Here is a 111,932-nt window from a genome sequence, read left to right as displayed (position 1 = left end):
CAGCCAGCTGGCCCAAAAAATGGCCCAAGAAGCAAACAAAAAGAAAGAAGAAAAAATAAAAGAACTTCAAGCGTTTATTGCAAGATTCAGTGCAAATGCTTCTAAATCCAAGCAGGCGACATCCAGGAAAAAACTCCTTGACAAGATTACTTTGGATGATATCAAACCTTCTTCCCGGCGTTATCCATATATTGCCTTTGTACCGGATAGAGAAATTGGTAATGACCTCCTGACTGTACAGGGGCTTTCCAAAACAATTGATGGCGTCAAAGTCCTTGACAATCTCAGCTTTACCATGAATAAAGATGATAAAATCGCACTGGTCGGAAAAAATGAAATAGCAAATACGGTACTTCTGCAAATTCTTGCAGGTGAGATGGAACCGGACAGCGGATCATTTAAGTGGGGTGTTACCACTTCGCAGTCTTATTTTCCAAAGGACAATTCAGCCTACTTTGAAGGCAGTGAGTTAAATCTTATTGATTGGTTGAGACAATTCTCGCCGCAGGATGAAACGGAAAGTTTTTTACGAGGATTTTTGGGGAGAATGCTTTTTTCCGGGGATGAAGTGTTAAAAAAAGCATCAGTACTTTCAGGTGGCGAAAAGGTTCGCTGCATGCTGTCAAAAATGATGCTCAGCGGTGCCAATGTTCTGCTCTTTGACGACCCGACAAATCACTTGGACTTGGAATCCATTACTGCCTTGAATGATGGGTTAATAAAATTTAAGGGGTCCATGCTGTTTACGTCTCATGACCACCAGTTTGTCGAAACCATTGCTAACCGCCTGATAGAAATAACTCCGGCAGGTATTGTTGATAAATATATGACATATAATGAATATTCGGAAAACGAGCAGCTGCAAAAACAAGTTGAAAAAATGTATGCATGAAATAAAGGGTCGTCCCATTGGCGGATGACCCTTTTGGTTAATGGATCAGGTACTTTTCCGTCTTTTGAACAAGTTCTGCAAGCTTCTTTGAATGCTTTCTGTACATTTCCTTTGCATCCTTATGATCCGTACTAAGTGCAAAGCTTTCCAAATCAGATTGAGATTTTTTCAATGCGCTGAATAACAGAGCTTTTTCCTGAGGTTGCGGAAGCTGAATTTGATCATCATATAAATCGGCGGTGAACTGTCCGTAAGCATCTACTTGCCCCACATAAACATTATCAAGCGAAATTCCTTGCTTTTCCAGTTCGGCATCCAGCCACTCCCGCGTTAAACCGCATCCTGCCAGTCCTGCATCCATAATCTTGCCTTCCAAAATGACTGTTTGAGGTACTTTTACCGGTGCAACTTCCAGGTTTAGATCTTCAGGTGTGACCGGCTGTTTTTCTTTTTTTAATAAGACGCTTAACTCACCATTTGCTTCCAACACGGCAAATTCAACATCAGAAACTTGAAATGCATTCTTCTTTCTTAATAAATGCATCAGTTCTTCGACCGTATATTTTTGTTTTGTCAGATTTTCTTCATGAATTTTCCCATCCTGGATGACAACCGTTTCCTGCCCTTCTATAAAGTCTCTCGCTTTCTTGCTTTTAATTGAAAGAATGCCTGCGAAAATTGGAATGGCTGCCCATATTAACATACTGTACAAACCGTGAATAAAATCTTTATCCAGGCCTACTGAGACTTCAGCAGCGATGCTTCCGATGGTGATTCCCGTAACATACTCAAAAAATGATAGTTGGGACAGCTGCTTTTTGCCCAGCCATTTGGTTAATAAAAACAAAGCAAATACCAAGATGCCTGAACGAACAATGATATCCAGCCATTCTGGAGTATTCAAGCTTATGCCTCCTTTTATGAATTCTTATATTGAATTTCTTCTTCCATCATTCTTTCAATCCTCTGCTGTAAATCTGATATTACCGGCTCTGTTTCGATCATACATTCATGAAAAACGGCTTTAGCCTTTTCATCAGTACTTACGAGTGCAAGTTTGCTGAAGGTCGCCTGGATCCCCTTGATCGTCGCCAATGTAGTTTTGACATCAGAAAGGACAGTCATCTTCCCTACCTCCTCATTTGGAAAAAAAGGAACAGAAGCAGACCGTTCTGTTCCTTTTATTGAATTTATTCGTTATATTGCGGCTCTTCCTGCAAGATTTCCTGGACTCGTGGTTCCAGGGCATCGATAATCTCTTGTGTTTGCTGTGCAGTCATTTGATACAACTGCTTGGCTTGCTGATTGTCTGTTTGAAGGGCAAACCCTTCCAGACTGGCCTGTGCACTTTTCAATCCTGTTAATGTCTGCTTCACATTATTAATGACAGTCATATGGTGAACCCTCCGATAAGCATTGTTCCTAAGAACGTTCCTATTTTATGAAAAAGCCCATTCATTATAAGATGAAAAATATAACAATGACTTAAGGTGCAGAGCACTGGTAACAAAGCGAAATGAAATGAGGATGTTTTTTAGCTCCTGTAAGCCGCCCGGAAGGGGTGAGCAGCATTTTACTTTCATGCGCACAGGCTAAGCCCTTGATCTATGGTGCCGGATCTGCTTTTATTCTACAAAGAACAGAACTTTATCAGACAGGAAAAAGACGCCTCCAAAAGGAAGCGCCATTGAGTCGTTTGTTCCAATCACTGCTATTCCAACTTCCAATATCGGTACATGTGGCTGACAATGACTTTTAATAAGGCATAGACCGGAACCGCAAAGATCATCCCAAATAAACCGCCAAATTTTCCAGCTACCAAAAGGACAAAGATAATCGTCAATGGGTGAACATTCAATTTTTTGCCCATAACCAGCGGTGAAGTAATATTACTGTCTATTTGCTGGGCAATGACCACGACCACAACTACTAGCAGCGCCTGTAAAGGGGAATCAAGCAAACCGACAATCACTGCAGGAAAAGCCCCAAACCAAGGGCCGATGAACGGAATGACGTTTGTGACCATTGCTATCAATCCAAGCACAAGTGAGTAATCCAGCCCGATAATTAAGTACCCGATATAGGTGGTTAGCCCAACACAAAAGCTGACAATCATCTGCCCCTGTATATAGGCACTTAAGGCCCCGTCCATGTCGTCCAAAATATCCTCAGCTTCCTCTTTATGCCTTCTAGGAAGTATTTTATAAAGAAATTTGGGTGCCTGTTCCCCGTCTTTTAACATGAAGAATAAAACAAAAGGCACTAATACAAGAACCATTACCGTATTTGCAATCATTCCTATAGCATTCGCAGCCGTTGCTCCGGCATTTTCCAGCATGTTTTTTGCATTGTTTTCAATGTATGCAGTTATATTTTCGACATAGTTGCTTTCCTGGAAATTTTGGAACCAGTCTTTTTCCATAATGGATAAGACCCATTGTTGAACACTCGTTATGTAGGAAGGCAGATTCTCAACAAAATGATTATACTGCCGCTGAAGTTCAGGTCCAACAATAAAGACAATCGCTGTCATTAAGCCTGCAATTCCGAGAAAAACTAAAATAATGGCCAGTGTTCTCGGCATTTTTTTCTCCAGCCGGTTGACAAGCGGTCTCAGCAAATAGTAAAGAACCCCGCTCACAATAATAGGCGGCAATAACGTTTGTACGATGATCACTAAAGGAGTAAAAATAAAACTGATTTTTGTCCCCAGAAAGATGATCAAAAATAACATCATCACGCCTATTCCCCATCTGAACCACTTCTCTTTAACCATATCTTCTCCCCACTTCTATTTAAACAAGGATATGTTTATTATCGCATACAACTGTATAAAAGTTCTACGAAAAAAAGAAACCCGCCATCAAGCAGATGAACGGGTTCAAAATTATTTAGTTTAAAACTTTTTCTACTTTCAATTGTTGGATGCGTTCTTGTACTTCTTCTTCAGTTAAGTTGTGCTCCTTAATATAAAGATTGCGCGGATGCTCCCGGCAATCATCTGAACAGCTCCTTAAATATTTATGTTCATTTTCTTCGGAACACAGGAACTGTCGGTTGCATTCCGGGTTTGCACAGTTCACATAACGCTCACAAGGTTCGCCGTCAAAATAGTCTCTTCCTACAATCACATGTTCCTTCTGGTTAATGGGAACTGAAATCCTTTCATCGAAAACGTAGCACTTTCCGTCCCATAATTCTCCTTGTACTTCAGGATCCTTGCCGTATGTGACAATTCCGCCATGGAGCTGCCCCACATCTTCAAAGCCCTCTTTTTTGAGCCAGCCGGAAAACTTCTCACACCGAATTCCCCCGGTGCAATAGGTGAGTATTTTCTTACCTTCCAGCAATTCTTTGTTGCTTCGAACCCAATCCGGTAGCTCTCTAAATGTTTTAATGTCCGGGCGTATGGCACCACGAAAATGGCCGAGATCATATTCATAATCATTACGGGCATCTAAAATGACCGTATCTTCTTCCTGCATGGCCTCGTAAAATTCTTTTGGACTTAAATATTCGCCAGTCAGCTCGTTCGGGTCAATATCATCTTCCAGTCGCAAGGTAACTAACTCTTTACGCGGACGTACATACATTTTCTTGAACGCATGCCCGTCTGCTTCATCTATTTTAAATACCATTTCCGCAAATCGGGGATCTGCTTTCATCATGTTCATGTACCGGTCTGTCTGTTCAATCGTTCCAGAAACCGTACCATTAATCCCTTCATGCGCGACAAGAATTCTTCCTTTCAGTCCGGTTTCTTTGCAAAATTTCAAATGCTGTTTTGCGAATTCTTCCGGATCCTCAATGGGTACATAATGATAATACAATAAAACTCTGTACTCTTTTGTTGTTGTCATGTGAAATACCACCTATTATTTATATTTGCAAGATACAAAAGTAGGTTGCGTTAAAAATTATACTACCAATTAGAATCATTGGCAAATGGACGTTGAATGGTTATATATTTTGAAATTTCCCGTTTATCATGTATAAATTAATAAAACAGAGGAGGGATACGCGATAAAAAAAGAAAGGCCTGAAACGCCATGCAACACTTCAACACCTGTCCCGGCATCGTATGATAGACTTGCAAACTGGCAAAAATGAAAAAAGCAGGAAAGAATACAGCAGATAGGCGGTTGATCAAGCCTTACAGATTTTACAGGTATTTTGGCATCCTTCAGGCCAAAACCACTTCCATGAAGAAGAAATTGTATTGTCTGCATTTGCCCAATATACTTCGATCGACAGGCAGAAAACAAAGATTTGCTGTTGGAACATGTTTTCCATCCGTTCACCCATTATGGAGATTCAACAATCACCTTCAGCTGATATTGGAAAAAATGAAGGAATTGGGAGCCTTTCTCGAAAGCTTTATCGGGAAAGCAGAGCGCGTCATATTCCCTATCATCGAAAAAAAGGTTGCCTGAAAAAGAGCTTGCAAAGCTTGCTGCTTCCCTTCAGGAATGAAGAAAAACTTCATTTTTTTCAAAATGAAGTTTCATCTGCCTTATGCAATTTTCTCAGTTTGTTCTACAAGCTTTTCATATGCCAAAAGATGTTTCTGATAGGAGTCAACATATGTTTGTAATGAGAGGTTTTTAAGGATTTCAAACGTTTTCCAGCCGACGATGTCATATGCACTGTTTATCTTTTGGGCATTTTTCCATGCAGTTTTTTCAAATTCAATATTCATTTTATGCTCTTCAATTAAGGCGGAAAGCAGCTGTCTGTCTTTATATCGCTCTTCCCCGGAATACTGACTTTTCAATTCATAAATTTCAATCGTTCGATCCAAAGACGCAAGAAGGGATTCACGGTCTAATGCATGGCCAAGCTCATGAAGCGAAAAGGTTTTAACATAATCATCCAGCGAAATGCCGTGCACTTCTTTCTTTATCGCCGACTCAATCCGCGTTGCATCGTATCCAATGTAGTGGAAAATAAAGTTGTAGCTCATATTAATCCCAGAGTTCTCCTGCTTGACTGGAAGTTCCATCCCTGCGACATGCTGCGTAAACAGAATCCATTTTTTTATATTTTTATTCATTCTTTCCCCCGATTGCATACCGTTGTATCTCTTTATAAATCATTGTACCAGTTGAGTTTATCTAATATTTTATCATATATAGCAAAGAAGAAAAAGTGTGTTTTTAAACGAAAATTTGTATATAAATAGATTATTTAAGAATCATGCAGTCTGCAGCGCTGGAAACGTGCAAAACCCTTTTCTATGATTTCACCTAATTGGAACAGTGCTTCCTCATTTCCGTTTTTGCTGATGAACTGGACTCCAAATGGGAGTCCTCCATCATCTTTGCCAAGGGGAACTGTGAGGCTCGGCAATCCCCAGACGTTGGCATAGGCTGCAAAAGGCATATATTTTTTAAAAGTTTTCCTGATAGAAAATATCTCACTGTACAGCTCACCATGAAAAGGGGCGGTACGATGATAAACAGGAAGAACGAGAATATTACGGTCAAAAAATTTTTCGTTTTGACGATCTCCCTTTTCAATCGTACGCTCAATCTCCAATATTCTTTTTTTACCGGGCTTAAACAGGCGGGCACCGATCAAAGCCCAAGTCAGAAAGACATGATAATCGGACTTCCCTGATATTTTTTCTTTTATAAAATGAGTAATGACGGAGCCTGTTCCCGAAAAGCCAGCCTCCTTCGCTGTGGATTTTCCCCCGTCAATAGACATCACTTCCTGCCAAATACTTGCACTTTCATTAAAAAATGGAGGTGTTTCTATTCCGACCTCAAAAAACTTGTTTAAATAGTCTATCATTTCTTCCAGTTTCTGTTCAATGAATTCATGTAGTATGGCAGAACCCTTGGGCAGCGTATAAATTGTAAAATCATGAACGTTCATTCTGGTGTCGTACTCATGATCGGCAATGGCTTGATAAACCATTCTTGCATCCCTGACTGACTTTGTGATAGGCCCAATTCCGTACATTCTTTGCTGAAGCGGATGCAAAACTTCCGGGTAGCTCCCTGCATGAGAAACCCTTCCCCTTCCTGATTTAAATCCAATCACACCATTAAAATGGGCCGGAAACCTTATGGAGCCGCCGATATCAGACCCAATTCCGGCTGCCGCTCCCCCTAGTGCAATCAAGGCGGCTTCTCCACCGGAAGAGCCTCCCGGAGTCCTGTTTACATCCCATGGATTATTTGTTCTTCCAAACAGCTTATTGTCGGTTTCCTGACAGAAGCATAAAGAAGGTGTATTGCTCTTACCAAGTATAATGGCCCCTTCGCTTTTCAACTTTTCAACGATACGTGCATCTGTCGATTGTTTTTGCCGAGATCGAAGATGCAGGCCGCCAGTCGTATGCATCCCTTTCACATGAAATGATTCCTTTATGGTTACAGGTATGCCAGTCAGGCTTCCTGCCTCATTTCCCTGGGCAATGAGGTGATCAGCTACCTCTGCTTCTTTCAATGCATTAGAATAGCGTTCTTCTACAATGCCATTTACAGCCGGGTTCACCTGCTTTAAATGGTCAATATACTTTTTTGTTATTTCTAACGATGTTAGTGTACGTTCTGTCAGCTTTTTCTTAAGTTCGGTGGCGTCCAGATCACGGACATCCACTGGTTTTTCGGATAATGGAGACTGGGATTGAAGCATCATAGCACCCCTTCAAACAAATCTCGTCTTTCTTTCCCTATTCGTTGAAGGATTGCTTTATTCCTTCTCCATTAAGAAAAAGTGCAAGTGCCTCATCAGTGCAGACAAACAAACGGTTCCGGAAAATCATTTTCTTCAGCCAGATATCGTGTCAAACACTTCGCAACAAGCTTCCTAGAAATGCGGATATACCCTATGCACAAGGTAAGCGGAGCTTCCCGGGACATTTCATCGGAGAAAAAGAAAGCAGGTATATAAACTCATCTGCATGAAGAAAACCCCGGCTGATTATCATGCCGGGGGATCCGATTCTTATCAAGTACGAGGACGTGTCAGTTCCCTTACCTTCTCATCATTGGGCAGCAGCCACGTCAATACTCCCACAAATGGCAGCAGGCCGCAAAGAATCATAACAAAGCGGATGCTGTACAAGTCTGCAAGTATCCCGAGCAGGACCGCTCCAACGGCCCCCATACCAAAGGCAAGCCCGACAATGAGACCGGACACCATTCCCACCTTCTGTGGCATCAGTTCCTGTGCATACACGACGGCTACACTAAAACTTGACAAAATCACAAATCCTATAATAAAGAAAATCGGTATGACCAGAGCCAACGGAACAAACGGTAAAATGGCGGTAAGCGGTGCAGCCCCTGCCATGGACAGGAAAATCATGTTTCTTCTCCCGAAACGGTCTGCCAATGGACCACCGAAAAAGGTACCCAATACTCCTGCAAACATAAAAATAAAGACATATAATTGGGCATGCCTGACAGTGAGCCCATAATCTTGTATTAAATAAAATTGATAAAAGTTATTAATGCCCGCTACATAAAAAGATCTGGCAAAAACAAGAAAAACAAGCAAACCCATGGCCATTTTAATTTTTCTATGAATCGGGGCTGCATTTTGAACAGCAGTCGCTCGGCTTTTGAGACTGAATCGCCCTTCTTGTATCTGTCCTTTATACCATCTTGACACATACAACAACAAGATAATTCCAGTTATGGTGACTATTGTAAAAGCAAGTGCTCCCCTTTGTCCCAGAGGCACAAAAATAAATGCTGTAAACACCGGTGCCAGTGACTGTCCAAAGTTTCCGCCCACCTGATAAATGGATTGGGCCAGCCCCCGTTTGTTCCCAGCTGCCATATAAGCAACCCTGGACCCTTCGGGATGGAAGACAGCAGAACCGATCCCGATAAAAAAGACGGACAGCAAAATGACGTAAAAGTTCGGGGATAAAGCAAATCCGATTAAACCAATCATACTCATAAACATTCCGGCTGGAAGCAAAAAAGGAGTTGCCCTCTTATCCGCTATATAGCCGAAGACAGGCTGCATAACGGAAGCAGTCATATTCAGCACAAATGCAATCCAGCCAATTTGAGCAAACGAGAGATTTAAACTTTGCTCAAAAATAGGGTTCATAGCCGGGACAACCGACTGAATTGAATCGTTTAACAAATGGCTGCCGCTCATGGCAAATAAAATGCCATAAACTGTCTGCTTGGTTTGGCTAGTCGGAGCAGCTGCGTTTTTAGTTTGAACACTCATCTACATTCATCCATTCACCGTTTTTTCAGTAAACTCATAAGGTTCGCCATTTAGTAAGATCAATAAACCGTAATACAACTGTAAGTCATCTTCGCACTGTTCGCAGTATGCTCGATCCCCTTCGTTCCAGAAGGCAGCCAAAGAAGTTTTTTTCACCTTAACATATTGACATTTATTCTTTAATTCCCGGAATCGTGACATATACCGGCGGATAGCAGCTTCTTTTTCCGAGAAAGTATACAGTTCGATGATGTCATTTCTCCATTCAGGGAAAAACCACCACGGTTCGCTCTCGCCTTTCATCACGATGACTTCCCATTGCTGAACCACGCTTTGTTCCTCCAAACTGTAACATAAACTATTGCCATATCTGGCTCTATGACCTATGCAGTCAAGTAAGACCATTATACATTTAGGATTGTTCAGCCACCAATGAATATGCTTAAGAAATCAGTTTAGGAAATAGTAAACATGGAATGATAAAAAGAGGAGGAGGTGCAAAACATGAGAATCGGTGTAGAGGAAGGATTGAATAATGTATCCCAGGCTTTGGAAGCCAAGGGATTCGAAGTGGTCACTCTTGCCAATGATTCAGAATTAAATAATGTAGACTGCTGTGTAGTAACCGGAATGAATTCCAACTTAATGGGGATACAGACGACTTCTTCAGAAGTCCCGGTTGTTGAAGCAAGCGGTCTTTCTGCAAATGAAGTGTGCCAAAAAGTAGAGCAAAAGTTAAATCAATAATAAAAGAATCAGGCGCGGGTAAACCATTTGTTTATCCGACGCCTGATTCTTTCAGTGCTGTTTACATACAATATTATTGAAAAACCATTTAATGAAAGGTTCTGTCTCCTCCAATCGGAAAAATGGAATAGATCGCTGGCCGATCATCTGTCTCCGGGAAACCACTGCAACAATATTGGACAGTTCATCCAACAAAAAATCATCCTCCCTATTGCGCAATAAAACGACCTTTGGGCAGGACAATTTTTTATATCCTTCCACCAGTATAATATCCAAAGGCAGCAAATCATAGATTTGCAAAATATCTTCCAGTTTCCATTGGTTTTGGGACACCTCTATATGTAAACTCCCGGCTCCTTCTACAGCTGCGGCTGTTGCACCGGCGGCCATATGCCGGCCTGTATCTTTATCGTTCACGGCCCGATCGGGCTTTCCTCCGTGGCCATGATGTTTGATCGTGCCTATACGGAGCCCCTTTTCCTTGCACGCTTTAATCAATTGCTCGATCAGGGTCGTTTTTCCGCTGTTTTGAAAGCCTACAATTTGGATAATTTTTTTTCCTGCCACGGTACACCGCTTCCCTGTCGATCCTCAAGGAGAATGATATCTGCTTGATCCCCTTTTTGATAACCTCTTGTCCCACCTGGAAGGACGATAAGACAATCTGCCCATGCAATAGAAGTGACAACTCCAGATTTATCCAATCCTACCGGCTCTGCAAAGATTTTGCCCTCTTCATAGCTAAGCTTGCCTCTGATAAATCTGCTAAACGGATTCGGTTTTGGAAAATCAGCTTTTAATTCACCGGTTACAAAACGGTTATACGGCAGCTCCGAATGCATCCAGTATCGTATATAAGGTTTTACAAAAAATTCAAATCCTACATAACAGGCTGATGGGTTGCCGGAAAGGCCAAACAGCAGCTGTCCATTGATTTCAGCACAGCTTGTCACACTTCCCGGACGCATAGCAATTTTGTTAAATAATAATTTTGCACCAAGCCTTTTATAAATTTCCGGCATATAATCAAAGTCCCCGACGGATACGCCGCCGGTTGTGATAACAATATCGCATTCTTCCAGTGCAGTCTTTAACGCATGATATAACGTCTCCAGGTCGTCAGCACAGTTCTCATACCTTTTATATAAAGCTCCTGTGCGCAAAACTTGTGATTGCAGCATATAACCGTTGCTGTCCCGTATTTTTCCCGGTTCCAGTTCGTCCTCAGGACCCAGTAATTCACTCCCGGTTGCAATAATGCCTATAGTTGGCTTTTTGCCGACTTTTACCCGGCTGTAGCCAAAGGTAGCCAACAACGCCTTTATCCCGGGATTAATTTGAACTCCTTTACCAATAAGCTCGGTCCCTTTTTGGGCATCCTCCCCTTGAAAAGAAAGGTTGTCACCCGGCTGAAGCTGCCTTTTTATTTCAATGAGTTTCCTGCCGTTTTCATTCCTCTCATTTACCAGTTCAAGCATGATCACACAGTCGGCTCCTTCAGGAATTTGCGCCCCCGTCATAATACGAACAGCTTCCATGGAGCCGAGTTGTTTCAGAGTCACCTGTCCTGCGCCTATTTCATCAATGACTTCAAATAATAAGGGGTGTTCTCGTGATGCATTTTTCGTATCCCGGGCTCTTAATGCAAATCCGTCATATGGAGAGCGGTCAAATGGGGGTACATCATGGTCTGCAATTAATGGAGAAGCAAGATACCGCTCATCACAGTCGTGTATAGATACTGTTTCAACTTCCCCTCTTTTTTTATGTTCCATCACCTTATCGATTGCTTCTTTAACCCAAATGGGCTTCCTTCTCTCCAGCACTTATTCACCAGTCTCCTTCCATTCATTATCCTCCGATGTAAGACATCTCAATCTTCTCTCTTGATTTTGCACTTTCTTTTGTCCGTTCGTCAGAATAGCGGTCTTTCCGTTGATTCCAGATCGATCGGATCTCCTTGATTAATGGTTCCTCTTCATGAGTTGAACGTACAATCTCACGAAGGTCATACCCCTTGGAGGCAAATAAGCACGTATAGAACTTCCCGTCTGCCGAAAGACGTGCTCTTGTACAGCTTGAACAAAATGATTCAGACACAGAGGTGATGAAACCCACCTCAGTATCCGTATCTTTGTAACGGTAGCGTTTGGCTACTTCTCCAAAATAATCGGGATCGACAGGCACCAGATCAAATTGTTCTGAAAGCAATTTAAACATTTCTTTTTTGGTCACCACTTTACTAAAGTTCCAGCCGTTGGAGTTGCCTACATCCATGAATTCTATAAAGCGAAGTGTGACACCCAACTCTTTAAAATGCTTGGCCATAGGAATGATTTCGCTTTCATTGATTCCTTTTTGAACGACCATATTTGCCTTAACGCCCAAACCTGCTTCTCTTGCAGCTTCGATGCCTTTCAAAACTACATTTGAGCTGACGCCCCGCCCGTTAATTTTCGAAAAGACTTCATCGTTTAGCGCATCGAGACTGACATTCACTCTGTGCAGCCCTGCATTCACCAGATCTTTTGCCAATTTTGGCAGCAGCACTCCATTGGTGGTAAGTCCAATGTCCTTAATTCCCGGAATATTTTTCAATCTGGCAATCAGGTGTGCTACATCTTTTCGGAGAAGCGGCTCCCCTCCAGTGATTCTTAATTTGGTTACACCCAGTTTACTAAAAGCAATCGCCAAACGTTCTATCTCTTCAAAAGATAAAATTTCACTTTTTGGCAAGAATGGAAAATCCGGGCCAAATATATCAGCAGGCATGCAATATTGGCATCGGAAATTGCATTTATCTGTTACGGATATTCTGAGATCTTGCAAAGGCCGGTTTAATCCATCTTTTATTCCGTTCATTCACTTCAGCTCCATTTCCGTTCCTTACGCAAGGTTTATATCGATTGTAACATTTTTCCGGTATGGAATCATTCTTTAAACTGCCGATCGTTCTATTTTTGTTCTTTTTGGGTAAATAAAAAAGAAAAGAACTGAAACTATCTTTACGTTTAATCGTTATACTAAGGGTGAGGGGTGAGAGAAAATGAAAAGAGGACTAGGAGCTATGATTGGGGTTATCGTTGTGTTGGCCTTGATCATCATTCCGTTGTTGAGCAGTTATAATGGATTTATTCAAGCTGAAGAAAATGTGGAACAGAAACATTCCCAAATTGAAAACCAATTGCAGCGACGAGCGGACTTGATCCCAAATCTGGTAAATACCGTCAAGGGGTACGCTGCACATGAGGAAGATGTGCTTGGGGACATTGCTGAGGCTCGTTCAAGACTGATAGGTGCCAATAGTGTTCAGGAACAGGCAGAGGCGGATGATTCGTTATCAAATGCGCTAAGCAGGCTGCTTGTAATAGCTGAAAATTACCCGGAACTTAAAGCGGATAAGCAGTTTACCCAGCTGATGGATGAACTGGCAGGAACAGAAAATAGAATTTCCGTTGCAAGAATGGACTACAATGAGGAAGTCACAAATTACAATAAAAGAGTCAGACAATTCCCCAGCCGGATTGTTGCTTCCATTTTTGGATTCGACACAAGAGAATATTTTCAAGCGCAGGAAGGGGCCGAGGAAGCACCGAATGTAGACTTTGAAGGGACTGGAGATTAATGAGGCGGGGTCTTCTCCTCCTTTCCTTTCTATTCTTTTTCATCAGTCACCCTGCTGGACAGATCGTCCAGGCCGCTTCCATCCCGAAGCCTGTTGGCGATATTTATGTACAGGATTTTGCAAATGTCCTATCGGAGAATGAGGAGCAGGAATTGGTGGAGCTTGGAAGGTATTTAGACGATCAGACACAAGCACAGATTGCAGTATTAACTGTCGAATCTCTTGAAAATGAAACTGTAGAGGAATATGCATTGCAGGCATTTCGGGAATATGGCCTTGGCAGTAAAGAAAATGACAATGGCGTTCTCCTGCTATTGGCACCCCAGGAACGAAAAATTAGAATAGAAGTGGGCTATGGGCTAGAGGGCGCTCTGCCGGACGGAAAAGCAGGAAGAATTCTTGACAGCTACGCACTTCCTTATCTGGAACAAAATCAAATGAACCTGGCTCTTATGAATACGTATAAACAATTATTTAATGAAGTCTCTCAGGAATACAATTTGCAGAAAACAGCAGATGCGGAAGGTATTGAATATAACAATACCGAGAGTATATCCCCCTTTACCATGCTGATCTTAATCCTGATTTTTGCCGGTTTAATCTTTTTGGATTACCGCTTCCTGGGCGGAGCCTTCACATTAACAATCATAAGAATGCTCGCCGCTATCCTAAGTAGAGGCGGTGGTGGAGGCGGTGGCTTTGGAGGCCCAAGATCAGGCGGGGGCGGTTCCTCCGGAGGCGGGGGTGCGAGCAGAGGCTGGTGAATAGAAAAGCGCAGGACGGCTGCACAGGGGCGACTAGCGCTGGAGGAAAAACAAGGAAGGCCGCTCTTTGCCTTCATTGGTTTTTCGAAGCGACCTCGAGCCCCTGCCGTCCGAAGCTGGACAATTAGAAAAGCGGAGGCGCCTTGACCAGCCCCGACAAGCATAAGACTGGCGCTGAAGAAGGCGTAGTTTGCCTTCAGCAGTGACGGGCTTATGACCTCGAGGGGCTAGGCGCCGAAGCTGGACAATATAGAAAAGCGCAGGACGGCTGTACAGGGGCGACTAGCGCTGGAGGAAAACCAAGGAAGGCCGCTCTTTGCCTTCATTGGTTTTTCGAAGCGACCTCGAGCCCCTGCCGTCCGAAGCTGGACAATGAAGAAAAGCGCAGGACGGCTGTATAGAGGTGACTGCGCGAAAGACCAGGGAAAACATAGTTTTCCTTCGCTGGTATTTTATTAAGAAAATTAAAATCAAGCCATCTTTTTTACTCGGTTCCAGGCTTTTCCGCATATCGGTTTAGTTTGTATGTCTGTAACAGATGCTTGGCTTTAATTTTTCATCTAAACCTGCAGAGATTGCCTCAACAATCTTTTGAGCAAAGGAAAAAGCACATCAGGAAGATCCTCTACATACGGGGCAATAATACTTTTGTTTCCATAAATATTTTCAAATACCTTTTTCTGTTCAAATTCAAGGCCGGAATTTGAAAGAAAAACATTAAAAACCTCTATACCTTTCTTCCGGACGTCCTTTACAGCTTCATGTGTATCCAAAATACCATGATGATGGTGATAATCAAATGCAGCCGGTTCCCCATCCGAGAAAACGATAAGAAATTTTTGTTTTTCGGGTCTCCGAATAAGCTTTTCAGCCGCGATTCTGATGGCATACCCATCTCTATTATCTTCCATGGCTTCCATCACCATGATTTCAGGTCCGGTCTTGGACTGCAGCGAAGAAGAAAAAGTAACGGCCTCCATAAAATAATTGGGCTGATCGTCAACCGTTGTATCATTGGCATCCTCCCAAAACCCGATAATTTCATGCGGCACATTCACGGACTTTAAGGCTTCATGGAACAAAACCACGCCCCGCTTGGTCTCTGTCATTTTATCGAACATGGAGGCGGAACAATCGACAAGCAGAATAAAAGCAGCATCCATCTCTTTTCCGGGCATAGTTTTTTTATAAAAGATGTTTGGCTGATCCTCTGTATAATAAGACAATAAATTTTTTCCAAGACGTCCCATTTTTAAGTGGGTGCGTTGTTCATTTTGCTTTTTCTCCGTCATTCGCTGCAACAGTTTTTTTAGTTTTTTGTGATAAAAACGAACCTCTTTTTCGAGCCGGGAATATTCTGCCCTCTCTTGGAGATCCGGTCTATCCGGAGTGACAAAAATAGGGCGTGCATGTTGATTGGCCTTGCCGAATGTATGTTTGTTTCCATTTTTTCTTTTATGTGGTGGAGCGCCTATTAATTCCTGCCGGGAAAATTCTTTTTTCTCCGACTGTCCGCTTTTTCCTTGAACAATGCCAAGAGCTTGGTCTTCTTCCCCTTCTCTTCCATTTGCACCATCAATGCCTGTTTTTGTTCCCCGTTTCAATTCAAATTGCAAAAAACTTTTTCCGGGCCTTTGGATTTCCCTGTGCCAAGTTCCCATCATATCCTTTTGTACCTGTTCATCTCCTCGTGTTGCTTCTTCTGACGATTCGTCATTTTGGAGAGGGTCCTTCCTTTTTAAGTCTGCATATAACTCGTTGCGGATGTTTTGTCCAGGTACCGGAAGATGAAGATACTCGTTAAGCATATCCGATAGAAAAACCTCATCGGCCAATTGAATGACCTTCGTACAGACTTCCACGCAGTCTTTTGTTGACTGAGTATCGAACAGCCCCTCCAACCGGATTCGCAGTTGAGGAATCGCACTGTCCAACTCCGGATAAAAATGAGGAAAAGAAAAAAGTGTACCTGCGGTATGAAGCATTAAATAAACTGCATTAAAAAAAGCATCAGTAAACATGCTTTTTTGCAGATTTACCATTAACTGGGATTCATGGTACTCTGCGTAAACTTGACGGCGCAACTGAAATTCATCAGCCATTCCGGGCCTGTCTTTCTTGCATAGCTCTTCTACCCTTATATCTTCAGCAAGCATTAACAGCTGCCGGGCAAAGCCGGAAATTTTAGCTGACTGTATTTTTCTCCGGTAAGTCTCAATAATGTTGAAGTCAGTATATGTCTTGTTTCCATAAGCCCGTAAGTAAATGTCACTCTTCATTCCAGCCTTTTTAATAGGCTGAAGGCGATGATTCCAAAAATGACTGACATATACTTTTTTTGTATTTTGGCTTAAATAAGAATGCACACGTATTTCTGCTTCATATTGACTGGATCTTGCCAGGGTTTTTGCCAGATCTGTCAATTCTAATATTAGCGGAGTATCTGTTTTTTCATCATTAAAGTCAATAAAACGATTCATTGGATCCACCTCTATTTGAATAATGTGGAGGCAATATTCTGGACAGCTGCTCTTTCCCGTTCTTCCTCTAGTTTATCCGATATCCCTCTTTTGACAGCTCTGAGAGGGTCCATGAAGACAGCCAGGTCACACGTATCAATTAATGCGCGAACAGAGGCTGCTTCTTCTGGAATAATTCCATTTTTTACCTGAACGAGCAAGTCTGCCGATAAGCTGACAAATTGATGGATGAGCTGTTCATTTTTTAGCTGACTTTCCTGCAAGATCACTTTCTTTAATATATCGCCTTGCACATAAGGAATATCAATGACGATGAACCGATTCTTTAAAGCCTCGTTTAATGGAACAGATCCAATATATCCTTCATTGATTGCTGCGATAACTCCAAATGTTTTCTTTGCCTGTACAACTTCAGCTGTCAAAGGATTCGTCAATCTTCTTCTATAGTCCAGAATGCTGTTTAAAATGGGCAGTGTTTCCGGTTTGGCCATATTGATTTCATCTATATATAGTAAATGTCCCTTTTCCATAGCTTGAATAACAGGACCCGGGATAAACTCTATTTTGCTTATTCCCTCACGCTGGTTAATTGTTTTGAAGCCGAGGAATGCTTCGGTATCTGTATCAATAGAACAATTGACACTATGCATAGGCTGATGGAATATGCGGGATAAAGATTCCGCAAGTTTGGTTTTACCGGAGCCAGTAGGTCCTTTCAGCAAAATATTTTTTCCAAGCGATAGAGCGATGACAGCATCCAATACAATATTTTCGTCCTCAGCCAAAAACTCCTGGCCTCCAATAAGATGCTCTGCATCGTGTGAGAATGCATTTCTTCTTTGATCAATCAATTGTTTAACATCCTCAGGCAGTTGATTCAGGTTCACCAATTAACCATCCCTTCTTTTTATAACTACGTCCTTTCTCATTTTATCAATCTCCAAAAAATAAAAAAAGCGTGCCGGATTATCTTGCCGCCTTTCCTGATCTTTTTTGTAATTGAACAAGATTACCCACGAAAATCTCCGGATTAGCCCATAATGAATCCATAGACAAGGGACATTTCTCAAGGTGATCTCTCTTAGGCATTGTTAAAATAAGATTTGAATTTTCTGCAGCCATGGATCCGATCAAAAACCGCCCTTTTAACCGGTTATTTACCAAAGTCATACCTCCTCCTATTACCCATCCACCGCATCAAATATTGTCAGATTATGAGGAAATATTTTCCGCTCATTTTATTTGTAAATTTAGTATATTCATAGTAGACTTGTAATTGGCAGCGGTTTCTTAGCCTCTGTTATTTTCCTTGGAAAAAAATTTTTAAGGAGGAGTTCAATGAGTCAAGCAACAATCGATGTTAAAGACAAGGTGCAAAAGTTTTTACAGGGGACAAAACACTTATACATCAATGGGGAATTTGTTAAAAGTGCCGACGGCAAGACTTTCGATACCCCTAACCCGGCTACAGGTGAAACATTGGCTACTTTATATGAAGCGGGAGCTGAAGATATCGACCGGGCTGTAAAAGCTGCAAGAAAAGCGTTCGATGAAGGAAAATGGTCTAAAATGAGCGCTGCTCAAAGAGGAAGGCTGATGTACAAGCTTGCAGATCTGATAGAAGAAAACAAAGAAGAGCTTGCGCAGCTGGAAACACTCGACAATGGTAAGCCCATTCGGGAAACAATGAATGCAGACCTCCCGTTGGTCATTGAACATATGCGCTATTATGCCGGTTGGACAACTAAAATTACAGGTCAAACAATTCCTGTATCAGGGCCGTTCTTTAACTATACACGCCACGAGCCTGTAGGTGTGGTCGGACAGATTATTCCATGGAACTTCCCGTTGCTGATGGCTATGTGGAAGCTTGGTGCGGCTCTGGCAACCGGATGTACAGTAGTGTTGAAACCCGCAGAACAAACGCCGTTGTCTGCATTATACTTAGCTGAACTCATTGAAGAAGCAGGATTTCCTCCGGGAGTGGTTAATATCGTTCCAGGTTTCGGAGAGCCTGCAGGATCATCTCTAGTCAATCATCCAGATGTAAATAAAATTGCATTCACCGGATCAACTGAAGTCGGTAAGAAAATTATGGAGCAATGCTCCAAAACAGTTAAAAGAGTCACTTTGGAACTTGGTGGAAAATCACCAAATATTATCCTTCCGGATGCAGACTTGACTAAAGCCATTCCAGGTGCATTAAACGGTGTCATGTTCAACCAAGGACAAGTTTGCTCGGCTGGATCCCGTGTATTTATTCAAAAGAAAAACTTTGACAATGTAGTAGCTGATATGGCCTCACATGCCAAAAGCATAAAACAAGGGGCCGGCTTAAATCAGGATACCGAAATGGGACCGCTGGTTTCTTCCGAACAGCAAAACCGAGTATTGGGATATATTGAAAAAGGTATTAATGAAGGAGCGGAATTGCTGGCTGGCGGGAAAAAGTCAAGTGAGCAAGGATATTTCGTTGAGCCGACAATTTTTGCCGATGTAAATGACGAAATGACCATTGCCAAAGAAGAAATTTTCGGCCCGGTTATCTCAGCATTACCATTCGAAGACCTGGACGAGCTGATCGAGCGGGCAAATAAAACGGATTATGGCCTGGCTGCCGGACTTTGGACACGTGACGTAGCCAATGCACATTATGTAGCAAACAGGCTGCGCGCCGGCACCGTCTGGGTAAATTGCTATAATGTCTTTGATGCCGCTTCACCTTTCGGGGGATATAAACAATCCGGACTTGGAAGGGAAATGGGCTCATATGCTCTAAACAACTACACAGAGGTAAAGAGTGTTTGGATTTCTATGAAATAGAAAATGATATAGAGCCCGCTGAAAGGGCTCTATTTTTTTAAAAGAAATATGTCGAAAAAAACCTAAATTTGTTTGAAGATTTGTAATAAAACGCTTTCAATCTCACCCAAAAACAGGTAAAATGAGAAATGAACGTGAGGATTCCATTTCACTAAGGAGGTTTTTGCAAACATGAAGATCATGACAAATGAGCAGTTGGTTGCAGCCTACCGAGACGCAAAAAAGAATGGACACGGTGCTGATTGGATTCGATTATTGAAAATGGAAATAAGAAAACGAGGTTTAAACTTAAGTTAGGCAATTAATATATTGATATACCAGCGTGCAAAAAGCACGCTTTTTCTGTGCCTTCTCCAATAGCTCCCGATAACCCATGAAATCCTGCGCAGCCACGCAAACAAGACCACTTCCATTTTCAGGTTGAAGTGGTCTTTTGGCCGTAACGTTTATTATGGATTTTCCGTACACATGTATTCTGAATCTGGCTCCGAAAAATTCTGTGGAACGACCGGGGCTCGATCCCCTAAAGCGACCGTACGTTGGACCTTGTTCCCTTTCTCTCGTCAGAGGCACTACAGTCTGTACGGCGCTATACGGGGGCATATCTTGTTTTGATTTATCCTTCCAAAAGCAGATCTTCCGGATTTTCAAGAAGCTTTTTAACAGTCACCAGGAATCCAACGGCTTCTTTTCCATCAATTACTCGGTGGTCATAAGATAGAGCCACATACATCATTGGCCGGTTTTCCATATTTTCTGCATCAATGGCAACGGGGCGAGTTTGAATGGTGTGCATACCTAAAATTCCCACTTGGTTCCCGTTAAGAATTGGAGTTGATAACAGGGAGCCGAACACCCCTCCATTTGTAATCGTAAATGTCCCGCCTTGAAGGTCACTTAAAGCCAATTTGTTGTCACGGGCTTTTTTCGCTACAGTCATGATGTCTTCTTCTATTTCTGCAAAGTTCTTTCGATCGCAGTCACGGATCACCGGTACAACTAGACCTTCATCTGTAGAAACAGCGACACCGATATCATAATACTTTTTATATACAAGCTCGTCTCCCTGCAGCTCCGCATTAACAGCAGGATATTTTTTTAATGCAGCAACAACAGCTTTAGTAAAGAAAGACATGAATCCAAGCTTTACATCGTGCTCTTCAAAGAATTTGTCTTTCTTTCTTTTCCTTAATTCCATTACCGCTGTCATATCGATTTCATTAAATGTTGTCAGCATGGCTGCTGTTTGCTGAACTTCTACAAGCCTTTTGGCAATCGTTTGGCGGCGGCGTGACATACGTACACGTTCAACCGGTTTTCCTGGCTCACCTTGAGAAGCAGTTGGAGCAGCTTTCCCCGGTTGAGCAGGAGAAGACGGCTGTTTCGGTTGATTTGCATACGTTTCAACATCTTGTTTTCGAACTCTTCCCAGCGGGTCAACTGTAGGAACTGCAGATAAATCAATTCCTTTTTCCCGCGCTAATTTACGTGCGGCCGGAGAAGCAATCGGACGCTCCTTTTCATCCGGCTGTTTTTCTTCCTGCTCCCGGGCAGCATTAGGAGCAGGCTGGGATACCTGTTCCGGCTCAGAAGCTTTTTGTTCCTCTTTCTGCGGTGCAGCTTCGGATGCTTCCTGGGATGTACCCGATTCTGCTGTGCCACTTTCATCGACAATGGCAATGACATCTCCCACATTTACCGTTTCGCCTTCTTCGGCCTTCAATTCTTTTACCACTCCGGCTTCTTCCGAAATAATCTCCACGTTTACTTTATCCGTTTCAAGCTCGACGATATATTCACCTTTATCGACAAAGTCGCCTGGTTTTTTAAGCCATTGAGCGATGGTTCCTTCCATGATGGATTCTGCGAGTTCTGGTACTTTGATTTCGGCCACTTTTTATCCTCCTCTAGTCTTTGCGGATATATATCTTTCTTTTTACTCTGGTTTTGTAAATACAGCTTTTACGATACGGCTCTGTGCCTTTCTATGAGCAGTCGGATCCCCTTCTGCCGGACTGGACCTTCTCCTTCTTCCTTCATACCGTATATCTACACCTTCCGGTCTGATTTCTCTTATATAGGATATGACATGGAGCCAGCCGCCCATATTTTTCGGCTCTTCCTGAACCCAAACGATCTCTTTCAAATTGGGATACCTTGACAAAATCTCAGAGATTTCTTCTTTAGGGAATGGGTAAAGTTCTTCAACCCTGATAATGTGGAGCCAATCCACATCCGCTTCGTCCTGCAATTGCTCCTCCAGATCAATCGCAATCTTTCCGCTGCAAAGTGCTATTCTTTCAACAGCTTCATGATATCCCCCCAAGCCTCTCTGTTCAATCACTGATTTAAAGGAGCCCTTTGTCAATTCCTCTACATCTGAAGATGCCAGCGGGTGACGCAGCAGGCTTTTGGGTGTCATAATAATCAGCGGTCTGACCTCATCTTTCGTGAGGATCGCTGCTTGCCTTCTTAATATATGGAAATACTGGGCTGCACTTGATAAGTTTGCGACAATCCAGTTATGTTCAGCTGCACTTTGAAGGAATCTTTCTACACGGCCGCTGGAGTGCTCGGGCCCCTGACCTTCATATCCATGCGGCAAGAGCATGACCAGTCCTGATTTTTGTCCCCATTTCGCCCTTCCTGATGAAATAAACTGGTCAAAATACACTTGAGCCATATTGGCAAAATCACCAAATTGAGCTTCCCAGATAACAAGGGTTTCTGGCGCAAAAACGTTATATCCATATTCAAAACCTACAACCGCAGCTTCAGTCAATGGGCTGTTATAAAGTGCAAAAGAAGCTTTCGCATTGCTCAAATGATGCATTGGAATATATTCCTCACCTGTTTCAACATCATGCAGAACAAGGTTTCTCTGTGCAAAAGTTCCGCGTTGTGAATCTTGGCCTGACATCCTTATAGGGGTACCGTCCCTTAATATCGATGCGAATGCAAGTGCTTCAGCATGCGCCCAATCAACCTTCCCTTTTTCCTCTATGACATTTTCTCTTCTTTTAAAAATCCTCTCGAGACGTTTAAATACATTAAAATCTTCGGGCCATGTAATTAATTCCCGATTCATTGTTTCTAAAACATCTTCGTCTACTGCTGTATTGAGTGTAGAAAGTCTTTTATCCACGATTTCCGGAGGATTCATAACAATATCGGGATTTCCTTCAGTTTTCGGCAAATTGTCATATGCCTTTTGAAGTCTCTCCTGAATTTCTTGATCAATTTTCTCCACTTCTTCTTTTGTCAACAACCCGGCTTGTATCAGATGGTCGGCATAAATTTCTTTTGAAGTCGGATGTTTTTTAATAATGTTGTACATTAATGGATTTGTGACCATGGGTTCATCCATTTCATTGTGGCCAAAACGCCGGTAACCCACCAGATCAATAATAAAATCTTTATGAAATGCTTTGCGATATTCATGTGCAAGGGCTGCTGCTGCAAGGACAGCTTCCGGATCATCAGCATTCACATGTACAATTGGCACTTCAAAACCCTTAGCCACATCGGATGCATATAAAGTGGAACGGGAGTCACTGCTTTCAGTTGTGAATCCAATCATGTTGTTCGCGATAATGTGAATTGAACCGCCAGTATTATATCCTTTCAAGCGTCCCATATTCAGCGTTTCCTGCGAAATTCCTTCACCAGGAAAGGCTGCGTCCCCATGTACAACAATAGCAAGGCTGTTATCCATATCTTGTTTTGGATATCCCTCACTGCTTCTGTCCTCTTGAGCTGCGCGGGTAAATCCGTCTACTACAGGATTGACCACTTCAAGGTGACTCGGATTGTTTGCCAGGGTGATTCGTGTTGTAACCGTTGTCCCTTTTTTGAGTTTTCTGTCAGCACCCAAATGATATTTTACATCTCCCGTCCACCCATAGGTGATGCCAATCGAACCTTCAGATGGGATCAGCTCTTTATTTGGAGCATGCTGGAACTCTGAAAAAATCAATTTATATGGTTTTTGAAGAACATGCGCCAACACATTCAGGCGTCCCCGGTGAGCCATTCCAATATTAACGGTTCTCGTCCCTGTCTCTACTGCAAGACTGATGATTTCATCCATTAATGGAATGAGCGTTTCCAAACCTTCAACCGAGAAACGCTTTTGTCCGACAAAGGTACGATGAATGAACTTCTCAAACCCTTCAACTTCAGCAAGACGGGCAAGCAAATTGACTTTCTTCTCATTATTCAATGGTTTATAGAAAAGACCTTCTTCTATTTTTTGCTGAAGCCAATTTCGTTCATCCAGTTCATGGACATGGTTATATTCAAATGCAAGTTTCTTTGTATAAACTTCTTGAAGATGCTTAATTGCATCCAGTCCGTCTTTCAAATTTGATGGAGCATTAGGCGAAATAAATGAAGCCGGGATATTCTTTAAATCATCCTCTGACAGATTATACTCGGATAATTCAAGTCTTCTTGTATTTTTTTCTTTTCTTCGAATCGGGTTAATATCCGCAATGAGATGACCGTATGTACGTATATTATCCGCATATTTGACAGCAGCTACCAGTTTACTCATGCTGTTGTGGGTTGCCGGCATTTGGAAGGAAACATCTGCCTGACCTTCTGTTGTTTTTGCCTGTTTGCCAGCTGAGGGGACACCCCACTGGTCAAATGCCTCTTTCATTTCTGGATCGACACTGTTCGGATCATTTAGGTATTGTTCATATAGCTCCATCACATACCCAAGGTTTGGGCCAGAAAACTGAGCCCATGGGGATCCTTCATAAGACGCTTGTCTACTCATTGATCAAAAACCTCCATCGTTGACCTCAATATATTGACGCCGGAAGATTTTTCTTTTTATTTGCCGGCGGTAATGAATCCCGTGTTCTGCAGCGAACTGCATTGCAAGTCCATTTTACCACTGTGAAGTATGAAGTAAAAGAATTTAGTTCACTTTTTAGACAAAATTAAACAAGTATTGCAAACGATGCCTTGAGAAGATTACCACCAACCTGTTACATATTTGTGTCAATTTCATATTCAATCTTACTATTCTTCTAAAAAAATTCAAATATATATGCTTTATTCCGTGATTTTGGCTTTTTTGTTACGCGCCTTTTGCATTAGGCATATAATAAAACGATTGAATAAAGGAGGTGGCAGAGTGTTTCCTTGGGGAACATTTCCTTTTAATGAAGATGCAAAAAAATGGAGCGAACAAATGAGTACGTCGGATATCCAGTCATTCGTAAATGAAATGCTTAAAAAGTACCTCCCTTCCCAAATGGAAAATATTGCATCACAACAGAACTCGGCCTCCAACCATACGATAAATGAGAATCAACACGATTCAAAAAGACCCGATACACAAGTCTTTGAGACGTTTGACTTTGTTTTTATCCGAATTCATCTTCTGAATGAGGATCAAAAAACCCGACTTAAATTTTTCCATACATCCAATCTGGCGATTATTGAGAATTTTTTTGAAGACGGTGACCGGTTCTCCATTCCCTTGCCATGTCTCGTCAAGAGAAAAGGGGCTGTTGCATTAATAAAGGACCTGATTCTTGAAGTGAAAATACCCAAAAACATCGATATGCAATTTACTGAAGTGGATATAACTGAAAAGTGATGAGATCACTTCCGCTATTTTCCTTTTTTGCAACTGATAAAATGTTGATGAATGTGACATATTAATTCTGATCATATCAAGGGAAAGGAAAAGGCATGTCAACATTTGAAAAATTGGATTTTGGCCGTAAAGCGAGCGAGTTGGCCGAAAAAAAATGGGCCGTCATATCTGTAGCTTCCATTCCGCTTATCATGACATTGGGCAACTCCATGCTAATACCTGTTCTTCCGTTAATCGAACAGAAACTTAACATCACCAAACTTCAATCCAGTTTAATCATCACTGTCTATTCAATCGTTGCCATTTTCTTAATTCCAGTTGCCGGTTTTTTATCAGATAAGTATGGCAGAAAAATCGTGATTGTTCCCTCTTTGATCATCGCGGGAATCGGCGGGCTGCTGGCAGGCTGGGCAGCATGGAAGCTGGATTCTGCCTATATCATGATTCTTATAGGAAGAATATTACAAGGTGTTGGAGCGGCAGGAGCTTTCCCTATCGTTCTTCCGCTTGTTGGAGATATGTTTAAAAGGGATAAGGATGTAAGTGCATCACTTGGTGTGATTGAGACTTCTAATACATTGGGAAAAGTGCTGAGTCCAATACTCGGATCCATACTAGCCGGCATTCTCTGGTTCCTTCCCTTTTTATCCATTCCGGTATTTTCGCTTACTTCGGTACTGCTAATTTTGTTCCTTGTAAAAAAACCCGAAGGGGATCACCATGAACTATCATTTGGGAGGTTCATGCATAATATTAAAGACATTTTTTCGGAACATGGGCGATGGTTGTCAGCCGTTTTTATAATAGGAGCCATCCTGATGTTTGTATTGTTCGGCATGCTGTTTTATTTATCGTCCATTTTGGAAGATGTATATGGCTTTGATGGAATCAAAAAAGGTCTGCTCCTTGCCATTCCGCTTGCCGTCCTGTGCATTGCATCTTTCTCAGCCGGTAAATGGATCAAAGATAGCCTTCGCAAAATGAAATGGCTGTCTTTCTTTGGGATCGTTTTGATGGGAAGTATGATGGCTGTTGCCATGATGTCGGAGAAGTTTATTTTTCTGATCGCTATTTTTTCACTGAGCGGACTGGGTATCGGAGCAGCCTTACCTTGTCTAGATGCCCTATTAACACAAAGCATTAAAAAAGAGATGCGGGGCACCATTACTTCTATTTTCAGTTCCACGAGATTTGCGGGTGTAGCTGCAGGCCCTCCGGCCATTGCTATCTTAATGAATTTTGGAAGTAAATGGATGGTAATTGTTTTGGCAGGTCTGAGTTTCATTGCGGCCATTCTTTCATTTATTGCCATTAAACCGGAAAAGGAGAAAAAAACTTCCGAAACAAAAAAACCTGCTCTAGAATAAAATAAAGCTGCTTTGAAATAATCAGTCACCCTTTCTAAGGCGGTCAAACGTAAAATCAGGAGGAGAAAAATAATTCGGTTTTCTCCTCCTGATTTATTTTAGGGGCTTTTTTAGACAGCCTCATAGCAGTTATTGTTCCTTCACCTCAGATATGTCTACATGACTTCGTTCTTCAAAATCATTTGCACCCCGAAGATGTACTGTAGCAGTTTTTCCATCCTCGTTTAGTTTATCAATCCAAACGGATACACCATTGTAGGTTACCTCTATGTCAGCGGATGAGGATAATATTTGCTTGACACGATTCAACTCCATCTTCTTCACTCCCCGGCTATTTTCTAATTATTTTCCAACAAATCGTGAAAATTATTCTGACTTATTCGGGTTTAGTAAAGCCTCTGCGATCAGCCGATAGGATTGAATCCTGTCCTTATGCGAGTATACGTTTGTATGAATCATTATCTCATCCGCCTCATAAGTTTCTTTCACTTGAAGCAGCTTTTCACTCACAGCTTCCGGGGTACCCACAATCATTTTGTCCATCCATTGGTCTACTTTGTCTTTTTCTTTAAGCGTCAATGGATAATCCTTAGCTTCCTGAATGGTTGGGATCCCTTCGTTTCCTTCCCCTTTATCTCTTTGTATTGACCATATGATGGAGGATGCTGCAATCTCTTTTGCCTGTTCTGATGTTTTTGCACAAACAGCAGAGACTGTTACAGTCACCTTTGGCTGCGGGGTAGTTATTGACTGCTGAAAGCTGTCTACATAGTGGCGGACAATGGAAATTCCTTCTTGGTCACTCATAAATTGCCCAAAGTTATATGCCAGTCCCTTTTCTGCAGCCAGTGCAGCACTTTTTTCACTGGTTCCCAAAAGCCATGGATCAGGCATGATTTTTGGTACAGGAGATGCCGATAGTTTTGCGTGTTCGTTTTCTGGAGGGGCGGCATCATAGAGATATAACAACAATTCATCCAAACGTTCAGGAAGCTTCCACACATTTTGCAGAAAGTTTTCAGACAAGGCATTGGAAGCCTCTGCGGAACCCCCGGGTGCCCGGCCGATTCCAATATCTACTCTGCCGGGGAATAAAGTTGCCAGCATATTGAACAACTCTGCCACTTTATAAGGTCTATAGTGAGGAAGCAAAACAGCACCTGAACCGATTCGAATCGAATTCGTTTGTCCCCCTATCAATCCGAGCATAACTTCAGGTGCCGGACAGGCAAGCCCCGGCAAATTATGATGTTCAGCAATCCAATACCTTGTGTATCCAAGACTTTCAGCTACTTGTGCTAATTGTACAGAATTCATTAATGCCTCTCTTGGAGTCTGCCCTGAAGAAATGGGCGCCTGGTCAATGATACTTAGTTTCATCAATCTGGGCATCTCCTTTCATTCCCCATTAGATATTGGAATATAAGAGTTGTCAAGAACTATGCCTGAAACAAATACAGAAAATGCCCAGTTGACATTATTTTTCCGGAAGCGGGCGGGACAATTTCCTATAAATAAAAGAGTGGTTCCAGCCAATAAATTGGCTGGAACCACTCTTGCAGGCCTGCATTGTGATGATGGAGGAATTCGCCCATCCACCCGGGCTTGCCATCCGGACCTTATCTTCATCAGTATGCATTTTCCAAACTGGTGATCATTGCTTTCATAGATTGCAGCCCTCCGCCCGATAAATACCAGTAATCGGCATCCAGATAAATGATCTTTCCTTCTTTATAGGCAGAGGTTTTCTTTACCAAGTCATTCTCAATGGTTGCTTTGGCCGGTTCAGCACCTGAATCCAATGCTGCATTTCGGTCAATCACAAACAAAATGTCAGGGTTGTTTTCTAAAATATATTCAAAGGAAATACCTTGACCGTGTTGAGATACTTCTATATTTTCATCAGCTGGTTTAAATCCGAAAACATCGTGGATTAATCCATACCTGGAGCTTGGCCCATAGGCACTAACTTTTCCTTCATTTGCTAAAACAATCAAGGCTTTTTGATCAAGACCCGCCGTTTTCTCCCGGGCTGCAGCCACTCGGCTGTCAATATCTTCAAGCTCAGCTTGAATTTGCTCTTCTTTCCCAAAGATTTTTCCTAATGTTTCCATATTTGTTTTAAAGGACTCCATGTAATTTTCATAATCAATCTCCAAATAAACGGTAGGAGCAATTTCTGAAAATTGATCATAAAGCTCAGATTGGCGAGTGGAAATAAAGATGACATCAGGTTCCATTCCATGGATCGCTTCAAAATCCGGCTCTTTCAAGCTGCCAACATTAATATAGTCACTGCTTGAATATTTATCCAGGTACTCAGGTACAGTAGCTTGCGGAATGCCTGAGGCCTCTACTCCCAGCTCATCAAGAGTATCAAGAATGCCAAAATCAAATACAACCACATTTTCCGGATTTTTCTTTACAGAAACTTCACCATATTCATGGCTGATCGTAATACTGTCCGATGAACTGTCTGCCTGGTCGCCGGATTGGCTCTCTTCACCGCCATCGCCGTTGCATGCTGCAAAAACTACAACGGCCATACTAATCATAAAGAACAACATCCATTTTTTCATAAAGGGTAAGGCTCCTTTGACTATGAATTAAAATATACGCAGATTCTGCAATTATTTAAATTTTTAATCGGAATATCCATATCATATATTTCTTTTAATGCATCGGATTGAATAATTTCTTCTGTTGGCCCATCTTTGATGACCCTGCCGTTTTTCATGGCAACAATTCGATCTGAATAAACAGAAGCAAAGTTAATATCATGCAGGACAATGACAACTGTTTTGCCCAGGTCATCTACAAGCTTTCTCAGAATTTTCATGATTTGAACGGAATGTTTCATATCCAAGTTGTTGAGCGGCTCATCCAGTAAAATGTATTCTGTATCCTGCGCAATGACCATGGCAATAAAAGCTCGCTGGCGCTGGCCCCCGGATAATTCATCCAGATAGGAATCCTGAATATCTTCCAAAGCCATGTACTGAATCGCCTGATCTATCATCAATTCATCATTATTTGTAAGCCGCCCTTTTGAATAAGGATATCTCCCAAAAGACACAAGCTCACGGATGGTCAGTTTCACATTGATATAATTCGATTGTTTCAAGATTGAAACCCGTTTGGACAGATCATTGGATTTCATTTTTTTCATATTTTGCTGATCCAGCAGAACCTCACCGGTATCAGCATCCAAAAGGCGGCTGACCATAGAAAGCAACGTAGATTTACCAGCACCGTTAGGTCCGATAAAAGATGTGATCTTTCCCCTGTGAATATTAACCGAAACATCCTCAACCACTTTTGTTTTACCGTAAAATTTGGATAGCCCCATGACTTCTATCATGTTGATCTACTCTCCTTCAGCAATAAATAGAGGAAATACACTCCGCCGACAAAGTTTATAATGACACTCAGGGTAGTTGAAAAAGTAAATATTCGTTCGACTGCCCACTGGCCTCCAATAAGAGCAATAATACTTAGCAGAATTGCTCCACTTATAAGTGTGCGATGCTTATAAGTGCGGAAAAACTGATACGCCAGGTTGGCAACGATCAAGCCAAAAAAAGTAATCGGACCGACAAGTGCAGTGGAAACCGAAATTAGTATGGCTGTCAAAATGAGCATTTGCCTGGCTGTCTTATCATAAGAAACACCCAAGTTAATGGCCGTATCCCTTCCGAGTGACATCACATCCAGATGGCTGATCGAACGCCATCCTGCAGCAAAAACAGCAAGTATAAATAAGAGAGACAACCAGACAAGATCCCCGTTCACATTATTAAAACTGGCAAACATTCTATCCTGAACAATCATAAATTCATTGGGATCTATCAAAACTTGTAAAAAGGTGCTGATACTTTCAAAGAAAGTACCGACAATGATTCCGATTAAGAGCAGAAAGTATATTGACTGCTGGCCTTTTTTAAACAGGAACTTATATAAGAGAAGAGCGAAAATAACCATTGCTGCAACGGATAAAAGAAAATTCACTTGTTTATTGACGACCGTCACATGATCGGAACCCAAGAAGAATATGATAAATGTCTGAATCAATAAATATAATGAATCCAGCCCCATGATACTCGGAGTCAATATCCGATTATGTGTAATCGTCTGAAAAATCACGGTTGCATAGGCAATGGCAGCTCCTGTAATCGCCATTGCAAGCAGCTTAATTCCCCGACGGGGAAGCGCATAATCAAAACTCCCTTTTAAATCATGGAACAGATACAGACAACAAAATCCGGCGGCAATCAGGAAGAGGAACCCAAGTTTTACTGAATTACGCATAGGCTCTCCTCCTGAAAAGCAAATATAAAAATATACCGCTGCCAATGATACCAACCATCAGACTGATGGAGATTTCGTAAGGATAGATGATGACGCGCCCCAGAATGTCGCAGAGCAACAGAAAAATTGCTCCAAGCAAAGCTGTATGCGGCAATGTTTTTCGCAGATGATCACCTTTAAAGATAGAGACGATATTTGGGATAATCAATCCAAGAAACGGAATCATCCCTACTGTCAGTACAACAGTCGTGGTAATCAGAGCTACCAGAATCAGCCCGATATGGAGAATCCGTTTATAAGAGAGTCCGAGATTCTTAGCAAAATCCTCCCCCATTCCCGCTACAGTAAATCGGTTGGCATATAAGTACGCCAGTAAGATGACCGGGATGCTTATATACAGCAGTTCGTAGCGACCTTTCATAATCATGGAAAAGTCACCCTGCAGCCACGCGGACATATTTTGTATGACATTTGCCCGATAGGCAAAAAATGTAGTAACCGACGACAGGATGTTGCCGAACATAAGCCCGACAAGCGGGATAAAAATAGCGTCTTTAAATTTAATGCGATCAAGAATCTGCATAAACAACAAAGAACCTGCAAGGGCAAACACAAAAGCAATCGCCATTCTTTCAAGCATACCGGCATTGGCAAACAGCAGCATGGAGACAAGAATTCCCAATCTGGTGGCGTCCAGCGTTCCCGCTGTGGTTGGTGAAACAAATTTGTTGCGGCTCAACTGCTGCATAATTAAACCTGCAATACTCATTCCTGCACCTGCAAGAATGATTGCTGCCAGCCTTGGCAGCCTGCTGATCAAAAAGACTTGAGTGTCTTCCGAATTAAAGTCCAGCAGATCCACTGGAGAAATATTGCTGACTCCTATAAATAATGAAAGAATGGATAATATCACCATTAAGGGAATTAAAATTTTTAGTTTCACGAACCATACACCAACGTTTTCTATGTAAATTTCTGGAGGAATTGATAATCATTATCACTTAGGCTTATCTTCATTATATCATCAGCCGCTATTCCGTCAATAGAATAATTGAGAATTTTTCTCATTTGCTTTATTAAACTAAAAGTTTAATGAATTTGTCATATTTTTTGAATGGACGTTTCCCTGCCCCGGAACAAAATGATCAAATGACCATGCGATGTTTTTTGGCAAACGATGTTAAGACAGCCGCCGATTACTGTCAGCAAAGTGACGTCCTGTTGGTTTCCTTACATCCATTATAAATCAACGAGGTCCTTTGAATGATGGTATCTTTTCACCTTGTGAAAAAAGAGGGTCTTTATAATTGCAAATAGAAAGGTTTAGAATGGAAATATGGTTTATCAGTTTGCCCCTCCCATAAAAGAGCAAAAAAAAAACGCTCCTTGCGGAACGTGAAGATACTCATGATTTCAATAGCCGAAGACCATTTAATATGACAAGGATCGTACTCCCTTCATGTCCAATAACCCCCAGCGGCAAATCAATAAATTGGAAAAAGTTCGACATGATCAGCAAAAAAATCACGCCAATGGAAAAATAAATATTTTGCTTAATAATCCTGTTCATTCTTTTAGACAGCTGAATCGCCTCTGGAATCCGGCTTAAATCATTTTTCATCAGAACTACATCTGCCGTTTCCAAAGCAACATCCGTCCCATTGCCTATGGCTATACCAACATTTGCTGTGACAAGGGCAGGGGCATCGTTAATACCGTCTCCCACCATGGCCACAGAATCGTATGTGGATTGAAGCGTACTGATATGCTTGACTTTATTTTCAGGCAGGCATCCAGCTATATAGTCATCTATTTTGCTTTCTGCAGCAATGGCTTGGGCCGTAGTCTTGTTGTCTCCTGTAAGCATGATGGAATAGACCCCTTGCTTTTTCAATAGTCTGATTGTGCGGATTGTTTCTCGCCGGATCACATCCGTCAAAGCAATCATGCCAGCCCAATGTTCACCTTTTTGAATATAAACGATGGTCTTTCCCTCAGCTTGTAATGTTTCTGCCTGTAACAAAGCATTTGCATCCAGTGCTGTACGATCCATGAATTCAACATTCCCCATTTTCCATACCACTTGATTGATGGTTGCCTGAATTCCTTTGCCTGGTATATCCTTTAATTGATGTACCTGCTGAAATTCCTCTGCACCCTTTGATTGTGTGTACGCTACAATCGCTTTAGCAAGCGGATGGTTTGAGTGCCATTCTATGGAACCCGCTGCTTGCAAAACTTCACTTTCATCCATTCCATTTCTGACAATCACATCGGTTACTTCGGGCTGCCCTTTTGTCAAAGTACCCGTTTTGTCAAAGGCAATCGCTTTGACATGAGCCAGCTGTTCCAAATGGTTGCCTCCTTTAAAAAGGATTCCTTTTCTCGCCCCATTGGAAACAGCCGACAGGGTTGCAGGCATGATTGAAGCAACCAAAGCACAAGGTGATGCGACGACCAAAAGGATCATGGCCCGGTAAAATGTTTCATTCCAGGTCCACCCCAAAACATAATGAGGAAGAAACATCATGATGAATACAGCCAGCAAGACAACTTTGACATAACGTCCTTCAAACCGTTCAATAAAAAGCTGTGAAGGCGACTTTTCACTTTGGGCTGACTGGACCAATTCAATAATTTTTTGAAATAAAGTAGCATGATTAGGTTTGGTAACCTCCATGGTAATGGAACCATTCATGTTTAATGTACCTGCATATACCTCTTCATCTAAACCCTTGGTAACCGGCAATGATTCACCTGTGATTGCTGCTTCATCCACAGTGGTGATTCCATTGACAATCTTTCCATCAGAGGGCACCCGCTCTCCAGGTTTGATAAGTACTAAGTCACCCACATCCAGCTCAGAAACATGAACCCTCTTTACATCACCTTCTTTGATCAGCCATGCTTCTTCAGGCTGCAATTTCATTAATGATGATATTTCCTTTTGGCTCTTGTTCATCGTGTAGGTTTCCAAGGCACCACTCAGTGCAAAAATAAAAATCAAGATAGCTCCTTCAGCCCAATAACCGATGATTGCCGAACCAATCGCTGCCAAAATCATCAGCAGTTCGACGTTGAATTCTTTTTGGTGAATGGTATCTTGAATGCCTTCCTTGGCTTTTGCAAATCCACCAATCATATAAGCTGATATATAAACCATAATTGAAGTTGTCTCAGCGCCATTTTTATCAAGGAGCCAAGCAATGACGATCAGCAACCCGCTAACTGCGGCTGCCAATAATTCACCATGAACCTTTAATCTGTCCAATACGCTCAGTTGGGAAAAAGAACCTTCACTATGGGCAGTTTGTATTCCTGGATTCATTTGGCACCTCCTTTAAAGATGGATGACGAGCGCTAATAATTTATAATAATTATTATATAATTATTATATTAAAATGGTTACGTGCAGTCAACTTATAATTGAGAAAGTTTTAATCTAATTGATAATGATTATTAATATTATCCTTGTGAAAATGGGATAATAAATCATTTTCTCTTTTTGTTTATTGATAATAATTATCAATTATTTTATGTACTTAGATCATTGAAAGAGCTGTGTTTCTACAGAAACATCAAAAAAGGCACAGATGTGACGTCTTTTTTTTATCAAAAAAAGCTGCTCGGAAAACATGGTCCATGGTTTCCAAAGCAGCTTAAGTTTATTTGCTCAACATATTAATAGTTTGCTGTCAAGCATTTATGACGTTTCTATCCATTTTTTTCTGAACATTATATTTACTATGCACGAACCGATAAAAATTAGAATCAACAAAATGCCGATAAAAGGATAATGTAACCTAAAGGCAAAGAAGGCAAACACCGCCAGACTAATGGCGATAAACCACCCAAATATTTGAGTTGCAATAAAAAAAGTTTTATCCAAGAAGATTCCTCCTTATTATGATAAAAAAACAAATTCGGTACTGCTTCCGCTTTGGCCAGCCTTCACTTCCAGCCGTGCATCAATTCTTTCTTTCAATTCCGGAACATGAGATATAATCCCAACAAGTCTACCCGTACTTTGTATTTCCATCAAGGCCTCTATGGCCTGGTCCAAAGATTCGGGATCCAAGGTGCCGAAGCCTTCATCAATAAACATGGTCTCCAATGAAACACCCCCCGCATACTCCTGTACGACATCCGCCAGTCCCAGAGCAAGTGAGAGAGCTGCTTTAAAACTTTCACCGCCGGATAATGTTTTAACATGGCGTTCCTGGCCTGTATACTGGTCAAAGACAAGCAGCTCCAATCCGCTTTGAACATTTCCTTTGGAACGTTCCTTCTTTCTTAAAAGCTGATAGCGCCCGCTCGTCATTTTCGCCAGTCTATGATTCGCGGCAGAGAGAATATCATCTAAAAATGATGCCAGGACATATCGTTCAAATGTTAATTTAAAAGCATTTTTTCCTTTTGTAATATCGGACAGATGACCAATCAGTTCGTATTTCTTTTCCTTTTCTTTAATCTGCTGATTTAGTTGGTCAACACTTATTTGAACTTCCTCGTTTCTCCGGATATTCATCATTAAGCCGGAATATTGGCTATTTAAGGCCAGAAGTATATTTTCTTGCTCTTTAAATGCCTCTTCAAGCTTCGCCATATCAGGACGGTCCACCTCTTTTAAACGCTCTTCATAATCGTTTAAAAGCTCGGTGACAGCTCTGAATTCCTCACCGAATATTTTTATTTCTTCTTCGGCTGTTTGAATCCATCTCTCATCTTTTTTGGCATTTGTATATTGCCCATAAGAAGAGAATCCTTCCTGATGAAGCTGCTCCAGAAATTTTTCTCTCTCTTTTAGAAGAGAGCTTTGAATGTTCTCTATATCTTCTCTCATGCTTTCAATCGATGCTCTTTGAGTTGCCAGCTGTTCTGTCATCTTTGTAAAAGTTTCCTGTGCTTCCGCCAGTGCGGTATCATATTGTTTAATTTGAAGTTGCAATTCTGTTAATCTCTTATCAAATTGTTCTTTTGTCTGAACGCCATTCGGAAGATGAAGTGTAAGACTTTGAAGAGCTGCTCTTGTTTCCAGGTATTCATTGGAGGATGTTCTTTCCTTTTCAGCAATCCCTTCCAGCTTTCCTTTCAGCTCTTTGACATCTTTTGTGAGCTGTGTAATTGCCGACTCTATTTTAGGAATGGTTTCTGTTCTTTCTGTATTGGCCTGCAAGCGGCCGGCCATTCGGTTTTCCTTTTCCTGCAGCTCCAGCAATAAAGATGGTATACTCTCTATAACCACTTCAGGCCAGTGCTGTGTAATCATCTCGGATTTTTCCACTGCCGATTCGTTTAACATATCAAAATCCGCTTTTGCTTTCATCCATTCTTGCTGTACATCAGCCAAATGCCTCTCTATACGTTGGACATCCTTTTTTGCCGATTCATAATCATCCTCACTGATGTGGCTGCCAGTGAAAGACGCCGGTGAAGGGTGATCAGACGATCCGCAAACAGGGCATGGCTCACCCATAGATAAACCTTTGGCCAGAATGGCCGCTTGTTCGGCATGCCATTTCTCCTCTATTTGTTTTAGGACAGCCATCGCATCATTTGCTCTGGCTTGAGCCAGAGTCAGCTCTTTTTCCTTTTGATTGAGGAATTGTTGTGCGGATTGTTTCTTTTCCAAGATTTCATCCAATTGATTGACTTCGTTAAGTAGTTGCCGGTGTCTCAGCAGCTCCTCTTTTAACTGGACGTTTTGGTCTTGAAGGTCTCGAAGGACTTGAAGATGTTTTTGTTCCTTGTCTATCTTCTCTTCCCACTCTGTTACCCGGATCTTGCCTTTTTCCAGCTCGCTGCGATATTTTCTTATATCATTTTCTAATCGCAAAAGATCCGCCTTTTTATTTGAAAATGACAAAACGGCATCTCGCAGATGATCCAGTCTCATGAATTCAGCATGCAGGTGTTCTCTTTTGCTTTTGTTTTTCTCTTCAACCCTTAGCTTTTCTTCTGCTGACCTGCTTGCTTGTTCAGTTTGTATGAATGTTTCTTCCAGACGACTCTTCTTCCGTTCTTTTTCATCTATTTCTTTTTTTAGACGTTTACATATATTTTCCTGATGTTCCAAATGAGCGGCGCGCCTGGCAAGGATTACAGTTTGTTTTTTTTCGTCTATCATCCTCTTTTCCCCGTCTAATTTGGACTTTTTCTTCTTTAGTTCATCACGAGTATTCATTTCATTTAAGATATTTTCTGCTTCGTTAACTTTTCTTTTAACTTCATCTCGTTCTTTTTGTTTGGACTCTATTTTTTTCTCCAATTGCCGGTATGCTTTCTTCATGTCTTCGGTGACCTCATTCAGCAAAGGGAGAACGGCCGTATCACTTGGTATCTTCTCAGCCAGTGCCGCCTCCAGCTCTTCGTGTCCATTTGTAAAAACACTTTTTAACAGCCGGCTCCTTTGTTCGATTCCGCTTTCCACTTCGCTTTTAAGCAACCCGGCCTTGTCTTTCAATCGATCTTCTATTTTTTTATATGCTTCTGTATGGAACAGTCTCTGCAGGATGGCTTCTTTTTCTTTACTGTCTGATGTAAGAAGCTTTCGGAAATCTCCTTGGGGAATCATTAAAATTTGCCGAAATTGATTTGCATCCAGCTGGATGATTTCTTTAATTTTCTCATCCGTCTCACGAACATTGGCAGCCAGGAGTTTTTTTTCACCTGAATCTTCCAAAATATATAGCTCTGCTTTTGCATTGACAATGGTATAACCCTCTCCTCTTGACTTCTTTTTTTCTTGTTGAGGAGCTCTCCAAATATGATAGATTTGGTCTTTTAGCTGAAAAGTCAGCGATACTTCTGTCGGAACATCATCTTTTGCAAAGTGGCTGCGCAAATCACTTCCCATGCGATCTTCGCCGCTGGCTTTCCCATAAATCGCAAAGCTGATCCCATCAAAAATAGAAGTTTTACCGGCACCTGTTTTTCCGGATATGACAAACATGGTCCGGTTTTCCAACTGAGTAAAATCAATAGTTTCTTCTCCTGCATATGGACCAAATGCCTGCATGGTTAATTGTAAAGGCCTCATACAAGGATCACTTCCTTGCGAACATCGTCAATGACTTCTTCCATTAACTTTTGTTTTTCTTCTGTAAAATCACTTGTTGTCATTTCACGATAAAAATCTTCAAAAAGATCGAGCTCTGTTTTTCTCTCACTTTGCACCATTTGGAGAGTCTGTTTTTTTGCCGAATCCACTCGATCAATTTTCCGCTCTAAGTGAAGAATGTTCGGATAAACAGCCCGCAGCTTATTGATGGGGTCCAGCAGTGCACCCTCATCCAATAAAGTGACTTTCAGATAGTCGTCCAGCTTTTGATTTTCGTAAAAAGCCGGATCTAATAACTCTTCTATGTATCCGGTAATCTCCCTCATATCCAAACGGGGAGTGAGCCCTCTTTCTTTTATAGTAAGCTGACCGTTTGATTCAATGTTGATGACCGAAACACTCTTTCTCTGCTTTGCCTCAGAGAAAGAATACTTAAGCAGTGAACCCGAATAACGAATAGAATCATGATGAATCGCATCTGGACTATGCAAGTGCCCCAGCGCTGTGTACGTAAATGGGCTGAAACAATCCGACCCTATACATCCTGAACCCCCGACAGATAAAATTCTTTCTGAATCAGTTGTTTTTCCGCCCAGTACGAAGGCATGGCACACCAGTATATTTACTGCATCAGGATCCATATTTTTCTCAATCTCCCAAGTAATCCGATTCATAGCGTCATGATGCGAATGGATACTCGAATCCTGGAAAAAGTCACGGACCACGCCGGGCTCCGTGTAAGGGACCAAATAAAAATTGACATCCTGAATCCGAACAGGCTCCAAACAACTTTCTATTTTCCCATTCAAATAAAAACCGCTATGCCGGTACCAGGATGAACCAAAGGCCAGACGCTCTGCACTGTCATGATTTCCGGAAATAGCCAGAATCGGTGTATGGAGCTCTACATTTATACGAAACAGTACTTTTTCCAATAGCTGGACAGCTTCAACCGGAGGAACGGAACGGTCATATAAATCACCGGCTATAATGACAGCATCAGGCTTTTCACTGGAGACAAGCTGGACAAACTGATCCAAAACAGCTTCTTGCTGTTCTGTCATATATACCCCATGGACCAGCTTACCCAGATGCCAGTCAGCTGTATGTATGATCTTCAACCCTATCACCCTGTTTCTTATAAATATCTATTATTATAGCAAATGATGGGCTTCATTCATTAATCATTTAAGAAAAAGTGGGTAGCCCCTGATATCTTGATTCGGTGAGACCCCTCAGTACAACCACACGAGGAGGCTCACCATCCGTTCGGGGAAATGTTTTTTATTTTGCAGAGCGGGTTTTATTTACTCTCCGTATTTCGGGTTATCCTGAATAAAAATCCTTTGTTTCTGCCTGCACTCACTGCTTCGTTACAATTTCTCCGGAAGGCTTTGAATGGATTGTACAACATCTTCCAGTTTCGTTTCGATCCGGTATAGTAAATAAAAAGTAACGAGTGCCGGAAATCCTACTTCACTGATGAAGGGTATCATGTGCTCCATATATACTGCCTCCTTGTTCAATTAAAAGGCTTGGCCAAAGCCAAGCCTCTTCGGTCTACTCCAATGTGTACTCTGTTACTGTCCTCTCAACAAGCCTGGCGGTTTTGATTTCTTCATAGGGATGTCCTTCGCTGTCCATAAACACACCTGCATCAATGATTGATTGCATAGCATTTTTCACTTCCACCGGATTTACCGGCTCCTGCGGATCTTCAATGGCCAGCCTTGCAGTTTTCCCCTCGCTTGTCAAAAAATGCAATTCCAATGTTTTCACCTCTTCACCTCCTTACCGACATTAGAGATCATTAGGCGTCAATATCATAGCTGTCGTTTCGCTCAATTGCCCACAATGGGTGCCGGGAGAGGGCCCCAATCGCCTGTGCTGCCATGTAAAGTTCATCTGTAGTGGAATCCCGGCGGATGTTGTTGAAAACTCTGTTCCTGTAAATGGGCTTATCCATATCATCCGAATCAATCTCGAAAACCAATCTCAGCCTGGATGATTTCAGGAATGCGCTTGCCAATCGAATCACCCCCTTTCACCCTTCATATAGCTGTTCATGATCAAAAAGGATACCCTTTCAGGAAAAAATAATCATAGATGTATAGCGTTGTCTTATTTCATGGCCGATCCGCTTGTCACCTCCTTTTTTAATTGGCTATAATAGGAATAGGCGAAGGCCCTTTAAATCAGGAGGGAAAGAAATGCTGGATGGTTGGTTTTTAGCTTTTATTCTGCTATGGGTTATTGTTATGATTACACTCTTTGGAATCGGCGGTTTTTTCATGTTTCGAAAGTTTCTCAAGCGCCTTCCAAAGGAAGATGGTAAATCGGATCTGGATTGGGAAGAATATTATATAGAGAAGACAAAAGACCTTTGGACAGAAGAACAAATACATTTGCTGAACGAATTGGTCAGCCCTGTGCCGGAACTGTTCCGTGATGTAGCCAAGCAGAAAATAGCCGGAAAGATTGGACAAGTGGCTCTCGAACAAAATGCTAAGCAGATGGATTTGGATATTATTTTACAAGGATATATATTGGCAACACCCAAGAGGGATCACAAATTCCTCCGGAAAAAACTGGATGAATTAAACATTGATATTTCCCCTTATGAACATCTATTTGAAGCTTCCTCCTAGAAGGAAGCTTTCTATTTTTCTTAACCAGGTGATGATCCATGAATTATATGGTTGTAGGCATTGGCGGAATAGCCGGAAGTATAATGAGATATCTGATCAGTCTCTATACAATGGCCTTATGGGCTGGGGGTTTTCCCATTGGCACCTTTTCTGCCAATATGGCAGGATGCTTCAGCCTTGGATATCTGACGGGACTAAATGAAAAAACAGGATTCATTTCTAAAAAAGTGATGTTGGGCCTAGGAACGGGAATGATTGGATCGCTGACCACATTTTCAACATTCAGTATGGAAACCATCCAGTTATACGAGTCTGGATCTTTCCTTATGGCCGGGGCATACATACTGCTCAGTGCGGGTTTGGGATTACTTCTGGCAGGCTTTGGATATTTATCGGGCAGAAAATATTTCAGCAAAAGGAACGTTAAATAATGAGTATACTATATGTGGCTTTAGGCGGCTTTGCAGGTTCGATCATCAGATATTTCTTATCAAATCTGTTGAATCCGGACAAAAGAGGGTTTCCTCGAGGAACAATTTTTGTTAACCTTTCCGGAAGTCTTGTATTGGGCCTGTTGATGGGAATGATGCCTGCGTCGAATTGGATTCTTTTCATGGGCACGGGCTTTTTGGGATCCTATACCACTTTTTCCACTTGTACAATAGAACTCATACAACAGCTTGAAAACAAGCAATATCTTCTATTTTCCTTATACTTCTTTTTAAGCTATGCCTGCGGAATCCTTCTGGCTTTTTTCGGATATCTACTAGGCACGTACATGCAATAACCGGAGGGAAGGTGTTTTAATTATTGAATCTTTAGACGAACATTGTGATCCTCTCTTGATTCGCTTGCGGCCGGGTCCAAGAGTCATCCTACGTGTTCTTTTATACTCAGACACCACACTTCTCAGGCATCACAAGGTAAAAAGGCTGATCAAGCTATCATAGACGCCAGTAGCATCTGCCTGCATTTCACAGATCTTCTCTTTACAGATATAAGTCTGCCGAATACCCGGATTTAAACAGACAAAGCAAAAAATCTAGTTCCCTGGTTGGATGGCAATGGGGAGAAACCAATGTTTTTGTAGATCCGTCAAAAAAACAGCTCGTATTTCATCGAAAAATAGTGAATGAATTTTAAACAAAAGATAGAAATATCTGATATAATTTTGATATAATACTTATGGACCATATATAATTAAAATATAACTTAGAGAAGCATTTCACGAAGGGAAGAATCTCCAAATGAAAGAAGTTCTCATCGAGGAAATTGAGAGAAAACGGGAAGAATTATTTGAAGTAACAAAACATGTTGGTCTCACGTCTCAGATTGCTTTGAAATACAGCCAAGAACTTGACATATTACTGAATGAATATGGCAACATCTTATCCAATGATGTTGAACCTACGATCAATTGACATAAAAAAAGCCGGCTGCGATCAAAATGCCGGCTTTTTTTATAAAGATTAATAACCAATTTCATTTTTTTAAACACCAACATTGTACGCAATGGTTCGATTTTTTGCTCAACTACTAGGATTATAACTTTAGAATGCCTAAAAAAGGTGGATACCAAACCAATGATATCCACCAGCTATCAGAAAATTTAATTATCAAATTTACATCGTATTTTTTAATTGCTCATCTTACACAACATGAGAAAGCCACTCCCTCTGCAATATACAGATCAAGTGGCTAAGAATAAAGAATTGCTATCCCTTCTCAAATCCCTTTAAAACCAATGATACTAATGCTATTTTGTATCCATGTTCTTCTTCATCATGGTCATCATCTGGTTGATCTTTTTCTGTGAAGGTTTCATTCCCATTTGCATCATCATCATACGTAACATTTGTTCATTGATCGGCGGATTTTTCTTTAGGTAGTCCATCATATATTTACGGGCGATAAAGAATCCTAAGGCCACACCGGCCAATAGAGCAATCGCACCCGTTAATACCAATTGCCAAACCATCCTACTATTCCTCCTTCTAGTTGTCTCACTTCAGTTTACTGAATCCCCGAATATTATACAATACCTGCGTGTGATTTCATATGTATTTTCTTTCTTTTACCGGTTTAATCCAACCGTATCTTTCATTTTCTATATCAACCGCGAAGAAATGGCCATCAAACTGGCGGAGCACCTCAAAAAAGATCGTCTCGGATTCAAACCCTCCCCAGGCATTTAACTGAAGCCACTCCTCTTCAATGGCCAGTTCAGCGCCGTTTTTTTCTTTTGCCTGCCCCATGCAGTATACCTTTCCTTTTATATAAATCGATTGATCCTTGGCATATTGTGAAAATAATTTGTGTAGATCCAAATATGGCAAAGGCTCCGTAATATACTCTATTTGTTTATGTATAATTTCTTCCAGATCTCCACTTGATGAATGACTGCCTGCAAATAATTGATAGAAGCGGCTTTCCCGGCCATAAAAGTAATCCGCAAATTCATCTTTAATCAGATAAATAAAATAAGTTCTCATCATGGCTCTTCACTCCAATGCCAGTTTACTCCCCATTATAAGAAAAGGTTTGTGAAAAGTTTGTCAATTACTGTAAATGTAAAAGTTTTTCTATTTCTTCAACAAAAAACGGTTAGTACCATTATGAGATTTTTTTAATCACAGCGCAAATAAAAAGAAAAAGAACGAGGCGTAAAAAAGCAGATAAGAAAAGAGGGTGCCCTCACAGGCTCCCCCCTCTAATAGATATATCATTTATTTAAGGAGATCTTTAACATTTTGGACTACACGTTCAACTGTAAAGCCATACTCTTCAATAACTTTTCCTCCAGGAGCTGAAGCACCGAAGCGATCAATGGCCATTACAGCCCCTTCATCCCCGGTGTACCGTTCCCAACCCAGGGAAGATCCCATTTCGATGGCCAAACGCTTTTTTACCGTACGGGGTAAAACAGACTGCTTATATTCCTCCGATTGTTTTTCAAACCGGTCCCAGGAAGGCATGCTTACTACAGCAGCGTCTATCCCTTCTGCTGACAGTGTTTTTTGAGCTTCAAAGGCTAGCTGAACTTCCGATCCGGTTGCCAGCAGCAGAACATCGGCCTTTTCTTTTTTCGAAGGAGATAAAACGTATGCCCCTTTTTCAACCCCTGTTTTCGCCTTTCGGTCCGTCTCCGGCAGTGTTGGCAGGTTTTGTCTGGTCAATACCAATGCAGTCGGTTGATTCTGTGATTCAATGGCTGCTCTCCATGCAGCAGCTGCTTCGTTTGCATCTGCGGGCCTGATAACGGATAGTCCAGGCATCGCCCTTAATGAAGCCAATTGCTCAATCGGCTCGTGCGTCGGGCCGTCTTCTCCAACCGCAATACTGTCATGTGTGAACACATAGGTAACCGGAACTTCCATTAACGCAGCCAGTCGGATCGCAGGGCGGAGATAATCGGAAAAGACGAAGAATGTACCTCCGAACACTTTCACTCCTCCGTGCAGGGCCATGCCGTTTAAAGCAGCACCCATTCCGAATTCACGAACACCAAACCAAATATTCTTCCCGTCATAGCGGTCGGAGCTAAAATCGTGTTCCCCTTTGATCATTGTTTTGTTTGAGCTGGCCAAGTCCGCAGCCCCTCCAAACAGTGACGGCACATTCTTTGCAATGCCATTTAATATTTCGCTGCCGGAAGCTCGTGTTGCCAAGCTTTCCCCTTCATCATAAACCGGGATCTCCTTATCCCAGTTTTCAGGAAGCTTACCTTGCATGGATATTTCGAGTTGTTTTGCCAACCCAGGATAAGAAGTCTTGTATTCCTCAAATAGCTGATTCCACTTTTCTTCTAGCTCTCCACCGCTCTTCACGACCGTTTGTTCAAAATAATCATATACCTCGGCCGGGACGTAAAAATCTTCCTCGTATGTCCATTTATAATATTCTTTGACTAGTTTCATTTCAGCTTCACCGAGCGGAGCTCCATGTGCAGCAGATTTTCCGGACTTATTGGGAGATCCATATCCAATAATGGTTTTCACTTCAATTAATGTTGGCCGGGATTGATCCTCTTTTGCTTCTTGAATGGCATTCTCAATGGCTCTAACATCATTCCCGTCATCCACACGGATATACTGCCATCCATAGGCTTCAAACCGTTTACCCACATCCTCAGAAAATGATTGGGAAAGATCTCCATCCAGCGTGATATCGTTGGAGTCATAAAGCATAATCAGTTTGCCCAGTTTTAAATGGCCGGCAAGAGAAGCTGCTTCAGAGGCGACACCCTCCATGAGGTCTCCGTCCCCGCATAATGCATATGTATAATGATCGATGATATTAAAATCCTTTTTATTATAAATACTTGCAAGATGGCTCTCAGCCATAGCCATGCCGACAGCCATTCCAACCCCTTGCCCGAGCGGCCCTGTTGTTGCTTCTACTCCAGGCGTATATCCATACTCCGGATGCCCTGGAGTTCTGCTGCCCCATTGCCGAAAATGTTTTATATCATCCATGGTGACATCATAGCCTGACAAATGAAGCAAACTATATAAAAGCATGGACCCATGTCCTGCAGACAAAATAAAGCGGTCCCTGTTAAACCAATCGGGGTTTTTAGGGTTGTGTTTCATATGTTTTGTCCACAAAGTATAACCCATGGCCGCTGCTCCCATCGGGAGCCCCGGATGCCCTGAATTTGCCTTCTCGATTGCATCAATCGACAGTGTCCTGATTGTATTGATCGCTAATGCGTCAAGTTCTTTTACATGATCTGCCATCTTTATTCTTCCTTTCCCATAAATTCAATACCTTTATCATAAAGATAATGATAAAAATACACAACTTTTTCAGCAAAATCTATAAAAAGAAGCAGGAGTTCTTGTCAGAGTACCTGCTTCTTTTTATTAATGAAACCTTTTATTTTGTTGGATGTTACGCAGCTTGGCTGGAGTAACCTCTTCTCCGTTTGGGTCAAATACCCGTACATTCTCAATCGTCTGTCTCATCGAGGCCCGGAAGGACTGCAAATATTCACCTCTGAGCTTGGACTGCTCTTTCGCTTCGGCTTTTGTTAAACCGGTTGTCTTTGCTTTTTTTGCCAGGTGATTGATCCGATCGAGTTTTTCTTTTGAAAGCATAAAAAAACTCCTTTGTTTTCGTTCTTCCTAGTTATATTACTAGAAATAGCAATGAAAAACAATGAAGGAAGATGCATTTCATGATTGATCAGGAGTCGACGTACTTTCTATGTATTCCTGATACCTTCTATGGACGGTGGCTTTGGAAACATCATATCCGAAGCCTCTCATCACCGAAGCAATTTCTTCAAATGTCAACTGGTTTTTTCTGAGACGGACAATTTCGGATACAGGGACATCTTTTCGTTCTCTTCCATTCACATTGCCCCGATTTTTCAGATGATGTTCGGGACGGTACCCTTTTGCTACAGCTCTTTTCATGCCTCGCCTTATCTTGATATTATGTAACTTTCGCTGATATTCTTCTATCATTCCGATGATGCTTAATAACATCGAATCCGTTTCAGACAGCTGAAGTTCACCATCATTTGCAATGGAATATAACTTAATTTGTTCTTTATAAAGAAAATGCATGAGGGCAATCTTGGCATTGCCCCTTCCCAGCCTCGTCTCATCTTGGATAAGGACCGCATGGATCCCGCCTGAAGAAATCTTTTCCAGCATATCCATCAAGCCGGGGCGTTCCAGGTTATAGCCGCTGGATGTATCATGAATAATCGCCTCAATTTGAAAGCCCCACCTATCGGCCGCAGCTGACAGCTCTTCTTCCTGCCTTTTTAAAGAAGTTTCCTGTGCCTGCTTCTCGGTGCTTACCCTGCAGTAAATGATTGCTCTCATAACCATTCCCCTTCTTTACCTTATTCTGTTATTCTATCACCTCTTGATGATTCAGAATGATCCCTTGGCTGCTTTTCTGCTGATCAACAAATGGCTCTCCGCTTCCCATGAGTTTATCTGTAGAAGGTGTTTCTTCTGTAAGATGAAATATAAATAAAATTCCCATAATCCAGGTAACAATGAAAAAGATTGCAAGGAAAGAATGCTTTTTAATAAATAAAATCATGCTTATCCATCCCCCCGAATATTTGTTCGTATTTACTATTGATTATAACAGAACATCCGTTTGTGTCAAACAAAAATTCGAACAACCGTTTGTATTACGGATGACCGCGTGCTATAATATGGATAATTCATAACAGAGATTAAAGGGTGTGAAATTATTGTCCAAGCTTTCAAAAAGGCAGGAAGCGATATTAAACTTCATCAAGGATGAAGTGAAGAAAAAAGGTTACCCGCCATCTGTACGCGAAATTGGGAAAGCCGTAGGCTTGGCTTCAAGCTCCACCGTTCACGGACATTTGGAGAGATTGGAAAGCAAAGGCTTAATCAGAAGGGACCCTACCAAACCTAGAGCAATAGAAGTTTTAAATCAGAAGGAACATGAACCTGCCATTCCTGCTAAAAATACTGTCAACCTTCCGCTTGTCGGAAAAGTTACAGCAGGGATTCCGATTTCGGCAGTTGAAAATATTGAGGAGTATTTTCCTTTTCCTGAACAGCTTCTTCCATCAGATGAGCATGTTTTCATGCTCGAAATTGTCGGAGACAGCATGATCGAAGCGGGAATTCTTGATGGTGACTTTGTGATCGTGAGACAGCAGCATACAGCCAATAATGGAGACATTGTTGTTGCGATGACTGAAGAGAATGAAGCAACCGTCAAGAGATTTTACAAAGAAAACGGCTATTTCAGGCTTCAGCCGGAAAATTCTGCAATGGAGCCGATTATCGTTGAGAACGTGTCCATACTAGGTAAAGTTGTAGGACTCTATAGAAGAAATATTCATTAATCCCGGGCCTATTGAAAGGCTCTTTTTTATGCCTCCATATGGATGGAAACCTGCAAGTGCGGTTCCCCCTTACTTTTGGGCTTCCAATGAATCGGAATTCTTCCAATAATACTCGCTGATGACTTCCGCTAAAGCGTCCGCTGTTCTATTTAATTCCTCAAGTGTATTGTCCACTCCCCCAATCTCGATCAGCAGCGCATTCTCTGCTAAATCCTGATTATAAATCCCGTCATTTCCACCCGCTCTCGGCTTTCCAAATACGCCCCGGGACAAGCCGGGATACTTTTTTTGAATAGCATGATGCAGATCTGTTGCAAATTTGGAGTTTTTTTCGTATTGAGGATGGCCCTCTCCAATGACAAAAAGTGTTTTTGCATAGTCTTTCCCTTTAATTTCCGTGGTAGTGACAGCCCGCCTTGACGAATCCCGGTGGATATCGAAATAAAATTGCACTTGGCTATTTTGATTCATCACCTCTTGGGCAATTTCTCTGGATACTTGATAGGACTGCCCATAATTCATACCTTTTGATTTTAGGAGCCCTTGAATATCTGTTTGATTTACCAATGTTTTAATGCCTTTTTCCTTCAGTTTTTCTCCCAGCCGTTTTCCGACCAGACTAATGTTTTTGTCCTTATGCCATGCCCGGCTCGGGTCTGTCACTCCCGGCAGCATCGGTAAAAATGATTCTGTGTTATGTGTTGAGTAAATAAAAACAACATGATCCTCCGTTTTCGGCCTTTCATTCGGGGTTTCCTGGCCCGGTTCTTCCTCATCCCCCCACATATCAAGGTCGCTGGGCGGCGGCGACTCAATAGGTAAGTTTGTAAAGTCAGTGCCTTTACCGGCTACAATAATTTTAGGGGTGGCTGCATTTAACCCCGGTATTTCACTGATTAAAAAAGATCTCATATTCCTTAAATTAATATTGGTAAACAACTCCAATGCGTCTCTGCCAAAGGAGCGTTCATACCCTTCAGGAAGGATTTTTTTTAAGGATTGGTTCTCCATTGACATCACATATAAAAGAGAGTCTGTCCTTGAAGGGTCATTAATGATAAAAGACAACGTGCTGATTTTGATACTGGAAAATGCAATGGCGGAAACTAGACAAAAAAGTGCTGTGATGGTGACAAAAAATTTAGCGGCAAGTTTAAGCATCGTCTTCATCCTTTATCTGGTAACGTGTTTATACATTTATATGAATTTGGATGAGAGACTATGAACGAAATTTGGATGAGGCTCAAATAAAAAAACCATGAACCGATTATAGTTCATGGCTTTTAGCATTCTTCTAATAGCATTTCTTGGAGAACGGCTGCTTGATTATGTCTTTCCTCTTTGGCACTGTACAGCAATGTAACGTTATTATTTTTCAGCAAACCTTTCAATTCTTTCAATTTCTCAAGACTTTCTTGATTCTCTTTTAAATAGAGTCGATAGCGCTCTTTAAAAACCGGAAACTTTTGAGGATCATGCTGAAACCATTTCCTTAAATCATGGGTGGGTGCCAGCTCTTTCATCCATTGATCCATCTGCAGTTTTTCCTTCGAAATTCCGCGCGGCCATAGACGATCTACTAAAATGCGCCAGCCATCATCCGGAGCAGGTTCATCATAAACCCGTTTGATTTTTACAATATGACTCATGCAAACATCCCTTTCCCTCTATTTATTTCCTTAGGCAAGCGATCATGCTTATTATATAATCGTATCGTATTTTTTAAGGAGGATGGTCAATGCGTGAGTACGCCGGACACTGCAGGTCCTGCGAAAAAGACAAGTACTGCGAGAACGGTTTTTTCAATGGAGTAATCTTAAAAAAAACGGCGAAACGATATGTTTCGATTGTGAGGAGAAAGCGGAAAACGAAGAGGATGGTGCAGGAGTAAGAAATACTTAGACCTCCATTTTAATAAAAGAGAGGGACAAAAGCGGATTAATCAAAGAAGCATCCGACTATCACCCCGCCGGAAATATACTCTGCGGGCAGCAGGTGAACCTCCGCGTGCTGTCGCACTGCGGAGGCTTATCCGAGTCCTTTCCTCCCGCGAGAGTCTGTTTATATTTCTGTAATCATGTAGTATCGTGTTTGGCTTTAGCTTTAATTAGTTACGTTATCTACGAGCCTCACCATCTATACTGTCATGATGATTCGCTGTAAATGGCATTAGACAGTAATCTGTATAAGAAATCTGTATGATCACGGAATCCCGCTTCCAAACCGATTAACGTAACATCCTTTGTTTGATCCTTAAGGATCACAGGCTGTCCCTGAGCTGCAGTCCGATTTCTCCAGTGACCTGCATAGAAAAAGTCATCGGAGTTTTTGTATGTTGCTGCCACACTATATCCTTCTGTGTTCCTATACCATGCCGGTTCATAGACAAATCCATAATCCGTTGATTCGTAGCCGGCGGTCAAGTCAGAAGACTGATAGTCTACGAGCACAATGCCATTGCTGTTTCTTCCTCCTGATTGAACAGAGGCGGTGGATAACCCAAGTCTTTCTGTTGCCACAGATGCCTGTGCACCAACAGCCACATATTTGCCTCCGTTGTTAACAAAGGACTGTATATTTTCTCTTAACTGCTGAACTTGAGCAGATGATTCCAGTCCAAACTCAGCATTTGCACCCGAAAGTACGGATATCATGCTGGATGAACCGCTGTACACAAAGACATCGGTATCTGCAAGTCCGTTGGATGCCACTTCCCTTGGCGTCATCTCTTTGACCTTAAATCCCAGTCTCTCTAATGCAAGTCTTGTTCCTGCATGAGACTGTCCTTTTCCAATACCTCCATCTTTTAAAATAGTGACATTTAGCGGTTCCAATAGATTCGCATCTTTCGGTACAGAAGCTGACTCAACCTGTAAGCCGGATTCTTTTACAAGCTTTCTCATGACAGGACTTGCTACACTGTCAATATAGAAGTCTCCGTTATCCCCTCGCTTCACTGTATAACCTTCTTGGATAAGAGAGTTGACCAGTTTCACGGCTTTTACAGATGTATTCGGGACAACAAAAGGACCCTTGCCAATTAGTTTGCCGTCCTGATGAACCTGTTTTACCTGCTTCGTGTGAACATTGAATGGACGGTCCTCCGGAACTTCGATTGCCTCAAATCCCCATAATTCAGGCAGACTCCAAGCAGAAATATCATACATCGAACTTACATCATTGGATATATCCTGGCCGTCCCACAACATGGTATTAGCCAGCCCTGCTTTTGGCTGATCCATTTCCACCAGATACGTGCCTTTTGGATAAGTCTTGCCATCAAAGGAGAAACTCTCCTGGGACTGGCTAACGGCAATATCATTGGCAATTAGGTGCTCTACAGCCTTTTCTGTAGCCGTTGGATCCGTTTCATCTGCAGGAAGGATGTAAGCTTTCGGGAAAAATCCTTTATCATGATATGGATGGTCAAATTGAATTCCACGTTTAAACATTTCAATCTGGTCTTTTACCATATTCACTTTATTTTCACTCGAAAATTTCAAGGCTCCCATTACTGCATCATACATCCACTTGACACCGTCCCAGTCGTTCGTCGGGGTTTCAAGTGTATAACCATACGCTCCATGATACATGGCATACATTGGAGTGAAAATCGGCGGATAATCGTCCCATCCTTCCGACTGGTCACGAATAGGAATTCTTACCCCGGTCATTTTGTGATAGTCTACGCCAGAAACTTCCAAGTTTGTGTTTTCATATGTATCTTTGTTTGCTAAAATTTCTGATTCCATTGCTTCTGCCTGATCTACTGCCCAATTGAGAAATAAATCATATTCATAGTTGGGGTTATGAGGCGGTGTACATGGTTCAATCAGACCCTGCCTTGTTCCATTGCGCTGTTTTACATATCCATGAAGGTCTAAAAACACCATAGGATTCCATTCAGTAATCAAGTCTACCATTTGCCTTGTTTCAGGCTGAGAACGAGTGATGAAATCACGGTTGAGATCAATGCCGTTTCCATTAAAACGTGTTGCATCGATCCTTCCGTCCGGGTTAGCCACTACATTAAAGACCAAAATATGATCTTTCAGGATTTGCTTTGTCGCCTCGTCATTGTCATTGGCAAACCGCTCAATCAAATGGAGCACGGAATCTGTCCCTGCAAATTCAGTCCCATGAATCGATCCGTTAATCATGACAGGAATTTTAAGATCCGGATGTTTTTCTATGAAGTCCTGAGCTTTTCCGGGATTCTTAAACATTTGCTTTCTAATCGCCTGATATTTTCCATATTTGCCTTTTGATTGCCGATCCGATATCGTGACTACAAACATATCATGCCCGGCAGATGAAACCCCTCTTTTTTCAATTTGAACCCGATTGCTGTTTTTAGTTGCCTCCTTTAACGTCGACTCTATTTGTGAGTATTTGACAAAGTTATAATTCTCACTGTTAAACAAACTTTCGTCTTTTTCATCCCATGCGGTTGTTTCATAGACATTGACATTATGCCATTGGAACGGCTGTTCAGCCATCACAGCGAAAGGACTGTACAGCAAACTACCGCAAAGCACGCCCGCAAAGACTTTCTTTTTCATTCATTTCCCTCCCATTTCTGAATAGTATGACTATTACTATTTTAATATATTATGCAGAAGAACGTTATCCGACGATGAACCTAATTATTCTATGGAACAAGGCCCAATCACCTATCATTTCTATCATTCTTTAGTCTCTGTTTTTTACACAAATGGATAGAAAAGGTTTGAACCCTCATGAGCCGGGAATGAATAAAATAACCCGATATACTATTAAAGGAGGAAAATCATTATGGCAGACAAGAACAATAAGAAAATGACAGTTGAAGAAGCAGGGCGCAAAGGAGGAGAGGCTACCTCAAAAAATCATGACAGAGACTTTTATGAAGAAATCGGTTCTAAAGGCGGTAAAGCCCGCGCTAAACAGCGCGATAATGAATAAATACATGTGAAAGTGCAGCTTCAGCCAATCGGAGCTGTACTTTTTTTTCAAAATAACCTCAGACAACATTCACCCAAAAATCATTGGTTACTTGATAAAGACTGGATAAAGGAGAGGAGCCCATGTTCAATGAAAAGTTAGCGGACGCATTAAACAAACAAATGAATGATGAATTTTTTTCAGCGCATCATTATATGGCAATGGCTGCCTATTGTGAACACAACAGCTATCTGGGTTTTGCCCAATATTATCTTGGGCAGGCTTCAGAGGAACGTGTCCATGGGATGAAAATTTACAAATACCTGAATGATCGGGGAGTACATGCAAAGTTTTCCGGGCTGTCCGAGCCAAAAACAGAGTTCTCTTCCATACTAGATACGTTTGAAAATGCCTTATGGCATGAAAAAGAAGTAACAAAAAACATCTATAATGTAACAGATCTTGCCTGGGAGATGAAGGAACATGCAACCATTTCTTTTCTAAAATGGTTTTTGGATGAACAGGTGGAAGAAGAAGCAACTTTTGAAACCCATATTGACTATCTCAAGCGGATCGGCAATGACCAAAACGCACTTTTTGTATATGAAAATGAACTGGGAAAAAGACAGATGATTAGCGAATAACAATGAAAAACCCTGCACCGGGATCACCGGATGCAGGGTTTTTCACTTAACTGGTTCTATGAATACGTCCATGATTCCTCCGCAAATCCCGCCGTCCTCATAAAAAAGCCCTGCTGTTAAATCAACCTGATGCTGACGGGGGATGCCTTCTTTCATTACGGTCAATGCCTTTTCAATCACCTCTCCTTCACCGCATCCCCCGCCAATTGTTCCAAAGATCCTGCCGTCTTGATACACGAGCATTTTTGCTCCTGTCTCCCTGGGTGTTGATCCTTTAGTTCTTATGACCGTTGCGACTGCTGCACAGCCGCCCTGTTCTCTGACTGACAATACTTTATGATATAATTCAAGGGCGTTCATTTACTCACTCTCTCCCTGAATTTTAATTTTGAGTAACTAGGCATTTGTTCTTTCAAAGAAACACCGCTTTTTCCATTTTTAACTTTTAGCATTTCAGCAATAATGCTGACAGCAATTTCTGCAGGCGTGTGTCCTCCGATATCAAGGCCGACCGGAGAATAAATATTTGAAAAGTGATGATCGGAGAATTCTTCTTTCAACTGTTCAAAAACTCCCGATATCCGCCGCCTGCTCCCAATCATGCCAATATAAGCTGTGCGTTTCCCCTCGCTCAACTCTTGTTCCCTTCTCAATAATTCCTGCAAACTCACTACATCAAACTGATGACCCCTTGTCAACAATACAATAAAAGTTTCGGGGCCAAGGGGAATCGTCCGAAAGAATTGCAAATAAGATGTGCAAATCACCTCATCAGCAGTCGGAAAACGATCCCTATTCGCAAACTCTGCCCTGTCATCAATCACTGTTACATGAAATCCGGCCATTTTACCAATTTCAGCAACCGGTTCTGAGACATGGCCGGCTCCCGCGACGATGAGGCGCGGCGGTACCGGAAACATTTCCATGTAACATTCAACCACGCCCTCAGCGAATTCAATTTGGACAGTTTTACTGATATCTCTTCTAAAGTAAGGGAGCAATTTGGAAACTATGGTTTTTTTCATTTCCGGTGAAACATCTTTCTCATCTTCCAAAAGTCCACTTTCATTCATAAGCCATTTACGCCCTAATTGTTTACTGTCAGGATGCATAGTAACCGTTACAAGAGCCACTTTCTGATAGTTTTTAACCGCTTTTGTCAGATCATTGTATAAACGATTATTGATCACCATGGATCACCCCGAGACCCATTCTCTGGACTTTGATGCCTGAATCGCTTGAAAAATCTGTTCAGGCTTAGCCGGGAGCTTTTTCATTCGGACTCCTGCAGCATCATAAATAGCATTTAAAATGGCTGGTATTATAGGGATCATGACAACTTCCGCAATTCCCTTTGCTCCAAACGGGCCGGTGGCTTCCTCTGATTCCACCGGGATGGTTTCAATCACCGGGGTTTCACGGATTGTTGGAAGGATATAGTCTGTCAGGTTCTTTGTTTGGTGGTAGCCATCCTTCATCAGGACATCTTCATATAATGTATATCCGATCCCCATAATTGCTCCGCCTTCTGTTTGGCCTTCCAGCCCTTGCGGATTTAACACTTTTCCCACATCCGGAATGGCAACAACCTTTAGTACGTCCGTTTCACCTGTCAGTGTATCTACTTCTACCATGACAACATGGCTCATATATCCATACATATAATGCGGGGCACCGCCGGATTGTTTGAGCTCCATTTTCTCCCTCGGAAAATAAAAATGTCCTTCTACACGGGTGGACTGATTTTTATCCTTTAATGCTTTATAAATTTCTTTATAGGTAACAGACCGGTGATCATCTCCGGCCACAGCCAATTGATTTTCCATTACTTCAATTTGATCATCAGCAACCCCTAATAGGTCAGCTGCTGTTTTTGATAACAATTCAAGCATTCGCGGGGCAGCTGTAGCAATTGCTCTTCCCCCTGTATAGGTTGAACGGGATGCAGAGATGGTACCACTGTCAAGTGTCTCTCTCGTATCTCCCTGCACAACAACAATTTGATCTACATCGCATTTTAAACATTCAGCTGCAACTTGTGCATAGACCGTACCGTTTCCTGTCCCGATTTCCTCAATGGCCAATCCCACTTTGAATTTTCCGTTTTCTAACAGTTCAATAGAAGCAGCACCATAATCGGGCGTTCTTAAACCCATGCCTACTGCATGAAAAGATGTAGCCACTCCAATTCCGCGTTTTTTCCATGGTTCTGCTGCCTGGGATTTATAAAGATCCCGGTTCACCCACAGGTCACATTGCTGTGCCCTCTCCAACGTCTCAATAGTTCCCACACTTGATTGAACAACATGCCCCAGACTGGACACCTCTCCCCGGCGATAAGCATTCTTCTTTCTGATTTCTATGGGGTCCAGACCGGTTCTTTCTGCCAGCATATCGATATGAGTCTCAATTCCCACGCACACCTGATTGACACCAAATCCGCGAAATGCACCTGCGACACCATTATTTGTATAGACGCAAAATCCTTCCATATCAACGTTTGGTATTTTATACGGGCCAGCTGCATGTTCAATAGCTAAGGCTACCACAGCCCCTCCCAATGAAGCATACGCTCCGGTATCAGCAACCGCACGAACTTTATGAGCAATGATTGTTCCATCCTTTTTGGCTCCTGTTTTAACGGTTACTTTAAAAGGGTGGCGCTTAATACCGGCTACAACCGACTCCTCGCGGCTTAAATGAAGCTTTACAGGCCTTCCATTTGTATGTAAAGCCAGAAGGGCCAAATATATTTGAACGGTAATTTCATCTTTTCCCCCAAATCCGCCCCCGTTGGGACTGGAGTGAATATGAATACGCTGCGGATTTAAAGCCAGTGCACGTGCAATTTGCAGTCTGTCACGATGGCCGTATTGCCCTGGGCATTGAATGGTCAAAGAACCATCTTCTTCAACCATTGCCCATCCCCCTTCAGTTTCAAGAAAGGCATGCATTTGGCGTGGGGAGTAAAAAGTGTTTTCAAAAATGTAATCTGCATCATCGAATCCTTTGTCAACATCTCCATTTCTAATGACCACATGGCTGTGAATATTCCCGTCCGGATGCAGTTGCGGGGCTCCCTGAACCATGGCACTCTCAGCATCTGTGACGGGTTCCATCGGATCATAATCCACTTCGATTAATCCGATGGCTTCCTCCGCCGCCTCCAATGTTTCGGCTGCGACTAGAGCAACGGCATCACTTGTACACCTGACGATATCCTCACAAAGTACAGGCTGGTCTGGTGTAACAATGCCAAAACCGTTGAAACCCGGAATATCTTCATACGTTAATACACAAACAACTTCAGGATGGGCTTTGGCTTTAGTTGTATCAATCGACCGGATCTTTGCAAATGGAAATTTGGAACGGAGCACTTTACCCCAAACCATATTGGGATATTGGTAGTCGGTCATATACTTCTGTTCTCCCGTGACTTTCACAGGTCCATCAATTCTTCTGACAGGCTTTCCAACCCAATTCAGCTCCAGATCTGTTCCCTGCGGTTTCATCTTTCCAATTTGGCGGCTCATTGTTCTTCCCACCTTTTCATTAAACGGTATAATCCTCGTGCCAATAAAGAGCTGGCCATACTTCTTCTGTATTTTGCCGTTGCTCTGCCGTCTGATATAGGCATCACTTCTTTCCATGCAGCATCCGCAACATCACGGATTCTTTCTTCTGTCAAAGGAGCAAGGCTCAGCATTCTTTCACACTTTCCAGCCCTTATAATAGTAGGTCCGACAGAACCAAAAGCAATCTTTCCTTCAAGACACTCACGGGGGCCCTCTCCCATTGTCAGAATAATAGCTGCATTTACAATAGAAATTGATTGCGCTTTCCGGGGACCCAGTTTTTCAAAGATTCCAATCTCATTCTTTGCCTGAGGACGGATGATAATGTTTGTAATCATTTCTCCAGCTTGCTGAACAGTTTTTCCGGGACCGATAAAGAAATCCGAGATAGGAACCATCCGCTTGCCGCCCAAAGAGCTTAATTCGATTTGTGCGTCAAGTGTAAATAGAGGCGGTATTGTATCTCCTGCGGGGGAAGCAGTGGCAAGATTCCCCCCAATCGTTCCCATATTTTGTATCTGAATACCTCCGACTTCATTGGATGCGGACACAAGCACATTCGCTTTTTCCTGAAGTAGCTTCGATTGGATGATGTCAGTATGTGTAGTCAACGGACCAATATGGATCCCATTCTTCTCCTCACGGATATACCGGAGAGAATTCATGCCCTTGATATTGATCCAAGTTTCCGGCCGGCCTGCGTTATCTTTCATTCGTACAACAGCGTCTGTTCCCCCGGCCAAAAGGCGGACAGTTTTTTCTTTGTCACCCAAGTAATAAAGGCATTCTTCCACTGTTTCGGGCGTGACCATATCAATTTCTGATACTTTCATTGGAAGCCTCCTGTCTTTTTTTCAAATAGTCTTCCGGTCTATTCAAGTTGAAAAGTATAGAAGAATCATTTACTTCCAGATAAGTGATTTGATCTTGATACGCATGAATCACACCTCTCAATCCCTTTGTCTGTTCCCGGATATTGAGGAGTTCTTTGTGCAGGGAACCGCGAAATAAAATTGGATGTCCCCGTTTATTTTCATTCGTGGGGATGATGACTGCTGCTTTATTGGACGCAAGGTCCTTCTTCATTTTGATTAACACTTCAAAAGGGACTGGCTGGTCAACGGCAGAAATAAAAATTCCGTCAACTTGTTCTTGTATTTCCATCAGTCCTTTTCGGATGGAAGAACTTTTTCCCTCGTTATAGTTCTCGTTGATCACTGTCTTTACTTCGTATCCTGCTATAGAATGCAGCAGCCGTTCAGCCTGAAAACCGAGAACCACAATCATCGGATCGATTCCCGCTTGCTGCATTTGCTCGATCTGATAATGAATCAGCATTTTCCCGTTCCACGGAAGCAAAGCTTTTAATTGCCCCATTCGGCTGGATCGGCCGGCCGCCAGCAAGATTCCAGCTGTTTTTATGTTTTTCAATTTGAAATTCCCTGCAAAGTATGTTTTGCTTCGGCGGCGGTTTGAACAGCCTTAATGATTTTCGTATAACCAGTACAGCGGCAAAGATTTCCGCTCAATGCTTTCATCACTTCTTCAGATGTCGGTATGTGGTGAATACTTTCGATATAGGATTTTGCCATAACGATAAATCCCGGGGTGCAGTAGCCGCACTGAGTAGCTCCTTCATCGCAAAAAGCCTCTTGAACCGGATCCATGCTTGCCGTCTGCCCAATACCTTCAACGGTCGTTATCTGAGTATCTTCGGCTTGGCCTGCAAGCATGAGGCAAGAACAGACGGCTGTTCCATTAACAAGCACTGTACAGGAGCCGCATTCTCCTTTTCCGCAGCTCTCTTTGCTCCCGGTTAAACTAAGATCGTCCCGCAGAACATCTAAGAGCGGCTTACTCGGCGGACAGGCAACCGATACCTTTTGACCATTGACTTGAAAGGTGATGGTTTTCAAGAAATCAACCTCCATACAAATATTTTTTGTATAGAGCCATTTTCTGACAAGGAAGGATTAGTTTGGGGGGGCTTTTAGAGGGAAACCTATGTAATTTGGACCAAAAAAATAGCTACAAAAAGGTGCCTTCAAACGGAGAAAGCGCCTTTTCGTAGCCAAGGTTTACGGTTCCCTGTAGAGACCCCCGCACCAACAGCGAGGTTATACGAAAATGGCCTATCATTAAATCGGGTATATCAGCCTATTCGTGATGATTTTGGTAATATTATATATATAGTTTAATTAAGTGTCAATATTTAATTTTCTAAATAATTGCTAAGGTCAGATAAGTATGCCGCTTTATATAAGAGCAGCTAACAAGAGTAAGACCCGGAATAGTTGAGATGAACCGTGTAATCATAAGCCTTGAAGTGATTCAAACCACCCTTTTGATCTCCAGAGAACGGTTTTGTAAACATTCCGGATGTCCTGCGATAAACTTTTTCCAATTTTCCATATCGACACACATTCCTTAGAGCCTGCGCGGAAGATGTTCAAATTACTTCCTTGGAACATTCCTTCAACCGCAAATGTTACATATGGCTCTGTAAAAGGATAAGAAGGATGTGAAGATTACATACCCCGGCCATTCAATACTTTTATTTTATGTTATATTCTTTAGATTTCTCTGTTTCATCTGTAAATGGTATCTCAACAGTAGACTCACCCACAATGGGTTCCCTTGGACTTTCATTCCATCCCGGATGATCTTTGATATCCTGATCTGTCTCGACAATCAGCTCTTGCGGTTCATCTACATATATTGAATCTGACCCCTGTCCTATGAAATATGCTGCTATGAGAAAACCCATTAAAACGGGGATCCCTAGTTTCCATTTTGCTGACATGACTATCCCTCCAAAACATACTAACATCAGTATATCTGGAGGAAAAAGCAAGAGCTTCCTTTTTACCGTTTTTTAATAAGAATGTGATTTGATTATTAATATTGAGATATTGGGTTCATTTTGTAAGCATTATTTTCCATTTGCGAGGGGCACTTTTCGTCTGTTATGGATGGGATGATAACAAATAAATAATGCAAGTATGCATCCCGGTTGATAATCGCATCCGGAGTTTATAAAAAAATAAAAAAATACTGCCCCCATTAAGTAAGGGCAGTATTTTTTCCGTTCAGTATAAGGTCATATATTGTTCCCTTTCCCATGGGTGCACTTGGGTACGGAACATTTCCCATTCAATTTCTTTGGTCTCAATAAAATTTTCAAAAATGTGATTTCCCAATCCTTCCTTGATAACTTCGTCTTTTTTCAGTTCTTCAAGGGCTTCTTCCAAATTATGCGGAAGATCTACAACACCCTCATCTTCCCGCTCGCGTTTGTTCATAATATAAATATTTCGGTCAACCGGGTGAGGAGGTGTCAGCCCATCTTTAATTCCGCTTAACCCTGCCTGCAGAAGAACAGCCATTGCCAGGTACGGGTTGGCTGTCGGATCGACGCTGCGAAGTTCAATCCTTGTACTTTGTCCCCTTGAAGAAGGAACTCTGACCAACGGGCTCCGGTTCTGGGCAGACCATGCGATATAACAAGGTGCTTCATATCCAGGAACAAGACGTTTATAGGAGTTGATCGTCGGATTGGTGACAGCCGTATATCCCGGAGCATGTTTGATGATCCCTGCCATAAATTGATACGCCGTTTCACTCAGCTTCAATTCACCGTTTTCATCATAAAAAACATTGCTTCCGTCCTTGAACAGGGACATATTGAAATGCATCCCGGAACCTGCCACTCCAAACAGTGGCTTAGGCATAAAGGTAGCGTGTAAACCATGTTTTCGTGCGATCGTCTTAACAACAAGCTTAAAGGTTTGTATATTGTCGCATGCTGTGACAGCATCGGCATATTTAAAATCAATTTCATGCTGGCCGGGCGCTTCCTCATGATGGGAAGCTTCAATTTCAAATCCCATTTCCTCCAATTCGAGTACAATATCACGGCGGCAATTTTCTCCCAAGTCTGTAGGAGCCAAGTCAAAGTACCCGCCATTATCGTTTAAATCAAGGGTGGGATCCCCTTTTTCATCAAGCTTGAATAAAAAGAATTCCGGCTCAGGTCCAAGGTTAAATTCAGTAAACCCATATTGTTCCATTTCTTTTAAAACTCTTTTCAAATTACTCCGCGGGTCGCCCAGAAAAGGCTCTCCCTCCTGGTGGTATACATCGCAAATCAGTCTTGCCACCTTTCCTTTTTCAGCCGTCCACGGAAAAATGACCCATGTATCCAAATCCGGAACGAGATACATATCAGATTCTTCAATCCTCACGAAGCCCTCGATTGATGAACCATCAAACATCATTTTATTATCGAGTGCCTTTTCCAACTGACTGATGGGAATTTCTACATTTTTTACGGTTCCCATAATGTCAGTAAATTGGAGCCTGACAAATTTAACATTTTGCTCCTCAGCTAGTTGAGTAATACTCTCTTTTGTAAATACTCCCATTGAACTAAAATTCCTCCCGTATTGAAGCAGAATACTCTGCAGCCATGACTAGATCTGCGAGAAAAAATACCACTTTGATAATATAAATCCCGCTTTTTTATCTGTCAAGAACATTTTAATTGACAGCAATATTACTGCAGTCACTCTTATGTATACACTTATTTGACTGTAATCAAACCTTTTTCCAATAATTGATGTACTGCAGATATAATGGCAATTTTCACATGGGCGTATGTTAATCCGCCTTGGACATAGGCAGAGTACGGCGGACGGATCGGCCCATCCGCTGAAAGTTCAATGCTTGCCCCTTGAATAAAAGCACCTGCCGCCATAATAACCGGATCATTGTATCCGGGCATTTCTCCTGGAAAAGGAGTGACATATGAATCGACGGGAGAAGACGCCTGGATGGCCTGACAAAATTCAATCATCATATCGGCATTGGCAAATTGGACGGCCTGTATTAAATCTGTCCGCGGATCATCCCATTTTGGTGTAGTCCGCATACCGAGCATTTCCAAAAAAGCAGAAGTAAAAACGGCGCCTTTTAGTGCCTGGCCTGTTATATGCGGGGCCAGGAAAAACCCCTGATACATTTCCAATAAAGTATATAAGGAAGCCCCGGATTCTGCACCTAAACCCGGTGACGTCATCCGATAGGAGCAGGCCTCTACTAAAGATTCTTTTCCGACAATATATCCTCCGCTCTTAACAATGCCGCCGCCAGGATTTTTTATAAGTGAACCCGCCATCAAATCAGCGCCAACATCACACGGCTCCTTCGTCTCTACAAATTCTCCGTAGCAATTGTCGACAAATACAATCAGTTCCGGATTTATTTCTTTAACAAAGCGTATCATTTCTTCAATTTCTTTAATGGTAAACGATGGGCGGTCATCATAGCCCTTTGATCGTTGAATACCGATTACTTTTGTATGGGGCTTTATAGCATTCTGTACTTCCCTGAAGTCAACCTTGCCATTTTCTTTTAAAGGTACAGCCTGATAGCTGATTCCAAACTCTTTTAAGGAACCATTTCCGTTGCCTCGTATCCCCACCACTTCTTCCAGCGTATCATATGGTTTCCCGGTTATGTATAGAAGCTCGTCACCCGGACGTAAAACCCCGAATAATGAGATGGAAATGGCATGTGTACCTGAAACAATCTGCTGCCGAACGAGAGCCGCTTCACCGCCAAAAACATCTGCGTAAATGTTTTCTAATGTTTCACGGCCCAAATCATTGTACCCATAGCCCGTAGAAGGTGTAAAATGAATGTCGCCGACCTGGTGCTTTTGAAAGCTCTTTAACACTTTATATTGATTTTCTTCAATGATGCGGTCAATCTTCTCGTGTACCGTCTTCACCTTTTGCTCAGCCTGCTCAATGACCGGCTTTAATGTTTCACATTGTTGTAATTGTTGATACATTTTTCTCCTCCGCCTTTACACTTCAAATAATCTTAACGAACCTGTGACCGGATGTTCCGGTATTACATATCCTTTGCATTTATATGCTTGTTTTTCCTCGATAAAAACAAGTTCCCTCAATACTGTTTCACTTTTCAATACGGAGAGAAGCCGCCCTTCATCAGAAGGTACGAGGACATGATAGGGGGTCATGGATGCCAGAGCCATCTGTTCTATTTTTTGCTTTAAACGGTTCCTGTCGGATTCCTCGAAAGCACTGATCAGCATCGTTTCACCGGAACTCGGGACAAAATCAGGATGCACCTCATCTGCCTTATTATAAACGGTCAGCTGGGGGACATGCTCCATCTCCAGTTCCTTCAATAAATCATTCACTGTTTTTTCATGGCTGAAATAATCCGGGCTGGAACTGTCCACTACATGCAGCAGCAGGTTTGCTTCCTTTACCTCTTCCAGCGTAGAGCGGAAAGCAGCGATTAATGTGGTGGGTAGATCCTGAATGAACCCCACCGTATCTGTGATCAAAGCCGAGTAGCCGCTGGGAAGAACCAATCTTCTTGTCATAGGGTCCAGTGTTGCAAACAACTTGTCTTCTTCAAATGATTTTGCCATGGATAAACGGTTAAATAATGTGGATTTCCCTGCATTGGTATAACCGACGATGGCTATTTGAAATGTATTGTTTTTCTTCCGTCTTTCACGGTACCTCTCCCGATGGTGTACAATGGTTTGCAGCTGATTTTTAATATCAAGGATCCTTCGTCTAATATGACGACGGTCTGTCTCAAGCTGAGTTTCACCGGGACCCCGGGTACCGATACCGCCTCCGAGCCTGGAAAGAGCCGTCCCCTGACCGGCCAGTCTCGGCAATAAATATTGAAGTTGAGCAAGTTCAACTTGCAGGATCCCCTCTTTTGATTTGGCGCGCTGCGCAAAAATATCTAAAATCAGATGGGTACGGTCGATCACTCTTGCCGAAAGGGTGTTTTGTAAATTCCGTAATTGTGTCGGGGTTAATTCATCATTGAAAATGATTACATCCGGTTCCATCTCCACTTCCAATTGACGGAGTTCTTCCAATTTCCCCTTACCAATATACGTCGCGGGGTGCACCCTTTCCCTTTTTTGGTGAAGTGCAGCCAGCACTTCACCACGGGCAGTTGCGGTAAGGGATGCCAGCTCCTCCATGGAATAATGAAATTTCCGGTCACTCTCATCCAGCTGACAGCCGACAAGAATTGCTTTTTCCACTCTAGATTCTGACACAACATCCCCTGCTTTCCTTGGATTCTTCTTCCATCATAGCAAATTTCGTACCGGTTCAAAAAAAAGCCGCCCCAAAAAGGCGGATCTCTTCTCAATAAAATTGACAATAAAAAACAATCATGAATCCTTAAATGTTAAATCTCTGCTGTGCAGCATTAACAAATCCTGGCGCTTAATATCCGGCTCTGCCAGCAGTCTCATCGCCTGAGATCTGACCGCTTTTTCAATAATATTTCTTACGTAGCGGCCATTGGAAAAAGAAGGCTGATTTCTAGATTTGATATACAATAAATGTTCCTTCAATTTTGTCCCTGCCGCATGAGTCAACTCGTATTGTTTTTCTTTCAGCATCCGATCGGCTATTTCCATCAGTTCATTTACCGAGTAATCCGGAAACTGGAAAACCAGTGGAAATCTTGACTGCAATCCGGGATTTAAACTTAAGAAGTAATCCATTTCTTTTGAGTATCCAGCCAAAATTAAAATAAAGGAATGCTGCTTATCCTCCATATGCTTGAACATTGTTTTGTTTTTTATGTGAGTAGGCATTTTTTTCGACTTGACCATATTCTTGACCATATTGGTTAGGGTTGCTTTCATTACTTCCCCATTTAGTAATAATCTCAATAGTAAAATCTTCGTTTAATATCACTCTCTCGACAAACATTTGTACGATTGTTCTTTTATCCTTCATTTCAAGATTGCCTTTAATAACCTCCTGAAACTTTTTTATATTTTTCTTTATTAATTCGGTTTCATTATATTCTCCCTTTAAAGTTATTAAGTTTGATTTTATGATGTTCAACTCATATTGAAGGGATTCGGTTTGTTTTTTTATTGGATTAGTCAAGTCATCAAATTGTTTTTCAGTTATTTTCCCTTTCCCGAAAAGGATTGCATAATTAGTTTCTTCTTTTTCTAGTTCAATTAACTTTTTTTGAATTTCATCTTTTTGTTTTTCTAGGGAACTTAACTTGTGTGTATCGCTTAACTCTTTTGTAATTTCTTTAATAACGGTTTCGGGATTATTTATTTTATCGAGTAGCCATTTCCAAACAATTTCATCTACAATGTCTACCCTCCAATTAACTCCTTCACATTTTTTTGCTTTTTTTCCTGTCCCTACAATATACCCTTTAGCCGATTTATTTCTGCACGAATAGTATTTATAAACTCCGCTTTTAACCTTGGATGTTATTCCTGAACCAGCCGATGCACCACATCTCCCACATTTCACTATCCCTTTTAGTAGATATGACTTTGATTTTCTGCCCTTAGCTTTATTTAAGGCATCAATCTTTTTTTGAATTAATAAGAATGTTTCTTCGTCAATCAAAGGGGGGATAGCAATTTTTATCCATTCTTCTCTTGGTTGGGGAACTTGCTTTTTTTCTCCGTCTTTTTGTACTACTTTTGATTTTCCATAATAATAATTACCGGTGTAGCTTTCGTTTCTTAAAATTCTTGTCACCGTTGTCTGATACCAAATATCCCCATTAGGAGCAGGAATACCTTTTCTTGAAAGTTCTTGCGCTATTTGATTACAACTCATGTCTTGATTTAACAGCATGTCAACCATATCTATATAAACCATCGCTTCTTCATCGTTAATTTCAAGCAATTGAATTTTCTTATCATATTTGTATCCATATAGACGTTTAAAACTAGGAAGTTCTCCTTTTCTTGCTTTTTGCACTCTTCCCCTTCTTGAATTAGCTAAAATTTTCGCTTTATTATATTGAGCAATTGACCCTTGAATGTTATACATCAACATTGATTCGGGATTATCAGGATCAACTTCAAATTCAATAAATTCAATATCAATACCCATTGACCAAATTCTTCTTGATATAACACCCTGTAATGTGTTATCACGAGTGAACCTGTCAGGGTGGAGCATAATTAACTTCTTTCCAATTCCTTTTTCTAAGAGATACAACACATAATTTAATCCAGGTCTATTAGGATCATCGCCCATCCTCCCATCTTCTATTACAACAACTAATTCGTTTTCTTTAAATCCAAACTTAGACAATGCCCTTTGCTTGCACATTTCAATTTGTGACTCAATACTATACCCCTTCTTCGCTTGATCCGCTGTTGATACACGAGCATATATTATCGCATTTATTTTTCCTATTAAATTAAATATTTGTTCTAATGAAAGTTTTTCTTCTCCCTTTAATTGAATCATTATAACACCTCTATAACGTTTTATTTTTTATGTTTATACAAATAAGTATATCCCCTTTTTGGATAAATGCCAGTGGGGATATACTTATTATTTGTTAGTTTCATAATGTATTAATATCTTTCTAACTATATCCTTAAACGCCAAAGAGGATTTTATATCTTCAAGGGAAGTTTGGTTTTTCGGATGCGTAACTTTTATTTTATAATAAGATTTACACTGATTTTCTTTTTTCAGTTCGCCTCCCACCTTTCCTTTTTTACAATGTATGAAGGGATGGTTTGTCCAAATTAATATTTTTAAAAAACAAAAAAAGACCCTTATCCCATTTGGATAAGAGTCCTTAATATTGCCGGATTTAGCATATTCAAAATTTAATGTGATGAAGTTTGGTTACATTGCAATTAAAGTGTTGGTTTTCGCTTTGTCCCCAAAGATAACCACCGCACTTGGAAATGGAGCAGAATTTTTACTTTCACCGAACTTTAATCTGCCTTTTACAAATCTTATTTCACCTTTCATACAGTAATCATGCCACCATTTTGTATCTGTTCTAGCCGGTAATAAACAAACAACTGTAGCCCCTTTTAAAGAAGATTCATAGGCTTTCTTAACCCAATCCCCAATTACACGACCGTAAGGAGGATTCATCCAACATATTCCTTTCCATTCTTGCTGTAAGCCATCCTCTTCTGGACTGTAATACTTACTACATTTTGCATTATCTTCTGTTGCACATACATCTAACTCAAAATTGAATTCCGCATTCAATTTATCAAAGAAATCTTGTGGAGTAGCCCACATATCTGTATTTGACGTAAATAAACCATTATTAATTGCCATCTATCAATACAACCTTTCTTTGATTTAAGGCAAAAAAATAAAGAACTTCTATATAAAAGAAGCTCTTTACCGATCTAAATAGATTTCATTTTTCGCTTTCTGTGCCGAAACGCTCGTATTTTTCATTACTTGCTGTTGTAAACTTTTATGAACATTCCCCATGCCTTCTACTATCCATAATTTCCATGACTTTTCATCCATTTCCTGATCGCCATACACATCGTGAACCAACTCTTGATAAGATTTTTCTATTACATATTTTGCTTCCTTAGCTTCAAGTAATTCCAAAGAATCACCAATATCTATAGCAAGATTTTTTACACCATCCCTCCCCTTATATCTTTCAATAGCTTCATTCTGTAGTAAACGGTTCTTTAAATTTGATAAAAATTTTTTGGATAATTCCATACAAATATCACCTCATGTAAAAATTACAGAGGGTTAAAATTAATTTCATGCTATGTTCTAAGTGGAATCCCCATCTAAAACAACTATCCCTTTTTAAAAGATTGATAGCAAATAAAGCATCTTCTTTTTAAGTTCACATTTATACGCCCTTCCATATTAACGTTCAAGATTTTTGGATTTCGCATTCTTTGTATTCACTAATTGTTTTTTCTTATTTTTAATCCATTTTTCCTGTGTTTTCTCATCCAATTTTTCTCCATTAGGAGAGTAAGGATTAGTTGTAATAACAGAAACATCCCTTAAAGCTAATTTCTGAACCTCCTCATTACTCACATTGCCATAATTTTCTTGCTCTTTTCTCCAAAACTTTAGACAATCGTTATAAAAAGAAGTCATTATTTCCCAAGTTTTTTCATCATGTTCTTCATTTGCAAGTTCAGAAAAATTTCGATTCCAATCATTTCCTAAACTCGTCAATTCTTTTACCATGGGATAATTTACATCTACTTCCTTACCACTTCGTTTCTTCAACTCACGTATTCCTTGCGCTAAATCCATGTCATACTTACCGTTGTAAAAATTCTCGAATGAACTATTTTTTTCACCTGTATAATAAGATGACCATGATATATAAGAGCGATCAGAATCTCTTTGACATAAAACATGTAAGTTTTTTTCTTCATCAAACTGATAAGCAATAACTTGAACATTCAACTCTTCTATCTTTTCTGCAAATAGTGCATCAATTTTGTCCAAATAAAAACTTTTATTATGATCAAAAATATAATTATACGCTTCTTTTTCTGTGTCGAATATTTCATGAATCCCATCCATGTCTTTTCGTTGCCATGTACTAATGAAGAAGTCCCTATCTAACACTGCATATTTCAAATTTGGCTTTTCCCCAGCATGATATTCTGCTCGGTCTTTTTCGCGAAAATGATAAAGAGCATTTTCGGTTTCCCACATTGGTGCGATTCGCATATTATTATCAACCCCTTCTATATTAAAAAAGACAATCCTAACGTGAGGACTGCCTAGCGTTCTAATTCAAAAGATGAATTTTTTGATTTTGTCGCTTCCAACCTTTGCTTTGTTTTTTCAACCAAATTATAGTCGTTTACGTATAAGGCATCTAAACCTTTCCCCCATAGGCTATTCGTAATTTTAATAGCATCTTGACGATCTTCGTGTAATGAAAAAATGATTTTATTATTATTTGGTGAATAAAAAGTTTCTTCCTTTATTTCTATCCCCATATCTTTCAATTCTTGCAATACCATTTTTTCTGTGTCCTTTAACCGCATAAATTGTTTTTTTGTTTTTAACTTAGGCGCATCAGGATGAACAGTCGAGAAAGCCCCATTGTTGGTAGCATGTTTGTAATAATAATCGTCTTGATACTTGTCATACGCTTTATTTGTTAATTTTCTTGCGTCTATTTCAACAACATACACCATATACACACCCTTCCATGAAAAAAGACCTCTACAGAAGAAAATAGAAGTCTTATCACACTAATTCAGTTTGCTTTTTATTAATAGACTTAAACAATCTAAATTTAAGATTAGAATAAAGAATACCGTATTTTTACCGTTCCCTATCCACTGCCCTTTTCTTTTCTTTGTCTTGCTGGTAAGCCAACAATTTTTCATGTGATTCAACAAGCTTTTCTAAGTCTTTTCTGCTAACCGTGATAGTGGCTTGCTCGCTACTCATTAGTTCTAAATCCTCTTTCAAATTTTGCAAGTAGTTTCGCATAAATCTTTACCTCCTGAACAAAATAAAAAAGAGAACCCCTAGACGGTTCTTTTTACTAGAAGCCCCTTATCGTTCCATTTCCTGCATAACTTTTTTTCTGTTCCTATTCACCCAATTTCCTTTTTCTTTTTTCTCCGTTTTTAACAAATTGTTCTTTACTTCATTTTCCGATGTTTCCCACGCTTCCCACAATTCATGGGCTAAATTCTTTTCTTCTATCACTTCTCTTTCATATGTTTTTTTATATTCTATATATTTTTTAAACGTTTCTTCATCAACTGACTTTAAGTAATTCAAAAACTTTTCATTTTCCCATTCTGCAATATTAGATAATAGTCCATAGTTTTCTTGAATGACCAATGCTTCCTGATAGGGATCTACCTTTTCATGTTCTCTCTTATTTTCCATCTCTTTCCCCCTTTCCTTAACTATTTCTTCTTCGATGATGGAAATGAACTCATGTGCTGTCTCCCTTACTTCTTTTAACAACTTCTCCTGTTCTTTTAATTTTTTCCCTTCTGTCCAATGATGCAAATACGGTAATGAGTATTCGCTAGTATCCAACCCAAAGTAACTAGACACCGTATAAGCAACCATTTCAGCCTGAAATTCTTTTTCTTGCGCACTATATTGATCATATGTTTCTTCGGTATGCAATACGGCATGTGCTAACTCATGAACCAATGTCTTTACATTCTGCAACTCCGTATTACGTGGGTTAAGCGCAACTTCTTTACGTAAGGTATAACTAACTCCTTTTGCACTTCCTAATTCAGAGTAAGGCTCCACAATTTTGATTCCACTATTTTCAGCAACCTTTTCAAGTGCTTGATACATAGATTCATAATTTTCAACAGAACCATCTAACCAACGATTCGGAAAAATCTTTGGCAAGTCATCCAGTGTCGCTGTCGTTTGCGATACATCGAATACATGCCCTACATCAAAAAAAGTGCGTGTATACGTTTTGATTTCTTTATTGGCAATCTTCTCCTTTTCCTCTTTCGTTGCGTATTTTAATTGAACTTCTTTATCCCCACGCTCAAAGTATGTGGTAATTTTAGGTACAAGGATTTTTATGCCTTTTTCACCTTTTTTAACAGCAAATCCTTTATCCTTCCAAAACTTAAAAGACCCTACTGCCGTGGCTCCTGGGAATTGATCTTGAATTAATAAAGTATTATTTACGGAATAGTTATGGAACTTCCCCATAAAGTTCAAATATTCCTTAATACTTTCAGGGCTATGGAAATATTCAGTTATTTGCCTTTCCATTTTATTGGTCAAGTTTTCAATTTCCTTCCGTTTATCTTCCCATGTTTTTCCCTTATATTGTGTCTTTGCCATTTTGTGTCCTCCTTGATCATTAAAAAAAAAAAAAGAGAGCCGGTACGAGCCGACTCCATCTTCTGAAATTCATGATCTATAACAAATGCGGTTCATCAATCCCTTCTACTAATTCAGCCAATCCCTGTTCAGGGATTTTAAAATCCAAAATGACCGTTTTTGTCTCCATATGGATCGGAATGAGGGCAAATTCATTTTCCTCCACTATTTCCTTTAATCGGTTCAACGTATTAGTGGATGTAGGAATGACAACTTCTTCCCCATTTAGGGAAAACACCACACTTTCCTCTCGAAACGCTTTTATCACACCCAACGTAACATTTAAATTTTCTCCGTAAGATATAACAGACAAATCCATAGAAAACCTCACTCCTTAAAAAAATAAAAGAGAGACTCCTATTATGTGAAGTCTCTTTCGTTCTATCGCTCCACGTCAACAACATAAAAGTGGAGGTCTTATCGCTCTAATTCAGTTTGTTTATTTTTATTCATAGATTTAGATATTTTTTTCTCTAAAAAATCGCCCTTTATTTCACTCATTATTTCTTGAACTAACTCTTCATGATAGTTTTGTGGAACCTCTTCTATATTCCCATAACCATTGATTCGGTAATAATCATCGTTAATATAATTAATATCTTTTAACATAAACTTAACACCCTGCCAACCACCTTGTTCTAAACGATATTGCACATATTCATCTAAATCCTCTGTATAAATAATATCCTCAACATATTCTTCTTTTTCAGTCTCTTGAGCAAAACTAATAACATCCCCCATATCATAATTACCTGCCAATATAGGTTCTGCGGTATCCAATCCTTGTAAATACTCCGCCATTTTATTAAGTTTTTCAATATCTTCATACTCACTAATTTCAAACGGCAACTCATAATCATGAATAGCAAAGTCTCCATGCGGCTGACCGTTTGAATCCAATTCATGAGGTTCAAAAATTGTTTGATAAACCTCTTCAATCTCTACTGGTAAATCAAACCAACCACCGACTAACTCACCTTCATTATACTTCGCTAAATTTGCTACATAAATCCTCATATTCTTTCTCCTTTTTTTAAATTTTTTATCAAAAGAAAAAGAGCTTAATAATCTAAGCCCTTAACGTTCCAACTCTTGTTCCGAATTTTTTTCTTTGGTAAATCCTTCATTTAAGTCCAGTGACTTAATCGCACTCATATATTCTTCAACATCCCGACCAAGTTCTTGAAGATGATTGATTAATTCATATTCGCTCATCACTTGCCCTAACGTATGATCACCTTGCCATTGAGAAGATTCTTCAAGCAAATATTGATCTTCCACCTTTTCTCCATCAACGGACTTGACTTTGTAAACATTCTGATGATGACCCAAGCCACCAGTCGTCCAATTTCGACCATCCCATTCACCCAAATCGACAGAATCTTCCGTTATTTCAATTTCTGTTTTTATCACCCCTTCATCATAATAGGCGTGTTTTAATGTTTCATAATTCGATCCATTCCACCATTCATACACTTCACACGGTTCAAAATCGGTTAATGAGAAAAACACTTTATTCATGCCATCATATACAAGCCTGTTTTCATTTTCATGAACAAAATCTAAATAATCATCCGCATAATCAACCTCAATATTTTCATATCCACAAACTTCTAAGAACTTTTTCAGATCTTCTGGTTCGTCAGCATTAAAATATTCTTCTTTTTCCTCCATTTCATTTTTAAATCGTTCCAACTGATTACTTAAATCTAATTCTTCTCCATAACTTAAATCCGATATACCATCAATTACTAGGGAACTTCCACCAATTTCTATTTTCTCCACTACCTCTTTTGGGTCAATCAAATATTGAACATCTACCTCCCCTTTATCAACCTTCCAAATCTCCATTTTTTTCGTCATACTCTACCTCCCTAAGATCCCGTCACTTTCAGATGTTTAAATAGCACCCCTTTTAAAAGATTTAAAAACACCTATCAATATCACCACTTTCTAAACTAAATAAAAAAAGGACTCCTATTTATTAAATAGAAGTCCTTATAATAAAATAATCCTATACAAAGTTTTGCAAACTTCGTATAGGATTAAAAAAGGGGGATTCTAAGGCGTTTAACCCTCATACTATTATATTATCACCTTTCTAAGCTCATAGAGTATCTATATAGTATCTATATAGTATCACATTTCATTTTCCAATAAAGACATAAATCATACTGTAGTATGACGTAAGGAGCAAAAAAAAGAGGATACATCATTTTTCGTGTTCATTTTTAAATTTGTTTTTTTCGATACTTTTTTTACTTTTAATGTCTTTTTTTAATGCTTCATACATTAATATTTCATCGTCTTTTATTGATGCAATCATATACAGATCATTATTAGGAGTTATGTCTAACGCATAGCCTTTTAAATCAGCCAACTGCCTTATAAATTCCCTTTGTGTCCTTCCATTTCCTTCTCTAAACGGATGCATATAATTCAAATCACACAATATTTTTCCTAACTCTTTGCAAATGAATTCTTTTGAGTTGTTTTTGTTGCTAAAAAAAAGCTGGATTGATTGTTCGAGTTGTTCTTCGGCTTTGTTAATAAATTGACAAGGTAAAAAAGATGTATTCCCTTTATGAATATCGACTGTACGATATTCCCCTGCCCAATCATAAACATCTTGAAACAGATATTTGTGAATTTCTTTATAATCTTTCATAGACAAATTTTTTGCTATTTTCTTGTTCCTAAGTTCAGCTAGACGAATAGTTGAAGCCTTTGCTTCAAAAATTTCCAATTCACTACTACTTTTCAAACCAATTTTATTTTTCAAAACATTATTTTTATAATCAAAATGTTTATCGTAAAAATTCATTTTCTTTACCTCAACAAAAAATAAAAATGCTTTTTCGTCAGTTAGAAAAAGCATTCTGATTTAAGTACATATTTTTCTCGTTCTGTTTATGAAATTCAGCTAATTGTTCCATTGTCATTTTACCATCCAGAACAGCCTTAATATGTTCAACACTTTCTTTTGTAGGTTTAAACCCTTCAATCATTGATGAATGAATGCTCGCTTTAACAGCTTCAAATTGTTTCTGATCCGTAAATTTCACTCCGCAAATTTCCATGAAATCACCTCTATGTTATATTATATCACAATCCAATTACCTTTACTACAAAGACAAATTACAGAATAAGCCATTTTAATTAAGGAAAATCAAACTTTATCTTTCCATGTTCAATTCGTAGGTAAGCATCAAATTTTTTTCCTTTTTTACTTTTAAAACCCTTAATCAATTTTGTACGTTTACCGCTCAATAATGCTTTTATATCTGTTTCAGATAGTTTTTTTCCTAAATAAATTTTTGGTAAAGTAAATGTACACCCATCCCGATAGCCAGTACAACCATAAAAAGTACCTTTATCTTCTATTTTTTCATTTTGACATTGAGGACATATACCAATGAATGTTTTTTCCATTGCCTGGTCAATCTGTTCTTTTATATTTTCTACTTGTTTCGGCACAGTATCCAATAAAGATAAAATGAATTTTTCAATTGTATCAAGAAACGTTTGTTGAGATCCTTCATTTTTACCGATTTTTGATAAATACTGCTCCCATTTTGCCGTCATTTCAGCGCTAGCTAAAAGAGTGCCGTCTACTGCTTGGCAAAGCAATGCTCCTTTTGGCGTCACGTAAACGGTATTCTTCTTGATTTCAATATATTCCTGATGCTTTAAAGTATCAATAATGTTTGCCCTTGTCGCTTCCGTTCCAATCCCTTCTGTCTGCTTTAAAATTGCCTTAACGTTCTCATCATCGACTTCCTTTCCGGCATTCTTCATAACTTGGATAAGATTCCCTTCGGTGAACAATTTGGGCGGTTTGGTCATTCCTTCTTTAATCGACACAGTGACAGAACAGGAATCCCCTTCATTCATTTCAGGAAGGATAGGTTCATCGTCTTTTTTTGTCTCGGACTCTTCTCCAAGTAAAACCTTCCACCCTTTCCTTTTTTCAATCTTACCAGTTTTATGAAACATAAGCCCATTAACATCAATCTCAACTATTGTTTCTTCAAATTCATAATCAGGGGCAAACATGGATAGCGTGGTAGAAAGGATCTCTTTATAAATATTTCTTTCTTTTTCCGAAAGGTCGTCCATATGGGCGACTTGTTTTGTTGGTATTAGTGCATAGTGTTCTTGAACCTTTGCTCCATCAACATATCCTTTTCTTGCATTTGGATAGGCTACATCAAACTGAATACCCAAACAGGATTGGTATTCGGATAGTTTTTCTTTCACATAATTAAATTCATTGTCGGTAATAAAGTGACAATCTGTACGTGGATAGGTAACCAATTTCTTTTCATATAATCCCTGTACAATTTTTAGTACTTCCGATGGACTATATTTCCATTTTTTATTTGCTTTTGTTTGCAAGGTAGACAAAGAGTGGAGTTTAGGAGCCTTTGATTTTTTCAATTGCTTTTCGACGCTCTTAATGACCCCATTATTTTTTCCATCTGTAATGCCGTGTGATTGTAATAGTTCCTTGGCTTTTTCTTCTTGATCAAACCTTTCTTTATGCTTTGCATTGAAGGTTCCTGCGTCTGTAGTAATATCACCAACTAATTCGTAAAAAGGCTTCGACTGGAAATTTTCAACTTCATTTTGCCTTTTGTAAATCAAATAGAGTGTTGGTGTCTGAACTCGACCAACACTATAAACCCCTCTCAATCCTTTTTTCTGCATTAGTAAAGTGTACAATCGCGAAGCATTGATACCCACTAACCAATCACTAATTTGTCTCGTTTTTGCTTCTTCATAAAGAGGTAAGTAATCATTTCCTTTCTTTAAATTACTAAAGCCTTTTTGTATTTCGTCTATTTCTAATGAATTAATCCATAATCTTTTGGTTGGTTTACCACTAGCACCGGACAACTTTATAATACTTCTTGCAATATTTTCCCCTTCCCGATCGCAGTCTGTAGCCACAATGATTTCGCTTGCCTTCATTAATAATTTCTTAACCACATTAAACTGCTTCCGTTTATCCTTAGCTACTTGGAACTTAAATTGTTTAGGCAATATTGGCAAAGTATCCAATGACCATTTTTTCCATTCTTCTTTATATTCTTCAGGCGGAGCCAATTCAACTAAATGACCAATCCCCCAAGTAATTACCGCTTTTTGACCATTAAAAAAACGATTATCATTCACTTCAATGTAACCATCTTTTCTAATCGTATTTTTAAAAGCATCTGAATATGCTTTAGCTTGGTTCGGTTTCTCCGCTAAAATTAATGTAAGTCCCATTTATGGGTCAATCTCCTTTCACTATTATATTTTACAATTTTTTAATCGGCACAAAGCAAATTTACCATCTACCTTGATGAATTCTCGTTCAGGATAGCAACGTTTTAAATATTCTATTGCATTTTCTTCAACCTCCTTATCTGTACCAGTTTTGAAAACCCATTCAGGTAAAAGTACCTTATACAACGGCAAAAGTTCATACATGCAATTACCCCCAATTAGTAATAAATAGCAAAGGCTATAGCACCAAAAACAAATAAAAAAAACAGAAGTGTTAAACTCCTAATAAAGAAGAGTTCACTTCTGTTTTTAAATACACTTATTATCATCCTAAACATTCACTAGACACCTAACTCTCGCTCTTGCCTCATCTTCTCATGTTGTAATCTTCTTTGTCGCCTTAACCTATCTAAATCCAACCCTCTCTTTTTTAACCTTTTCCTTGATTTACTAACCATGTCTTTTGTCAATTCACTTTCACGTTCTAACATAAATATAGCATCACCTAAATCAAGAGTTCTTTCTCGATAAGAAACATTTGATTGTTCCATGAGTGTTCGTTGAACAATTTGCAAATCATTAATACTGAACTTCCCACCCTCTTTTACCCTTCTAAAAGCTTCAATCACTTCCTCTTGTTCCTGTAATTTATGCTCCAAACTTAAATGTTTTTTAATTTCATTATACTCTTGTTGATGTATCATTACGGTTCCTCCTTTTTAGTTGAATTTTTTTGTAAAAAAGAGGTAATCGGATTATCGTGTGGAAAATTCTTAAAAAACAATCCAGTACATTCAAAAATTATTGTTATTGTACACTTCCTCTAATTTTAACGATCCTATCTAATAGAAAAGCAATTATATACAAAACAAGCAAAATAACTTGCAAGAAAAAGATAATCCTTATTCCCGCATCTAATGAAACCCCATATATGATTAACGGACATAAAGAACCCACAATAACACAATAAGCATATAGAGTATTTTTTATAATACTTATGAAAGTGTCTTTGGATAATAATTGTATATACCCCAAAGTTACTTTCGTCATTGCACTCACAACATTTAAGATGAAGCAAAGCATGAGTATTGACCATGTATAATCTAATAATACTGTCACGTCAACCCATTTAAACAAACTTGCCATCATCGAAACCACTAAAATTAAAGAACATATAAATATATAAATTTGAACTAAATTTTTTCTGTACGTCCTATATACATTACTCATTTATTCGCTCCTTAATGTCACCCTAATAATTTTCCACATCATTTTCCGAATACCCTAAAAAAGAAAACCCCCTGATACTATAACTTGTATCTGGGGTTCTCAATTCATGCCAAATTAATCAATCATATCCTTCCATCATTCGATCATACTCGTCCATGTGACGTTCTCGTTGATAGTCATGGTAAGTTTTTCTCATGGCATTTTTTAAACGTAGAACAGCAAAATAAATTTCTCTACTAGAATTTAATCTCTTAAAATATTCATTTTTACGATGATTCATAGAAGGTTTTGTTTTTGTATTTTTTCGAGCTTGGTTATTGCTTGAAGAAAACCGATTACGTCTTTCCAATGTGACAATATCTCTCATTTCTGTCAGCACAGCATTACCCATTCTCTTTTTTAAGTCATCTAATTTTGTCTTTTTGTATTGGTCATGCCTACTATCTTCTCCAAATAGCCTTCTTGAAATTTGTACTTGTTTGTCTAATAACTCATTAAGTTCCTTCATTTCCTTTTTATGATAAGTGTCTAAATATATCTCAACTATTTCATCTATATACGGTCTTGCGTTGTTTATTGATTGATAGCCATATTTCCATTGCCTTAAATCATTTGGCAACAATAACATTGCCTTCATGAATAATTCTTTTGTACGTTCATCTGCTGACAATTTAATTTGTTCTTCCTTTTTATAATGAACAGTACCACGAATAAGTTCATCAATTTTATTGAAGTCATGCTTTCGATCTAATATCTGATTCGCTACAGTAGACTTCATACGATCAAGTGAACTTTGCTTTCTCTTTGCTTTATATTGTTCCTTCCATTCATTATGTTCTTTATCAAAAAATCTTACCTTCTCTCTCGTAGGGTTCGGTTCAACTGTTGCTACATGGACATGAATGTTATCCGTATTATAATGGATAGAAGCTGACCAAACTGCCGACTCATTCATGCCCTCCCTTTTCAACATTTCATCTACAGCACTTCTTACAACCGATTTTATTTTATATTCTTGGAGAGTGTTCGTTTCTGAATTGTATAATCCCTGTTCTTCCAGCCAGTCATTATCAAAACTGATAACATCTTGCCACAAAGGTGAACCATTCTCTTGGGCTTGCTTAAAATTTTCTTTGAGTTTCTTCTTTTCGACTTCGGATAAAACATCCTTATCAGATGTAAACAAAGCCCCTTGTTTTTTTTCATCCCCCATATATTCCATGTAAGTATGGTACAAACTAAAATCATCTTTCTTACTACTGTTAGGGTTAATTTCTAAATTTCTTTTAGCATCTTTTCGATCAATGTATTTTATATAATCATTATAATCTTTTGCATTGGGCATCACGAATTTACTTTTTAGAACAACAGCAGGAGTTGACATTTAAACTCACCCACTTGCAACATTTTTTCTTCCAACATCTTTATCTATTTTTCGTTGCCTTCTTTCAGAGATAATTTTTTTAACTACATGTTCAGCTTCGATAAGTGCATCAGTTTTCACTTTATCCGTTGTCGCAATAGCATCGAATTCATGGATGAAGAAATAGTGATTCCAAAATTCAAGCATCATTTTAGTTTCTCGATCTACGACATTACTTGTCACCCTTATTTTATTTAAAACCTCCATTACATCCTTCATTTTTTCATCTAAGAGTTCAGATAGAGTTTTGATGAAAAATTGATACTCTTCTTCTTTATTTTTGTAAAAATGATGAATTGCTAAATCAACAATTTCAGATTTTGATTTTGCTTCGTTCACAGAAAGTTTATTAATTTTTTCTATCGTTTCTTCACGTAACATAAAATTTTTTCTTTGCTTATTACTCACCCACAATCATTCCTTTGTATAATTTTTTCATTAATATTGTTTTTTCACTCATCCATTCACAAGGTCAACCCCATCAATTGGAATACGGGTTTCCGATGATATAAAGGAAAGCAAATTTTCCATCTTATCATCCATGTCTTTCGTTCGTCTATGAATCATTAAAACAACCTTTTTAATATCTGTTAAATTATCATCAATCCTTCGTTGTTCATCTCTCAACGCACTTGATGAACCAACTCTCTCAAGATATATTTTCAAAAACTCTTGACGAGACATTCCTTTTTTATTAGCCAGTTCATCTATATATTTGATTAAACTTTTATCAACATTTCTTATACGAACCTCCAAACTATGCACTCCCCTTTTCGATATATTCACTCAACATTTCCAACTCTACATCCATTACTAATGCAAATAATTTAACCATCTTACTATATTTTTCTTCCATGTTAATTAACAACTCAAAATTTCTTTCAAGCAAATCCCTTACATCATCCATCACTAAATCGAACTCTCTTTTTTGTTCTTCCAAGAGATCAATAATTGATATTACTTCAAATTGTTCTCGTAAAAATTCCTCCCTCGACATTCCATTTTCTTTTGCAATTCGATCTATTTTTTTTACGATAACTGGACTAACACCCCGTACAAGAACATCCATATTTAACAACCTCCTACATCATCTGTGACAGTATTGTATTGAAAATATCTGTTATGCACAGATATTGATTGAAAGAGCATAAGGGAAAAATGCTAACACGTAACGTGTTAGACTAGGCAGAGCCTAGTTTTTCGATGGGAACAGATTTTTTGAGCGTTACACATCTTTTGCGTAAAATTCCAAACGGTTTATCGTATATTAATTATCAAAATGTAATGTTTATGCATTGTTTTATGCTTTTACACAACATATACACACTCAAAATTACTAAAAAAAGAGCGAAATTCATTCGCTCTTTTTGTTTTCCTTCACTTCTTTTGAGGACTTATCGGACTTATTTTTCTCTTTATTTTTCTCTTTATTTTTCTCCTTATTGTCCTCTACTTTTTCTGATTCACTTTTACTTTTTTCATTTTTCACCTCATCTTTCCTGTCAGATTTCTGATTTACAGACTCCGTATTTTTTTCAATATCTTCTTCATCTTTCTCATGAGAACCGCTAACAGTCTCTAATTTTTGAAGTAATTTTTCTCTCTTCTCCATTAATTTTTTAACAGCATCCTCCAATTCACCCTGTTCCTTTTTAGCTTCTTCAATAGCTTCCTGTTTGGAACGTATCTCGATTTCCGACTCTTGTTTTTCCTCTTCCGTTTGATATTCTAAATCAGAATTGATCCTTTCAATTTCCTTTGCAAGTGACTTTACTAACTCTTTTTGTAATGGAATTTTTTCATCGGAAATAACTTTAATTTGTTTTTCTATCTCTTTTATTTCACGCTGGATATTTTCAGCTTGATAACCAATTGCATCTTTTAATATTAGGTTAGAGTTGATTTTTATTTTACGATAATCCCCTATAAGAACTTTTTCTGATGGCTTAGGGAGTTTAAGTTTTTCTTCCCCATCATCCTGATCAAGGGAACCTTCTATTTCAATAGTTCTCTCCCTTGCTTCACTTTCCAGGATTTTTTTATCACGGTGTTCAAATACAAACAGACCAATAATACGATATGTTTCAGGAACATTTTTTATTTGTACAACAATGTTTGTATCGTCTTTGTAAACGACTTTAACCGGAAATCCTTCCGGTTTATCTCTTTCTTTTGCGGAAAAAGTGAACGTTGGTTTAACAATATCAGAACCCGTGTGAATCGTTTCAATACTCACTTCCATCAACTCTTTTTCGGGATTGTATTCCCACCTGTTCAATTTTAATGTTGTCTGATCTAACCCAACTATTTCCGTATTAAATGGTGTTTGCATGATTGGTTCGTCATCATACATCCACAATTTTGACGTAAAAAAAACAACCAATAAAACGGTTGTGACAATTAAAAAAATAAGATAAAACTTGTTTTCAGTTCCGCTATTTATTTTTAGTTTCAAACATAACCACTCCCTTTCACTTACTTTTATTTCTTGCCCATCACCGGTTTCAGGTACGGCATTGGGTCAACCGGTTTATTATTTATCCTTACTTCAAAATGCAGGTGAGCCCCTTTTGAATCACCCGTGTTACCTATTTTCCCGATGACTTGTCCAGCTTTCACCTTTGTTCCTACAGGTATACCTTTTTCCAACATGTGACCATATAAAGTACTTACCCCATTACCATGATCAATCACGACAACATAGCCATAGCCACCATAACCACTGCCTCGTTGACCAAAAGTGGAGACCACAACTTTTCCTTCCATAAAGGCTACAATTGGTTTTCCTGTATCGTTACCCCCTGCTATATCAATTCCGTTATGATTTGTTCCCCATCTCGGACCAAAGCCCGAAGTAATGTTTTTCGTATGAGGAACCGGCCAAGCTTTGTTCCCTACAACAACACCACTTCCTTGATTACCTAAGTGATCAACAGCTACCAAATTACTTTTATAAGCACTCATATAATGCTTTACATCACTGAGATATTTGGAAGAAGCATTGTATCTTAATATGGCTCCATCAATTGTTCCAGTTGTTTTATAACTGGCAGATAAATAGTTTGCCATACCAAAAATGGCATCTTCTAAATCCCACATATCTGCCTTTCCATCACCATTGGCATCTACCCCATAACCGCCATATTTTTTAATTAAAGTAGGATTACTTTTATCCGCTTGGGGGATGTTTCCTTTCCCTAAACCTCCACAAGATGGATGACCCCATCCGACCCAAGTGCATGGCATAAACTGTGCATGTCCTTCTGCACCAACATAACTTATCATTGGATTAATTGTAGAAAAAACTGTCTCCACTCGGTGAATAGCCGCAAGAAGTTCCCAATCTAAGTTATATTTTTGTGCCGCTTTTTGATAAAGAGGAATATATTGTTTTGGAACCTCATTAACCGCAAAATTCCCTGTTCCACCCCATGTATAATCTCCACCTTCACTATCTGTATTTGTATTACTCCCTGCCCCTGCAATACCAACAATGATTAATAGGAGAATAAAAAAAAGGAGGATAATAAATCCTCCTACAAAGCCAATGGCTCCTGCAACCGCTACGGCTACTTTTGCTGTTAGCATGGATGTTGCTTTTTTTACTAAATCTACTACTCTCATGGAATCTGAAACTCCTTGATGGTTAATTGATCCTTGGTCACCTGAAATGAAACATAAAATAATCCGGCTTCTTCTTTCAATGTGTAGCCACCACTAATGACTTCCCATTGAGCAAAAACGCCAATTTTTATTTCATTTTCACTGGATGACTTTACACCGAAAACTTCATCTTCTGTTATGAAAATATCAAACTGTTCATCCTCAAATGAATCAATATCTTCCTCTATTTTTTCAAGATAAGTGCCGGGTGCTTTTTTCTTCCAAACAGACAAGTCGCTTTCTTTTTTTACCCATAAATCCACAATCTGTCGCGCCTGATCTTTGGCTTTTTTAAACTTTTCCTTACCATGTTTTTTAATATAGGCTTCTTCTATTTTCTTGACTTCTTCCTGATCTTGTCCACTGGTTTGAGCTTTTTGATAGCCTTCTCCTTTGATGTCTCCCATGGAAGGCTCATCTAAACCAATGCCTTCATCTGTATCTCCCTCATCGTCCTCATAATCATCATTTTCTACAGGATCTGGGGAGAAGTCTGGTTCCAATATGTCGTCCTCCACGTCCGACTCATTTACTTCTTGGACATTTTCAAAAGGATTTTCAACATCTTCTTTTTTATCACCAAAAAAACTATATATTGATATACCTATAACCAAAAATCCCACAATCAACAAAAATATATATTTAAAAAGGATAGTACGATCCATTTACATACCCCCTCTAAATAGTGCTAATTCTTCATCAGATGCTTCAATTCCGAGCATAATGTTTCCCAGTCCACTAATACTTAACAAACAATCCCCTTGCTGAAATAAAGGAATTTGAGCCAATTCAGACTCGGACATTTGCCCCTCAAATATTGCTCTCAAAGCATCTAATGTATTAGAATCCTGTTGCATAATGAACTTGTATTGCGTGAGTTCAAACAGCGTTCTAATCTTTGTTACTGTTTCGGTATCCGAATGATCAGGAACGAAGTCTCTTATTGATTGGCTTGCGAATAAAAGCCCTCCAAAGTATTTTCGGGCTTCCCTTGCAAAGTCTGTTAGAAATGAAACAGCCAACATATTTTCAGAGTTAATTAAACGATGCGACTCATCAATAACAACCAATAAACGAATTACATCATCTTCATCAAAGTTCTCATCTTCATATAACGCTCTCATTTGTGGGGCACCAATTTGAATCAAGTTATCCCAAATTAAATTAAGAGCATTATACATTTGAGCATTAAACACACCTTTTTCTAATCCAGTCAGGTTACGGATAGAAAAGAAAATCACTTGTTCATTGGTAAAGTCAGGAATTGTTGTGTGACCATTGAACAAGTGAGAATAGCTGTTTACTAGGTTATCAATAACCAATTCAATTTTTTCTAATCGATCAATTCTTGAAGCAGATAATTCAGGTCGTATCACCCTTAGTTGCGGATTTTCATACAAAACATCTTGTATATAAGCTAGGAAGTCACTAAAAATTGGATATTCTTCATTAGGTAATCCAGTAACACCAGTGGTATAAATCCTTTCTAAAAACCCCATGTTTTCATAAAAATTACGCAACACTTTTTTGAATTCCTCCAATTCTTCTGATGAAGGATTTCCTGCTAAAAATTGATAGAATGTGGTCACTTTTGAAATATGTTGCATAAAACTAAGTTCTTCATCTTTTATCGGATCATCGTTTTCTTCAATTTTATAAATTTGTAAGGGATTGATGATCCCTTGGGAACCATCCAAGCTAATACTATGCCCTGTCAAAGCGCCTACCAGTGTTTCAAACTCACCGGTTACATCAAAACCACGAATAAAATTTCCTCTTGATGCATTGTCCATTACTAGCTTTTTTAAGGTCGTAGACTTTCCAGCCCCCATCGTTCCTACAACAACGCCGTTATAGAAACGTCTTTTTTTATCTTTGTGAAATAAATCAAACAAGACATTACCACCAGTAAAACTTGTTCCTAAATAACTACCTTTTGGATCATTCAACTCCGAATAATGAAAAGGTAAACCTGATGCCAAACTCATTGCAGGAAGTCCTTTCCCTTCACGGTAATTCGGGAATTTTTGTTGATGATCATACGACAAAAATAATGATTGCCATTCCCAACTAGTTTCGTTTAGGAATACAGCACCTTTAAAACCACGGGAATTTAATTCTGAAATGACAGTTTCAATTTTTCGCTCCAATTCAACAATTGTTGGTGCATGAACGAATAGGCGTAAGTGTATTAGCTTTACCACTTCGCCCATTTGTGAAATTTCTTGATAGAGTCTTTCCATCTCTTGATAGTTGGATTGTGCATCCATTCGTTCCGATTCCTGTTTTGCACTTCTAAATCGCACGTTATGTTCTAACATGCTCTTGTTAATGGAACTAACTGCTTCATCTTTATCCATAGTAGCTATATCATTTACCACAATCACATCACGCATGGACATAATTTGTTCTAACCATAACTCATTGACTGTTGTTGGATAATCATAGATATGGATACAGGCTTCGTATCCATCCCCTTTTTGAATGTACTTATCCTTAAAACTAACCCCACCTTGTGGTTGAATAGCAATCAAAAAATCATCATCTCGTTTTTGTTTCAACCTTTTTTCTTCCAGCAATTCTTCTTCTTTTTTTTTCTTTTTCATCACTTTTAGCATTAAAAATACCCCCTATAACTTTGTGTTTGGATTGTTTAACATAAACAATACATCCTCTTTTTTTTCGATAGATAATTCTTTTAATGGGAAAGACTGTTGCATTCCTCTTATAATTTGTTTTTTACGCTCTTCCAACTGATGTACATTATCGGCATAAACAAAAAGAAAGAACTCTCTATTAGTTCTTTCTTTCTCTAAAAATTCAAGTTCAAAAAGTTTACGATCAATAAATTTTAAACGCAAAGGGTCATCTGTTCTCTCTCTTTTCTTCCGCCAATATGCTTTTTGTTTTTCAGTATTAGAAGGAAAATTCATCGCAACTTCTTTTATAGACTCAAAATAACTTCTAAAAAAACGACTTCGTGCCATTAATAAAAACTTCAAATCCTCATCATTTCTCGAATAAAGGTCTTTAGATTCAATTTGAAATATATCCATGACTCCATCTTTTAAAAGAATATAATCGTCATGAATTTGAAGAAAAGGAAGAATTGAAGGCGTTTGGCGAAGTAACTTAGCCTTCTTACCTTTATCCTCTAACTCTTGCTTTTTCTTTTTCTCCTGTTTCCTTTGCTTTAACTTTTGAATAAAACCCCTTTTTTTAGGGTCACTATTCTCGTTATATTTTGGCACGATGATAGGCTTTATCGCTTCTTTTTTTTCCTCTTGATTAACCATAGCTAAACTTCCCCCTTCCTATTGTTCTCTCTATTTAACTGAATTAACTTTTCGTTATTTTTCTTGTCGTGATCTAAAGCATGGTAAGTCTGCTTATCACGCTTAAAGAACAAAATAATTGACATATAATTTCTAAGGGTAGGATTATTACTTGAAGGCATCACCAACCATAGTAATAATCCTGTAGAAATCACCATAAATGGTATTGCAAGTACAGTATGAACCATGTCTTTTAAAAAAGTAAAAATAGAAAAGAAGCCAATCAATAAAATGACTAGCTCCTTCATTTCCAATCCCATCAATTTGGGCTTGGATTTTATTTCTTTTGGAATTTCATAATTTCCCAACTCTCACTCCCCCTATTATTATCCCCTTATATCATTATTGTTTCCTCTAATATTCGTACTGTTAATGGAGATAGGAGTATCAGAACCTAATGGCGTTCTAATTTCCCTCACAATATTTTTTGTACCACTGATAATTTTCTGTTTACCTAAACGCACCTTATTCGCTCCTTTTTGAGCGACATTTAATTGAGCCTGATGCAACTTAACCCCAGCTAAACGTACAGTTTGTCTAGGGTGTGCTACAGCCCGAACCGTGTTTACAGCCGACTTCCCAATCGCCCTAGTAGTAAAGCCTGTTGCTTTTCTAATCGTTTGACCAAACGCATATCCTGAATTACCTGCTCTTGTTACCTCATTACGCAAGCGTTGAAAGGACGGACTGCCCGTAACCCATCCACCTTGATTAGAACCACCCTGCAACATTCCTTGCATTTGTTGAATTTGTTGATTACTTGCTTGAACTTGGCTAGTAAGACCTTGAATTTGTTGTGAAATTACTTTCACTGGACTAGCAATAGGAGTATTGGCGGTTCCGCCACTACCTGTATCTATTTGTGAAGCAATTGGTTTTTGAATCCCACTTTGTCGAACAGGGCTTTGACCTGTATTTTGTTGCGATACGTGAGCAATTGCACCACTACCTGCATTTATTGGTGAAGCAATTGGTGTTTGAACCCCTTTGCCTTGAACTGGTTTTGCAGGAACAATCAGACCTGATGATGTTTGTGTATAACCGGATGGGATGTTCATATTCCCTTGACTAATCCGTTTTGCACCACTACCTGCATTTTGTGAAGCAATTGGCGTTTGAACCCCTTTGCCTTGAACTGGTTTTGCAGGAACAATTAGACCTGATGGTGCTTGTGTATAACCGGATGGGATGTTCATATTCCCTTGTCGAATCCCTTGAATGCTTTTATTTGCACCACCTCCAACTTGTCGAACAGGGCTTTGACCTGCTTTTTCTTGCGATACATGAGCAATTCCACCGCTACCTGCATTTATTGGTGAAGCAATTGGTGTTTGAACTCCTTTACCTTGAACTGATTTTGCAGGAACAATCAGACCTGATGGTGCTTGTGTATAACCGGATGGGATGTTCATATCTCCGTGTCCGATCCGTTGGATATTTTTATCCAAACCATCACCAACTTGTCCAATAGGGCTTTGACCTGCTTTTTCTTGCGATACATGAGCAATTCCACCACTACCTGCATTTATTGGTGAAGCAATTGGTGTTTGAACTCCTTTACCTTGAACTGATTTTGCAGGAACAATCAGACCTGATGGTGCTTGTGTATAACCGGATGGGATGTTCATATCTCCGTGTCCGATCCGTTGGATATTTTTATCCAAACCATCACCAACTTGTCCAATAGGGCTTTGACCTGCTTTTTCTTGCGATACATGAGCAATTCCACCACTACCTGCATTTATTGGTGAAGCAATTGGTGTTTGAACCCCTTTGCCTTGAACTGATTTTGCAGGAACAATCAGACCTGATGATGTTTGTGTATAACCGGATGGGATGTTCATATTCCCTTGTCGAATCCCTTGAATGCTTTTATTTGCACCACCACCAACTTGTCCAATAGGGCTTTGACCTGCTTTTTCTTGCGATACATGAGCAATATCACTCGGACTTAAACTTGGTATTGGTGCTTGTTCTTGAATAGCTCCACCACTACTTGCATTTATTTTAGATGGATCACCTAAGTTACCATCAGGAATTTTATCAAAGTTTTCCTTGCTTATATTACCACCCGGGTCTGAATCACTAATTTGTTCATTTGAAATGTCACCCATAGACAACTGCGTTGTTTCATTATTACTTGGTATAGGTTGAGCATCAATATCTCTTGATTGCCCACCTTTCAATTGTTCTTTTGAAATTCCACTGTTATCCAAACCTAAAGGGTTACTTCCTCCCGAGCTTGGCACTTTAGGTACAGGTGTTTTAGAACGTTGGCGACCAGCAACACCTTTCATAGCACCAGCCCCAAAACTTGCTAAACCAGCCCCTTTTCTAGCCACACCTCCGATTAAATTCTTCGCACCTTTACCAAGTTTCCCTGCTAAACCTGCGGCGGCATACGCACCCATTAAAGCACCATAGCCTGAACGAAGCCCTGCGTCAATTCCCATTAAACGCTGAACAATATCAGGAGCATCAATAACAGCCCAAGCACCTGCAATTAACATAAGAACAACGCCAATACCGCCTATAGCAGGTTTTAAACCGCTAACCCAATTAGCATAAAGCGTAAAGAGCTTTAAAATGAAAACCATAATAAAGATAACCCCAAATGTATTGGCTATTTCAGCAAGTATTTTTTTTGTACGTTGTCCTCCCGTTAGATCCGTTACAGCAACAAACATTCCAAAAATCTGATGAAACGCAAGATCAAAAATTGCTCTTCCTACTTTAATGACTGTAATAACCAAAGCAAAAGCAGTGATTAGTAAAGAAAATATCGTTGTACCCCAATTAACATGGTAACGATAATACGTTTCTTTCCCAAGTTCAGTGAACATTATTTGTGAATCTCCTAATTCCTGTACAACTTTTTTAGTACCATTTCCTGTAGGAACAGCCTTATTTTTTAATAATTCTTCGGATTTATCAGATAAGGACTTACCCCACTTTTTGAATCCACCTTTTTTCTCCGATAGGCTTAAATCTAACTTTTCATTAACACTAATATCAGTGATCTTTCCATTTAGCTTATTAGCATATTTATATTCTGTTGTACCAACCTTAACGTTATTCCTATTAATTGGTCTTGGTGGAGTAGAACTATTTCCAACATACTTAGTGCCTTTTCCTGCTGTCTTGAAATCCTTGTCAGCATAATATTTCAAATCGACAACATTACTTTTAATGACCCCTCCGGCCAATCCACCAGGATTATGTTTGTCCATATGATCCATTCCTACGTTTACTACCTTACCCAAAGAACTCATTAAAACCGGAATGATAACAACAACAGCAACCGCCATCAATATATTGAGGATTACTTCCCCTCTTTTTTCAATCTTGTTCATCATAAATTGAAAACCTAATACAAAAACGGCAATTACAAATAAACCAAACACTAACGGTTTAACGACATTCATTAACCCTTCCATGTTAGGAGACGAATAAAAGTTATTCATAGTCACTACTTTTGTCACTATATCTTCAAAATAATTATTCAACCATGCTAAACCCTTAATTATCGCCCAGCCTACACTACGCAAAATATCATCATATAACCATCCACTACTTATATGCATAACGGAGTCCATTTTCTCATATTCATCCAACAACTCTTCATCCGTAACTGCAAATGCGTATTTTGTGACAAGCAAAGAAAAAATTGAAAGTAGGCTTGTGAATACGAATAAAATAGAAAACTTCTTCAACTTTCTTTTCATAAAGTTTATAAACCACCTTCCCATAAAAAAAGAACCTACTCATTTGAGAGTAAGTTCTCCTTATATTAATGACTTATTTAATTTCGATGTTATGAGCGCTTAGATATGCTAATATATCTTTAATTCCCGAATTGATATTATCCATTTCCTTCAAATAATCTTTGCCATCATTTAACCAATCTTTATTTTTATGATCATATCCGTTTTCCAATCCAGCCAAACCATCTACAACCAAAGTCAATTCGGCATATGAAGGACTCCAACCACCTCGCGAATCAGGATGCTCATATTTATTTTCTAACACCTCTAATTCATCCTCATCCATATCAATCATATTAATAAAATATGCTTTTAAATTATAATCTTTTAATGCTTGATCATATGCTTTTATAAAATTGGTACGATCAATATCATCTTGATTTTCAGCATATGCGAGCAACAAAAATGTTTCCTTGTTGTCAAACTTCTTTTCTAATTCTTTTAAACTAATTTCATTGATTCCCACCTTCGATGTACTACCACAAGCGCTTAAAATAAGAGTCAAAAGAAAAGTCATTCCTAAAGCAAAAGATTTAACTTTCAACTTTCACACCCCTATTGAAACATTTAATCTATTTAAATCTTTTATTGTATAACTTCATATATTTTTCCATATGACGAAGCATTTCGTTCATCCTACCAACTGCTTTCTCCTTTTTAGTTGAACCTGCACCTGTATATTTTTCATAATCAGTTTCAAGAAGTATTGAAGCATTTTCTTTTGAAGGTTTAAATGCTTCTTTAAATTCAAAAGCCCATTCATTAAACTCGTCACCCGATACAACCATTTCTTTTGCCTTTATGGCTGTTATGAGTGTCATCGGGAAATGAACCTTTCGTAAGAGCAAAGTTTCCTTTCTGTCGAAAGCTTCTGCCAAGTAGTCCATTGCCTGTTGCACTTTTTCTAGCAATTCCCGTTTTCGTTCAGGATCATCCTTAAATGTGCTTGAATAATCCGATATGGTTCCTTGGGTAACATCCTTATACTCATACGAATCATCGAGCATCATCATCGTTTGAATGATCGCAGTTAGATGACTGTCAGCTTTCAATTGTGTCTTTGAAAAAGAACTATATTCTTGAATCAATTTGTGTTGTCCTAGTTCATTCAGTCGTTTCGCCCATTCAACACCCATTAGTGCCTTAGCTTTTTGTTGTGTTGTGAGTGCCAGACCATTGTTCATCCTAAAAAACAAATCTTCTATTTCTTCATCGGTAGCCGTTTCGCCATCTATTGTATAGGTAACAATTGTTCGAGATATAATCATATCCTGAACTTCTTCATCCAATTCTGAATAGAATTTCCCCGCTATTTCAAACTTTTCATCATCAATAGTTACTTCGGGAGTATCTTCATGAAGTCTGAAAAAGCCCTCTACAAAGTTTTTCATAGTCAAAATTCGCTGTTTTCCATCCAACACGTATCGAAGATCAACTATTTCACGTTTCACTTCACCTTTTTTCTCAACCATCACTTCTTCTTTTACGCCGAGAAAGTAAACTGGTGGAATAGGATAGTTTTGAGCAAGTGAATGGATCAAATACGACTGTTGTAGGTGCTTCCATTGACCACCTGAACGTTGTATGGGATAGTCAAATTTTATTTTACCCTTATCACTCATGGTTACAAGCTGTTTGACATTCCAACTTATATTTTTAATTTCCACCCCAATCCCCCTCTATCCATTTTTCCTTCTATTATATCGTAAAAAAGGAAAAATTTATGAAAGATTGTTAAATTCTTTGAGAGGTATTGGTCGGTAGAAATTGTTACTCTTTAATCTTAGGATTTACACTCTATCGTTTTTGTTGTTTATGGTTTTGTGATAGGCATAATAATATTCGCCATTTTGTTCACTTTGCTTTTTTGTATAGTAATGGACAAACTTATAATTATGGTCATTAGCTGTTTTATTTTTCGGTTGAAGTTTGTCAAAGTTAGGACTTTCCTTATCAATAATTAAACTTGGTTGTTCATCAGTAAGCAAAACAAAATATTTAGTTTTCTTTTTCATATAAACAACAATCCCGATCACAGGGAATAATAGTAAGATCCAATAAGGGAATCCTCCCTTTTCAATCGGTGCTTTTAAAACTTTCGTTATTTTGTTGTCGTTCTTATCCTTCTTAACGGTATATTCAAATTGAGATTTAAAGTCCATAGTCTGTTCAACCCCATCCTTATCTTTGTATGTTAATGTTCCCTTTAAAATATAGGGTTTGTTTTGTTCAATTTCCTCATAATCAAAAGGAATACTAAAGTTTGTTTTAGTCATTGGTGCAAAATCAATTTTCTCTTTGGAAAAGAACAGTTTTTCTCCTTTAAATTCTACCTCATAATCAATTTGAACATCCTTTAACAATAAAGGACTGTCCATTGTTATAGGCAATCTAACGGCATAATAGCTTGGCATTGGTTCAAGAAACGGCTTCCCGATTTTAAAAGAATAATTTTTTGTTGTTGGGAAATTAACCGCAATCCCATAAACTGTATTGATTTCATTTTTAATTTCAAACGAAACACCCTTATTATTTGATTCTTCGATCTCCCCTTCACCTTGGAAAGCCACTGCTCCCAAAATAGTGCCTTCCATTTTAGGCATATTAACTTTTAATCGAACAATCTTACTCTCTCCACCATCTAATTCAATTTTTTTTTGGTACTTGAACATAATTTCGCATTTCATATTTTTCATCAATTATTACATTGTGTTCAGTTTCTTCTGCTGTATACTGGATACCTCCATTAGTTGATGTATAGGCATTTAACATTTTCGCATTTATGGTTTGTTTTTTATTTGTTTTATTTGTAACTAGAAATTCAAATTCTTGTTTTAATGAATTGTCTTTTGGTGATACAGAGATGTAATGTTCAATACCTTTATCTTGGTTTGCTGGCAAAATAGGTTCTACAAGATATGGTAACCCACCTTCACTTGCACTTACATTTTTAGAAGTAAAAAAGCCCCCCATCATTAATAGAAAGAGGACACTCAAACTTAATATTTTTTTCATGTTTTCTCTCCTTCACTCACATGAATAAATTACGGTGCTGATATTAAATCCCATGTTAATGTAGATTCATATTTTCCTTTTTTGGCTGTTGTTGGATCAATCAATAGTTCGAGTGCTTCTTTCGGAAAGACAACACTGAATTCCCCTCTTGATTGATTACTTTGTAAAACCGTAATTTTTCCGTTATCAATGTGTTGTGTTTCTTCAAATCCTTTCTTTGGCAATGAACCATTACCATCTAACCGATTGATGGAAGCTACTGGCTTTAATTTCATAGAACCCTTTGGTAAGGTGAATGATTCCCCGACTAATTTCATAGGAGTAGCTGTTACATCTAACTTCCATTGATTCGTTCCATCACGCCAATCTTTGATTAAAATTGGTGTAACATCCGTTGATATGGTTTCAGGCTTATCTTTCAAAATAATACTTCCAAAACTGGAAACGGCGGGTTTTTCAAATGATATTGTTTTATCAATGTTGGTCACTGTATATGATTTACTTGATTGGTTTCCTGCATGATCTTCAACAACAAATGTGTATGACCCATTTTCTTTAACTGTATAACTTGCTTTATTATTATTTACCCATTGTCCATTAGGACTTTTGATTCTCTTCACACCACTGCCACCTTCGTCAGTTGCGGTAACATTTAAGACCACATCATCATGCGTAATTTTGGTTGTACTTGGCTGGATAGATAGGTTAGGTTTTACCTTGTCGATTTTTACTTCGATACTTTTACTAGTTATTCTCCCTCTGTTATCTAAAACATCAAATTTATACGTACCTGTTTTTGTTGCTGTATAAGTGTATCTTCTATCAAAAATCTCTTCCCCTGATGGCAGTGTTATTTTTTTGATTTCAAAATCCTCTACATCAAGTAATTCATATTTTAAATTTCTGAACTCGACCGTATATGGATGAACACTCCATACTTGGGGATAATCGTATCTGACTCCTACTTGAAGATTGTTATAATAATCATTTCCCACTGTCATAATTACATCAAATTTTTTAGGCTTATTTTTTATTTCGGATAACTTGGCTACATACTGTATTGGATAAGTAGTTCCGATTATATAGCCATCTACCAATGGTGTCCTTTGTGTATATGTTACAGAGACACCAATCCGGTAATCGTCAACGGGTCGATCAGCTTTTATTAATTCAACTTCACCGGAAATTCTAATTCTTTTGTGTGCATACGAAATTTTATTTGGGTAAGTATGAAAATTTTGTGAGAATCTATTCAATTGAACTTTATTAGTTTGATAATCCTCAAAATCATTGGATGCTTCTATATTTATTTTTACATCTTGATTTGTCCAACCTTGGTGGGAAGGGATTATATCAACAGTAGCAGGAGGATTAAGATTATTTATTGGAATCATAATTCCTGTATAGTTTCCTGCTTTGTCAACAGCCTGAAAATAATAATTTTTATTTTGTTCTATTAATACACTAGCATGATCACTTTTAAGCTCCGTTCCATCATCCAAGATAATCTTTTCTATTCCGCTTTCATCTTCTGCCTTTAGATACAACATAAAGTTAGCATTTTTTCGTTCATCTAATTCCTGCCTATTTGTCACATATAATTTAGGGGGTTTCGTATCCCCGTACTTATTGTAAACTTTCAAATCATCAGAGATGCTTATGTCCTCTTTAGCAAAGTTTATACTTTCAGAATATCGGTAAACCTTATCCCCTTGTTTTTGGTACTGTTTTTGAGTTAATATCCTTTCTGACCACAATAAAGGGTATCCTTCTGGCGTTTTGTTAATAACAATCCACTGTATAGCCTGATTATTATATTTTCCAAAAGTAACTTTTTCTCCTATAGTTAATTCATGTGCCTTTTTGCCATTTAAAATAGTTGTTGGTTTTAAATGAATCGCAGGCACTATTCCTTGTTCAGTACTCGTTCTTACTCGCCCTATAAACCCATTTGAGTCAATAAAGAGTGGTTGCTCAAAATTTCCATTCCACAAATTAGCTGTTGACCACCAATTTCTGTATATTCCATTTGTATCTTGTTTCCTTAAACTAATGCCCTTTTGCTGGATATAAAAATGTATTTCATGAGGACTTAACAAAAATACTTTGTCGTTGACATTATGATAGTAATAATCCTTCCAATTGACGTTAAAATCACGTATCGCATGGTTCATGTATTTAAATGTATTGGCTCCACCATCAGGGAAAATTGCTAATGCTTTTATTCCACCATCACGAACTCTATTGTCCTTTCCAACTAAGATTGAACGTCTTTTAGTTACAGCTATTGCATTTCTTTCCGATTCAGTAAATTCATATAAAAAACCTGATTCATTTTTGTAATCAGGGGGTATATTAGTATATTTCACATTTTTTTGATCACTGTTTAACCACTCTCGAATGTTAGAAGTTGCCCAATAACTTGCCCCATCTCTAATTCTATCATCACCTAAAGGCATTTCTTCTTGATTGGGAATACTAAATGAAGAAATATTACTTTTGGCTGTTTTTTCGTTTTTCACTATCTGTTCTTGGATGGAGTTTTCATCTTGTAATACTTTCTCTTTTTGAAATTCTTTCCTTTCTTCACTTGCATCCCCTATATTTTCTATCTTCCTATCTTTTATAGTCGAATTTTCCATAATCGGCGTTGAAACCTCTTTATTATTTTCTTCTATATTGGATTCTACTTCTTCTATATCAGCTTCCACCACCTCTACCTCTTTTATGTTTTCGCTATGTCCTTGGGTATTAACAGGTAGTAGAAGTGCTAATAAAAAAGCCATTATGCTAATGGTAATATTTTTCATTTTAACCACAACCTTTCTTTTTTTATTACACTTTCTATAATCAAAATGTTTTTCTACATTTCTAACCATAGAAAGAGCAATAATGGACGTGTAGTAAGAATAAAAGAGGACAGATTAAATCCATCCTCTTTTCTAATGTTATGGTGCTTGTACTAAATCCCATTTCAAAGTGGATTGATATGTCGCTTTGCTTCCGTTTAAAACTTTTGCGGTAGTTGGATCAACTACTATGGAAAGTGCATTTTTTGGAAATTCAAAATCAAACACTCCCATTCCACCGCCCGCATCGGCTTTAACAACAGCGACCGTTCCATCATCAATCACCTTGTTTGAATCCATGGTCTTTACAGGCAAAGCACCCTGACCTGTACCAACACGTTTAATACTAGATACAGGTTCTAAACTTAACGTTCCTTTAGGCAATGTATTTGTACCATCAGTAAATTGGCTAGCTGAAACATCTACCCTCCAACCTGCTTGTGTTCCACGCAAGTCTTTCACAGTAAATTTGTCGTTAAAAGATGTTTTATAGGTTTGTGGAGTGGATTTTAACTCAATTTCTCCAAATGATTCAATATCTGATGTAGCTAAAGAAAACTCACCACTTTTGATTGTTACATCAACCTCATTTGATTTTGTATCAGCAAATGCTCCTGTTGCAAAAGATAAACTCATAACTGATACTAAGCCTACCCCAAATAATTTCTTTGAAAATTTCTTCAACATCAATTGACCTCCATTATTAAATGTCTACAAGTTTGTTCAACCATAAGAGAATTGTAGATTTGTTACTTAGCACCTCCCCAATTCATACCTGAACCACTAAAGACACTATCTACCATGTTGTTAAAACCATTGCTAATCTTTGTCATGATAGGATCGAACACACCTGTTGCAAATGCAACAAATATTCCAAAGATGATTAAGACAACAAGTATCAACGTGATTGCTCCTTTATGGCTATCCAATGTCTTTCACCCCCTTCTAAAGAAAAACTTCTAAAAGCCAGCTTTTAGAAGTTTTTCAAAATCAATTATGAACTTCTTGGGAACAACAGGAGTCGAACCTGCATTAAAAACCTCAATTCCCATATAAAAAAGCCACACAACGTATGTTATGTAGCTTTACTTCCCAATCATATAATTCATCTTTCCATAATTTTCTCCCTGTTCTTCCGTGTTTCTCTTTGTTCTTTACCTATCCTTTCATCCCTAATATATTCTTCTAAATCAATGTTTAAATCTTTTTCAGGGTCTAAAAAAATAACTGAATCCTTCTCTCCTAGTCGGTCATAAAAACATTCTTGTAACTTTCTATACTTATCAACGGATAAAACATCATACATGTAAACTACGGTTAAATTTTCATCTAAATCGGATAAATCGACACCCACATTTATATCTTGAGGACAGATATATAAATCATCCCTATCTTCATAATCACCATTTAAAATACCCAAACGATATTCCTCTTGGTTTTGTTTATCTACCATAACGAAGTCTGCAATAAATTCAGGTACTTCCTTATAAATAGTAGGTTCAATTCTAGCTGAATATCTATTTAGCATATTTTATCTTCCCTTCTTAGTTATAATCTTACTGATATATCTAAGTTTTTCTTTTGTAACAAATATAAATTTATCAAGATTAACAAATACGTAATAGCAATCACAGTAAAACTAATTGCACTCATTTCTAAAAATATATCCCACAAAAAAGGAGCGTTGATACGCAAAATAACCATCATGCCCCCAACCATCCCAAGGACAGTATATACGTGAGTTGCCCAGCTTTTACGTTTCTTATGCAACTCATCACGTTTTTTTAATTCAAAAATAATATTCTTTTGAATATGACTAAACAATTCGGTACTGTCTCCACCACGTTCGTATTTAATCATCAAATTTTGGTGAAATTGGTCAAGAGAACTAAAATTGTATTTTCTGAAATGTTCTGTTTCCAATCTTGCTTCTTTACTTTCTAAAATTTCGATTGTTTTTTGTATATCTTTTTGGATATGCTTATCAACTGTGTTTTTTGTTGCCTTTAAAGCATGAAGTACGTTACTTCCTGTTCGTAAATAGAAAATCATATTTGTCACATATTTTAATAACTCACTCAAGTGGTATTCGTGCGTTTTTAATTTACGGTTGGGATATACGAATACAAAGAAAAAGTATGCTGTTCCGACTAATCCAGTGATAATCGAAAACAACATACTTTTAGTTAGGAAGTAAAACAATCCTAAATGACCTGCAAATAATAACAAAGTATATAATAGGATTTCCCATCCCAAAAAAAGAACCTTCAACTCTTTAAACAGTTCTTTCTTTGTCATTTTTTTATTATTCATCCGTGAAGCTTACCTCCTTTCGATTGTTACCCCATTCCAAACTTTTTTGTAATCCGATTTAATAAATTCATCGGGCAATAAATGGAATAATTTTTTATCTTCTAACATGGTTAGCGTTTCATTCGACAATGGATTTATTGTTTCTTTGGGTACATATAGTTTACTCTTCGGATCATAAACTTCTTGGTATTTGTATAAGTGCCTTCCGACAACACCCGATGGTGTATAATCGGTATATTCCACAATTTCTTTGATTCTCCTGATCGCTTTATTGTTAACAAATTCCAACTGCAAATGCATACCAAATCGAAACAATTCTGTGATCTCTTTGCCAATAATCTGCTCATCTATCGTTTGGTATGCAGGTGACTGTTTAATCATTGGTATAAAGCGAGAAGGTATCCGCATAGCATTTTTCGCATGTACTGTTGTGACAATCGAATGACCCGTTTTAGCACCATCTAACATATCAGACGACTCTGCCCCACGAGTTTCCGCAACAATAATCCAATCAGGATTGTTTCTCAAACTCGCTTTAACTAAATCCTGCATCGTGACTTTCTTTTCTCTATCTTCTGATGTTAATGTTTGCCAACTCATAATATCTTTATCAGGATATAGTGCTTTGATATGGCTATCCCGAGTATCTTCTAGTAAATTAATTTTTTGGTTGTTAGGAATAAGACCGACTAAAAGTTTTTGTAATTCCGTCTTACCCGTTCCTGTAATCCCGGAAATCATAATATTGCTTCCTGCTAAAACCAGCACTTTTAACAAAGATGCCACTGGATTTTTATTAATTTCCGTTTTATCAACCACAATTGGAGTGGATTTTTCGTAAGAAATTTTCGGTAGCATCTCTTGTATGTTTCTCACGGCAAGTCGTGGTCTTGATACACGAACAGCAAGAGTAGTCCCGTCAGGGCTGACCGATTCATGTACTGCATTTATCCGTAAATATTCAAAATCTGTATCAAGGATCGGTTCACTATCCGTAATGTCTTTTTTTTGCTCCATTGCCATTGACTTTACTAAACGTCTAACTTCCTCTTCTTTTGGTTGAATTGATGCCATTTGATATGGTTTATCATTGTATTGAACCCATAAATGTGTACCATTAAAACGTATATCGGTAATCGCATCATCTTGAAGCATAACCTTTAAAAACGAATGATCGATTATTTCTTGTATCCGTTTATTATTCATCTTTTCTCATCCCTTTCTTTTTAAGCCATTGTTTGAAAGTGTTCAGGCAAATCAATAATCGCATTTTTTAAAGCTAACATTTCATCATGTCGAAGCGTTATACCCTTACCACTATCCAATTTGTCTTTTGACCACCAACGAATATCATATTTCGCTTCCTTTCCATACCAACTAACAATATTTAATTCTTGAGTCCATCCATTTTTCCCCTCTCTTAATACCGCAATATGTTTAATTATTGTCACGGCATCATTTTTATTTTCACTCAAGAATATCCCCCTCTCTTTTTAAGTTTCTACATAACTACTTTTAATGCATCCATTATATCTCCTAAGTAATAGAACAAGATTGCACCTGCATATCCCAAGAGCAAAAACAGAGAAATAAAAATAGACATATATCCATACTTTTCTCCCGACATCATCTTACGTTCAATTAGTTCATTGACCTTGTTTTCATCCAGCCCTTGAATATAATCTCGCAAGTCATGTAAGGTATCTTTTTTGACCCCGTATTCACTGAATTGATAAATCATATCCATGATGGTGTAAGCTTCATTTGTACCGACAAATTCGGCAAAAGCAATGTAATAATCTCGGTGATTGTCCTTTTCAATGTTTTTCACTAACTTTTCCAGTTCACGTTTTAAAGGCTCTCCTGTATACGGAATTGTTGCCTTTAATGTTTGATAGATGTTACCTGATGAAGAGAGTAACCCCATGAAGCTTTGGAGAAATTGCGGGAATAAAAAAGAAGTCCGCAACTCTTCATTTTTTTTCAAACTAATTAAACTAAAATAAGGCAACTTATATCCTACATAAAAAGCAAGTGGAGTCAGAAGAAGCCATAAAGGTTTTTGCATGATTAAAAAGCCGACAGCAAAAATAAAAAATAACACGAATCCGTAAATTAATCGTGTTATCCTAAAACTTTTTTTATCTTTTTTAAAATAATCCAAATAGGCATCTATATAGCTTTCCTTAATTATTTCGGTAAACATGTATTATCCAATCCCTCCCATTTATCAGTTACCCTCTTCTTCTTTTAGCTTTTCCAATTCTTCACGAACCGAATTGGGACTCTTTCTCCGCACTCTTGAAGTAGGAACAGGAGCAACCTTACGCAATTCTTCTCTCCACGAATTAATCAGGCGGTCAGGAACATATTTGTTCGCAATAGTTAAAAACCTTTCTGCAATATTCATAGGCAAACGCAATTCGTATACCATATAACTCATCAAGTGTAAGAAAGTCCAATCGTCAAATTCCTCTACGTAAGGAAACTTTCTACTTGATTGAGACACAAATGTAAGGAACATACGCTTCATATTTTGATATTCTTCACTTGGCATAATATCGATCATCGGAACATACATATCACCTTCACCTTTAGCCGTAAATACAATTCGAGATAAATCTAAGTCATGGTAGGTAGTTGACATTAAAGGCAGATCTAATATTGATTTACTGTTATCAAAATCATCCGCCAAGTACTCCCATCGGAATTTATGCGCTGTCACACCTGTGTTAAATATGGGTTTTGGAACAATTTTTCTTCTTTTATTATCCTGCCTTTTGTTCGCTCGAACGACCACTGACTCACCCTCTTTTAATTGCATGAGTTCATCAGGCATCATAAGGGGTCTTTCCTTAACTGCTTCACTATGCGACTTATCCATTGATAGCAGTTTTCCACTTCGGCTGATATCTGTTATAGTTTTCGTTCCGATTAATGCGCTATACTGTTCGGCTGTTTGTTTATCCTTCGTTAGGATATAAATTTGATTGGAACAGTTCCCGATAATCGTATCTGCCTCATCTCCATATTGGGATTTTATTTGAGAATACGCTTGAACGACCAGGTGAAAACGAAACCCTCTACCTGCTCCTACCGTAACCATTCCAGCCATACCTTCAATAGTAGGCATGTTTCCAAACTCATCAAGCAAGAAATGAACATGTCTCTTCATTTTTCCCGATGGACTCATTGTTGCTTTTTCAGCATTCACTCGGTATAACTGACTCACGAAAATACTAGCTAAAACATGGTTTGACTGGTCATAATCAGGAGTAACCATGAATATAGCAACAGGCTTATCACCAAAACCAACATCCGTTAAATCCAAACTGTTATAACTCGTCAATTTAGCATTAGGCTCTAACGTAAAAATTTGCAATTTAGACATAGCAGTTGTAAAGATACTTCCCCGTGTATTTCCACCTGCAAAGTTACTTGTCGCATACATATTTTTAGCAGGTGTATTATCTTCTCTTGCTTGGAAAAATTCATCTAATGCATTTGTTCCACTATCTTCATCGTTATCACTACCTTTGCTGGCTAGGAAGTTGGCAACAGAATACATATTAACTTTTTCTTCCTTGCCCGTTTTAACAGCATCCTCCGTAATCGCTAATATGATTGCTGTCACTAAAGAGATAGCACAGTCATTCCAAAACGGATCTTTTGCATTGGGATCGTGATATAAACTAAAAGCAATACTATTGGCATATTGTTGTGCCAAGCTCGGATTACCTTTCTTCCAAGCATCTACAACTAATTGTAACGGATTAAATCCCATACCCATGTGTTGTTGGATTAAATTAAAAACATGTACCTCATATCCACGCTTCTTTAATGTTTCATAAGAAGCCCCCGCAAGCTCCCCCTTTGGGTCATTTACTACCAAGGATGGTTTATCTTTCGCCCGACTCAAAACGTCTATCATAGGGAAAACAAAAGTTTCACCTTTTCCGGATCGGGTAATTCCGATAACCATAGTATGAATTGGACCTTCGTCAATCAACAATCTATATGGTCTGTACTTTTCTTGCAGTCCTGAAATGATTACTCCACCACTACCGTCATACTCTTCTTTCTTAGCAGGTATAATTTTATATTGCTTTTTTAGTTCTTTTACCTTCTCAAATTCACTAGTACCATGTTGTCCTTTATTTAGGCTGTCATAGTTCATTTTGATGTTATAGATAAACTTGATTAACCCGATTGCAAGAACAAAATAAAATGCAATATAAAATTCTATTATTTTAGGTTGAAAAACAAACACGCTTTGCCAATTTAATGAAAATGAAATATTTTCATCGGGATTATTCATCATTGTTACAAGGACATTGCCCACTTCTTGCAAAAAAGCCAGCAAAAAATTTGCAACAAAAAATGAAAGAAATAATATCACAAGAATAATTACCGCAATGGTTTTTTTGCTCGTATACTTTTCAAAGAATTCACTTTCCCTCATTCATCCACCCTCTCTTTCCGAGACAAAAAAATCACCCTGTGTTTTTTCACAGCGTGATTTACCTACGATATTTTCCTTTTCTCTACTGTTCATTAAAGAATGTTTAAATTCAGGAAACGTTTTATATTTATCTATTTTAGGCACTGGATCAGGTATGATTCGAGCATTAACATGCTTCATAAGGATGTGAAATTTTTCATCTTCACGCAACCATTCACTTACCTTTTTATTTCCACTCCAATCATGCACTATTTTTTGCAACGGTTTTTTTGTTGCTATATTGTAATCATATATTTTTCCTTTTTTATTAAATAAGACACCAAAAATAGACGTTCTTCCCTTTTTTGAAGAAGGACATAGGTTAGCTCCACCTCTGCCATCTTTTTGACCCACTTGGGACAAGAAATTGATCCACTTAGGACAGAGATGAGCCACTACTAGTAGATTTATAAGCAGCCATTGAAATCTAATATATTCCAATGGCTGTTTAGCTTATTTAAAACTCTTACCGTCTAGTTGTTTATTAATTATCTCTTGAGCTAAGCTAACGAGTTCATCGTGGTCTAATCCCTCTTCTTCTCCCCAAATACATGGAGGTAATAATTTCTCTTCCACTTCGCGCATTACTTCATCAGGTAAATACATGTGAAGGAAATACCTTGCTATACGGATTTCAACTTCTTCAGGGATCACTTGGATACCGCCAATCCATGACGTTCTCTCATCGAGACTTTACCGTCAATAAGTATATTGTAGGAATCATGCACAATCCTATCTAGAATGGCGTCTGCCAGTGTGCTTTCGCCAATTTTATCATGCCATCCCCTAGGATCAAATTGGGAACAAAAGATAGTTGAGCCCTGCTGGTGGCGTGCTTCTACGATTTCAAGAAGGTCTCTTGATTCCGTTTCTTTTAACGGAGTTAATAGCCACTCATCCAAGATTAGTAGGTTTACATTCTTGTATTTTTTCATTACCTTTCTATACGTTCCTTCTCCTCTTGCGATCGCCAATTCATCCAATAAATCAGGTAATCGGATGTATTTTACTTTATAGAATTGACGACACGCAGCGATGCCAAATGCACAGGCTAAATACGTCTTCCCATTTCCGGAAGCACCCATTAATATAATATTGTGATGCTCTTCAATATAATTACCAGTTGCCAATCGCAATATTTGTGCCTTATCTAGCTTTCTATCCGGATGATATTCAATATCTTCAATACACGCCTGCGTGTCCCGTAATTCTGCTTGTTTGATTAGGCGATCAAGCTTATTGTTTTGCCTTCTGGACCATTCAATATCAACCAGTAATCCAAATCTATCTTCAAAAGATAGTTCTTGATATTCCGGATTTCTCAATTGTTCTCTAAATGTTTCTGCCATCGCAGACATTCTCATGTCATTTAATTTTGTTAAAGTGTTATCGGTTGTCATTATTTTTTCCCTCCGTAGTAATCAGCGCCACGAGTAAAGCCGTATGCGTTATCATTTTTTGGTGTGTCCATTTGTTCGCTTGTTTTCTCCAATGGTAATTTATCATGTCCTGTTTTTAGGATTGTTTGTATGCTTTTAAGTTTTGGGCGTGGCGTATAAGACAATACTCTTTCACACGCCTTCTCTATGCGTTCGATGGAGTATTTATCTGCTAGTTTCATCAATGCATAGGTCGATTTCAACCCTTGCTTTTCTGTTGGATAAGATTCTAGTATTCTTTCAATGGTTAATAGGGTGGAAGGACCGGTTGTGGCACCCCACTCTAATATAAACTCCTTATCAAACGATGCATACTTTCTATGATCCCTAGGCATATGATCAGGAATCGTACTGAAATCCCCACCTGTTTTATTTGATCTTTTGTGCGAAGCAATCCGGATATTCTTATAAAACACTTCAACTATATTTCTCGTTACTCGAACGTCTACTGTACATTTGATATAATCATAGGGAACAGAGTAATAATTATTATCTATTTTCACATGATAATCGGGCTGGACAACGGTCTTCGCCCAGCTCGCAATCTCGTATGGTGAATGAGGCAGGGGAATTAATGCAAATTTTTCTTCTTCTAAGAATGCTTCCTGCCTGTTCCCTTTTCTCTTTTGGAAAGATTTTGTATTCACCACATCTAATTTCTCTCTAATCGCTTTGTTTAGCTCAGCCAAAGAAAAGAACTTCTCATTACGAAGAGAAGCGATAATCCAAGTCGATATATGGCCAACATTCCCTTCTACACTTGGCTTGTCCTTGGGCCGGCGTACACGTGCTGGGATAATAGTAGTCTGGTAATATTCAGCCATTTCCTGATAGCTCTGATTAATAATTGGATCGATACGGGAAGACTTGGTCACTCCAGTCTTCAAGTTATCCGGTACAATAACCCTTGTGACTCCCCCATAAAATTCAAAAGCATGGATATGAGCCGTAATCCAACTCTCTATATCCATGGATAAAAATCCTTCTACATATGCATATTGACTACATGGCAATGCAGAAACAAAAATATAAACAGGAATTTCTTCTCCTGTTAGATTGTTTGTAAGATGCATCGTTTGACCTGCCCAGTCCACTTCCATTTGTTCTCCAGGTTTTCTTTTGATGCGCATGGTTGCTTTGGTTTTCCTGGCATAATCAGTGTAAAATCTACAAAACTGGCGATAACTGTACGGAATTTCATCATTTGCCCTGCTCTGTAAAGAATATTCGTCCCATAAAAGAGAAAGTGTTACCCCCGTTTTAGCCAATTCTTTATGAATATACTCACAATCAGGCTTTCGTCGATGGTCTGAAGGAACCTTTTTCTCAGGAAATAAAATCATTTGTAAATCTAAATCTGTCACGTCATCTTCGATTGGCCACTGAATTTTCTTCTCTTCCGCTCGCCGAATTACTTCTCTAATCGTGTTCCTTGAATGACCACAGCTTGAAGCTATCCCCCTTTGTGTGACTTCCTGCGAGTGAAGCCTTAAAATTTCCCGATACTTAATCACAAAAAAACCCCCTATAAATGAATTTGCACGTATGTGCTCCTTCATTATATAGGAGGGTGGGTCAGCTATGTCTTAGGTGGATCAATTTCATGGCAGAGGTGGATCAAAAAGATGGCACAACTGGGTCAATTGCATGGCTGTAATCATTTTTTCGAGTAATTGGATTTTATGAATCCTCAAAGGGGTATCCTGAATGAATTCATATATATTTTCATTACTTCCGTGACAATAAAAAAATCCTAGTTTTTCGGCAACTAGGTTTTCTTTATAACGTTCTATTATATGTTTATAATCTAAATTGGAAGCTTCCAAAAATTCTTTGTACCAATCTTCATTCTTGAACTTTTCATACACTTGTAAAACTTCCAATTTTGTCTGATAAGGAAAAACATCAAGTGTAGAAGTGATCCTGTCTCTTTTTATTTCAATTATATTGTTTGTTTTTATGACCCCATATAACGGTTTATCGTTATAAACAATCCCTTTTGGAACTCGAACTTCATCACCCAACTCTTTATAATCAGGCTTTTCTGTCCTCCCCCCCTTGGATGTTATTCTCACTGCAAAAACACTATTGTTTTTCTTGTTATATCCTAATACCATTGCAGGTCTTGGTTTGTGATGATCTTTATTCTTTGAAAAAAAGTCATAATACCTAATTAAATCTCCCGACTTATAGTAATGTCTAAAACTCATAGTCCACCTTCTTTACTGATGTTCCATCGAGTTTAACCAATCTTCATAATCTTCATCTTCAATAACATACTGATCAACTAGGTAAATCATATCAATGCCACGCATTTTATTTTTTTCTTTGAGAACCTCTAATGCTTTTTCAACATAGTGCAACAAATCTTCGTCTATAAGCATTTCTTCCTGTATTTGTTTTGCTGTTTTTCCTTCTATCGAATAATTTTTCAAGAAATCTAAAGAACGAGTGTACTCTAAATATGCATCTTTGCTTGAAAAATCATTTCTTGTTTTCAACACATAAATCCCCCTTTTAAAAAAAGAGTATATCACTTTATTTTAGCAACCTTTCTATAATTCAGCAATTCATCTTCTTGCTACAGACACAACATTATTCGTACTTAAATTCTCTTCGCCACGAACATTTTTGTATTTATAATCAAAATCAATGATGATTGTTTCTCCGAATGGTCGCTTACCATGAACCGGCACTCCTGAATCGTTTTTAAACGTTATAGTATATCCTTTGTCATTCAAGTTTCGCACTATATTGTTCACCTTATCGGTCACTCCGCCTTCTTCCTTTACTATGGAAGTAACCTCTGTAGTAATTTTCATAAAAGCGTGTTGATGCACGCTTCCTATACCTACTTGTAAAAATATAGGTACAATAAATGCGATAAAAATCGCCATTGAAAAGATAGCCCCTTTTATCTCACTCAATGATTTTTACCCCCCTTTACAAATGTTGGTTAACAAAACTCTCAATAAATTCATTCATACTTCTAAAGAAACTTTCTTCATCTTCTACATGTACTTCATAAGAGAACACCTTATTTTTTCCAACATTTTGTGTAACTACTGATGCACCACAAAAAACAAATACTGGAACAACTTTTGCTACGAAGAACGCCCTTTTAAGTTTATTTACATCAACGTCTAATTTATTTTCTAACAACTCTACTAATGAACCATTGTAAAAGTTGACAGTAGATTTTCCATCTTCTAAGAAATAAAAGTTTGCTATCGTTTTCATTTTAAAATCCCCCATTTACTCTCCTAATTGATTTATAGCTAAATGCCTTTCAGAAGTGGCTTTTACTTCTCCTTTTTCATTAACATATTGAATCCGAAATTGAACACTTCTAATTTCCTTATCAACGTTAGTTACTTGTCCATTTTTATCAAAGAAAACATAGTCAAAATGAATATCATAAGGATGATTTTTTTGTACAGAAACTATTTTCGCTGTCAAATTCGCTATCAATTCATCTTTATCAAAAAACTGCTCATTGACTTTTCCATTTTCATTCATTTCACTTCTTATTGTTCCAGCACTTATCGTATCTGCTAACACTTCAATATCTGTTACAGTGTTTGTATTTATGTTTTGTATTGATGAAGCATAGGCAATACCTAAAACAAGTGCTATTACTAAAATGGATGCAAATATCCATTTTAACGGTGACATCATACTCGTACCACCCCTTTTTCACGCCGAACTAATGCACATAAAAAAGGCTATCCATTCAATAACCTTTAATAAATGTGATTAATTCAAATTTTAATAACTAAACTATCGAAAAAATTCTTTCCCCCGTGCCATTTTCTTATCTCGCTTTTCAAAAGCTGAAAGTGTTTCAAGAAACTTTCTTTTAAATTCTCTATCATTTCTCCTTAAAAAGTCGTATAGATTTTTCACATAAGGGGGTTCCGCTTGATTAGGGTAATCAAATTGACGATACTCTAAATCTAATGCCTTTATCACATTTGTTACATTTTTAAATTCTCTGTCGAGATTATCAGGAAAAGCTCCGACTATCTGTTTTCCTCTCAACAATTGCTCATTTTCCAGAATAAACTCTGTAATTTCAGCACAACGATTTCCTCTATTGTTTTCTAATGCAACAACTCCTACATTTGAATCAATCGCCTTAAAAGATACTGCATCCAATCGTGAATTGCAGATTACAACTGTTTCTGCATCATGTTCTACATCTATTAGATCACGGCTGTTTTGGTTAAAAGATTGTTTTACTTGGTGAAATTTTTCCTTGAAGCCAACTCTATTCTCGTTTAATAATTCGTTGGAATCGGTTATCCCATTGGGATATAAAAATATCTGATAATGGAAAATATCATTTTCTTCTAACGCTGTCATTATTTCAGCATTTGCCCTCCAACCAGCAACATCATCATCCATTGCCAAAACAATGTCCTTGTCTTGAAATAATCGTTTCTTTCGACTAATAAAATCTTTAATATTTCTCGTTTTAGCACTACCTGTCAATGCGATAAACCCCACACTAGGATCAATTTCTCTAAAACTTAATCCATCCAATACTGCTTCTGTTATAACGAGTGTTTTAGATTGGTTAGGTAGAGAAATAAAAAAATCCCTCGTTTCTTTTGAAGGATTTACAATTAATTGTATTTCTTTAGGTTCAATATTCGGTTCAATGCTGGAACGCAATAATATTCGATCAACATTATTGTCTTGCCCATATACTGGAAACACTAAATTCCGTTTACACATCCATTCATTTTTTGAATAATCTTTACCAAGTAAAGGCTCCATCTTACTAAACAAAAAAGCCACAAATTTTTCATTTTTAAAATCGACAATAAACTCTTTGGCAATATCTTTTGATATGCCACGATAACCATTATCGAGTGCTTCGCTCTCGAAATATTTTTGAACATGCTTAAATACTTTATTTGTCCAATTTAATGCTTCAACTTGTTTTTCCGTTAATTCAGGATATTCTTCATGTATTTTCTGTTTTTTATATGAAGCTTCGCTTACTTTTTCCTTGAATTGCAATATCATCCTTTCACCACAGAAGTTTTCACGGTTGCATTGAATAAAATTTAGATTGTTTTTATAAATAAAAGCTTCATTTCTTTGACATTCAGGACATGTACATAAAAAATAACGCCCTTTATCTTGAGCGTTAAGTTCATTGAGTGCATCCTCTATCGTTTTAAACGTTAATTTCTTCTGCGCTTTCCAACTCTTCCTCATCATCAACCATTCCCTTATCAATGTTCGAGTCTTTCGGAAGTGTTTCTTCTTTTCTCTTCTCAATTACTTCAAAGAAATTCTTAACAACAGGGCTAAAAATTAATGATTTTACCATGTCATCATTTTTAATCGCAAAACCACCAAAAAGTATATCATCGTATTTTTCATAAAATGACTGGATTAACTCATTGCTCAATCGGTAAGCTTCATCGAAACTTTGCGTTTTTGCAAAAGTAGAAAATAAATAGTCCTGCATTTCTTGAAAAGGTTCATACCTTGGATAAATAGCCCGAATCCTAGATTTTGGAACAGATTCATAATGCGCTATCACATAGTTTTTAAATCTATTAAAGTTCTCATCGTTCCCTAACCAAGTAATGACTCTTACCCTTAAAAAGTCAGACCAACTACCTTCATATTCTTCTTGATCCTGCTCTGATAATTCGTCATATGTTTGTTTAACTATGATTTGAAAGGACTCTTTTATAGAACCCATAATCACCTCTAATTCTGAATAAAATCCAGAAGATATATTTACGAAAATCCCATCAAACAAATCTTTTAGTCTCTCAAGCCTTAACAACAAAGGAAAGGGATCATTTTTGGGATTCCCCATATATTGGTCAAACCGGATAACAAAGGCTTTAAATTCCCTGTGTACCATTAACTCTCGTTCTTTAGAAGCATATTCGTTAATCTTATTGATATATTTATTTTTAAGATCTTCTTCCCACTCTTTATGCTCCAATATCGTTTGTTTTAACTGTTCTTCCAAGGATTGGCCGTTTTCAAATCGAACGGATGAGATAATCAACTGTTTCCCATCGACCCAACACTCAAACCCCTTTGGACTGGACACCCTCTTTTCATTTGTTAATCGAACCTTTATTTTTTCAACAATGGATTCAGCTTCACTCAAATAATAGTTTCTAGTTTCGTCTATTTCATTAAACACTTCACCATCATCAATAAAACGGATCATTAACTCTTTCACAGACACACCCCCTTTAAATTAAAAAGCCAAACTTTCAGCCTTGATGACTTATACCCTCTTTAACTGATTTTCTTTTTAACCTAAAATATCTCTTACGCCCCTCCACTTTCGTTTCACACCAATCTTTATTCCAGTGTGCTTGTAGGGTAGCCATAACTGATGGTTTTGGATTAGAGTAGTGAGTTTGAACCTGTTCTAAGATTTCATCTACTGTCATCCAACCTTCATTACTACGACGGAACCTTAAACAATCTTTTATGTTGTCAATCGTAATCGAGTATTCAGTAACACCCTCGCCACTTTTTACTCCACCAGTCGTAAGACGATGATGAGGTAAAACATAATCTCTTAATGATCTGCTGGGTTTATGCCTTTTTCCCCAGGAATGTACATATGCACAATTTTCATCAATATAAATGACCCCTATACCGTCTTGTTTTAGGTATCTAGTTGCCACTCTATTTCCATTTGTTTTGGGCTTTGGGATAGCAATAAACACATAGTCGGCTAATCCTATTGCGTTCTGGGCTTGTTCAATCAGCTTCCAAGTAAGTTTTCTTTTCATCTCAACAACAATGCCATATGAGTTGCCAAGACCAACTACATCGAAGTTTGCTACTTCAGCATAGACTTTACAGTACATTTTTTCTTCCAGTAGCTTTTTAACAGGCTCAAACAAATCTCTTTCTTTCATCGAACCACCCCTCTACAACGATAGTGATGGTGAAAGAGTATCCAAATCGAAATGTAAAAGTAAGTTATTTTAACCATCAACTATTGAGCAGTGATGGCCAATTGCAATTACATTTAACTCCTTCTACTCCCATATTGTTAACAAATGGGCAGTTCTTTTCAAAATATCCTGGGAACCGCGATTTAGTCGTGATTTATGGTCCAACAACTCGTAGCATTCCTGCACAAACTACTCCATATCGCATCATCGTTTTATGTTAAACTTACTATTTCTCCATGATGACAATCCCCAATCGTTAGAAGATTTTCTTACAATTGGGGATATTACTTATTTCACCAATTATGCGTTCTATCGTATTTAAGCACTCCTCTAGAACCCCTCTTTCAAATTTCTGTTCACAATGCTAATATAGTCAGTAAAGTAAAAAAAGGAAGTACAACTTAAAAGCATCATAATTGACAAAAAGATACTAAAGGAGTAATTAGAATAAATATAGAACCAGATTTTTGTCGTGTTGAAGATGCTTTAGGCATATTAGTCGGAAAATGGAAACCCATTATCTTATTGCATTTATTGAAAAATGGTACTCAAAGATTTAGTGATTTAAAACGAAGTATACCTGGAATTACACAAAAATTCTTCCATTTAATTAATAGAAAAGAAGTTGATACTTAACTGGCTTAAATATAATAAAAAAGGAGAATCCTTCTTTTACTTCTGTACATGATGAATGGAATGGATATCCTGATAGTTTTCACATTCATCCTCGTTTAAAACCTAAAAAAATTTAAACCCATGACATTTTGCAATGTGCAAAACTTCATGGGCTATTTTTCTATTTAGGAGGATTTTGTCCCAGCTCCTCCTCAATTTCTATTCTAATAATCTCATCTTGTTATTCAGATTTTATTGTTTAGTATGAGGTAAAGTAATTAGATTACCTTCAATTATAATGTTTATATTCCTTCATTTATCGTTTAGAATTTTTCCATTTGATTAATTTCCGCTTGTCTAATTTAGGCCATCTGTGTTTTGGAACATATTTTACCATCGTTTCAAACAACATACCCCATTGCTCTATTGATAGGATGCCAACTGGCGTTTCACTTTTTATGCCCAAACTTCTTTTAACCCTTTTGATTTGCTGTGCTGTAAAAATGCCCCTTAATGCAAAGTCAATTGGCATCTGCGGGTTTTGCAATACATAGTCTGCGAATCCCCAAAAAATGAAATAATCTTTATAAGGAACTTTTGGATTTACTTTTCTTTTTATCGTAATCAGTGCCGAATCTACTTTTGGTTGGGGAGAAAAGTTTTTCTTAGAAATTTCTTTTACGTATCGAATATCAAACCACATTCTCCAAGCAATGATATATGGATCCTTCACAAATTGAGAGGTGAATCTTTTTGCCGCTCCCTTTTCCATTACTATTGCTCCTCTCTGAAATCCACTTATCGGATGATTCAATAACATCTTCATAATGGGCGTCGTAATCGAATAGGGAATATTCGAAACAACGATAAAAGGTTCTTTCGGCAATTGAATTTGTAATATATCGTGATGAATGATTTTAACATTACCGGTTTCAGCAAATTTCTCTTTTAATAAACTTACAAATTTTCCTTCATATTCTATAGCCAGTATCCCCCTTGCTTTTTTACTTAACACCGACGTCAATGCACCTTTTCCAGCACCAAACTCTAAAACTAAATCATGTCGAGTTACATTTGCAATTTCTACTATTTCATTTATTAATTTCTTATTATGCATTAAATGTTGTCCTAAAAAATTGGGTGGTTCACTTCTTCGATGTTTACGATTTTTAGTCATTAATTCTTCTTCCTTTCTAAAAACGTATTGTCAAAACTTTTATATTAAATAGGCTATAGAATGTCTTTATAGCGGGCTTTATAAGCAAAAAAATTGCCACCCCCTGAATTCTAAGGATAATTGAAGTTACTACACACCCAAAAACCT

General features: G+C 38.7%; 114 protein-coding genes, 4 pseudogenes and 1 riboswitch. Of the genes and pseudogenes, 17 read left to right on the top strand and 101 right to left on the bottom strand.

The genetic code is table 11. From position 1 onward, the window contains the following. On the top strand, window positions 1–892 hold an 892-nt coding region (locus ACFSCZ_RS00970), incomplete at its 5' end, for an ABC-F family ATP-binding cassette domain-containing protein (protein WP_380771636.1). A 37-nt stretch (window positions 893–929) separates the two neighbouring features. Here ACFSCZ_RS00970 and ACFSCZ_RS00965 read toward each other — a convergent pair. The 9 genes from ACFSCZ_RS00965 to ACFSCZ_RS00925 form a co-directional block, all read right to left on the bottom strand. Then, window positions 930–1,802, bottom strand: a complete 873-nt coding sequence (locus tag ACFSCZ_RS00965; protein ID WP_465270184.1) for a DUF421 domain-containing protein — start codon at window positions 1,800–1,802, stop codon at window positions 930–932. A gap of 8 nt (window positions 1,803–1,810) precedes the next feature. Further along, the gene (locus tag ACFSCZ_RS00960; RefSeq protein WP_380771632.1) at window positions 1,811–2,017 is read right to left on the bottom strand and encodes a DUF1657 domain-containing protein; all 207 of its coding nucleotides are present in this window, start codon (window positions 2,015–2,017) and stop codon (window positions 1,811–1,813) included. A 65-nt stretch (window positions 2,018–2,082) separates the two neighbouring features. Next, window positions 2,083–2,286: a DUF1657 domain-containing protein gene (locus tag ACFSCZ_RS00955; RefSeq protein ID WP_380771630.1), complete on the bottom strand. Its 204-nt coding sequence runs from the start codon at window positions 2,284–2,286 to the stop codon at window positions 2,083–2,085. 317 nt (window positions 2,287–2,603) lie between these two features. Continuing rightward, complete coding sequence (locus ACFSCZ_RS00950) at window positions 2,604–3,668, bottom strand: AI-2E family transporter (RefSeq protein WP_380771628.1); 1,065 nt, start codon at window positions 3,666–3,668, stop codon at window positions 2,604–2,606. Window positions 3,669–3,783: 115 nt separating this feature from the next. Next, complete coding sequence (gene trhO / locus ACFSCZ_RS00945) at window positions 3,784–4,752, bottom strand: oxygen-dependent tRNA uridine(34) hydroxylase TrhO (protein WP_380771626.1); 969 nt, start codon at window positions 4,750–4,752, stop codon at window positions 3,784–3,786. Between the two features lie 653 nt (window positions 4,753–5,405). Continuing rightward, window positions 5,406–5,945 carry an integrase gene (locus tag ACFSCZ_RS00940; protein ID WP_380771625.1) on the bottom strand — a complete coding sequence of 180 codons (540 nt, stop codon included), beginning with the start codon at window positions 5,943–5,945 and terminating at the stop codon, window positions 5,406–5,408. 134 nt (window positions 5,946–6,079) lie between these two features. Further along, complete coding sequence (locus tag ACFSCZ_RS00935; RefSeq protein ID WP_380771621.1) at window positions 6,080–7,537, bottom strand: amidase; 1,458 nt, start codon at window positions 7,535–7,537, stop codon at window positions 6,080–6,082. A gap of 315 nt (window positions 7,538–7,852) precedes the next feature. After that, on the bottom strand, window positions 7,853–9,094 hold the full coding sequence (locus ACFSCZ_RS00930) for an MFS transporter (protein WP_380771618.1): 1,242 nt from the start codon (window positions 9,092–9,094) through the stop codon (window positions 7,853–7,855). Between the two features lie 6 nt (window positions 9,095–9,100). Further along, window positions 9,101–9,424 carry a DUF1033 family protein gene (locus ACFSCZ_RS00925; protein ID WP_380771616.1) on the bottom strand — a complete coding sequence of 108 codons (324 nt, stop codon included), beginning with the start codon at window positions 9,422–9,424 and terminating at the stop codon, window positions 9,101–9,103. A gap of 174 nt (window positions 9,425–9,598) precedes the next feature. Here ACFSCZ_RS00925 and ACFSCZ_RS00920 point away from each other — a divergent pair, with 174 nt between their 5' ends. Further along, window positions 9,599–9,841, top strand: coding sequence for a YkuS family protein (locus ACFSCZ_RS00920; RefSeq protein WP_380771614.1), 243 nt, complete (start codon window positions 9,599–9,601; stop codon window positions 9,839–9,841). A gap of 51 nt (window positions 9,842–9,892) precedes the next feature. Here ACFSCZ_RS00920 and mobB read toward each other — a convergent pair whose 3' ends face one another. The 3 genes from mobB to moaA are packed head-to-tail and all read right to left on the bottom strand — an operon-like array spanning window position 9,893 to window position 12,703. Beyond that, window positions 9,893–10,408, bottom strand: a complete 516-nt coding sequence (gene mobB, locus ACFSCZ_RS00915; RefSeq protein ID WP_380771612.1) for a molybdopterin-guanine dinucleotide biosynthesis protein B — start codon at window positions 10,406–10,408, stop codon at window positions 9,893–9,895. Then, entirely contained in the window at window positions 10,378–11,667 is a 1,290-nt protein-coding gene (locus ACFSCZ_RS00910) for a molybdopterin molybdotransferase MoeA (RefSeq protein ID WP_380771610.1), read from the bottom strand. The genes mobB and ACFSCZ_RS00910 overlap by 31 nt, the downstream gene beginning before the upstream one ends. Before the next feature lie 25 nt (window positions 11,668–11,692). After that, entirely contained in the window at window positions 11,693–12,703 is a 1,011-nt protein-coding gene (gene moaA, locus ACFSCZ_RS00905) for a GTP 3',8-cyclase MoaA (protein ID WP_380771607.1), read from the bottom strand. A 184-nt stretch (window positions 12,704–12,887) separates the two neighbouring features. On the opposite strand from moaA, the gene ACFSCZ_RS00900 reads away from it, so the two are divergent. Then, a complete protein-coding gene (locus tag ACFSCZ_RS00900; RefSeq protein ID WP_380771605.1) occupies window positions 12,888–13,466 on the top strand; it encodes a LemA family protein in 579 nt (192 codons plus the stop codon). Beyond that, entirely contained in the window at window positions 13,466–14,230 is a 765-nt protein-coding gene (locus ACFSCZ_RS00895; protein ID WP_380771603.1) for a TPM domain-containing protein, read from the top strand. The genes ACFSCZ_RS00900 and ACFSCZ_RS00895 overlap by 1 nt, the downstream gene beginning before the upstream one ends. Before the next feature lie 560 nt (window positions 14,231–14,790). Here ACFSCZ_RS00895 and ACFSCZ_RS00890 read toward each other — a convergent pair. Together ACFSCZ_RS00890 and ACFSCZ_RS00885 are read right to left on the bottom strand one after the other, a co-directional pair. Beyond that, entirely contained in the window at window positions 14,791–16,710 is a 1,920-nt protein-coding gene (locus tag ACFSCZ_RS00890) for a vWA domain-containing protein (RefSeq protein WP_380771601.1), read from the bottom strand. Between the two features lie 11 nt (window positions 16,711–16,721). Then, window positions 16,722–17,597, bottom strand: a complete 876-nt coding sequence (locus tag ACFSCZ_RS00885; RefSeq protein WP_380771600.1) for an ATP-binding protein — start codon at window positions 17,595–17,597, stop codon at window positions 16,722–16,724. A gap of 451 nt (window positions 17,598–18,048) precedes the next feature. On the opposite strand from ACFSCZ_RS00885, the gene ACFSCZ_RS00880 reads away from it, so the two are divergent. Next, window positions 18,049–19,533 (top strand): aldehyde dehydrogenase family protein, encoded by a 1,485-nt coding sequence (locus tag ACFSCZ_RS00880; protein ID WP_380771598.1) that lies wholly within the window; start codon window positions 18,049–18,051, stop codon window positions 19,531–19,533. A 171-nt stretch (window positions 19,534–19,704) separates the two neighbouring features. Then, a complete protein-coding gene (gene sda, locus ACFSCZ_RS00875; RefSeq protein ID WP_380771597.1) occupies window positions 19,705–19,830 on the top strand; it encodes a sporulation histidine kinase inhibitor Sda in 126 nt (41 codons plus the stop codon). A 319-nt stretch (window positions 19,831–20,149) separates the two neighbouring features. Here the strand turns inward: sda and odhB are convergent, their stop codons facing one another. Further along, a complete protein-coding gene (gene odhB, locus ACFSCZ_RS00870; protein WP_380771595.1) occupies window positions 20,150–21,427 on the bottom strand; it encodes a 2-oxoglutarate dehydrogenase complex dihydrolipoyllysine-residue succinyltransferase in 1,278 nt (425 codons plus the stop codon). 42 nt (window positions 21,428–21,469) lie between these two features. After that, window positions 21,470–24,316, bottom strand: a complete 2,847-nt coding sequence (gene sucA, locus ACFSCZ_RS00865) for a 2-oxoglutarate dehydrogenase E1 component (RefSeq protein WP_380771593.1) — start codon at window positions 24,314–24,316, stop codon at window positions 21,470–21,472. Between the two features lie 363 nt (window positions 24,317–24,679). Here sucA and ACFSCZ_RS00860 point away from each other — a divergent pair, with 363 nt between their 5' ends. After that, window positions 24,680–25,147: an Hsp20/alpha crystallin family protein gene (locus ACFSCZ_RS00860; protein WP_380771592.1), complete on the top strand. Its 468-nt coding sequence runs from the start codon at window positions 24,680–24,682 to the stop codon at window positions 25,145–25,147. 95 nt (window positions 25,148–25,242) lie between these two features. Next, the gene (locus ACFSCZ_RS00855) at window positions 25,243–26,514 is read left to right on the top strand and encodes an MFS transporter (RefSeq protein WP_380771590.1); all 1,272 of its coding nucleotides are present in this window, start codon (window positions 25,243–25,245) and stop codon (window positions 26,512–26,514) included. A 129-nt stretch (window positions 26,515–26,643) separates the two neighbouring features. Here ACFSCZ_RS00855 and ACFSCZ_RS00850 read toward each other — a convergent pair whose 3' ends face one another. The 13 genes from ACFSCZ_RS00850 to ACFSCZ_RS00790 form a co-directional block, all read right to left on the bottom strand. Then, window positions 26,644–26,829 carry an H-type small acid-soluble spore protein gene (locus tag ACFSCZ_RS00850; protein ID WP_380771588.1) on the bottom strand — a complete coding sequence of 62 codons (186 nt, stop codon included), beginning with the start codon at window positions 26,827–26,829 and terminating at the stop codon, window positions 26,644–26,646. 51 nt (window positions 26,830–26,880) lie between these two features. Beyond that, on the bottom strand, window positions 26,881–27,894 hold the full coding sequence (locus ACFSCZ_RS00845; protein ID WP_380771640.1) for an LLM class flavin-dependent oxidoreductase: 1,014 nt from the start codon (window positions 27,892–27,894) through the stop codon (window positions 26,881–26,883). 248 nt (window positions 27,895–28,142) lie between these two features. After that, window positions 28,143–29,093, bottom strand: a complete 951-nt coding sequence (locus ACFSCZ_RS00840) for a siderophore ABC transporter substrate-binding protein (RefSeq protein WP_380771586.1) — start codon at window positions 29,091–29,093, stop codon at window positions 28,143–28,145. A gap of 20 nt (window positions 29,094–29,113) precedes the next feature. Then, window positions 29,114–29,875, bottom strand: coding sequence for an iron ABC transporter ATP-binding protein (locus tag ACFSCZ_RS00835; protein ID WP_380771584.1), 762 nt, complete (start codon window positions 29,873–29,875; stop codon window positions 29,114–29,116). Next, window positions 29,872–30,822, bottom strand: coding sequence for an iron chelate uptake ABC transporter family permease subunit (locus ACFSCZ_RS00830; protein WP_380771583.1), 951 nt, complete (start codon window positions 30,820–30,822; stop codon window positions 29,872–29,874). The genes ACFSCZ_RS00835 and ACFSCZ_RS00830 overlap by 4 nt, the downstream gene beginning before the upstream one ends. Further along, window positions 30,815–31,738 (bottom strand): ABC transporter permease, encoded by a 924-nt coding sequence (locus tag ACFSCZ_RS00825; RefSeq protein ID WP_380771638.1) that lies wholly within the window; start codon window positions 31,736–31,738, stop codon window positions 30,815–30,817. Before ACFSCZ_RS00825 ends, ACFSCZ_RS00830 begins: the two co-directional genes overlap by 8 nt. 489 nt (window positions 31,739–32,227) lie before the next feature. Then, window positions 32,228–34,150, bottom strand: a complete 1,923-nt coding sequence (locus ACFSCZ_RS00820; protein ID WP_380771581.1) for a heavy metal translocating P-type ATPase — start codon at window positions 34,148–34,150, stop codon at window positions 32,228–32,230. Between the two features lie 375 nt (window positions 34,151–34,525). Beyond that, window positions 34,526–34,711: a hypothetical protein gene (locus tag ACFSCZ_RS00815; protein WP_380771579.1), complete on the bottom strand. Its 186-nt coding sequence runs from the start codon at window positions 34,709–34,711 to the stop codon at window positions 34,526–34,528. A gap of 15 nt (window positions 34,712–34,726) precedes the next feature. Continuing rightward, window positions 34,727–37,861 carry an SbcC/MukB-like Walker B domain-containing protein gene (locus ACFSCZ_RS00810; protein ID WP_380771577.1) on the bottom strand — a complete coding sequence of 1,045 codons (3,135 nt, stop codon included), beginning with the start codon at window positions 37,859–37,861 and terminating at the stop codon, window positions 34,727–34,729. Then, the gene (locus ACFSCZ_RS00805; RefSeq protein WP_380771575.1) at window positions 37,858–39,003 is read right to left on the bottom strand and encodes an exonuclease SbcCD subunit D; all 1,146 of its coding nucleotides are present in this window, start codon (window positions 39,001–39,003) and stop codon (window positions 37,858–37,860) included. The genes ACFSCZ_RS00810 and ACFSCZ_RS00805 overlap by 4 nt, the downstream gene beginning before the upstream one ends. Window positions 39,004–39,255: 252 nt before the next feature. Next, on the bottom strand, window positions 39,256–39,387 hold the full coding sequence (locus ACFSCZ_RS00800) for a YvrJ family protein (RefSeq protein WP_380771573.1): 132 nt from the start codon (window positions 39,385–39,387) through the stop codon (window positions 39,256–39,258). A 55-nt stretch (window positions 39,388–39,442) separates the two neighbouring features. Then, window positions 39,443–39,661, bottom strand: a complete 219-nt coding sequence (locus ACFSCZ_RS00795) for a DUF2922 domain-containing protein (RefSeq protein WP_380771571.1) — start codon at window positions 39,659–39,661, stop codon at window positions 39,443–39,445. A 31-nt stretch (window positions 39,662–39,692) separates the two neighbouring features. Further along, on the bottom strand, window positions 39,693–39,920 hold the full coding sequence (locus ACFSCZ_RS00790; protein WP_380771569.1) for a DUF1659 domain-containing protein: 228 nt from the start codon (window positions 39,918–39,920) through the stop codon (window positions 39,693–39,695). 172 nt (window positions 39,921–40,092) lie between these two features. Here ACFSCZ_RS00790 and ACFSCZ_RS00785 point away from each other — a divergent pair, with 172 nt between their 5' ends. The 4 genes from ACFSCZ_RS00785 (at window position 40,093) to ACFSCZ_RS00770 (ending at window position 41,951) form a co-directional block, all read left to right on the top strand. Further along, window positions 40,093–40,530: a DUF2621 domain-containing protein gene (locus ACFSCZ_RS00785; protein ID WP_380771566.1), complete on the top strand. Its 438-nt coding sequence runs from the start codon at window positions 40,093–40,095 to the stop codon at window positions 40,528–40,530. A 38-nt stretch (window positions 40,531–40,568) separates the two neighbouring features. Continuing rightward, window positions 40,569–40,961, top strand: a complete 393-nt coding sequence (crcB, locus tag ACFSCZ_RS00780) for a fluoride efflux transporter CrcB (RefSeq protein ID WP_380771564.1) — start codon at window positions 40,569–40,571, stop codon at window positions 40,959–40,961. After that, a complete protein-coding gene (gene crcB, locus ACFSCZ_RS00775) occupies window positions 40,961–41,317 on the top strand; it encodes a fluoride efflux transporter CrcB (RefSeq protein WP_380771562.1) in 357 nt (118 codons plus the stop codon). The genes crcB (ACFSCZ_RS00780) and crcB (ACFSCZ_RS00775) overlap by 1 nt, the downstream gene beginning before the upstream one ends. A gap of 460 nt (window positions 41,318–41,777) precedes the next feature. Then, a complete protein-coding gene (locus tag ACFSCZ_RS00770; RefSeq protein ID WP_380771561.1) occupies window positions 41,778–41,951 on the top strand; it encodes an aspartyl-phosphate phosphatase Spo0E family protein in 174 nt (57 codons plus the stop codon). Window positions 41,952–42,286: 335 nt separating this feature from the next. Here ACFSCZ_RS00770 and ACFSCZ_RS00765 read toward each other — a convergent pair whose 3' ends face one another. The 6 genes from ACFSCZ_RS00765 to ACFSCZ_RS00740 all read right to left on the bottom strand — a co-directional run bounded on the left by ACFSCZ_RS00765 (window position 42,287) and on the right by ACFSCZ_RS00740 (window position 46,593). Beyond that, window positions 42,287–42,508, bottom strand: coding sequence for a YneF family protein (locus ACFSCZ_RS00765; RefSeq protein WP_380771559.1), 222 nt, complete (start codon window positions 42,506–42,508; stop codon window positions 42,287–42,289). Window positions 42,509–42,584: 76 nt separating this feature from the next. Next, the gene (gene sirA, locus ACFSCZ_RS00760; RefSeq protein ID WP_380771558.1) at window positions 42,585–43,025 is read right to left on the bottom strand and encodes a sporulation inhibitor of replication protein SirA; all 441 of its coding nucleotides are present in this window, start codon (window positions 43,023–43,025) and stop codon (window positions 42,585–42,587) included. A 231-nt stretch (window positions 43,026–43,256) separates the two neighbouring features. Further along, window positions 43,257–45,269 carry a transketolase gene (gene tkt / locus ACFSCZ_RS00755; protein ID WP_380771556.1) on the bottom strand — a complete coding sequence of 671 codons (2,013 nt, stop codon included), beginning with the start codon at window positions 45,267–45,269 and terminating at the stop codon, window positions 43,257–43,259. A 126-nt stretch (window positions 45,270–45,395) separates the two neighbouring features. Then, the gene (locus ACFSCZ_RS00750; protein WP_380771554.1) at window positions 45,396–45,629 is read right to left on the bottom strand and encodes a DUF896 domain-containing protein; all 234 of its coding nucleotides are present in this window, start codon (window positions 45,627–45,629) and stop codon (window positions 45,396–45,398) included. A 78-nt stretch (window positions 45,630–45,707) separates the two neighbouring features. Next, window positions 45,708–46,367: a YneB family resolvase-like protein gene (locus ACFSCZ_RS00745; protein WP_380771552.1), complete on the bottom strand. Its 660-nt coding sequence runs from the start codon at window positions 46,365–46,367 to the stop codon at window positions 45,708–45,710. Between the two features lie 28 nt (window positions 46,368–46,395). After that, window positions 46,396–46,593, bottom strand: a complete 198-nt coding sequence (locus tag ACFSCZ_RS00740) for a hypothetical protein (RefSeq protein ID WP_380771550.1) — start codon at window positions 46,591–46,593, stop codon at window positions 46,396–46,398. 157 nt (window positions 46,594–46,750) lie between these two features. Between ACFSCZ_RS00740 and lexA the strand changes: the two genes are divergently transcribed. Then, window positions 46,751–47,380 (top strand): transcriptional repressor LexA, encoded by a 630-nt coding sequence (gene lexA / locus ACFSCZ_RS00735; RefSeq protein WP_380771548.1) that lies wholly within the window; start codon window positions 46,751–46,753, stop codon window positions 47,378–47,380. 69 nt (window positions 47,381–47,449) lie between these two features. Here lexA and spoIIP read toward each other — a convergent pair whose 3' ends face one another. From spoIIP to ACFSCZ_RS00720, 3 genes are all read right to left on the bottom strand, one after another. After that, a complete protein-coding gene (gene spoIIP, locus ACFSCZ_RS00730; RefSeq protein ID WP_380771546.1) occupies window positions 47,450–48,541 on the bottom strand; it encodes a stage II sporulation protein P in 1,092 nt (363 codons plus the stop codon). A gap of 122 nt (window positions 48,542–48,663) precedes the next feature. Then, window positions 48,664–49,029 (bottom strand): DUF488 domain-containing protein, encoded by a 366-nt coding sequence (locus ACFSCZ_RS00725; RefSeq protein ID WP_380771545.1) that lies wholly within the window; start codon window positions 49,027–49,029, stop codon window positions 48,664–48,666. A 495-nt stretch (window positions 49,030–49,524) separates the two neighbouring features. Continuing rightward, on the bottom strand, window positions 49,525–51,942 hold the full coding sequence (locus ACFSCZ_RS00720; RefSeq protein ID WP_380771543.1) for a M14 family zinc carboxypeptidase: 2,418 nt from the start codon (window positions 51,940–51,942) through the stop codon (window positions 49,525–49,527). Window positions 51,943–52,210: 268 nt separating this feature from the next. On the opposite strand from ACFSCZ_RS00720, the pseudogene ACFSCZ_RS00715 reads away from it, so the two are divergent. Then, window positions 52,211–52,324 (top strand): annotated as a pseudogene (locus ACFSCZ_RS00715) (KGG domain-containing protein); the annotation flags it as partial. Window positions 52,325–52,446: 122 nt separating this feature from the next. Next, entirely contained in the window at window positions 52,447–52,947 is a 501-nt protein-coding gene (locus tag ACFSCZ_RS00710) for a ferritin (protein WP_380771541.1), read from the top strand. 42 nt (window positions 52,948–52,989) lie between these two features. Here ACFSCZ_RS00710 and ACFSCZ_RS00705 read toward each other — a convergent pair whose 3' ends face one another. The 62 genes and pseudogenes from ACFSCZ_RS00705 to ACFSCZ_RS00400 all read right to left on the bottom strand — a co-directional run bounded on the left by ACFSCZ_RS00705 (window position 52,990) and on the right by ACFSCZ_RS00400 (window position 109,954). Then, window positions 52,990–53,307, bottom strand: coding sequence for an XdhC family protein (locus ACFSCZ_RS00705; protein WP_380771539.1), 318 nt, complete (start codon window positions 53,305–53,307; stop codon window positions 52,990–52,992). Then, window positions 53,304–54,137 carry an XdhC family protein gene (locus ACFSCZ_RS00700; protein ID WP_380771537.1) on the bottom strand — a complete coding sequence of 278 codons (834 nt, stop codon included), beginning with the start codon at window positions 54,135–54,137 and terminating at the stop codon, window positions 53,304–53,306. Before ACFSCZ_RS00700 ends, ACFSCZ_RS00705 begins: the two co-directional genes overlap by 4 nt. Before the next feature lie 6 nt (window positions 54,138–54,143). Continuing rightward, on the bottom strand, window positions 54,144–56,480 hold the full coding sequence (locus tag ACFSCZ_RS00695) for a xanthine dehydrogenase family protein molybdopterin-binding subunit (RefSeq protein ID WP_380771535.1): 2,337 nt from the start codon (window positions 56,478–56,480) through the stop codon (window positions 54,144–54,146). Further along, window positions 56,477–57,355 carry an FAD binding domain-containing protein gene (locus ACFSCZ_RS00690; protein ID WP_380771533.1) on the bottom strand — a complete coding sequence of 293 codons (879 nt, stop codon included), beginning with the start codon at window positions 57,353–57,355 and terminating at the stop codon, window positions 56,477–56,479. Before ACFSCZ_RS00690 ends, ACFSCZ_RS00695 begins: the two co-directional genes overlap by 4 nt. Further along, entirely contained in the window at window positions 57,336–57,953 is a 618-nt protein-coding gene (locus tag ACFSCZ_RS00685) for a nucleotidyltransferase family protein (RefSeq protein WP_380771532.1), read from the bottom strand. The genes ACFSCZ_RS00690 and ACFSCZ_RS00685 overlap by 20 nt, the downstream gene beginning before the upstream one ends. Continuing rightward, complete coding sequence (locus tag ACFSCZ_RS00680; RefSeq protein WP_380771530.1) at window positions 57,950–58,438, bottom strand: (2Fe-2S)-binding protein; 489 nt, start codon at window positions 58,436–58,438, stop codon at window positions 57,950–57,952. Before ACFSCZ_RS00680 ends, ACFSCZ_RS00685 begins: the two co-directional genes overlap by 4 nt. Window positions 58,439–58,570: 132 nt before the next feature. Next, a riboswitch (purine riboswitch) is annotated at window positions 58,571–58,667 on the bottom strand. 409 nt (window positions 58,668–59,076) lie between these two features. Then, a complete protein-coding gene (locus tag ACFSCZ_RS00675; RefSeq protein WP_380771529.1) occupies window positions 59,077–59,325 on the bottom strand; it encodes a hypothetical protein in 249 nt (82 codons plus the stop codon). A 286-nt stretch (window positions 59,326–59,611) separates the two neighbouring features. Beyond that, window positions 59,612–60,946: a type I glutamate--ammonia ligase gene (glnA, locus tag ACFSCZ_RS00670; protein WP_380771527.1), complete on the bottom strand. Its 1,335-nt coding sequence runs from the start codon at window positions 60,944–60,946 to the stop codon at window positions 59,612–59,614. Between the two features lie 158 nt (window positions 60,947–61,104). Continuing rightward, window positions 61,105–62,376 (bottom strand): methionine gamma-lyase family protein, encoded by a 1,272-nt coding sequence (locus ACFSCZ_RS00665; RefSeq protein WP_380771526.1) that lies wholly within the window; start codon window positions 62,374–62,376, stop codon window positions 61,105–61,107. Window positions 62,377–62,391: 15 nt separating this feature from the next. Continuing rightward, on the bottom strand, window positions 62,392–63,642 hold the full coding sequence (hflX, locus tag ACFSCZ_RS00660) for a GTPase HflX (protein WP_380771524.1): 1,251 nt from the start codon (window positions 63,640–63,642) through the stop codon (window positions 62,392–62,394). 117 nt (window positions 63,643–63,759) lie between these two features. Further along, window positions 63,760–64,167 (bottom strand): annotated as a pseudogene (locus ACFSCZ_RS00655) (stage V sporulation protein K); the annotation flags it as partial. After that, entirely contained in the window at window positions 64,142–65,836 is a 1,695-nt protein-coding gene (locus ACFSCZ_RS00650) for a recombinase family protein (RefSeq protein WP_380771522.1), read from the bottom strand. The gene ACFSCZ_RS00650 and the pseudogene ACFSCZ_RS00655, both read right to left, overlap by 26 nt. Window positions 65,837–66,226: 390 nt before the next feature. Further along, entirely contained in the window at window positions 66,227–66,676 is a 450-nt protein-coding gene (locus ACFSCZ_RS00645; protein ID WP_380771519.1) for a DNA N-6-adenine-methyltransferase, read from the bottom strand. Between the two features lie 66 nt (window positions 66,677–66,742). Then, window positions 66,743–67,084 carry a hypothetical protein gene (locus tag ACFSCZ_RS00640; RefSeq protein WP_380771517.1) on the bottom strand — a complete coding sequence of 114 codons (342 nt, stop codon included), beginning with the start codon at window positions 67,082–67,084 and terminating at the stop codon, window positions 66,743–66,745. A gap of 156 nt (window positions 67,085–67,240) precedes the next feature. Beyond that, entirely contained in the window at window positions 67,241–68,068 is an 828-nt protein-coding gene (locus tag ACFSCZ_RS00635) for a hypothetical protein (RefSeq protein ID WP_380771515.1), read from the bottom strand. Window positions 68,069–68,121: 53 nt separating this feature from the next. Then, window positions 68,122–68,544, bottom strand: coding sequence for a hypothetical protein (locus tag ACFSCZ_RS00630; protein WP_144460400.1), 423 nt, complete (start codon window positions 68,542–68,544; stop codon window positions 68,122–68,124). Window positions 68,545–68,674: 130 nt separating this feature from the next. Then, complete coding sequence (locus tag ACFSCZ_RS00625; RefSeq protein WP_186306581.1) at window positions 68,675–68,845, bottom strand: hypothetical protein; 171 nt, start codon at window positions 68,843–68,845, stop codon at window positions 68,675–68,677. A gap of 66 nt (window positions 68,846–68,911) precedes the next feature. Further along, complete coding sequence (locus tag ACFSCZ_RS00620; protein ID WP_380771513.1) at window positions 68,912–70,132, bottom strand: ImmA/IrrE family metallo-endopeptidase; 1,221 nt, start codon at window positions 70,130–70,132, stop codon at window positions 68,912–68,914. 136 nt (window positions 70,133–70,268) lie between these two features. Continuing rightward, window positions 70,269–70,550, bottom strand: a complete 282-nt coding sequence (locus ACFSCZ_RS00615; RefSeq protein WP_380771511.1) for a hypothetical protein — start codon at window positions 70,548–70,550, stop codon at window positions 70,269–70,271. A gap of 98 nt (window positions 70,551–70,648) precedes the next feature. Beyond that, the gene (locus tag ACFSCZ_RS00610) at window positions 70,649–71,248 is read right to left on the bottom strand and encodes an antirestriction protein ArdA (RefSeq protein WP_380771510.1); all 600 of its coding nucleotides are present in this window, start codon (window positions 71,246–71,248) and stop codon (window positions 70,649–70,651) included. A 60-nt stretch (window positions 71,249–71,308) separates the two neighbouring features. Further along, window positions 71,309–72,094: a hypothetical protein gene (locus ACFSCZ_RS00605; RefSeq protein WP_380771509.1), complete on the bottom strand. Its 786-nt coding sequence runs from the start codon at window positions 72,092–72,094 to the stop codon at window positions 71,309–71,311. Window positions 72,095–72,443: 349 nt separating this feature from the next. After that, window positions 72,444–73,055 (bottom strand): Fic/DOC family protein, encoded by a 612-nt coding sequence (locus ACFSCZ_RS00600; RefSeq protein ID WP_380771507.1) that lies wholly within the window; start codon window positions 73,053–73,055, stop codon window positions 72,444–72,446. A 37-nt stretch (window positions 73,056–73,092) separates the two neighbouring features. Beyond that, window positions 73,093–73,311 carry an antitoxin VbhA family protein gene (locus ACFSCZ_RS00595; protein ID WP_144460390.1) on the bottom strand — a complete coding sequence of 73 codons (219 nt, stop codon included), beginning with the start codon at window positions 73,309–73,311 and terminating at the stop codon, window positions 73,093–73,095. A gap of 79 nt (window positions 73,312–73,390) precedes the next feature. Next, window positions 73,391–75,505, bottom strand: coding sequence for a type IA DNA topoisomerase (locus ACFSCZ_RS00590; protein ID WP_380771505.1), 2,115 nt, complete (start codon window positions 75,503–75,505; stop codon window positions 73,391–73,393). Between the two features lie 24 nt (window positions 75,506–75,529). Continuing rightward, window positions 75,530–75,709, bottom strand: coding sequence for a hypothetical protein (locus ACFSCZ_RS00585; protein WP_380771503.1), 180 nt, complete (start codon window positions 75,707–75,709; stop codon window positions 75,530–75,532). A gap of 137 nt (window positions 75,710–75,846) precedes the next feature. Continuing rightward, a complete protein-coding gene (locus tag ACFSCZ_RS00580) occupies window positions 75,847–76,209 on the bottom strand; it encodes a hypothetical protein (protein WP_144460357.1) in 363 nt (120 codons plus the stop codon). 644 nt (window positions 76,210–76,853) lie between these two features. Beyond that, complete coding sequence (mobP2, locus tag ACFSCZ_RS00575; RefSeq protein WP_380771501.1) at window positions 76,854–78,119, bottom strand: MobP2 family relaxase; 1,266 nt, start codon at window positions 78,117–78,119, stop codon at window positions 76,854–76,856. Between the two features lie 6 nt (window positions 78,120–78,125). Beyond that, a complete protein-coding gene (locus ACFSCZ_RS00570) occupies window positions 78,126–78,566 on the bottom strand; it encodes a hypothetical protein (RefSeq protein WP_380771500.1) in 441 nt (146 codons plus the stop codon). Window positions 78,567–78,614: 48 nt separating this feature from the next. Beyond that, on the bottom strand, window positions 78,615–78,914 hold the full coding sequence (locus tag ACFSCZ_RS00565; protein WP_380771499.1) for a hypothetical protein: 300 nt from the start codon (window positions 78,912–78,914) through the stop codon (window positions 78,615–78,617). A 1-nt stretch (window position 78,915) separates the two neighbouring features. Continuing rightward, entirely contained in the window at window positions 78,916–79,227 is a 312-nt protein-coding gene (locus ACFSCZ_RS00560) for a hypothetical protein (RefSeq protein WP_144460349.1), read from the bottom strand. 285 nt (window positions 79,228–79,512) lie between these two features. After that, window positions 79,513–80,613, bottom strand: coding sequence for a hypothetical protein (locus ACFSCZ_RS00555; RefSeq protein WP_380771498.1), 1,101 nt, complete (start codon window positions 80,611–80,613; stop codon window positions 79,513–79,515). Window positions 80,614–80,639: 26 nt separating this feature from the next. Continuing rightward, window positions 80,640–81,782: a peptidoglycan DD-metalloendopeptidase family protein gene (locus ACFSCZ_RS00550; RefSeq protein ID WP_380771496.1), complete on the bottom strand. Its 1,143-nt coding sequence runs from the start codon at window positions 81,780–81,782 to the stop codon at window positions 80,640–80,642. After that, window positions 81,779–82,486, bottom strand: coding sequence for a hypothetical protein (locus ACFSCZ_RS00545; RefSeq protein WP_380771494.1), 708 nt, complete (start codon window positions 82,484–82,486; stop codon window positions 81,779–81,781). Before ACFSCZ_RS00545 ends, ACFSCZ_RS00550 begins: the two co-directional genes overlap by 4 nt. Next, window positions 82,487–84,439, bottom strand: coding sequence for a VirB4 family type IV secretion system protein (locus ACFSCZ_RS00540; protein ID WP_186306525.1), 1,953 nt, complete (start codon window positions 84,437–84,439; stop codon window positions 82,487–82,489). A 12-nt stretch (window positions 84,440–84,451) separates the two neighbouring features. Then, window positions 84,452–85,117 carry a hypothetical protein gene (locus ACFSCZ_RS00535; RefSeq protein ID WP_380771493.1) on the bottom strand — a complete coding sequence of 222 codons (666 nt, stop codon included), beginning with the start codon at window positions 85,115–85,117 and terminating at the stop codon, window positions 84,452–84,454. Window positions 85,118–85,119: 2 nt separating this feature from the next. Further along, the gene (locus ACFSCZ_RS00530; RefSeq protein ID WP_380771492.1) at window positions 85,120–85,464 is read right to left on the bottom strand and encodes a DUF5592 family protein; all 345 of its coding nucleotides are present in this window, start codon (window positions 85,462–85,464) and stop codon (window positions 85,120–85,122) included. Window positions 85,465–85,482: 18 nt separating this feature from the next. Beyond that, complete coding sequence (locus tag ACFSCZ_RS00525) at window positions 85,483–88,881, bottom strand: pLS20_p028 family conjugation system transmembrane protein (protein ID WP_380771490.1); 3,399 nt, start codon at window positions 88,879–88,881, stop codon at window positions 85,483–85,485. A 73-nt stretch (window positions 88,882–88,954) separates the two neighbouring features. Beyond that, the gene (locus tag ACFSCZ_RS00520) at window positions 88,955–89,464 is read right to left on the bottom strand and encodes a hypothetical protein (protein WP_144460339.1); all 510 of its coding nucleotides are present in this window, start codon (window positions 89,462–89,464) and stop codon (window positions 88,955–88,957) included. 28 nt (window positions 89,465–89,492) lie between these two features. Then, window positions 89,493–90,587, bottom strand: coding sequence for a DUF262 domain-containing protein (locus ACFSCZ_RS00515; RefSeq protein WP_380771488.1), 1,095 nt, complete (start codon window positions 90,585–90,587; stop codon window positions 89,493–89,495). Between the two features lie 123 nt (window positions 90,588–90,710). Next, a complete protein-coding gene (locus ACFSCZ_RS00510; protein WP_380771486.1) occupies window positions 90,711–91,592 on the bottom strand; it encodes a WxL protein host-binding domain-containing protein in 882 nt (293 codons plus the stop codon). Beyond that, window positions 91,567–91,935 (bottom strand): WxL protein peptidoglycan domain-containing protein, encoded by a 369-nt coding sequence (locus ACFSCZ_RS00505; protein ID WP_380771484.1) that lies wholly within the window; start codon window positions 91,933–91,935, stop codon window positions 91,567–91,569. Before ACFSCZ_RS00505 ends, ACFSCZ_RS00510 begins: the two co-directional genes overlap by 26 nt. Window positions 91,936–91,964: 29 nt before the next feature. Beyond that, on the bottom strand, window positions 91,965–94,745 hold the full coding sequence (locus ACFSCZ_RS00500; RefSeq protein WP_380771483.1) for a DUF6273 domain-containing protein: 2,781 nt from the start codon (window positions 94,743–94,745) through the stop codon (window positions 91,965–91,967). A 138-nt stretch (window positions 94,746–94,883) separates the two neighbouring features. Beyond that, window positions 94,884–95,471 carry a WxL domain-containing protein gene (locus tag ACFSCZ_RS00495; RefSeq protein WP_380771481.1) on the bottom strand — a complete coding sequence of 196 codons (588 nt, stop codon included), beginning with the start codon at window positions 95,469–95,471 and terminating at the stop codon, window positions 94,884–94,886. Window positions 95,472–95,533: 62 nt separating this feature from the next. Continuing rightward, window positions 95,534–95,713, bottom strand: a complete 180-nt coding sequence (locus ACFSCZ_RS00490; RefSeq protein WP_380771479.1) for a hypothetical protein — start codon at window positions 95,711–95,713, stop codon at window positions 95,534–95,536. Window positions 95,714–95,889: 176 nt separating this feature from the next. Next, window positions 95,890–96,312, bottom strand: coding sequence for a hypothetical protein (locus tag ACFSCZ_RS00485; RefSeq protein ID WP_380771477.1), 423 nt, complete (start codon window positions 96,310–96,312; stop codon window positions 95,890–95,892). A 20-nt stretch (window positions 96,313–96,332) separates the two neighbouring features. Next, on the bottom strand, window positions 96,333–97,097 hold the full coding sequence (locus tag ACFSCZ_RS00480; protein WP_380771475.1) for a hypothetical protein: 765 nt from the start codon (window positions 97,095–97,097) through the stop codon (window positions 96,333–96,335). Window positions 97,098–97,106: 9 nt separating this feature from the next. Further along, window positions 97,107–98,303 carry an ATPase, T2SS/T4P/T4SS family gene (locus ACFSCZ_RS00475; RefSeq protein ID WP_380771474.1) on the bottom strand — a complete coding sequence of 399 codons (1,197 nt, stop codon included), beginning with the start codon at window positions 98,301–98,303 and terminating at the stop codon, window positions 97,107–97,109. Between the two features lie 20 nt (window positions 98,304–98,323). Further along, the gene (locus ACFSCZ_RS00470; protein ID WP_380771472.1) at window positions 98,324–98,572 is read right to left on the bottom strand and encodes a YdbC family protein; all 249 of its coding nucleotides are present in this window, start codon (window positions 98,570–98,572) and stop codon (window positions 98,324–98,326) included. Between the two features lie 26 nt (window positions 98,573–98,598). Further along, the gene (locus ACFSCZ_RS00465) at window positions 98,599–99,303 is read right to left on the bottom strand and encodes a flagellar assembly protein FlaJ (protein ID WP_144460322.1); all 705 of its coding nucleotides are present in this window, start codon (window positions 99,301–99,303) and stop codon (window positions 98,599–98,601) included. Window positions 99,304–99,327: 24 nt separating this feature from the next. Beyond that, window positions 99,328–101,559, bottom strand: coding sequence for a VirD4-like conjugal transfer protein, CD1115 family (locus tag ACFSCZ_RS00460; RefSeq protein WP_380771471.1), 2,232 nt, complete (start codon window positions 101,557–101,559; stop codon window positions 99,328–99,330). Beyond that, a complete protein-coding gene (locus ACFSCZ_RS00455) occupies window positions 101,560–101,961 on the bottom strand; it encodes a hypothetical protein (RefSeq protein WP_380771469.1) in 402 nt (133 codons plus the stop codon). A 90-nt stretch (window positions 101,962–102,051) separates the two neighbouring features. Then, window positions 102,052–102,252: a hypothetical protein gene (locus ACFSCZ_RS00450; RefSeq protein WP_120075985.1), complete on the bottom strand. Its 201-nt coding sequence runs from the start codon at window positions 102,250–102,252 to the stop codon at window positions 102,052–102,054. Continuing rightward, window positions 102,249–102,998: an IS21-like element helper ATPase IstB gene (istB, locus tag ACFSCZ_RS00445; RefSeq protein ID WP_120075983.1), complete on the bottom strand. Its 750-nt coding sequence runs from the start codon at window positions 102,996–102,998 to the stop codon at window positions 102,249–102,251. Before istB ends, ACFSCZ_RS00450 begins: the two co-directional genes overlap by 4 nt. Next, window positions 102,998–104,596, bottom strand: a complete 1,599-nt coding sequence (gene istA / locus ACFSCZ_RS00440; protein WP_380771466.1) for an IS21 family transposase — start codon at window positions 104,594–104,596, stop codon at window positions 102,998–103,000. The genes istB and istA overlap by 1 nt, the downstream gene beginning before the upstream one ends. Window positions 104,597–104,638: 42 nt before the next feature. Beyond that, a complete protein-coding gene (locus tag ACFSCZ_RS00435) occupies window positions 104,639–105,247 on the bottom strand; it encodes a hypothetical protein (RefSeq protein ID WP_380771464.1) in 609 nt (202 codons plus the stop codon). A gap of 12 nt (window positions 105,248–105,259) precedes the next feature. Beyond that, complete coding sequence (locus tag ACFSCZ_RS00430; protein WP_144463433.1) at window positions 105,260–105,538, bottom strand: hypothetical protein; 279 nt, start codon at window positions 105,536–105,538, stop codon at window positions 105,260–105,262. 69 nt (window positions 105,539–105,607) lie between these two features. After that, a complete protein-coding gene (locus tag ACFSCZ_RS00425; RefSeq protein ID WP_144463432.1) occupies window positions 105,608–105,964 on the bottom strand; it encodes a hypothetical protein in 357 nt (118 codons plus the stop codon). 16 nt (window positions 105,965–105,980) lie between these two features. Further along, window positions 105,981–106,277 carry a hypothetical protein gene (locus tag ACFSCZ_RS00420; RefSeq protein WP_380771461.1) on the bottom strand — a complete coding sequence of 99 codons (297 nt, stop codon included), beginning with the start codon at window positions 106,275–106,277 and terminating at the stop codon, window positions 105,981–105,983. A gap of 15 nt (window positions 106,278–106,292) precedes the next feature. Next, entirely contained in the window at window positions 106,293–106,715 is a 423-nt protein-coding gene (locus tag ACFSCZ_RS00415) for a hypothetical protein (RefSeq protein WP_144463430.1), read from the bottom strand. A gap of 102 nt (window positions 106,716–106,817) precedes the next feature. After that, window positions 106,818–108,269: a toprim domain-containing protein gene (locus ACFSCZ_RS00410; RefSeq protein ID WP_244943942.1), complete on the bottom strand. Its 1,452-nt coding sequence runs from the start codon at window positions 108,267–108,269 to the stop codon at window positions 106,818–106,820. Beyond that, window positions 108,226–109,260, bottom strand: coding sequence for a hypothetical protein (locus ACFSCZ_RS00405; RefSeq protein WP_380771458.1), 1,035 nt, complete (start codon window positions 109,258–109,260; stop codon window positions 108,226–108,228). Before ACFSCZ_RS00405 ends, ACFSCZ_RS00410 begins: the two co-directional genes overlap by 44 nt. A 34-nt stretch (window positions 109,261–109,294) precedes the next feature. Next, the gene (locus ACFSCZ_RS00400) at window positions 109,295–109,954 is read right to left on the bottom strand and encodes a hypothetical protein (RefSeq protein ID WP_144463428.1); all 660 of its coding nucleotides are present in this window, start codon (window positions 109,952–109,954) and stop codon (window positions 109,295–109,297) included. 20 nt (window positions 109,955–109,974) lie between these two features. Here ACFSCZ_RS00400 and ACFSCZ_RS00395 point away from each other — a divergent pair. After that, a pseudogene (locus ACFSCZ_RS00395) lies at window positions 109,975–110,214 on the top strand (hypothetical protein); the annotation flags it as partial. Window positions 110,215–110,440: 226 nt separating this feature from the next. Further along, a pseudogene (locus ACFSCZ_RS00390) lies at window positions 110,441–110,590 on the top strand (winged helix-turn-helix transcriptional regulator); the annotation flags it as partial. Between the two features lie 334 nt (window positions 110,591–110,924). Here the strand turns inward: ACFSCZ_RS00390 and erm are convergent. Next, on the bottom strand, window positions 110,925–111,785 hold the full coding sequence (erm, locus tag ACFSCZ_RS00385; protein ID WP_096550139.1) for a 23S ribosomal RNA methyltransferase Erm: 861 nt from the start codon (window positions 111,783–111,785) through the stop codon (window positions 110,925–110,927). Window positions 111,786–111,932 lie beyond the last annotated feature (147 nt).

The organism is Siminovitchia sediminis (assembly GCF_042680885.1).
In the GTDB taxonomy this organism is placed as follows: domain Bacteria; phylum Bacillota; class Bacilli; order Bacillales; family Bacillaceae_C; genus Siminovitchia; species Siminovitchia sediminis.
Note: the sequence above shows the minus strand (reverse complement) of the source record. Positions and strands in the feature narration are given on the sequence as shown.

Bases quoted from the DNA above. Each gene is read 5' to 3' on its own strand.
- ACFSCZ_RS00960 (WP_380771632.1), bottom strand. From the start codon at position 2,017: ATGACTGTCCTTTCTGATGTCAAAACTACATTGGCGACGATCAAGGGG.
- ACFSCZ_RS00955 (WP_380771630.1), bottom strand. From the start codon at position 2,286: ATGACTGTCATTAATAATGTGAAGCAGACATTAACAGGATTGAAAAGT.
- ACFSCZ_RS00950 (WP_380771628.1), bottom strand. From the start codon at position 3,668: ATGGTTAAAGAGAAGTGGTTCAGATGGGGAATAGGCGTGATGATGTTA.
- trhO (WP_380771626.1), bottom strand. From the start codon at position 4,752: ATGACAACAACAAAAGAGTACAGAGTTTTATTGTATTATCATTATGTA.
- ACFSCZ_RS00940 (WP_380771625.1), bottom strand. From the start codon at position 5,945: ATGAATAAAAATATAAAAAAATGGATTCTGTTTACGCAGCATGTCGCA.
- ACFSCZ_RS00935 (WP_380771621.1), bottom strand. From the start codon at position 7,537: ATGCTTCAATCCCAGTCTCCATTATCCGAAAAACCAGTGGATGTCCGT.
- ACFSCZ_RS00930 (WP_380771618.1), bottom strand. From the start codon at position 9,094: ATGAGTGTTCAAACTAAAAACGCAGCTGCTCCGACTAGCCAAACCAAG.
- ACFSCZ_RS00920 (WP_380771614.1), top strand. From the start codon at position 9,599: ATGAGAATCGGTGTAGAGGAAGGATTGAATAATGTATCCCAGGCTTTG.
- moaA (WP_380771607.1), bottom strand. From the start codon at position 12,703: ATGAACGGAATAAAAGATGGATTAAACCGGCCTTTGCAAGATCTCAGA.
- ACFSCZ_RS00900 (WP_380771605.1), top strand. From the start codon at position 12,888: ATGAAAAGAGGACTAGGAGCTATGATTGGGGTTATCGTTGTGTTGGCC.
- ACFSCZ_RS00895 (WP_380771603.1), top strand. From the start codon at position 13,466: ATGAGGCGGGGTCTTCTCCTCCTTTCCTTTCTATTCTTTTTCATCAGT.
- ACFSCZ_RS00890 (WP_380771601.1), bottom strand. From the start codon at position 16,710: ATGAATCGTTTTATTGACTTTAATGATGAAAAAACAGATACTCCGCTA.
- ACFSCZ_RS00880 (WP_380771598.1), top strand. From the start codon at position 18,049: ATGAGTCAAGCAACAATCGATGTTAAAGACAAGGTGCAAAAGTTTTTA.
- sda (WP_380771597.1), top strand. From the start codon at position 19,705: ATGAAGATCATGACAAATGAGCAGTTGGTTGCAGCCTACCGAGACGCA.
- sucA (WP_380771593.1), bottom strand. From the start codon at position 24,316: ATGAGTAGACAAGCGTCTTATGAAGGATCCCCATGGGCTCAGTTTTCT.
- ACFSCZ_RS00855 (WP_380771590.1), top strand. From the start codon at position 25,243: ATGTCAACATTTGAAAAATTGGATTTTGGCCGTAAAGCGAGCGAGTTG.
- ACFSCZ_RS00850 (WP_380771588.1), bottom strand. From the start codon at position 26,829: ATGGAGTTGAATCGTGTCAAGCAAATATTATCCTCATCCGCTGACATA.
- ACFSCZ_RS00845 (WP_380771640.1), bottom strand. From the start codon at position 27,894: ATGAAACTAAGTATCATTGACCAGGCGCCCATTTCTTCAGGGCAGACT.
- ACFSCZ_RS00840 (WP_380771586.1), bottom strand. From the start codon at position 29,093: ATGAAAAAATGGATGTTGTTCTTTATGATTAGTATGGCCGTTGTAGTT.
- ACFSCZ_RS00835 (WP_380771584.1), bottom strand. From the start codon at position 29,875: ATGATAGAAGTCATGGGGCTATCCAAATTTTACGGTAAAACAAAAGTG.
- ACFSCZ_RS00830 (WP_380771583.1), bottom strand. From the start codon at position 30,822: ATGCGTAATTCAGTAAAACTTGGGTTCCTCTTCCTGATTGCCGCCGGA.
- ACFSCZ_RS00825 (WP_380771638.1), bottom strand. From the start codon at position 31,738: ATGGTGATATTATCCATTCTTTCATTATTTATAGGAGTCAGCAATATT.
- ACFSCZ_RS00820 (WP_380771581.1), bottom strand. From the start codon at position 34,150: ATGAATCCAGGAATACAAACTGCCCATAGTGAAGGTTCTTTTTCCCAA.
- ACFSCZ_RS00810 (WP_380771577.1), bottom strand. From the start codon at position 37,861: ATGAGGCCTTTACAATTAACCATGCAGGCATTTGGTCCATATGCAGGA.
- ACFSCZ_RS00800 (WP_380771573.1), bottom strand. From the start codon at position 39,387: ATGGAGCACATGATACCCTTCATCAGTGAAGTAGGATTTCCGGCACTC.
- ACFSCZ_RS00785 (WP_380771566.1), top strand. From the start codon at position 40,093: ATGCTGGATGGTTGGTTTTTAGCTTTTATTCTGCTATGGGTTATTGTT.
- crcB (WP_380771564.1), top strand. From the start codon at position 40,569: ATGAATTATATGGTTGTAGGCATTGGCGGAATAGCCGGAAGTATAATG.
- crcB (WP_380771562.1), top strand. From the start codon at position 40,961: ATGAGTATACTATATGTGGCTTTAGGCGGCTTTGCAGGTTCGATCATC.
- ACFSCZ_RS00770 (WP_380771561.1), top strand. From the start codon at position 41,778: ATGAAAGAAGTTCTCATCGAGGAAATTGAGAGAAAACGGGAAGAATTA.
- ACFSCZ_RS00765 (WP_380771559.1), bottom strand. From the start codon at position 42,508: ATGGTTTGGCAATTGGTATTAACGGGTGCGATTGCTCTATTGGCCGGT.
- sirA (WP_380771558.1), bottom strand. From the start codon at position 43,025: ATGATGAGAACTTATTTTATTTATCTGATTAAAGATGAATTTGCGGAT.
- tkt (WP_380771556.1), bottom strand. From the start codon at position 45,269: ATGGCAGATCATGTAAAAGAACTTGACGCATTAGCGATCAATACAATC.
- ACFSCZ_RS00750 (WP_380771554.1), bottom strand. From the start codon at position 45,629: ATGCTTTCAAAAGAAAAACTCGATCGGATCAATCACCTGGCAAAAAAA.
- ACFSCZ_RS00745 (WP_380771552.1), bottom strand. From the start codon at position 46,367: ATGAGAGCAATCATTTACTGCAGGGTAAGCACCGAGAAGCAGGCACAG.
- ACFSCZ_RS00740 (WP_380771550.1), bottom strand. From the start codon at position 46,593: ATGATTTTATTTATTAAAAAGCATTCTTTCCTTGCAATCTTTTTCATT.
- spoIIP (WP_380771546.1), bottom strand. From the start codon at position 48,541: ATGCTTAAACTTGCCGCTAAATTTTTTGTCACCATCACAGCACTTTTT.
- ACFSCZ_RS00725 (WP_380771545.1), bottom strand. From the start codon at position 49,029: ATGAGTCATATTGTAAAAATCAAACGGGTTTATGATGAACCTGCTCCG.
- ACFSCZ_RS00720 (WP_380771543.1), bottom strand. From the start codon at position 51,942: ATGAAAAAGAAAGTCTTTGCGGGCGTGCTTTGCGGTAGTTTGCTGTAC.
- ACFSCZ_RS00710 (WP_380771541.1), top strand. From the start codon at position 52,447: ATGTTCAATGAAAAGTTAGCGGACGCATTAAACAAACAAATGAATGAT.
- ACFSCZ_RS00705 (WP_380771539.1), bottom strand. From the start codon at position 53,307: ATGAACGCCCTTGAATTATATCATAAAGTATTGTCAGTCAGAGAACAG.
- ACFSCZ_RS00695 (WP_380771535.1), bottom strand. From the start codon at position 56,480: ATGAGCCGCCAAATTGGAAAGATGAAACCGCAGGGAACAGATCTGGAG.
- ACFSCZ_RS00690 (WP_380771533.1), bottom strand. From the start codon at position 57,355: ATGAAAGTATCAGAAATTGATATGGTCACGCCCGAAACAGTGGAAGAA.
- ACFSCZ_RS00675 (WP_380771529.1), bottom strand. From the start codon at position 59,325: ATGTCAGCAAAATGGAAACTAGGGATCCCCGTTTTAATGGGTTTTCTC.
- glnA (WP_380771527.1), bottom strand. From the start codon at position 60,946: ATGGGAGTATTTACAAAAGAGAGTATTACTCAACTAGCTGAGGAGCAA.
- ACFSCZ_RS00665 (WP_380771526.1), bottom strand. From the start codon at position 62,376: ATGTATCAACAATTACAACAATGTGAAACATTAAAGCCGGTCATTGAG.
- ACFSCZ_RS00650 (WP_380771522.1), bottom strand. From the start codon at position 65,836: ATGATTCAATTAAAGGGAGAAGAAAAACTTTCATTAGAACAAATATTT.
- ACFSCZ_RS00645 (WP_380771519.1), bottom strand. From the start codon at position 66,676: ATGGCAATTAATAATGGTTTATTTACGTCAAATACAGATATGTGGGCT.
- ACFSCZ_RS00640 (WP_380771517.1), bottom strand. From the start codon at position 67,084: ATGGAATTATCCAAAAAATTTTTATCAAATTTAAAGAACCGTTTACTA.
- ACFSCZ_RS00635 (WP_380771515.1), bottom strand. From the start codon at position 68,068: ATGCGAATCGCACCAATGTGGGAAACCGAAAATGCTCTTTATCATTTT.
- ACFSCZ_RS00630 (WP_144460400.1), bottom strand. From the start codon at position 68,544: ATGGTGTATGTTGTTGAAATAGACGCAAGAAAATTAACAAATAAAGCG.
- ACFSCZ_RS00625 (WP_186306581.1), bottom strand. From the start codon at position 68,845: ATGCGAAACTACTTGCAAAATTTGAAAGAGGATTTAGAACTAATGAGT.
- ACFSCZ_RS00615 (WP_380771511.1), bottom strand. From the start codon at position 70,550: ATGGATTTGTCTGTTATATCTTACGGAGAAAATTTAAATGTTACGTTG.
- ACFSCZ_RS00610 (WP_380771510.1), bottom strand. From the start codon at position 71,248: ATGAGGATTTATGTAGCAAATTTAGCGAAGTATAATGAAGGTGAGTTA.
- ACFSCZ_RS00605 (WP_380771509.1), bottom strand. From the start codon at position 72,094: ATGACGAAAAAAATGGAGATTTGGAAGGTTGATAAAGGGGAGGTAGAT.
- ACFSCZ_RS00600 (WP_380771507.1), bottom strand. From the start codon at position 73,055: ATGAATTTTTACGATAAACATTTTGATTATAAAAATAATGTTTTGAAA.
- ACFSCZ_RS00595 (WP_144460390.1), bottom strand. From the start codon at position 73,311: ATGGAAATTTGCGGAGTGAAATTTACGGATCAGAAACAATTTGAAGCT.
- ACFSCZ_RS00590 (WP_380771505.1), bottom strand. From the start codon at position 75,505: ATGGGACTTACATTAATTTTAGCGGAGAAACCGAACCAAGCTAAAGCA.
- ACFSCZ_RS00585 (WP_380771503.1), bottom strand. From the start codon at position 75,709: ATGTATGAACTTTTGCCGTTGTATAAGGTACTTTTACCTGAATGGGTT.
- ACFSCZ_RS00580 (WP_144460357.1), bottom strand. From the start codon at position 76,209: ATGATACATCAACAAGAGTATAATGAAATTAAAAAACATTTAAGTTTG.
- mobP2 (WP_380771501.1), bottom strand. From the start codon at position 78,119: ATGTCAACTCCTGCTGTTGTTCTAAAAAGTAAATTCGTGATGCCCAAT.
- ACFSCZ_RS00560 (WP_144460349.1), bottom strand. From the start codon at position 79,227: ATGGATGTTCTTGTACGGGGTGTTAGTCCAGTTATCGTAAAAAAAATA.
- ACFSCZ_RS00550 (WP_380771496.1), bottom strand. From the start codon at position 81,782: ATGAGAGTAGTAGATTTAGTAAAAAAAGCAACATCCATGCTAACAGCA.
- ACFSCZ_RS00545 (WP_380771494.1), bottom strand. From the start codon at position 82,486: ATGGATCGTACTATCCTTTTTAAATATATATTTTTGTTGATTGTGGGA.
- ACFSCZ_RS00540 (WP_186306525.1), bottom strand. From the start codon at position 84,439: ATGCTAAAAGTGATGAAAAAGAAAAAAAAAGAAGAAGAATTGCTGGAA.
- ACFSCZ_RS00535 (WP_380771493.1), bottom strand. From the start codon at position 85,117: ATGGTTAATCAAGAGGAAAAAAAAGAAGCGATAAAGCCTATCATCGTG.
- ACFSCZ_RS00525 (WP_380771490.1), bottom strand. From the start codon at position 88,881: ATGAAAAGAAAGTTGAAGAAGTTTTCTATTTTATTCGTATTCACAAGC.
- ACFSCZ_RS00510 (WP_380771486.1), bottom strand. From the start codon at position 91,592: ATGTTCAAGTACCAAAAAAAAATTGAATTAGATGGTGGAGAGAGTAAG.
- ACFSCZ_RS00505 (WP_380771484.1), bottom strand. From the start codon at position 91,935: ATGAAAAAAATATTAAGTTTGAGTGTCCTCTTTCTATTAATGATGGGG.
- ACFSCZ_RS00500 (WP_380771483.1), bottom strand. From the start codon at position 94,745: ATGAAAAATATTACCATTAGCATAATGGCTTTTTTATTAGCACTTCTA.
- ACFSCZ_RS00495 (WP_380771481.1), bottom strand. From the start codon at position 95,471: ATGTTGAAGAAATTTTCAAAGAAATTATTTGGGGTAGGCTTAGTATCA.
- ACFSCZ_RS00485 (WP_380771477.1), bottom strand. From the start codon at position 96,312: ATGCTAAATAGATATTCAGCTAGAATTGAACCTACTATTTATAAGGAA.
- ACFSCZ_RS00480 (WP_380771475.1), bottom strand. From the start codon at position 97,097: ATGAATAATAAAAAAATGACAAAGAAAGAACTGTTTAAAGAGTTGAAG.
- ACFSCZ_RS00475 (WP_380771474.1), bottom strand. From the start codon at position 98,303: ATGAATAATAAACGGATACAAGAAATAATCGATCATTCGTTTTTAAAG.
- ACFSCZ_RS00465 (WP_144460322.1), bottom strand. From the start codon at position 99,303: ATGTTTACCGAAATAATTAAGGAAAGCTATATAGATGCCTATTTGGAT.
- ACFSCZ_RS00460 (WP_380771471.1), bottom strand. From the start codon at position 101,559: ATGAGGGAAAGTGAATTCTTTGAAAAGTATACGAGCAAAAAAACCATT.
- istB (WP_120075983.1), bottom strand. From the start codon at position 102,998: ATGACAACCGATAACACTTTAACAAAATTAAATGACATGAGAATGTCT.
- istA (WP_380771466.1), bottom strand. From the start codon at position 104,596: ATGAAGGAGCACATACGTGCAAATTCATTTATAGGGGGTTTTTTTGTG.
- ACFSCZ_RS00435 (WP_380771464.1), bottom strand. From the start codon at position 105,247: ATGAGTTTTAGACATTACTATAAGTCGGGAGATTTAATTAGGTATTAT.
- ACFSCZ_RS00420 (WP_380771461.1), bottom strand. From the start codon at position 106,277: ATGAAAACGATAGCAAACTTTTATTTCTTAGAAGATGGAAAATCTACT.
- ACFSCZ_RS00415 (WP_144463430.1), bottom strand. From the start codon at position 106,715: ATGATGTCACCGTTAAAATGGATATTTGCATCCATTTTAGTAATAGCA.
- ACFSCZ_RS00410 (WP_244943942.1), bottom strand. From the start codon at position 108,269: ATGATGAGGAAGAGTTGGAAAGCGCAGAAGAAATTAACGTTTAAAACG.
- ACFSCZ_RS00400 (WP_144463428.1), bottom strand. From the start codon at position 109,954: ATGAAAGAAAGAGATTTGTTTGAGCCTGTTAAAAAGCTACTGGAAGAA.
- erm (WP_096550139.1), bottom strand. From the start codon at position 111,785: ATGACTAAAAATCGTAAACATCGAAGAAGTGAACCACCCAATTTTTTA.